Annotated in this window: 101 protein-coding genes, 6 tRNA genes, 2 riboswitches and 1 other annotated feature (2 of these 110 cut by a window edge); of the genes, 93 read left to right on the forward strand and 14 right to left on the reverse strand. The window is 55.5% G+C overall.

The features are described from left to right. The 13 genes from mrdA to DW089_RS02615 all read left to right on the forward strand — a co-directional run. Positions 1–1,656 carry the 3' portion of a penicillin-binding protein 2 gene (mrdA, locus tag DW089_RS02555; RefSeq protein ID WP_105326302.1) on the forward strand. It extends 132 nt beyond the left edge of the window, so only the last 1,656 of its 1,788 coding nucleotides appear in the window; the start codon falls outside the window, past its left edge; the stop codon is at positions 1,654–1,656. A 9-nt stretch (positions 1,657–1,665) separates the two neighbouring features. Beyond that, positions 1,666–2,781, forward strand: a complete 1,116-nt coding sequence (rodA, locus tag DW089_RS02560; RefSeq protein WP_105326301.1) for a rod shape-determining protein RodA — start codon at positions 1,666–1,668, stop codon at positions 2,779–2,781. A gap of 9 nt (positions 2,782–2,790) precedes the next feature. Continuing rightward, positions 2,791–4,653 carry a TIGR03960 family B12-binding radical SAM protein gene (locus DW089_RS02565; protein WP_105326300.1) on the forward strand — a complete coding sequence of 621 codons (1,863 nt, stop codon included), beginning with the start codon at positions 2,791–2,793 and terminating at the stop codon, positions 4,651–4,653. Then, entirely contained in the window at positions 4,650–5,348 is a 699-nt protein-coding gene (locus tag DW089_RS02570; RefSeq protein ID WP_105326299.1) for a TIGR03936 family radical SAM-associated protein, read from the forward strand. The genes DW089_RS02565 and DW089_RS02570 overlap by 4 nt, the downstream gene beginning before the upstream one ends. Beyond that, complete coding sequence (locus DW089_RS02575) at positions 5,345–6,748, forward strand: Rne/Rng family ribonuclease (protein WP_105326298.1); 1,404 nt, start codon at positions 5,345–5,347, stop codon at positions 6,746–6,748. The genes DW089_RS02570 and DW089_RS02575 overlap by 4 nt, the downstream gene beginning before the upstream one ends. Positions 6,749–6,765: 17 nt before the next feature. Then, positions 6,766–8,214, forward strand: coding sequence for a CCA tRNA nucleotidyltransferase (locus DW089_RS02580; protein WP_105326297.1), 1,449 nt, complete (start codon positions 6,766–6,768; stop codon positions 8,212–8,214). Positions 8,215–8,600: 386 nt separating this feature from the next. Beyond that, entirely contained in the window at positions 8,601–9,563 is a 963-nt protein-coding gene (gene gctA, locus DW089_RS02585; RefSeq protein WP_105326524.1) for a glutaconate CoA-transferase subunit A, read from the forward strand. A 2-nt stretch (positions 9,564–9,565) separates the two neighbouring features. Next, on the forward strand, positions 9,566–10,369 hold the full coding sequence (gctB, locus tag DW089_RS02590; RefSeq protein WP_105326296.1) for a glutaconate CoA-transferase subunit B: 804 nt from the start codon (positions 9,566–9,568) through the stop codon (positions 10,367–10,369). Between the two features lie 26 nt (positions 10,370–10,395). Beyond that, a complete protein-coding gene (gene gcdA / locus DW089_RS02595; RefSeq protein WP_105326295.1) occupies positions 10,396–12,159 on the forward strand; it encodes a sodium ion-translocating glutaconyl-CoA decarboxylase subunit alpha in 1,764 nt (587 codons plus the stop codon). Positions 12,160–12,182: 23 nt separating this feature from the next. After that, positions 12,183–12,965: a (R)-2-hydroxyglutaryl-CoA dehydratase activase HgdC gene (gene hgdC / locus DW089_RS02600; protein WP_105326294.1), complete on the forward strand. Its 783-nt coding sequence runs from the start codon at positions 12,183–12,185 to the stop codon at positions 12,963–12,965. Between the two features lie 42 nt (positions 12,966–13,007). Next, complete coding sequence (gene hgdA / locus DW089_RS02605; protein WP_105326293.1) at positions 13,008–14,444, forward strand: (R)-2-hydroxyglutaryl-CoA dehydratase subunit alpha; 1,437 nt, start codon at positions 13,008–13,010, stop codon at positions 14,442–14,444. A 2-nt stretch (positions 14,445–14,446) separates the two neighbouring features. Continuing rightward, complete coding sequence (hgdB, locus tag DW089_RS02610) at positions 14,447–15,586, forward strand: (R)-2-hydroxyglutaryl-CoA dehydratase subunit beta (protein WP_118286728.1); 1,140 nt, start codon at positions 14,447–14,449, stop codon at positions 15,584–15,586. Positions 15,587–15,713: 127 nt separating this feature from the next. Further along, positions 15,714–17,048 (forward strand): acetyl-CoA hydrolase/transferase family protein, encoded by a 1,335-nt coding sequence (locus tag DW089_RS02615; protein WP_118286729.1) that lies wholly within the window; start codon positions 15,714–15,716, stop codon positions 17,046–17,048. A gap of 46 nt (positions 17,049–17,094) precedes the next feature. On the opposite strand, the gene DW089_RS02620 is transcribed toward DW089_RS02615, so the two are convergent. Beyond that, positions 17,095–18,021: a LysR family transcriptional regulator gene (locus DW089_RS02620; protein ID WP_105326290.1), complete on the reverse strand. Its 927-nt coding sequence runs from the start codon at positions 18,019–18,021 to the stop codon at positions 17,095–17,097. Between the two features lie 245 nt (positions 18,022–18,266). On the opposite strand from DW089_RS02620, the gene DW089_RS02625 reads away from it, so the two are divergent. From DW089_RS02625 to DW089_RS02655, 7 genes are all read left to right on the forward strand, one after another. Further along, positions 18,267–19,649 carry a YfcC family protein gene (locus DW089_RS02625; protein ID WP_233547538.1) on the forward strand — a complete coding sequence of 461 codons (1,383 nt, stop codon included), beginning with the start codon at positions 18,267–18,269 and terminating at the stop codon, positions 19,647–19,649. Between the two features lie 27 nt (positions 19,650–19,676). Next, a complete protein-coding gene (locus tag DW089_RS02630) occupies positions 19,677–20,876 on the forward strand; it encodes a M20 family metallopeptidase (protein WP_118286731.1) in 1,200 nt (399 codons plus the stop codon). 291 nt (positions 20,877–21,167) lie between these two features. Next, positions 21,168–23,300 (forward strand): anaerobic ribonucleoside-triphosphate reductase, encoded by a 2,133-nt coding sequence (gene nrdD, locus DW089_RS02635; protein WP_105326287.1) that lies wholly within the window; start codon positions 21,168–21,170, stop codon positions 23,298–23,300. Between the two features lie 14 nt (positions 23,301–23,314). Continuing rightward, positions 23,315–23,848, forward strand: coding sequence for an anaerobic ribonucleoside-triphosphate reductase activating protein (gene nrdG, locus DW089_RS02640; protein WP_118286732.1), 534 nt, complete (start codon positions 23,315–23,317; stop codon positions 23,846–23,848). A gap of 171 nt (positions 23,849–24,019) precedes the next feature. Then, positions 24,020–25,228: a M20 family metallopeptidase gene (locus DW089_RS02645; RefSeq protein WP_118286733.1), complete on the forward strand. Its 1,209-nt coding sequence runs from the start codon at positions 24,020–24,022 to the stop codon at positions 25,226–25,228. Positions 25,229–25,244: 16 nt separating this feature from the next. Further along, entirely contained in the window at positions 25,245–25,835 is a 591-nt protein-coding gene (locus DW089_RS02650; RefSeq protein WP_105326284.1) for a GDSL-type esterase/lipase family protein, read from the forward strand. Further along, positions 25,832–26,215, forward strand: coding sequence for an acyl-CoA thioesterase (locus DW089_RS02655; protein WP_105326283.1), 384 nt, complete (start codon positions 25,832–25,834; stop codon positions 26,213–26,215). Before DW089_RS02650 ends, DW089_RS02655 begins: the two co-directional genes overlap by 4 nt. Positions 26,216–26,271: 56 nt before the next feature. Here DW089_RS02655 and DW089_RS02660 read toward each other — a convergent pair whose 3' ends face one another. Together DW089_RS02660 and DW089_RS02665 are read right to left on the reverse strand one after the other, a co-directional pair. Then, entirely contained in the window at positions 26,272–27,765 is a 1,494-nt protein-coding gene (locus DW089_RS02660) for a sodium-dependent transporter (RefSeq protein ID WP_105326282.1), read from the reverse strand. 123 nt (positions 27,766–27,888) lie between these two features. Continuing rightward, positions 27,889–28,305 carry a hypothetical protein gene (locus DW089_RS02665; protein ID WP_118286734.1) on the reverse strand — a complete coding sequence of 139 codons (417 nt, stop codon included), beginning with the start codon at positions 28,303–28,305 and terminating at the stop codon, positions 27,889–27,891. Positions 28,306–28,464: 159 nt separating this feature from the next. On the opposite strand from DW089_RS02665, the gene DW089_RS02670 reads away from it, so the two are divergent. The 3 genes from DW089_RS02670 (at position 28,465) to DW089_RS02680 (ending at position 31,099) form a co-directional block, all read left to right on the forward strand. Continuing rightward, positions 28,465–29,235: an HAD family hydrolase gene (locus tag DW089_RS02670; protein WP_105326280.1), complete on the forward strand. Its 771-nt coding sequence runs from the start codon at positions 28,465–28,467 to the stop codon at positions 29,233–29,235. Positions 29,236–29,316: 81 nt separating this feature from the next. After that, positions 29,317–30,222, forward strand: a complete 906-nt coding sequence (locus DW089_RS02675; protein ID WP_118286735.1) for a hypothetical protein — start codon at positions 29,317–29,319, stop codon at positions 30,220–30,222. Between the two features lie 136 nt (positions 30,223–30,358). Then, on the forward strand, positions 30,359–31,099 hold the full coding sequence (locus tag DW089_RS02680) for a L,D-transpeptidase (protein WP_105326523.1): 741 nt from the start codon (positions 30,359–30,361) through the stop codon (positions 31,097–31,099). A gap of 49 nt (positions 31,100–31,148) precedes the next feature. Here the strand turns inward: DW089_RS02680 and DW089_RS02685 are convergent, their stop codons facing one another. Further along, the gene (locus tag DW089_RS02685; RefSeq protein ID WP_118286736.1) at positions 31,149–31,403 is read right to left on the reverse strand and encodes a hypothetical protein; all 255 of its coding nucleotides are present in this window, start codon (positions 31,401–31,403) and stop codon (positions 31,149–31,151) included. Positions 31,404–31,850: 447 nt separating this feature from the next. On the opposite strand from DW089_RS02685, the gene DW089_RS02690 reads away from it, so the two are divergent. The 9 genes from DW089_RS02690 (at position 31,851) to DW089_RS02730 (ending at position 42,152) form a co-directional block, all read left to right on the forward strand. Then, positions 31,851–32,276, forward strand: coding sequence for a Fur family transcriptional regulator (locus tag DW089_RS02690; RefSeq protein ID WP_105326277.1), 426 nt, complete (start codon positions 31,851–31,853; stop codon positions 32,274–32,276). Positions 32,277–32,408: 132 nt separating this feature from the next. Further along, positions 32,409–33,206 (forward strand): MBL fold metallo-hydrolase, encoded by a 798-nt coding sequence (locus DW089_RS02695; RefSeq protein ID WP_233547539.1) that lies wholly within the window; start codon positions 32,409–32,411, stop codon positions 33,204–33,206. A 12-nt stretch (positions 33,207–33,218) separates the two neighbouring features. Then, positions 33,219–34,349, forward strand: a complete 1,131-nt coding sequence (locus DW089_RS02700) for a S1C family serine protease (RefSeq protein ID WP_105326275.1) — start codon at positions 33,219–33,221, stop codon at positions 34,347–34,349. After that, complete coding sequence (gene rlmH, locus DW089_RS02705) at positions 34,349–34,831, forward strand: 23S rRNA (pseudouridine(1915)-N(3))-methyltransferase RlmH (RefSeq protein WP_105326274.1); 483 nt, start codon at positions 34,349–34,351, stop codon at positions 34,829–34,831. The genes DW089_RS02700 and rlmH overlap by 1 nt, the downstream gene beginning before the upstream one ends. Positions 34,832–34,908: 77 nt before the next feature. After that, on the forward strand, positions 34,909–36,030 hold the full coding sequence (locus DW089_RS02710) for a DUF362 domain-containing protein (RefSeq protein WP_105326273.1): 1,122 nt from the start codon (positions 34,909–34,911) through the stop codon (positions 36,028–36,030). 116 nt (positions 36,031–36,146) lie between these two features. Next, the gene (gene citC / locus DW089_RS02715) at positions 36,147–37,193 is read left to right on the forward strand and encodes a [citrate (pro-3S)-lyase] ligase (RefSeq protein WP_105326272.1); all 1,047 of its coding nucleotides are present in this window, start codon (positions 36,147–36,149) and stop codon (positions 37,191–37,193) included. A gap of 91 nt (positions 37,194–37,284) precedes the next feature. After that, a riboswitch (SAM riboswitch) is annotated at positions 37,285–37,392 on the forward strand. Between the two features lie 51 nt (positions 37,393–37,443). Then, positions 37,444–38,622: a methionine adenosyltransferase gene (gene metK / locus DW089_RS02720; RefSeq protein ID WP_105326271.1), complete on the forward strand. Its 1,179-nt coding sequence runs from the start codon at positions 37,444–37,446 to the stop codon at positions 38,620–38,622. A 1-nt stretch (position 38,623) separates the two neighbouring features. Beyond that, entirely contained in the window at positions 38,624–41,020 is a 2,397-nt protein-coding gene (gene priA, locus DW089_RS02725; protein WP_118286737.1) for a primosomal protein N', read from the forward strand. 175 nt (positions 41,021–41,195) lie between these two features. Further along, positions 41,196–42,152 (forward strand): alpha/beta hydrolase, encoded by a 957-nt coding sequence (locus tag DW089_RS02730; RefSeq protein ID WP_105326522.1) that lies wholly within the window; start codon positions 41,196–41,198, stop codon positions 42,150–42,152. A 54-nt stretch (positions 42,153–42,206) separates the two neighbouring features. Here DW089_RS02730 and DW089_RS02735 read toward each other — a convergent pair whose 3' ends face one another. Further along, on the reverse strand, positions 42,207–43,811 hold the full coding sequence (locus DW089_RS02735; protein ID WP_105326269.1) for a hypothetical protein: 1,605 nt from the start codon (positions 43,809–43,811) through the stop codon (positions 42,207–42,209). A 395-nt stretch (positions 43,812–44,206) separates the two neighbouring features. Between DW089_RS02735 and def the strand changes: the two genes are divergently transcribed. From def to DW089_RS02860, 26 genes are all read left to right on the forward strand, one after another. Beyond that, entirely contained in the window at positions 44,207–44,686 is a 480-nt protein-coding gene (gene def, locus DW089_RS02740) for a peptide deformylase (RefSeq protein ID WP_105326268.1), read from the forward strand. Beyond that, positions 44,683–45,621: a methionyl-tRNA formyltransferase gene (gene fmt, locus DW089_RS02745; protein WP_105326267.1), complete on the forward strand. Its 939-nt coding sequence runs from the start codon at positions 44,683–44,685 to the stop codon at positions 45,619–45,621. The genes def and fmt overlap by 4 nt, the downstream gene beginning before the upstream one ends. Positions 45,622–45,623: 2 nt before the next feature. After that, a complete protein-coding gene (locus DW089_RS02750; RefSeq protein ID WP_105326266.1) occupies positions 45,624–46,412 on the forward strand; it encodes a DUF116 domain-containing protein in 789 nt (262 codons plus the stop codon). After that, positions 46,396–47,739: a 16S rRNA (cytosine(967)-C(5))-methyltransferase RsmB gene (rsmB, locus tag DW089_RS02755; protein ID WP_105326265.1), complete on the forward strand. Its 1,344-nt coding sequence runs from the start codon at positions 46,396–46,398 to the stop codon at positions 47,737–47,739. The genes DW089_RS02750 and rsmB overlap by 17 nt, the downstream gene beginning before the upstream one ends. Before the next feature lies 1 nt (position 47,740). Next, entirely contained in the window at positions 47,741–48,802 is a 1,062-nt protein-coding gene (rlmN, locus tag DW089_RS02760) for a 23S rRNA (adenine(2503)-C(2))-methyltransferase RlmN (protein WP_105326264.1), read from the forward strand. Then, a complete protein-coding gene (locus tag DW089_RS02765; RefSeq protein ID WP_105326263.1) occupies positions 48,799–49,518 on the forward strand; it encodes a Stp1/IreP family PP2C-type Ser/Thr phosphatase in 720 nt (239 codons plus the stop codon). Before rlmN ends, DW089_RS02765 begins: the two co-directional genes overlap by 4 nt. Further along, positions 49,515–51,467, forward strand: a complete 1,953-nt coding sequence (pknB, locus tag DW089_RS02770) for a Stk1 family PASTA domain-containing Ser/Thr kinase (RefSeq protein ID WP_105326262.1) — start codon at positions 49,515–49,517, stop codon at positions 51,465–51,467. Before DW089_RS02765 ends, pknB begins: the two co-directional genes overlap by 4 nt. Next, positions 51,464–52,351, forward strand: coding sequence for a ribosome small subunit-dependent GTPase A (rsgA, locus tag DW089_RS02775; RefSeq protein ID WP_105326261.1), 888 nt, complete (start codon positions 51,464–51,466; stop codon positions 52,349–52,351). Before pknB ends, rsgA begins: the two co-directional genes overlap by 4 nt. Next, positions 52,348–52,989 (forward strand): ribulose-phosphate 3-epimerase, encoded by a 642-nt coding sequence (rpe, locus tag DW089_RS02780; protein ID WP_118286738.1) that lies wholly within the window; start codon positions 52,348–52,350, stop codon positions 52,987–52,989. Before rsgA ends, rpe begins: the two co-directional genes overlap by 4 nt. A gap of 6 nt (positions 52,990–52,995) precedes the next feature. Beyond that, entirely contained in the window at positions 52,996–54,321 is a 1,326-nt protein-coding gene (locus DW089_RS02785; protein ID WP_199614489.1) for a hypothetical protein, read from the forward strand. Positions 54,322–54,374: 53 nt separating this feature from the next. Then, a riboswitch (FMN riboswitch) is annotated at positions 54,375–54,488 on the forward strand. A 67-nt stretch (positions 54,489–54,555) separates the two neighbouring features. Then, positions 54,556–55,653 (forward strand): bifunctional diaminohydroxyphosphoribosylaminopyrimidine deaminase/5-amino-6-(5-phosphoribosylamino)uracil reductase RibD, encoded by a 1,098-nt coding sequence (ribD, locus tag DW089_RS02790; RefSeq protein WP_105326258.1) that lies wholly within the window; start codon positions 54,556–54,558, stop codon positions 55,651–55,653. Between the two features lie 4 nt (positions 55,654–55,657). Further along, on the forward strand, positions 55,658–56,296 hold the full coding sequence (locus DW089_RS02795; RefSeq protein ID WP_105326257.1) for a riboflavin synthase: 639 nt from the start codon (positions 55,658–55,660) through the stop codon (positions 56,294–56,296). A 14-nt stretch (positions 56,297–56,310) separates the two neighbouring features. Continuing rightward, complete coding sequence (locus DW089_RS02800; RefSeq protein ID WP_105326256.1) at positions 56,311–57,540, forward strand: bifunctional 3,4-dihydroxy-2-butanone-4-phosphate synthase/GTP cyclohydrolase II; 1,230 nt, start codon at positions 56,311–56,313, stop codon at positions 57,538–57,540. After that, positions 57,537–57,998, forward strand: a complete 462-nt coding sequence (gene ribE / locus DW089_RS02805; RefSeq protein ID WP_118286739.1) for a 6,7-dimethyl-8-ribityllumazine synthase — start codon at positions 57,537–57,539, stop codon at positions 57,996–57,998. The genes DW089_RS02800 and ribE overlap by 4 nt, the downstream gene beginning before the upstream one ends. A gap of 1 nt (position 57,999) precedes the next feature. Then, positions 58,000–58,863 carry an Hsp33 family molecular chaperone HslO gene (hslO, locus tag DW089_RS02810; protein WP_105326254.1) on the forward strand — a complete coding sequence of 288 codons (864 nt, stop codon included), beginning with the start codon at positions 58,000–58,002 and terminating at the stop codon, positions 58,861–58,863. Between the two features lie 60 nt (positions 58,864–58,923). After that, positions 58,924–60,006 (forward strand): recombinase RecA, encoded by a 1,083-nt coding sequence (recA, locus tag DW089_RS02815; RefSeq protein WP_105326253.1) that lies wholly within the window; start codon positions 58,924–58,926, stop codon positions 60,004–60,006. Further along, complete coding sequence (locus DW089_RS02820; protein WP_105326252.1) at positions 59,996–60,511, forward strand: regulatory protein RecX; 516 nt, start codon at positions 59,996–59,998, stop codon at positions 60,509–60,511. The genes recA and DW089_RS02820 overlap by 11 nt, the downstream gene beginning before the upstream one ends. A gap of 150 nt (positions 60,512–60,661) precedes the next feature. Continuing rightward, positions 60,662–62,245, forward strand: coding sequence for a ribonuclease Y (gene rny, locus DW089_RS02825; RefSeq protein ID WP_118286740.1), 1,584 nt, complete (start codon positions 60,662–60,664; stop codon positions 62,243–62,245). A gap of 110 nt (positions 62,246–62,355) precedes the next feature. Then, positions 62,356–62,949 carry a hydrolase gene (locus DW089_RS02830; RefSeq protein WP_118286741.1) on the forward strand — a complete coding sequence of 198 codons (594 nt, stop codon included), beginning with the start codon at positions 62,356–62,358 and terminating at the stop codon, positions 62,947–62,949. Positions 62,950–63,085: 136 nt separating this feature from the next. Continuing rightward, positions 63,086–63,874: a uridine phosphorylase gene (gene udp, locus DW089_RS02835; protein ID WP_105326249.1), complete on the forward strand. Its 789-nt coding sequence runs from the start codon at positions 63,086–63,088 to the stop codon at positions 63,872–63,874. 5 nt (positions 63,875–63,879) lie between these two features. Further along, positions 63,880–65,103, forward strand: a complete 1,224-nt coding sequence (locus DW089_RS02840; RefSeq protein WP_118286742.1) for a phosphopentomutase — start codon at positions 63,880–63,882, stop codon at positions 65,101–65,103. Next, the gene (locus DW089_RS02845; protein ID WP_105326247.1) at positions 65,100–65,744 is read left to right on the forward strand and encodes a hypothetical protein; all 645 of its coding nucleotides are present in this window, start codon (positions 65,100–65,102) and stop codon (positions 65,742–65,744) included. Before DW089_RS02840 ends, DW089_RS02845 begins: the two co-directional genes overlap by 4 nt. A gap of 30 nt (positions 65,745–65,774) precedes the next feature. Beyond that, positions 65,775–66,557 carry a ZIP family metal transporter gene (locus DW089_RS02850; RefSeq protein WP_118286743.1) on the forward strand — a complete coding sequence of 261 codons (783 nt, stop codon included), beginning with the start codon at positions 65,775–65,777 and terminating at the stop codon, positions 66,555–66,557. A 119-nt stretch (positions 66,558–66,676) separates the two neighbouring features. Next, positions 66,677–68,314 carry a hydroxylamine reductase gene (gene hcp, locus DW089_RS02855; RefSeq protein WP_105326245.1) on the forward strand — a complete coding sequence of 546 codons (1,638 nt, stop codon included), beginning with the start codon at positions 66,677–66,679 and terminating at the stop codon, positions 68,312–68,314. 1 nt (position 68,315) lies between these two features. Then, entirely contained in the window at positions 68,316–68,477 is a 162-nt protein-coding gene (locus tag DW089_RS11310; protein ID WP_158572310.1) for a hypothetical protein, read from the forward strand. 19 nt (positions 68,478–68,496) lie between these two features. After that, positions 68,497–68,859, forward strand: a complete 363-nt coding sequence (locus tag DW089_RS02860; protein WP_105326244.1) for a DUF488 domain-containing protein — start codon at positions 68,497–68,499, stop codon at positions 68,857–68,859. A 112-nt stretch (positions 68,860–68,971) separates the two neighbouring features. On the opposite strand, the gene DW089_RS02865 is transcribed toward DW089_RS02860, so the two are convergent. Both DW089_RS02865 and DW089_RS02870 read right to left on the reverse strand, forming a co-directional pair. After that, positions 68,972–69,808 carry a S9 family peptidase gene (locus tag DW089_RS02865; protein ID WP_105326243.1) on the reverse strand — a complete coding sequence of 279 codons (837 nt, stop codon included), beginning with the start codon at positions 69,806–69,808 and terminating at the stop codon, positions 68,972–68,974. Continuing rightward, positions 69,798–71,069, reverse strand: a complete 1,272-nt coding sequence (locus DW089_RS02870) for a dicarboxylate/amino acid:cation symporter (RefSeq protein WP_105326242.1) — start codon at positions 71,067–71,069, stop codon at positions 69,798–69,800. The genes DW089_RS02865 and DW089_RS02870 overlap by 11 nt, the downstream gene beginning before the upstream one ends. A gap of 748 nt (positions 71,070–71,817) precedes the next feature. Between DW089_RS02870 and DW089_RS02875 the strand changes: the two genes are divergently transcribed. The 27 genes from DW089_RS02875 to DW089_RS03015 all read left to right on the forward strand — a co-directional run bounded on the left by DW089_RS02875 (position 71,818) and on the right by DW089_RS03015 (position 94,796). Next, positions 71,818–72,402 (forward strand): biotin transporter BioY, encoded by a 585-nt coding sequence (locus DW089_RS02875; protein WP_105326241.1) that lies wholly within the window; start codon positions 71,818–71,820, stop codon positions 72,400–72,402. A 1-nt stretch (position 72,403) separates the two neighbouring features. Then, positions 72,404–73,600: a thiolase family protein gene (locus DW089_RS02880; RefSeq protein WP_105326240.1), complete on the forward strand. Its 1,197-nt coding sequence runs from the start codon at positions 72,404–72,406 to the stop codon at positions 73,598–73,600. A gap of 10 nt (positions 73,601–73,610) precedes the next feature. Next, positions 73,611–74,948 carry an AMP-binding protein gene (locus DW089_RS02885; RefSeq protein ID WP_105326239.1) on the forward strand — a complete coding sequence of 446 codons (1,338 nt, stop codon included), beginning with the start codon at positions 73,611–73,613 and terminating at the stop codon, positions 74,946–74,948. Between the two features lie 132 nt (positions 74,949–75,080). Continuing rightward, positions 75,081–76,481, forward strand: coding sequence for a hypothetical protein (locus DW089_RS02890; RefSeq protein WP_105326238.1), 1,401 nt, complete (start codon positions 75,081–75,083; stop codon positions 76,479–76,481). A 48-nt stretch (positions 76,482–76,529) separates the two neighbouring features. After that, positions 76,530–77,129 (forward strand): YSC84-related protein, encoded by a 600-nt coding sequence (locus DW089_RS02895; RefSeq protein ID WP_105326237.1) that lies wholly within the window; start codon positions 76,530–76,532, stop codon positions 77,127–77,129. An 11-nt stretch (positions 77,130–77,140) separates the two neighbouring features. Continuing rightward, entirely contained in the window at positions 77,141–77,824 is a 684-nt protein-coding gene (gene tsaA, locus DW089_RS02900) for a tRNA (N6-threonylcarbamoyladenosine(37)-N6)-methyltransferase TrmO (RefSeq protein ID WP_118286744.1), read from the forward strand. 128 nt (positions 77,825–77,952) lie between these two features. Then, the gene (locus tag DW089_RS02905) at positions 77,953–78,576 is read left to right on the forward strand and encodes a hypothetical protein (protein ID WP_118286745.1); all 624 of its coding nucleotides are present in this window, start codon (positions 77,953–77,955) and stop codon (positions 78,574–78,576) included. A 102-nt stretch (positions 78,577–78,678) separates the two neighbouring features. Continuing rightward, the gene (locus DW089_RS02910; protein ID WP_158572311.1) at positions 78,679–80,004 is read left to right on the forward strand and encodes a lipase family protein; all 1,326 of its coding nucleotides are present in this window, start codon (positions 78,679–78,681) and stop codon (positions 80,002–80,004) included. Positions 80,005–80,022: 18 nt separating this feature from the next. After that, the gene (locus DW089_RS02915) at positions 80,023–80,910 is read left to right on the forward strand and encodes an amidohydrolase family protein (RefSeq protein ID WP_118286746.1); all 888 of its coding nucleotides are present in this window, start codon (positions 80,023–80,025) and stop codon (positions 80,908–80,910) included. Position 80,911: 1 nt separating this feature from the next. Beyond that, entirely contained in the window at positions 80,912–81,376 is a 465-nt protein-coding gene (locus DW089_RS02920) for a YhcH/YjgK/YiaL family protein (protein ID WP_105326232.1), read from the forward strand. 220 nt (positions 81,377–81,596) lie between these two features. Next, positions 81,597–83,579 (forward strand): TonB-dependent siderophore receptor, encoded by a 1,983-nt coding sequence (locus DW089_RS02925; RefSeq protein WP_199614491.1) that lies wholly within the window; start codon positions 81,597–81,599, stop codon positions 83,577–83,579. Between the two features lie 246 nt (positions 83,580–83,825). Beyond that, entirely contained in the window at positions 83,826–84,809 is a 984-nt protein-coding gene (locus DW089_RS02935) for an ABC transporter substrate-binding protein (RefSeq protein WP_105326230.1), read from the forward strand. Next, on the forward strand, positions 84,806–85,786 hold the full coding sequence (locus DW089_RS02940; protein WP_105326229.1) for an iron ABC transporter permease: 981 nt from the start codon (positions 84,806–84,808) through the stop codon (positions 85,784–85,786). Before DW089_RS02935 ends, DW089_RS02940 begins: the two co-directional genes overlap by 4 nt. Positions 85,787–85,791: 5 nt before the next feature. After that, entirely contained in the window at positions 85,792–86,571 is a 780-nt protein-coding gene (locus tag DW089_RS02945) for an ABC transporter ATP-binding protein (RefSeq protein ID WP_105326521.1), read from the forward strand. Next, the gene (locus DW089_RS02950) at positions 86,571–88,343 is read left to right on the forward strand and encodes an ABC transporter ATP-binding protein (protein WP_105326228.1); all 1,773 of its coding nucleotides are present in this window, start codon (positions 86,571–86,573) and stop codon (positions 88,341–88,343) included. Before DW089_RS02945 ends, DW089_RS02950 begins: the two co-directional genes overlap by 1 nt. Continuing rightward, positions 88,340–88,999: a MotA/TolQ/ExbB proton channel family protein gene (locus DW089_RS02955; RefSeq protein WP_118286748.1), complete on the forward strand. Its 660-nt coding sequence runs from the start codon at positions 88,340–88,342 to the stop codon at positions 88,997–88,999. The genes DW089_RS02950 and DW089_RS02955 overlap by 4 nt, the downstream gene beginning before the upstream one ends. Then, positions 88,996–89,418: a biopolymer transporter ExbD gene (locus DW089_RS02960; RefSeq protein WP_105326226.1), complete on the forward strand. Its 423-nt coding sequence runs from the start codon at positions 88,996–88,998 to the stop codon at positions 89,416–89,418. Before DW089_RS02955 ends, DW089_RS02960 begins: the two co-directional genes overlap by 4 nt. Then, positions 89,405–90,142 carry an energy transducer TonB gene (locus DW089_RS02965; RefSeq protein WP_105326225.1) on the forward strand — a complete coding sequence of 246 codons (738 nt, stop codon included), beginning with the start codon at positions 89,405–89,407 and terminating at the stop codon, positions 90,140–90,142. Before DW089_RS02960 ends, DW089_RS02965 begins: the two co-directional genes overlap by 14 nt. A 123-nt stretch (positions 90,143–90,265) precedes the next feature. Then, a complete protein-coding gene (locus tag DW089_RS02970) occupies positions 90,266–92,239 on the forward strand; it encodes a TonB-dependent siderophore receptor (RefSeq protein ID WP_233547542.1) in 1,974 nt (657 codons plus the stop codon). An 11-nt stretch (positions 92,240–92,250) separates the two neighbouring features. After that, positions 92,251–92,775 carry a flavodoxin family protein gene (locus DW089_RS02980; RefSeq protein ID WP_105326223.1) on the forward strand — a complete coding sequence of 175 codons (525 nt, stop codon included), beginning with the start codon at positions 92,251–92,253 and terminating at the stop codon, positions 92,773–92,775. Between the two features lie 9 nt (positions 92,776–92,784). Then, positions 92,785–94,182: a heme anaerobic degradation radical SAM methyltransferase ChuW/HutW gene (gene hutW / locus DW089_RS02985; RefSeq protein ID WP_105326222.1), complete on the forward strand. Its 1,398-nt coding sequence runs from the start codon at positions 92,785–92,787 to the stop codon at positions 94,180–94,182. A 101-nt stretch (positions 94,183–94,283) separates the two neighbouring features. Next, positions 94,284–94,358 (forward strand) — tRNA-Asn (locus DW089_RS02990). A gap of 2 nt (positions 94,359–94,360) precedes the next feature. Beyond that, a tRNA-Glu gene (locus tag DW089_RS02995) sits at positions 94,361–94,435 on the forward strand. Positions 94,436–94,442: 7 nt separating this feature from the next. Then, positions 94,443–94,518: transfer RNA gene (locus tag DW089_RS03000), tRNA-Val, on the forward strand. A gap of 34 nt (positions 94,519–94,552) precedes the next feature. Next, a tRNA-Pro gene (locus DW089_RS03005) sits at positions 94,553–94,629 on the forward strand. A gap of 8 nt (positions 94,630–94,637) precedes the next feature. Then, positions 94,638–94,711: transfer RNA gene (locus DW089_RS03010), tRNA-Gly, on the forward strand. A gap of 8 nt (positions 94,712–94,719) precedes the next feature. After that, a tRNA-Arg gene (locus DW089_RS03015) sits at positions 94,720–94,796 on the forward strand. Between the two features lie 107 nt (positions 94,797–94,903). Here the strand turns inward: DW089_RS03015 and DW089_RS03020 are convergent. Next, on the reverse strand, positions 94,904–95,461 hold the full coding sequence (locus tag DW089_RS03020; protein WP_105326221.1) for a hypothetical protein: 558 nt from the start codon (positions 95,459–95,461) through the stop codon (positions 94,904–94,906). 400 nt (positions 95,462–95,861) lie between these two features. Between DW089_RS03020 and DW089_RS03030 the strand changes: the two genes are divergently transcribed. The 5 genes from DW089_RS03030 to DW089_RS03050 all read left to right on the forward strand — a co-directional run bounded on the left by DW089_RS03030 (position 95,862) and on the right by DW089_RS03050 (position 104,059). After that, complete coding sequence (locus tag DW089_RS03030) at positions 95,862–96,776, forward strand: AAA family ATPase (protein WP_118286750.1); 915 nt, start codon at positions 95,862–95,864, stop codon at positions 96,774–96,776. Between the two features lie 6 nt (positions 96,777–96,782). Continuing rightward, positions 96,783–98,507, forward strand: coding sequence for a hypothetical protein (locus DW089_RS03035; RefSeq protein WP_118286751.1), 1,725 nt, complete (start codon positions 96,783–96,785; stop codon positions 98,505–98,507). A 59-nt stretch (positions 98,508–98,566) separates the two neighbouring features. Next, positions 98,567–98,767 (forward strand) — a binding site (T-box leader). A gap of 34 nt (positions 98,768–98,801) precedes the next feature. Beyond that, on the forward strand, positions 98,802–101,453 hold the full coding sequence (locus DW089_RS03040; protein WP_105326217.1) for a valine--tRNA ligase: 2,652 nt from the start codon (positions 98,802–98,804) through the stop codon (positions 101,451–101,453). A gap of 31 nt (positions 101,454–101,484) precedes the next feature. Beyond that, complete coding sequence (locus DW089_RS03045) at positions 101,485–102,765, forward strand: folylpolyglutamate synthase/dihydrofolate synthase family protein (RefSeq protein ID WP_105326216.1); 1,281 nt, start codon at positions 101,485–101,487, stop codon at positions 102,763–102,765. Between the two features lie 4 nt (positions 102,766–102,769). Beyond that, on the forward strand, positions 102,770–104,059 hold the full coding sequence (locus DW089_RS03050; protein ID WP_105326215.1) for an O-antigen ligase: 1,290 nt from the start codon (positions 102,770–102,772) through the stop codon (positions 104,057–104,059). 763 nt (positions 104,060–104,822) lie between these two features. On the opposite strand, the gene DW089_RS03055 is transcribed toward DW089_RS03050, so the two are convergent. The 5 genes from DW089_RS03055 to citD form a co-directional block, all read right to left on the reverse strand. Next, positions 104,823–106,157, reverse strand: a complete 1,335-nt coding sequence (locus DW089_RS03055; protein WP_118286752.1) for a CitMHS family transporter — start codon at positions 106,155–106,157, stop codon at positions 104,823–104,825. Positions 106,158–106,858: 701 nt separating this feature from the next. Further along, positions 106,859–108,193 carry a CitMHS family transporter gene (locus DW089_RS03060; protein ID WP_118286753.1) on the reverse strand — a complete coding sequence of 445 codons (1,335 nt, stop codon included), beginning with the start codon at positions 108,191–108,193 and terminating at the stop codon, positions 106,859–106,861. Positions 108,194–108,265: 72 nt separating this feature from the next. After that, positions 108,266–109,822: a citrate lyase subunit alpha gene (gene citF / locus DW089_RS03065; RefSeq protein ID WP_105326212.1), complete on the reverse strand. Its 1,557-nt coding sequence runs from the start codon at positions 109,820–109,822 to the stop codon at positions 108,266–108,268. Between the two features lies 1 nt (position 109,823). Further along, a complete protein-coding gene (locus DW089_RS03070) occupies positions 109,824–110,738 on the reverse strand; it encodes an aldolase/citrate lyase family protein (protein WP_105326211.1) in 915 nt (304 codons plus the stop codon). A 1-nt stretch (position 110,739) separates the two neighbouring features. Continuing rightward, positions 110,740–111,039 carry a citrate lyase acyl carrier protein gene (citD, locus tag DW089_RS03075; RefSeq protein WP_105326210.1) on the reverse strand — a complete coding sequence of 100 codons (300 nt, stop codon included), beginning with the start codon at positions 111,037–111,039 and terminating at the stop codon, positions 110,740–110,742. A gap of 248 nt (positions 111,040–111,287) precedes the next feature. Between citD and DW089_RS03080 the strand changes: the two genes are divergently transcribed. After that, positions 111,288–112,199: a LysR family transcriptional regulator gene (locus tag DW089_RS03080; protein ID WP_118286754.1), complete on the forward strand. Its 912-nt coding sequence runs from the start codon at positions 111,288–111,290 to the stop codon at positions 112,197–112,199. 8 nt (positions 112,200–112,207) lie between these two features. Beyond that, the gene (citG, locus tag DW089_RS03085; RefSeq protein WP_118286755.1) at positions 112,208–113,587 is read left to right on the forward strand and encodes a triphosphoribosyl-dephospho-CoA synthase CitG; all 1,380 of its coding nucleotides are present in this window, start codon (positions 112,208–112,210) and stop codon (positions 113,585–113,587) included. Between the two features lie 373 nt (positions 113,588–113,960). Here the strand turns inward: citG and DW089_RS03090 are convergent, their stop codons facing one another. After that, positions 113,961–114,815 carry an Mrp/NBP35 family ATP-binding protein gene (locus DW089_RS03090; RefSeq protein ID WP_105326207.1) on the reverse strand — a complete coding sequence of 285 codons (855 nt, stop codon included), beginning with the start codon at positions 114,813–114,815 and terminating at the stop codon, positions 113,961–113,963. A gap of 159 nt (positions 114,816–114,974) precedes the next feature. Between DW089_RS03090 and DW089_RS03095 the strand changes: the two genes are divergently transcribed. Continuing rightward, positions 114,975–115,343 carry the 5' portion of a hypothetical protein gene (locus tag DW089_RS03095; protein WP_118286756.1) on the forward strand. It continues 240 nt past the right edge of the window, so 369 of the gene's 609 nt are visible here — the first part of the coding sequence; the start codon lies at positions 114,975–114,977; its stop codon lies off the right edge, out of view.

A 115,343-nucleotide genomic window follows, 5' to 3' on the forward strand; every position in this document is an offset into this window, starting at 1 on the left:
GGGAACCGGACCCGCTACACCCGGATTGTGGCCCCCCGGGGCATTATCTACGACTGCAACGGGGAAGAACTGGCCAACAACAAGCCGGGCTTTATGATTTCCTTAGTGCGCCGTTCCGACGGCTACAACAAGGAAACTCTGGAGCGGTTGTCCGTTATTTTGAACCTGCCCATGGAGAAAATCCAGGATACCATCAAGCTCCATTCCGTAGGGGCGGAACCCATCCGGCTGGTACGGAATGCTTCTCCGGAAGTGGTGGCCAAGATTGAAGAAAATCTGCGCTACCTGCCCGGGGTAATGGTGGAAGTGCAGCCGGTGCGGTACTATCCCAACAAGGAGCTGGCCGTCCACGTACTGGGGTATGTGGGGGAAGTCAGCGATTACGAAATTGAACAAGGGGTGTACAGCGACCTGAAAGCCGGGGACATTATCGGCAAGGCAGGCCTGGAAAGCTACTATGACGCCAACCTGAGAGGGGAAGACGGCAGCTACCGGGAAGAAGTGGACGTGGTGGGCCGTGTGGTCCAGGTCATGGATAAGGTGGAGCCCAAGCCCGGGGAGGGCCTGGTGCTCACCATCGATGCCAAGCTCCAGAAAATCACGGAAGAAGCGGTGGACCGCCAGCTGAAGGCCATTGGGGCCCGGGGCTGCGCCGTGGTGGTGCTGGACCCCAACAACGGGGAAGTGAAGGCCCTGGTCTCCCGGCCGGGCTTTGACCCCAACTGGTTTGTGAACGGCATCAGCGAAAAGAACTGGAACTACCTGAATACGGACCCTTTCCATCCCATGACCGACAAGGCCATTGCCGGGGAATATCCTCCCGGTTCTACGTTTAAGATTGTCACCGGTTCGGCGGCATTGGAAGAAAAGAAGGTAACTCCGGACGAACTGATCTACGACTCCGGCCGGCACTGGCTGATTGATATGCGCAACGCCGGCGGGGAAGCTCTGGGGTATATCAACTTCAAACGGGCCCTGGCGGCTTCCGATAACGTGTACTTCTACGAAATGGGCAACCGACTGGGCATCAATCTGATTGACAAATACGCCAAGGACTTTGGCTTTGGACAGCGGACGGGCATTGACCTTCACGGGGAAGCCGAGGGGCTTATTGCTACGCCGGAATACAAGAAGAAAGTGTTTGACGAAGACTGGTATTTGGGGGATACCTTCAATACCGCCATTGGCCAGGGCTTTACCCTGGCAACCCCCATTCAGGTGGCGGAAATGATGAGTGCGGTGGCTACCGACGGCCGTCGCTTTAAGCCCCATCTGGTCAGCAAGATCATCAACGATGACGGCAGTGTGGACCAGACCTTTGAACCGGTGGAGGAGGGGAAACTGCCGGTTTCGGAGGCTACCCTGAAACTGGTGCAGGAAGGCCTGGAAGCCGTTACGGAAGAAGGCGGTACCGCTTCTTCCCTGAAGAACCTGCCGGTGGCCGTAGCGGGCAAGACCGGTACGGCAGAAAACCCCCATGGCTTGGACCATGGCTGGTTTGCCGCCTATGCCCCAGCCAAGAAACCTCAGCTGGTAGTGGTGTGCATTGTGGAACAGGGCAGTTACGGTGCCGTGTCCGCAGTGCCTATTGTCAAAAGTATTTTGGAATATGCCTTTACGGATCCCCGGGTACGCCGGGAGGGCAACAAGAAATAAGGAGCAGCTATGCGGATACAGATCAAAAAATATTTTCGCAATATCGATATGCCGCTGCTGGTCAGTGTCCTGCTGCTGATTACCATTGGCATTATCCTGATTGGCAGCGCCACCCACGCCAATGTGCCCGGCCCCAAGCGCTACAGCTTTGTGCTGCGGCAGCTGAGCTTTGCGGGCATCAACCTGGTGCTGGGGGCTTTCCTCCTGCGGTTTGATTACCGGGTGCTGAAACAGTTGGCCCGGCCCCTCTACATTTTCAACATCGTCATGCTGCTGTGCGTCATGCTCTTTGGCAAAAGTGCCCTGGGCGCCCAGCGCTGGCTGCAGCTGGGACCCATCAGCATCCAGCCCAGTGAGTTTGCCAAGGCCATTATGATTATCGCCCTGTCCTCCTACGTGGACGACCGGCTGCCGCTTTTAACGGATTTTCGTAGCTGGCTGCCGGTATTTGGCTACGTGCTGGTGCCCTTCCTATTTGTTATGAAGCAGCCCGACCTGGGAACCTCTTTGGTTTTCCTGGCCATTTTGTTGGGCACCATGATTGTCTGCGGCTTTAAGCTCCGCTATTTTTTGGCCATGGGCGGTCTGGGTCTTGCTTCAGCGCCCCTGGTCTGGCGGGTGCTTCACGAGTACCAGCGGAACCGGATCCGGGTATTTTTGAACCCTGGCCTGGAGCCCTACGGCAGCGGCTACCACGTAATCCAGTCCATGATTGCCATTGGCTCCGGCCTGTTTTTTGGCAAGGGACTGTTCCAGGGAACCCAGAGCCAGTTAAACTTCCTGCCGGAAAACCACACGGACTTTATTTTTGCGGTGGCCGGGGAAGAATTTGGCTTTATCGGGGTAACGATTATCCTGCTGCTTTACGGGGTGGTGGTGTACCGGGGCATCAAGATTGCCCTGCATGCCTCCGATGACTTTGGCACCCTATTGTCCGTGGGCATCGTATCCATGTTTTTGTTCCATATTCTGGTGAATGTGGGCATGACCAGCGGCATTATGCCCGTTACCGGCGTGCCCCTGCCCTTTATGAGCTACGGCGTCAGCTCCCTGACCACCAATATGCTGATGGTCACCCTGCTGCTGAACATCAACGCCCATCATCAGACATTACGTTTTCATTAAGGAGAGACCATGAAAAAAGATTTTCCTATCGATATACTCAGCGCTGTAGAAAAACCGGCCCGTTATACGGGAATGGAATTCGGCAGCATTGTCAAATCCGAAGCCGAAACGGAGGTTTCCTTCTGCCTGGCTTTCCCGGACACCTACGAAATCGGCATGAGCTACCTGGGTTTTAAAATCCTGTACGCCTGCCTGAATGCTGTGGAAGGGATTGCCGCCGAGCGGGCTTTTGCCCCTTGGGTGGATATGGAGGAAAAAATGCGGGAGCGGAAGCTGCCCTTGGCCTCTTTGGAAAATTCCCGGGCCCTGAAGGATTTTGACCTGGTGGGCTTTACCCTGCTGTACGAAATGTCCTATTCCAACATTGTGAATATGCTGGATATGGGCGGGGTGCCCATTTGGGCCAAGGACCGGACCCTGGACGATCCCTTTGTCTGTGCCGGGGGCTGCTGTGTGTTTAACAGCGAACCCTTGGCAGATTTCCTGGATTTCTGCATGCTGGGGGATGGGGAAAAGATTATTGTGGAAGTCTCCCTGCTGTACCGGGATTGGAAGCGGGAAGGCAAGCCTGGAGGCCGGAAGGAATTTCTGCGCCGGGTTTCCCAGATTCAGGGGGTTTACGTACCCAGCTTTTATGATGTCACCTATAACGAGGATGGTACCCTGAAGGCCTATACCCCCAATGAACCTACGGCACCGGAAGTGGTGTACAAACGGGTGGAGCAGGATGTGGACGGCCTGGCCTTTCCTACCAATCCCATTGTGCCCTACAGTGATACGGTCCACGACCGGATTATGCTGGAATTGTTCCGGGGTTGCACCCGGGGCTGCCGGTTCTGCAATGCCGGCATGATCTACCGGCCCATCCGGGAACGGCGGCCGGAAACGGTGCTGAAGCTGGCGGAGAAACTGGTGCCGGCAACGGGCTACAACGAAATTTCCCTGTTCTCCCTGAGCACCGCGGATTATTCTTACCTGGAACCGTTAACCCAAAAGCTGATTTCCGAGTTCAAAAAGGACCGGGTCAGCGTGTCCCTGCCCTCCCTGCGTATTGACAGCTTCTCCGTAAAATTGGCCCAGGAGGTCCAGGCGGTGCGGAAAAGCGGGCTGACCTTTGCTCCGGAAGCGGGCAGCCAGCGGATGCGGGACGTCATCAACAAGGGTGTAACGGAAGAAGACCTGATGAACGCCGTGGGGGCAGCCTTTGCCAACGGCTGGTCCCAGGTGAAGCTGTACTTTATGATTGGCCTGCCCACGGAAACCGACGAGGACGTCTTGGCCATTGCCAAGCTGGCCCAAATGGTCCAGTGGAAGTACAAGCAGGTTACCGGCAAGGGCGGCGCCAAGGTTACGGTCAGCGTGGCCAACTTTGTGCCCAAGCCCTATACGCCCTTCCAGTGGGCCGGCCAGAATACCAAGGCTGAATTTGACCGGAAGCACATGCTGCTCAAGAATGCCTTCGCCAAATTGAAGAACATCAATTACCAATACCACGATTCCCGTACCAGCCTGATGGAAGGGGTCCTGGCCCGGGGTGACCGGCGGCTGGGAAAAGCCATCTATCTGGCCTGGCAGCGGGGCGCCAAGTTTGACAGCTGGGGTGAGTTCTTTGACTATGACCGGTGGAAACAGGCCATTGAAGACGTGGGCCTTACCATGGACTTCTACAACAGCCGGCCCCGGGGCGAAAAGGAAGTGTTCTCCTGGGAGCATACCAGCTGCGGAGTGACCCGGCAGTTCCTGTGGAGCGAACTGGAAAAGGCCAAACGGGCGGACCTGACCCATGACTGCCGGCGGGATACTTGCACGGGCTGCGGGGTCTGCCAGAAACTGAACGTAAAAATCATCGATTGGAAGGAGACGGAAGCATGAAATTACGGCTGCAGATAACCAAAGAGCCGGGCATCCGCTTCATTTCCCATCTGGAATACCAGCGGAGCCTGGAAAAAGCCATCCGGCGGGCGGACCTACCGGTGGCCTATTCGGAAGGCTTCAATCCCCATATGAAGTTTTCCCTGGCATCGGCCCTTAGCGTGGGCGTTACCAGCACCTGCGAGTTTGCCGAGGTACGGCTGGTGGAAGAGCGGCCCCTGGAGGAGCTGGTAACTGCCCTCAAGGCAGCCCTGCCCATGGGCATCCGGATTGTCAAGGCGGACCTGGCGGACGACAAGGCCCCCATGCTCATGGCCTCCGCCCAAGGGGCCAGCTACCAGGTGGAGGTACCCTGCCCGGAAGACCCGGCAGCGGGTATTGCGGCCTTTAACCAGGCCTCAGAGGTGCCCTACACCAAAACCCACAACAAGGCCAAGGGAAAACCCAAAACCATCAACGTCAAGGACTTTATTCCCCAGGTGGACGCAGCCTGGCAGGATGGGGTCCTGAAACTGGCTTTTGACTGCCGTATCACACCTACGGGCAGCATGAAAGCGTCCCAGCTCCTGGAAATTCTGGAAAAGGATTTTGGGGTGGGACTGTCCTTCAATGAAGCCGATATCCGCCGTACGGACCTGTTCGGACGGGATGCGGCGGGGCATAAAACCTCGCTAATCGGCACGGCGCAGCCATGACCAAGATCATTTATGTCAGTGTCCGGCCCGAAGAAACCCGCATGGGCCTGGTGGAGGAAGGACGTCTCCGGGACTATGCGGTGGAGCGTAGGAACACGGACAACTTGGTGGGAAATGTGTATCGGGGCCAGGTGTGCAATGTGGTTCCTGGGATACAGGCCGCCTTTGTAGATTTGGATGTAGGCAAAAACGGTTTTTTGACCTTAAAAAAAGAGGAAAAACTCTCTCAGGGTCAAATGATATTGGTACAGGTAGTGAAGGATGCCCGGGGCAGCAAGGGTCCGGCCATTACCCGGAATATTACCCTGCCGGGCCGGTATGTGGTGCTGGAGCCCTTTGGCTCCCGGATTTCCCTGTCCCGGAAAATCGAGTCCAAGACCAAGCGCAGCCAGCTGCGGGAATGGGCTTCCCAGGTGCTGCCGCCCAAGATGGGCCTGGTGCTCCGGACCGCCGCAGCCAGTGCGGACAAGAAGGAAATCCAGGCAGACGTGGAAAACCAGCTCCACAGCTGGAAAATCCTCCTGCGCCGGAGCAAATTGGGGCGGGGACCCCATCTATTGTACCGGGAACTGGACCTGTCCATCCGGATGATTCGGGACTACGTGACGGAAGATGTGCAGAAGATTGTGGTGGACGATGTAACCATCTACCATACCCTGACCAATATGCTAAAGGAAATGGGGCTGCCCCAAATTGAGGTGAAGCTCTACAGTGGTACCGATGACCTGTTTTCCAGTTACCAGCTGGATGAGGAAATCGAAAGTATGTCGGACCGGGTGGTGTGGCTGCCGGGAGGCGGCTACCTGGTATTTGACTATACGGAAGCCATGACCGTAGTGGACGTCAACAGCGGCCGCTACTCGGGAGGTGGGGACCGGGATGAAACCGGTATGGCCACCAACCGGGAAGCGGCTGTGGAAATTGCCCGGCAGCTGCGGCTTCGGGATATCGGCGGCATTATTGTGGCCGACTTTATTGATATGGACACCCAGGAGGAGCAGGAGGAAATCCTGCAAATCCTGCGGAAGGAATTTGCTTCCGACAAAATGAAACCCAAGGTGATTGATATTACCTCTCTGAACCTGGTGGAAATGACCCGGATGAAGGCCCGGAAAAACCTGGCCAGCGTCCTGTACAGCACCTGTCCCACGTGCCGGGGCAGCGGCCGGGTTCTTTCCCCGGAAACGGTGTACGTGGAAATCCGCCGCCGGCTCCGGAGCATTTTTGCAGAGGGCAATATGAGTCATTCGCTGCTGATTACCGTTCATCCCATGGTCTACAGCTGGATCATGGAACAGGGCGTCAAGGATATGGAACGGGAATTCAGCTGCAAAATCAAAACCGCCAGTGACGCGGCGCTGGATATAGGAGTCTTTACCATCCTGGCAGCGGATCACTGAGCCAGGAGGTGGCAGGCATGAATCTGGAAATACCGGCATATGTGCAAAAAGTAATGGAGCTCCTGCGTTCCCACGGCTTTGAAGCCTACGTGGTGGGCGGAGCAGTCCGGGATTTGCTGCTGGGGCGCACTCCGGACGACTACGACGTGGTGACCAACGCCCGGCCGGACGAAATCCAGCTTTTGGCAGAAAAGGCCCAGATTCCTGTGGTCAGAGACCTGGGCCAGAACTTCGGGGTGGTAATCCTGGTTTCCGACCGTATGGCGGTGGAAGTGGCCTCCTACCGGAACGAAACCTACGGCAGTGCCGATGCCCACCGGCCGGCAGAGGTCTGGTACTGTGAAACCCTGGAAGAGGACCTGGGACGCAGGGATTTTACCATCAACGCCCTGGCCCTGGATCAACAGGGGAATATTATCGATTATTACGACGGGCTCAGCGACCTGCGGGGCCGGGTGCTGCGCACGGTGGGCAATGCCAACAAGCGGTTTCAGGAGGATGCCCTGCGGATGTTCCGGGTCTGCCGTTTTGTGGCCCAGCTGGGCTTTACCCCGGATGAAAAGATTCTGCCGGCCATTCAGGCCAACCTGGCCCGGACGGAAGGCTTGTCCCTGGAGCGGGTGCGGACGGAGCTGAACAAGACCCTGTGCGGCACCTACGCCGGACGGGGCATGGACCTAATGGTGCGCAGCGGGCTGGCGGCTGAAAGCTGCCGGGTCCGGCACGGGGGAACCTGGAGTCAGGTGCCCATTTTGCCGGAGCTGCTGGATTTGGTAGGGGTGGAGCAAAATCCCCTTTACCATCGGTACGATGTGTGGAACCATACGGCGGCTGCCCTGGATCAGGGAGACCGGACTCTGCCGGTGGGCTGGGCTATTTTGCTCCACGATATTGCCAAGGGCCGGGAAGGGGTCCGGGGCATCAACAAGGAGGGCCAGCCCTGCGACTATGGCCACGAGGTGGTGGGAGCCAAAATGGCCCATGCCATTTTGGCACGGCTGCAGCTGCCGGGAAAACTGGCGGACCGGGTGGCCTGGCTGGTAAAGAACCATATGCACTTTGGCTTTGCCATGGCCCAAACCGACGCCCAGACCTGGCGCTGGCTGCGCAAGGAGGCCCGCAGCGGCCATTTTCGGCTGAACAAGGAAATGGCCGAAGCCTTTAAGCAGCTGACCGCCCTGTGCACCGCCGATGTGGCAGCGGCCAATGCCGGTCAGACGGATATTATCCATGCCCAGATGTACGGCAAGCGCTTGGTTTCCATGGCCTATTTGATGCCCGTGCACACGTCAGACCTGAATTTCACCGGTTGGGATGCCTTAAAGGCAGGGGCCCAGCCCAAACAGCTCCGGGAACTGATGCCCGTTCTGCTCCAGCGGGTCCAGGACCTGAAACTGGAAAACGAACCGGAAGCCTTGGAACAGGCTGCAAAGAATTGGGTTATACGTCAAAAAAACAAAAAATAGGTAAAATCATACACTGAGAGATATGTTTTTTCGTATCCCTCAGTTTTTTTTATGAGACAAATACTTTTGGGTATAGACAATACAGAAAAATTGTGAGAATATATAGGTGTACGTGTTGCCAATTTTATGGGGAATGAATGTCAAAAATAAGTAAAATTGATAAAAATTATTAGAATTAACATAGAATTGGCAAAAAAAGCGCAAATTAATCACTTGAGATTTAAAAAAAAAATTATTTGTGCTATAATCAACGTGTACTATGAAAAAGCAGGTCTACCGGAATTCGAATTGAAAAAATACTCAATTACAAAGGGGGATGGATTATTTCATTAGAGGAGGGTTCCGGACGTTTCAAAACTAGTATGGATCTTAAGGAGGTTTTTGCTTTGAGTAAAGTAATGACGTTAAAAGACGCAGTTGCCAAGTATGTGCATAGTGGTGATCATATCGCCCTGGGCGGTTTCACAACTGACCGGAAACCGTATGCTGCCGTTTATGAAATCTTAAGACAAGGTATCACCGATTTGACTGGTCTGGGCGGCGCTGCCGGCGGCGACTGGGATATGCTGATCGGCTGCGGCCGGGTAAAGGCATATATCAACTGCTATACTGCCAACTCCGGTGTTACCAACGTTTCCAGACGGTTCAGAAAATGGTTTGAAGCTGGCAAACTGATCATGGAAGACTATTCCCAGGATGTAATCTACATGATGTGGCATGCTGCTGCACTGGGTCTGCCCTTCCTGCCTGTAACCCTGATGCAAGGCTCCGGCCTGACCGATGAATGGGGCATCAGCAAGGAAGTCCGCAAGACTTTGGACAAGGTTCCTGATGACAAATTCGTTTATATTGATAACCCCTTCAAAAAAGGCGAAAAAGTTGTTGCTGTTCCTGTTCCGCAAATTGATGTAGCTATTATCCATGCACAACAGGCTTCTCCGGACGGCACTGTACGCATTTGGGGCGGCAAATTCCAGGATGTGGATATTGCCATGGCTGCCAAATACACGATCGTTACTGCTGAAGAAATCATCAGCAATGAAGAAATCAGAAGAGATCCTACTCAGAATGACATTCCCGGCATGTGCGTAGATGCTGTTGTTCTGGCTCCTTATGGTGCACATCCTTCTCAATGCTATGGTATGTATGACTATGATAATCCGTTCCTGAAGGTTTATGACAAAGTCAGCAAGACCCAGGAAGACTTCGATGCTTTCTGCAAAGAATGGGTGTTTGACCTGAAAGATCATGACGAATACCTGAACAAACTGGGTGCTACCCGTTTGATCAACCTGAAAGTAGTTCCTGGCCTGGGCTACCATATCGACATGACGAAGGAGGACAAATAACAATGGCTGATTACACGAATTATACCAATAAAGAAATGCAGGCTGTGACCATTGCCAAGCAAATCAAAAATGGTCAGGTTGTAACCGTAGGTACCGGTCTTCCTCTGATCGGCGCCAGCGTTGCCAAGAGAGTATACGCTCCTGACTGCCACATCATCGTGGAAAGCGGCCTGATGGACTGCTCTCCTGTGGAAGTTCCCCGCAGCGTAGGCGATCTGAGATTCATGGCCCATTGCGGCACCATTTGGCCCAACGTTCGTTTCGTTGGCTTCGAAATCAACGAATACCTGCATAAAGCCAACCGTCTGATTGCTTTCATCGGCGGCGCTCAAATCGACCCGTACGGCAACGTAAACTCCACCTCCATTGGTGATTACCATCATCCGAAAACCCGTTTCACCGGTTCCGGCGGTGCCAATGGTATTGCTACCTACTCCAACACCATCATTATGATGCAGCATGAAAAACGCAGATTCATGCAGAAAATTGACTATGTAACCAGCCCTGGCTGGATCGACGGCCCTGGCGGACGTGAAAGACTGGGTCTGCCCGGCGATGTAGGTCCGCAAATGGTTGTTACCGACCGCGGCGTACTGAAGTTTGATGAAAAGACCAAACGGATGTACCTGGCTGGCTACTATCCGACTTCTTCCCCTGAAGACGTATTGGAAAACACCGGTTTCGATCTGGATGTATCCAGAGCCGTTCTGCTGGAAGCTCCGGAACCCTCTGTTATCAAATTGATCAGAGAAGAAATCGACCCGGGCCAAGCCTTCATTCAAGTTCCCGTAGAAGACAAGAAATAAGAGAGAATTAGGGAGGAATCATTTAAATGGGTTTCTATTCAATGCCTAGATATTTTCAACAACTGCCCCAAGTCGGCAAGGTGCTGAAAAAAGTAGACGAAGACAATACTGCCAAACTGAAAGCCATCGAAGAAGAAATTCACCAATTGGTGAAAGCTGCTGAAGATGCAGGCCGTTCCACCGAATCCCTGAATGCATCCGGTCAATTGACCGCCCTGCAGAGAGTGGAAAAACTGGTAGAACCGGGCACCTGGAGACCGCTGAACTCCTTGTTCAACCCGGAAGGCAACAAAAACGGTTCCGTAAGCATCGTTAAGGGCCTGGGCAAAATCAACGGCAAATGGGCTGTTGTGGTCGCTTCCGATAACAAGAAGCTGGCCGGCGCTTGGGTACCTGGCCAGGCTGAATGCCTGCTGCGTGCTTCCGACACCGCAAAAACCCTGCACATTCCCCTGGTGTATGTGCTGAACTGCTCCGGCGTTAAATTCGACGAGCAGGAAAAAGTTTATCCGAACCGCCGCGGCGGCGGCACCCCGTTCTTCAGAAACGCTGAACTGAACCAACTGGGTGTTCCCGTAATCGTCGGCATCTATGGTACCAACCCTGCTGGCGGCGGTTACCACAGCATCAGCCCCACTGTCCTGATTGCCCATGAAAAGGCCAACATGGCAGTAGGCGGCGCCGGCATTTTGGGCGGCATGAACCCCAAAGGCTACATTGACATGGAAGGCGCTAACCAGATTGCTGACATGGTAGACCGCAGCGGCAAGCAAGAACCCCCTGGAGCTGTTGATATCCACTTTACGGAAACCGGCTTCATGCGCGAAGTTTATGCTTCCGAAGAAGGCGTTCTGGAAGGTATCAAAAAGTATATCGGTATGCTGCCCAGCTACAACCCGGAATTCTTCCGCGTTGACGATCCCAAAGCTCCGGCTCTGCCCAGCGAAGACCTGTACAGCATGGTTCCTCTGAATGACAAGAGAGCCTACGATATCTACAATGTTCTGGGTCGTCTGTTCGATAACAGCGAACTGAAGGAATACAAGAAGGGCTATGGCCCCGAAATGATTACTGGTATGGCCAAAGTCAACGGCCTGCTGGTTGGCGTTGTTGCCAACGTACAAGGTCTGCTGATGAATTACCCTGAATACAAGGCTGCCGGCTCCGTTGGTATGGGCGGCAAGCTGTACCGTCAGGGCCTGGTAAAAATGAACGAGTTTGTGACGCTGTGCGCCAGAGACCGTTTGCCCATCGTTTGGGTTCAGGATACCACCGGTATTGATGTAGGCAACGACGCTGAAAAAGCTGAATTGCTGGGCTTGGGCCAATCCCTGATTTATTCCATCCAGACCTCCCATGTTCCTCAATTTGAAATTACCCTGAGAAAAGGTTCTGCTGCAGCCCATTACGTATTGGGTGGACCTCAGGGCAACGACACCAACGCATTCTCCATTGGTACTGCTGCAACGGAAATCTACGTAATGAACGGTGAAACCGCTGCTACCGCTATGTACTCCCGGAGACTGGCGAAGGACAGAAAAGCTGGTAAGGATTTGCAGCCGACCATCGACAAGATGAACGATCTGATCCAGGCTTTCCATACGAAATCTCGTCCGAAAGTGTGCGCTGAATTGGGTCTGGTTGACGAAATCGTTGACATGACGGCTCTGCGCGGCTATGTAGAAGCATTTACGGAAGCTGCATATCAGAACCCTGAATCGATTTGCCCGTTCCATCAAATGCTTCTTCCTAGAGCCATTAGAGAATTTGACACTTTCGTAAAGAAATAATCCTTACGGAGGAAGAAAGCTAAATGAGTATTTATACCTTAGGTATTGATGTTGGATCTACCGCTTCCAAGTGCGTAATTCTGAAAGACGGTAAAGAAATTGTGGCAAAATCCCTGGTAGACGTGGGGACCGGTACTTCCGGTCCTGCACGCTCCATCTCCGAAGTACTGGAGAATGCCCACATGAAAAAAGAAGATATGGCTTATACCCTGGCTACCGGCTACGGCCGCAACTCCTTGGAAGGCATTGCCGACAAGCAGATGAGCGAACTGAGCTGCCATGCTATGGGCGCCTACTTCATTTGGCCTAACGTGCACACCGTTATTGATATCGGTGGGCAGGACGTAAAGGTCATCCATGTGGAAAATGGTGCCATGACCAATTTCCAAATGAATGATAAATGTGCTGCAGGTACTGGCCGTTTCCTGGATGTAATGGCCAATGTCCTGGAAGTAAAAGTGTCTGACCTGGCTCCCTTGGGCGCACAGTCCAAAAAACGGGTGGCCATCAGCTCTACCTGTACCGTATTTGCGGAAAGCGAGGTTATCAGCCAGCTGTCCAAGGGTACGGACAAGATCGACATCATTGCTGGTATCCATCGTTCTGTTGCAAGCCGGGTAATCGGTCTGGCAAACCGGGTGGGGATTGTTCCCGACGTGGTGATGACCGGCGGCGTAGCCCAGAACTATGGTGTGGTGGATGCTTTGCGGGAAGGTTTGGGAGTAGAAATCCAAACTTCTCCTCTTGCACAGTACAACGGTGCCCTGGGTGCCGCCCTGTATGCCTACAAGAAAGCAACCAAATAAAGTTTTACAACAGTTCACTCATGTGAAGAAGGAAGGATAATTATGCCAAAGACAGTAAGCCCTGGCGTTCAGGCATTGAGAGATGTAGTTGAAAAAGTTTACCGGGAAGCCCGTGAAGCAAAAGCTGCAGGCGAACCTGTAGGTTGGTCTTCTTCCAAGTTCCCCTGCGAATTGGCTGAATCTTTCGGCCTGCACGTTGTATATCCGGAAAACCAGGCCGCTGGTATCGCTGCCAACCGTGACGGCGAAGTAATGTGCCAAGCTGCTGAAGATCTGGGTTACGACAACGATATCTGCGGTTACTCCCGTATCAGCCTGGCCTATGCCGCTGGTAAGAGAGCTGCTAACAAGATGGACAAAGATGGTAACTATATCATCAACCCCAACAGCGGCAAACCGCTGAAAGATGAAAACGGCAAAAAGGTCATCGATCCTGAAACCGGCAAACCGGTTATCGATCCTAAGACCCGTAAACCTTATACCGTTATCGATGATATCTATGAAATCGCAGCTCTGCCGGACGGCGAAGAAAAGACCCGCCGTACCAACGCCCTGCATAAATATCGTCAGATGATCATGCCCATGCCGGACTTTGTTCTGTGCTGCAACAACATTTGCAACTGCATGACCAAATGGTATGAAGATATTGCCCGCAGACACAACATTCCCCTGATTATGGTTGACGTTCCTTACAACGAAACTGACCAAGTCAGCGAAAGCAACGTAAAATACATTCGTTCCCAATTTGACAAAGCCATCCGTCAAATGGAAGAAATCTCCGGCAAGAAATTTGACGAAGATAAGTTCGAAAAATGCTGCCAATACGCTAACCGTACCGCTAAGGCTTGGTTAAAGGTTTGTGACTATCTGCAATACAAACCGGCTCCGTTCAACGGCTTTGACCTGTTCAACCATATGGCTGACGTTGTTACCGCCCGTGGCAGAGTAGAAGCTGCTGAAGCTTTCGAACTGCTGGCCAGCGAATTGGAACAACACGTAAAAGAAGGAACCACTACCGCTCCTTTCAAAGAAAAATATCGTATCATGTTCGAAGGTATCCCCTGCTGGCCGAAGCTGCCTGACCTGTTCAAGCCGCTGAAAGCCAACGGTCTGAACATCACCGGTGTTGTATACGCTCCTGCATTTGGTTTCGTTTACAACAACTACGATGAACTGGTACGCGCCTACTGCAAGGCTCCTAACTCCGTATGTCTGGAACAGGGCGTTGCTTGGCGTGAAGGCCTGTGCCGTGAAAACAAGGTTGACGGCGTTCTGGTTCACTACAACCGTTCCTGCAAACCTTGGTCCGGCTACATGCCTGAAATGCAGCGCCGCTTCACCAAGGATCTGGGTATCCCCACTGCCGGTTTCGACGGTGACCAGGCCGATCCCAGAAACTTCAACGCTGCACAGTATGAGACTCGTGTCCAAGGTTTGGTCGAGGCCATGGAAGCTAACGCTGAGAAGAAGGGGAAATAAAAATGGCAATCAATACACTTATTGAAGAGTTTAAACAGATCGCTTTGAATCCGAAGGCACAAGCTGCCAAATATAAGGCAGAAGGCAAAAAGCTGATCGGCTGCCTGCCTTACTATTGCCCGGAAGAACTGGTTTATGCTGCTGACATGGTTCCCATGGGTGTTTGGGGCGCCAATGGCAAAACCGAAGTTCGTTCCAAGGAATACTGCGCTACGTTCTATTGCACGCTGGCCCAGCTGTCCCTGGAAATGCTGCTGGACGGCACCCTGGATTGCCTGGACGGTATCATTACCCCCGTTCTGTGCGATACCCTGCGTCCTATGAGCCAGAACTTCAAGGTAGCCATGGAAGGCAAAATGCCGGTTATTTTCCTGGCCCATCCTCAGGTTCGTCAAGATGCTGCTGGTAAGCAGTACACCTATGACCAATACAACAATGTAAAGACCCATCTGGAAGCAATCTGCGGCCATGAAATCGCCAACGATGCCATCCTGAATGCAATCAAAGTTTACAACGCCAGCCGCAAGGCTCGTCGTGAATTCTGCAAACTGGCCAACGAACATTGCGATGTAATCACCGCCAGCGCTCGTTCCTATGTGCTGCAAGCTGCCTACTTCATGCTGAAGGATGAATACACTGCCAAACTGGAACAACTGAACAAAGAATTGGCTGCCACTCCTGTGGGCAAATTCGATGGTCACAAGATTCTGGTTTCCGGTATCACCTACAACATGCCTGGCATCCTGAAAGCTTTGGACGACAACAAACTGGCCATCGCTGCTGATGATGTGGCTTACGAAAGCCGCAGCTTCGCAAAAGATGCTCCGGAAGATCTGGACAACGGCCTGCAGGCTCTGGCTGTACAATTCGGCAGACAGGACAACGATGTTATCCTGTACGATCCGGACTACGCCAAAGATGCCCGTTCCGAACATGTCTGCAAACTGGCTGAAGAAAGCGGCGCCGAAGGCGTTGTAGTCTTCATGATGCAGTTCTGCGATCCTGAAGAAATGGAATATCCGGACCTGAAGAAGGCTCTGAACAAACACCATATTCCTCAGATCAAAGTTGGTGTGGATCAACAGACCCGCGACTTTGGCCAAGCACAAACTGCTCTGGAAGCCTTTGCTGAAAGCTTATAATTATTTCTCCAGCCTGCTTGCAGGCTGAGGTACAAAAAATGAAGGATGATTCGTGGTGAATCATCCTTCATTTTTTTGTTATAATAGCTTAAAAGCGGGCTGCGCAGCAGTCCTAAGGGAGGTTATCATGGATTTAAACAGCCAATACCTGGCAAAACGGAAAACGCCGGCAGAGGTGCTTGCCTCTATCCAGGACGGCGATTATATTTTCAGCGCCCAAAGCAGTTCAGCACCGGTGACCCTGATTGAGGAGATGCCCCTGTTGCGGCAGTGGGGCCGGAAAAATCTGGTGTTCAATTCCTGTGGGCCCAATTATGACCATGCCTGGTTCCATGACCCGGCTATGCGGGATACGGTGGAACATGTGAGCTGGTTCTTCAGTCCGCCTGTACGCAAGGCTTGCCAGGAAGGGCTGTGCGGTTTTCTGCCCGGGGATACCACCAGCCTGGTGCGCAAGACTATGGACCGGGCCCGGTGGGAAGGTCGCCGGCCGGTGCTGCTGGCAACGGCGGCCCCCCTGGATGCCCAAGGAAACTTCACCCTTTCGGTGAGTACCCTGTTTGAACGGGACCTTATTAATGCGGGAGCCCTGGTCCTTTTGGAAGTCAGCTCCAAGCATCCCAGAATCTGCGGGGATACCCTGATTCCACTGTCTCGGGTAACCGCCTTTACGGAAACGGACCGGCCGGTACCGGCAGGGAACCCCGGAAAAGCAAAGCCTGTGGACCAGAAGATTGCCGCCCGGGTGGCAGAACTGATTCCGGACGGCTCCACCTTGCAGCTGGGGGTGGGCCATCTGCCCAATGCGGTAGCTGTGGAGCTGCGCAATAGGAAGCACCTGGGCATCCACTCCGGGGTGTTTGGCTATGCCATGCTGGAGCTGATCCGTTCCGGCGCCGTGGACAATTCCCAAAAGGGTTTTATGGACGGCTTTTCCATCTGCTCCAGCGTCAGCGGGGGACAGGACCTGTTCGACTTTGTGGACGACAACCACAGCGTCCTGTTCCGGGCAGGGACCTTTACCAACAACCCCCGGATTATTGCCAAAAACCGAAATATGGTATCCCTGAATTCCACCCTGGAAATTGATCTCACTGGCCAAAGCGCAGGGGAATCCATGGGCTTTCGCCAGTTCTCGGCCAGCGGGGCCCAGCCGGAAACCATCCAAGGAGCCCAATTTTCTCCCGGCGGTAAATCCATTCTGGCCCTGCCCTCCGCCTACGAAGCCAAGACTGCCGACGGCAAACGGGTGCTGCAATCCAAGATTGTCACCAGCTTCCGGCCGGGGACAGTGGTGACCAGTTCCCGGACCCTGGTGGACTACGTGGTAACCGAGTACGGTACTGCCTGCCTCAGGGGCCTTTCCATTCCCCGGCGGGTGGAAGCCCTGATTGCCATTGCCCACCCGGAGTTTCGGGAGCAGCTGCGGCAGGATGCCAAAAAGTACGGGCTATTGTATTAGCAAGCTAAACCAAAAGGCGTTTCTCCTAACTGGGGAGAAACGCCTTTTACAGTATTTGGGCCACGGTTTCCTGGGTGAGCCGGAGAAAGGCCCGGAGGGTAGGGTTGTGTTCCTGGCCTTTGGCATAGGACAGGGTCAGCCAGGGAGCCGTCTGCAGGTCCCCTGTAAGAAAATAGCGGATGGGCTTGGGAATGTGCAGGGCATGGACGTAGGAACTCATGCAGAAAGCAGCCCCCATTCCTTCCGCTGCCAGGCGCACGGCCGTTTCGATGCTGCCCACTTCTTTGAACCTTGCCTGGTTTAATCCAGCGGTTTTCAGCAGCTTATCTTCCTGGAGCCGCACCTGCTGGTAGGGTCGCTGCAAAAGCAGTAGTTCCTTTGGCAGAGCTTCCAAATCCAGAAAAGAATAGGGAGAGCCGGCTACGGGAATGGCCTGGGCACAGGCCGGGTGGTCCGGAGAAAGGGCCAGCAGCAGGGGTTCCCGCTTCAACAGCCGCTGGGCAAATTCCGGGTCCGGTTGATCCTGGATAGAGAGAATCACATCAAATTGGTTATTCTTCAGCCCTTGCAGCAGTTCCTGGTGGTGCTCATGGGTCAGCTTGATTTCGGCGTCCGGATGGGTGCGGTGGAAGGCGGCAATCAGGGTGGGCATCAGAAGGGAAGAATAGATCAGGTAGGTGCCAATGCGCAGACTGTTTTGGCGCCTTTGCTGCAAGGGCAGCAGCGCACTGGCCAGCTCCTGGTCCAGGTCCAAGATTTTCCGGGCGTAGGCGAGGACCAGCTCCCCTTCTGGGGTGGGGGTTACCGACCGGCCGTCCCGCAGGAACAGGGGAACCCCCAAGGACTCCTCCAGCTTTTTGATGGCAATGCTGAGGGTGGGCTGGGTAATATAGAGTTTGCGGGCAGCGGTATGGTAGCTGCCGGTTTCTGCCAGCACGCAGAGATATTGGAGCTGGCGCAGGGGAAAGGTCATGCTGCTGCCTCCTTAGGGACAAATTTACCGATTTTCATCCATTATAGCATGGAAGCTGCTGCGGTAAGCCAGTATTTTGTACAAATGATAGAAAAAATCTATCAGTAGATTAAATAGAACAATTGGACGTACAAGCTGAATTTTCTTACAATGAACCTATCAAGGGCAGCAGCCCGCAACGGCTGCTGCGGAAAGGGAGTAGGAAAATGACAGCAAATGCGGCGGCAGGAAAACCTGTCAAAAAAATGGAAGTACCCCATACTTTTGTGATCATCTTCGTGATGATATTGCTGGCGGTGCTTCTTACGTGGATCATTCCCGCAGGGATGTATGATTTCGTGAAAAATGCCAGCGGCCGGAAAATGGTGGATCCGGCAACCTTCCACTATGTGCAGAGCAGCGGGGTGAATCCTCTGAAAATCCCTCTGTACATCATTAAGGCCTGCGAACAAAGAGCGGAACTGATGATGATCATCTTCTTCTCCGGGGCCGCCTTCCATGTGGTGACGAAAACCGGCTCGCTCCAGGCCCTTCTGGCCATTGGCGCCCGGAAGTTTTCGGACCGGCTGTACATCTTTATCCCGGCCCTGACCCTGCTATTTGGGTTAATCTGCACCACCCAGGCCGTGAATACCTTTATTCCCTTTGCACCAGTGATGGTGATGCTGAGCATGGCCATGGGCCTGGATTCCATTTCTGGGGCTTCCATCATGCTGCTGGGCGGGGCGGTAGGGTTCTCTACGGGGACCCTGAACGTTTCCACCACCCTGGTAGCCCAGAATATTGCGGAGCTGCCGCCTTATTCCGGCTTGGGCTACCGGTCTTTCTGTTTTGTGGTGTATTACATTGTGACCAACATCTATTTGATTCGTTATGCCAATAAGGTGAAGGCCAAACCGGAGCTGAGCCCCATGTACGACCTGGACCAGGAAACCCTCCAGCGGGAAGGCACGCTGGATTTGGAAGAAGCCAGCCACTTGACTCGGAAAAAACTGATTCCCTTAATTCTTTTGATTGTGATTTTTGCCGTCATCATTTATGGAACCATTGTTTGGAAATGGAGTATGGACCAGATGTCCGCCATGTTCCTGGTTTATGCGGTAGCGGCGGATCTATTGTACGGAGCCAGTGCCAACGAAGTGTGCAAGGACATTATTGAGGGCAGCAAAAAGATGCTGGGAGCTGCCTACATCATTGGCATGGCTTCCACCATCAGCGCCATTATGAACGACGGGAAAATCACCTACACCATTGTTCATGCCCTGTCCCAGATTTTGGAAGGGCTGCCGGCGGTGGTGATTGCTCCCGGCATGGTGGTGGCCAATACCATCATCAACGTTTTCCTGACCAGCGGCAGCGGCCAGGCTGTGGCAGTTATGCCCATCCTGACGCCCCTTTCCGATGTACTGGGGGTTACCCGGCAGACCATGGTGCTGGCCTTCAACTTTGGGGATGGGTTCTGCAACTACATTCTGCCCACCTCTACAGCACTTATGGGTTCCCTGTCCGTGACCAACATCCCCTACGACCGGTGGATGCGGTTTATGTGGAAACTGTTTCTCATCTGGCTAGTGGTGGGCTGCATCCTGGCGGCCATTGCCCAATTTATCCAGCTGGGACCGATGTAAAACTTTGCCAAGAAAGAAGGAGACAACATGCTGGAACAGAAAATTGCCCAGGCCAATGCCTGGATTGATGAATTGGCGCCCCAATTGTGGCAGCTCTCCGATGCCATTTATGATCACCCGGAGGTGGGGCCCAACGAGGTGTATGCCAGCGGGCTGCTGACGGATTATCTGGAGCAGCAGGGCTTTACCGTAACCCGGGGACTGGCCACCCTGCCCACAGCCTTTAAGGCTGTTTGGAAAAACGGAGAAGGGGGCCCCAATTTTGGCCTTCTATGCGAATATGATGCCCTGGCCGGTATGGGACATGGCTGCGGCCATCAAATGCAGGGACCGGCCATTTTGGGCGCTGCTGCGGCCATTAAAAAGGCAGCCGGGGATAGACCCTTTACCCTGACGGTATACGGCACCCCCGGGGAAGAAAATATCAGCGGCAAATACATTATGATTGAAAACGGGGTGACCTTTGAGGAACTGGATGTGGCTCTCATGATGCACGGGGGTCCCGCCACCCAGACGGATATCAAATGCTTGGCCAATGGGGAATACACCCTGACCTACCATGGAAAGGCGGCCCATGCGGCCCTGAAGCCCGAAGACGGCCGGAGTTCCCTGGACGCCATGCTGCTGGCTTTCCACGGCATTGAGTGCCTGCGGGAGCACGTGCCCGACGATGTGCGGATTCACTACAATATTTTGGACGCCGGCGGCACCGCTGCCAATGTGGTCCCCAGCTTTACCCAGGCCCAGGTCATGGTCCGGGGCAATACAGTGGGGGAAGTAAAGGGGCTGATGCAGCGGCTGGAGAAAATCTACCAGGGGGCCGCCCTGATGACGGAAACCCAGGTGGAATACCAGCTGGGCAAACTGCTGGACAACAAGATTCCCAACCTGACCCTAAACGATATCCTCATGCGCCATGCCCGGGAACTGAAGGCTCCCAACTGCCAGCCGCCCCGGGAGCGGACCGGGTCCACGGACTTTGCCAATGTAATGCACCGGGTCCCCGGCTCCTGCATCCGGGTAGCCTTTGTTCCCCCAGGAACGGTATCCCATTCGGAAGCTTTTATCCAGGCCGGCAAGTCGGAGGCGGCTCACAAGGCCATTGTTTTTGGGGCCAAAATTTTGGCAGATACCATTTTGGAATTGGTTCAGCAGCCGGAAGAGTTACAAAAAATTCAGGAAGAATTTCGGACCAGATTGTACGCAGAAAACAATAATGAAGTGTAAACAATAAATATTATCAATTAGGCGGAGGGCTCATTCCTCCGCCTTTTTTGGCCTCTGAAAAAATAGATAAAAAGACAGATTGAAACGGAAAAAGGCAAAAGCGTAACCTTTGTCCGCTTTGCGAGAACACACAGCCTGTTGTGTTTTGGGTGTATTTACGTTGATGTTTACACAATATGTAGTTGCGAAATGGTCCGAGATATTGTATGATATTAGGGCAGTCAACAATAACTGTATATAAAAGAATGACAATATATTGCGTAGAAAAAATTCAGGAGAGAGGGATCGGGTATGGCTAAAAAAGTAATCAAGCGCGACGGTTCTACGGTAACTTTTGACCGCAGCAAAATCGTAACAGCCATTCAAAAGGCCAACAAGGCCGTAGAGGAAAAAGAGCAGCTTCCGCTGGAAGATATTGAAGAGATCGCTTCTTTCGTGGAGCACAAGCAAAAAACCAGACTGCTGGTGGAAGATATCCAGGATATGGTGGAAAAACAGATCATGACCCGGGGCCGTTATGCCCTGGCCAAGGCCTACATCATTTACCGGTACAACCGGGCACTGGTCCGCAAGGCCAATACCACTGACGACTCCATCCTGTCTTTGATCAGCAACAAGAATAAGGACGTTATGGAAGAAAACTCCAACAAGAACGCGGTAATGGTTTCCACCCAGCGTGACTTGATTGCCGGGGAAGTTTCCCGGGACCTGACCCGCCGGGTGGTGCTGCCGGAAAAAATTTCCCGGGCCCACGATGACGGTGTCATCCACTTCCATGATGCCGATTATTTCATCCAGCCCATGTTCAACTGCTGCCTGGTAAACCTGGGCGACATGCTGGACAACGGCACGGTTATGCACGGCAAGCTGATTGAAAGCCCCAAGAGCTTCCAGGTAGCCTGCACCGTAATGACCCAGATTATTGCTTCCGTGGCTTCCGCCCAATACGGCGGCCAGTCCGTGGATGTATCCCATTTGGGCAAGTACCTGCGCCGGAGCCGGGAAAAATTCAAGAAACGCCTGCTGGAAACCACCCATGGCCAAATGTCCAAAGAGGATATGGAAGCTGTGCTGGACAGCCGGATGAAGGATGAACTGGCCAGCGGCGTCCAGACCATCCAATACCAGATCAACACCTTGATGACCACCAACGGCCAATCCCCCTTTGTAACGCTGTTCATGCACCTGGATCCCCAGGACGAATACATTGAGGAAAATGCCCAAATCATCGAAGAAATCCTGAAGCAGCGGCTCCAGGGCATCAAGAACGAAGTGGGTGTGTATGTGACCCCGGCGTTCCCCAAACTGGTGTATGTGCTGGACGAAAACAACTGCCTGAAGGGCGGCAAGTACGACTATCTAACCGAGCTGGCCGTACGCTGCTCCATCAAACGGATGTACCCGGACTACATTTCTGCCAAGAAGATGAAGGAAATCTACCAGGGGAATGTATTCTCTCCCATGGGCTGCCGTTCCTTCCTGTCTCCCTGGAAGGATGAAAAGGGCAACTATAAATTCGAAGGCCGCTTCAACCAGGGCGTAGTTTCCCTGAACCTGCCCCAAATTGGCATTATTGCCAAAGGCGATGAAGATAAATTCTGGAAGCTGCTGGACGAACGGCTGCAGCTGTGCTACGAAGCCCTGATGGTGCGCCACAACGCCCTGAAAGGCATTCGCAGCGATGTCAGCCCCATCCATTGGCAGAACGGTGCCATTGCCCGGCTGAAGAAGGGCGAAACCATCGACAAGCTGCTGGAAGGCGGCTACTCCACCCTGAGCCTGGGCTACATTGGCCTGTACGAATGCACCAAGGCCATGAAGGGCGTCAGCCAAACCACCCCGGAAGGGGAAGAATTTGCTATGCGGGTGATGAAGCGCCTGCGCAAGGCCTGCGACGAATGGAAGGAACAGACCGGCCTGGGCTTTGCCCTGTACGGCACCCCGGCAGAATCCCTGTGCTACCGTTTTGCTCGGATCGACAAGGAACGCTTTGGTACCATCCCTGATATTACCGATAAGGGCTACTACACCAACTCCTACCATGTGGATGTGCGGGAACCCATCGACGCTTTCTCCAAATTTAAATTTGAAAGCCAGTTCCAGCCCATTTCTTCCGGCGGCTGCATTTCCTACGTAGAAGTGCCCAACATGAAGAAGAACCCCACGGCCATTGAAGATGTGGTCCGGTTCATTTACGATAATATCCAGTATGCGGAATTCAACACCAAATCCGACTACTGCCAGGTTTGCGGCTTTGATGGCGAGATTATGATCAATGACAACCTGGAATGGGAATGCCCGCAATGCCATAACAAAGACCAGTCCAAGATGAACGTAACCCGCCGGACCTGCGGCTACCTGGGTGAAAACTTCTGGAATGTAGGCAAGACCAAAGAAATCAAATCCAGAGTATTACACCTGTAAGGAGGCTTTTGTTCGTGAATTACGCTGTCATAAAAAAATGTGACGTGGCCAACGGCCCCGGCGTCCGGGTATCCCTGTACGTCAGCGGCTGCACCCATCACTGCAAGAACTGCTTTAACCAGGAGGCTTGGGACTTCCAATACGGCAAACCCTTTGGGTCCGAAGCCGTGAAAGAAATTATGGAAGACCTGGAACCTGGCTACATCAGGGGCTTTTCCCTGCTGGGTGGGGAACCCTTTGAACCCGCCAACCAGGCAGTTTTGGTAGGCCTCCTGCGTCACATCCGGGAACGGTTTCCGGAAAAGACCATCTGGTGCTACAGCGGTTATCTGTACGAAACGGAGCTGCTGGCCGGCAAGGTGGGGGACCCGGAAATTACCCGGGAAATGCTGGGATACCTGGATATCCTGGTAGATGGCGAATTTGTGGACGCCGAGAAGGATTTGAACCTGCGCTTTAAGGGCAGCCGGAACCAACGGATCATCAACGTTCCGGAGTCCCTGAAAACTGGAAAGATTGTCCTCTGGGAAGGTGCCGATTACGCCTGAATCCTGTAGTACTGAGCCTCCGTCCCTTGGGACGGGGGCTTTTTCTTTGCCGGGAAGGGACCCGGGGGAAAGCATTTCCCAAACCCTGTTTCCGTGTTAGAATAGCCTTACCAGGAAATTTCCTCTGGAGTGGGGAAGCTGCCTGGAACATCAAGGTTGGAGGGGAAATCTATGGATGTACAGAAAATGACTGAAGAAGAATTGCAGGCCCAATGTGTGGCCTGGCGCCGCTGGTTCCATGAACACCCGGAAGTCAGCACCAAGGAAGCACAAACGTCCCAAAAGGTTTTTGATATATTGACGGAGCTGGGCCTTAACCCGGTCCGGGGCAAGGGCCACTACGGGGTGGCTGCCACCCTGCAAGGGGCGCAGCCCGGCCCTATGGTTGCCCTGCGGGCGGATATGGATGCCTTGTCCGTAACGGAAGCTACGGGCCTGCCCTACGCTTCCCAAAACCCTGGTGTCATGCACGCCTGCGGCCATGATATGCATATTACCACCTTACTGGAGACCATCCTGCGCCTGCTGCGCCGGAAAGACGAACTGGCAGGCAGCGTCCGGGTGCTGTTCCAGCCCTCGGAAGAAATGTCCCCTACCGGCGGTGCCCGGTACATGATGCAGGACGGTTTTTTGGACGGGGTCCAGGGGGTTTTTGGCCTCCATATGTGGCCCACTTTCCTTTGTGGCCAGGTAGGGGTTAAGGCCGGAGCCTTAATGGCCGGCTCCGACCGGATCAAGGTGATTATCAAAGGGAAAACGTCCCATGCCGGACATCCCCAGGAAGGGGTGGATGCCATTATGGCGGCTGCCGACTTCCTGCAGCAGGTGAGCCATATTGTCAGCCGGCGGATCAGCCCCCTGGCTACGGCCACCATCAATTTCGGCACCATCCAGGGTGGTTCCCGGTACAATGTGGTACCCGGGGAAGTGACCCTGGAAGGCACCATTCGGACCCTGGATGAAGACAACCGGAAAAAGATTCCGGAATTCATCAAGGGCATTCTGGAAGGGCTGAAGCTCAGTGCCGGCATCGACTACGATTTCCAATATTTCTATGGCTACCCGGTACTGGACAATTGGCCGGTACCGGCCCAGCTGGCAGCAGAAACGGTGCGCCAGGTGCTGGGGGACGAGGCCCTGGTGCCCGGTATTTCCCCGGACCTTACCGCCGAAGACTTTGGCTTCTACCTGCAGAAGGTGCCCGGCGCCTTCCTGTGGCTGGGCTGCGGCATCAAAGACCAGCCCGTCCACGGTCTGCACAACGCCAAATTCTGCCCGGATGAACAGGCCCTGGTGGTCGGTTCCCGGCTGATGAGCCAGCTGGCCATCAACGCACTGCAGCAGCTGAAGGCGGGCAAGGATTTCAGCGCCCGCACCTAAAATAAGGAGAATGACTATGAAAATGGCTTTTATCGGTGACAGCTTGGTAAGCTGCCCCAACGTAACGTTAACAGAAACCTGGCCGGACATTGCCGGCAAAAAGCTGGGCCTGGAAGTGGTGAACAACGCTGCCGGCGGCAAACTGACCCTGGTGATGCGGGGGATGTTCCCCTATGATGTGCTGAACGAAAATGCCGACGGGGTCTTTATCCTGTGCGGCATGCGGGATATCATGCTGGATGAACCCATGAGCTCCATCGAAGAAAATATCCAGGTGACCCTGGATAAGGCCCAGGAAGCCGGGCTGAAGGTGATTGTGCTGGGCAAGCCGCCGCTGACTACCCTGAAAAGTGCCGAAGCCGGCTGGCAGGTGCCCAGTGAAGTGGACAAGCACAATGAGGCCCTGAAAACCTACCGGGCCTGGCTGGACGAAGAAGCTGCCCGCCGGAACCTTCCGGTGCTGGACTTTCAGGAAGTGCTGACCAAGGCCGCTGCAGAAAGCGGCAAGGAACTGCTGCTGGACGGGCTCCATCCCAACGCAGAAGGCTACAAGGCTGTGGCCGCTGCTTTTGTGAAACTCATGGAGGAAAGCAGGGCCCTGGCATGACTGCCACCTGCACCATGACCCGTTCGGTGATGCTGAATATGGCCAACTCCGCGGGAAATCTGTTTGGGGGCACCCTGATGGGCTGGATGGACGAAGTGACGGGGATTACGGCCCATCGCTTTACCTGGACCCGGGTGACCACGGCAGCAGTGAAAAGCATCAATTTCTACGTGCCCATCCACTACGGCACGGTGCTGCAGCTGGAAGGCCGGGTCATCCGGGTGGGCCGCAGCTCCCTGGACGTGGAGGTGGTGGCCTATCTGGAGCCGGAAACGGAAGACGCGGCGCCCATTAAGGCGGCGGACGGGGTCTTTACCTATGTCTCCATCAACGAGGCAGGCCGGCCCATTCCCATCCGGAAAAAACTGGAAGACGCCTAAACGCAAAAAAAGAAATGCCTATGGACGAAAGCATCCATAGGCATTTCTTTTTTAGGTTATTCGTTGGCAGCTTTTTTGGAAGCCGCAGGTTTGCCGGCGCTGCAATAGAAGATGAAGCCCAGGAACAGGAAGGCCACGCAGAACCATTTGACCAGCACTTCCGTACCCTGGCTGGCGAACATATCGTAATAGCCCTTCAGGTAGATGGAGATGATGATCAGCGGCAGTACGTATTGCAGGTAGCTGTGCAGGGAGGTGGGAATGTTCCGGCCTTCCCCGTCGTTGGCCTCCGCCAGGAAGTGCTTCCAGCCCCAGCCGTTTTCCCGGGTGCAGAACAGCACAAAGGCCAGGCTGCCCAGGGGCAGCAGGTTGTTGGAAACGATAAAGTCTTCCAGATCCAGCACGGCGGTGCCCGGGCCCAGAGGCTGGAAGCCGGCCCACAGGTTGTAGCCCAGGGCGCAGGGAACACTGAGGAGAATCACGCAGACGGCGTTAATCAGCACGCTCTTTTTCCGGTCCCAGCCGTACAGGTTCATGCCAAAGGCGATGATGTTTTCAAATACGGCAATGACCGTGGACAGGGCGGCAAAGGACAGGAAGATGAAGAACATCATGCCCCAGAAGCGGCCGCCGGGCATTTGTACAAACAGGTTGGGAATGGTCAGGAAAATCAGGGACGGACCGGCGTCCGGCTCAATGCCGTAGGCAAAGCAGGCCGGGATGATGATGAAGCCGGCCATCAGGGCCACAAAGGTGTCCAGGGCTGTAATGGTGGTGGCTTCCCCAAACAGGCTGCGGCCGTGGGGCAGGTAGGCCCCAAAAATCAGCATGGCGCCGATACCAATGGACAGGGTGAAGAACGCCTGGCTCATGGCGGCAAAAATCATGTTGCCCCAGCCCAGCTGGCTTACCGAGTCCCAATTGGGAATCAGGTAGAAGGCGATGCCCTTTTCTGCCCCGTCCAGGAACAGGGAGTGGGCGGCCAGGACAATCATCAGCAGCAGCAGGGCGGACATCATCCACTTGCTGATCCGTTCCACCCCGTTTTGGATGCCCAAATAGCAGACCGCAAAGCCCAGCAGACAGGTAATCACCATCCAGCCTACCAGGATGCTGGGGCTGGACAGCATGGTGCCAAAGGAAGCCTTGATAAACTCCGGTGAAGCGCCTACAAAGGTGCCCTTGATGTGGAGCCAGCAGTAGTACAGCATCCAGCCGGTAACGGTGGTGTAGTACATCATCAGCAGGTAGCAGCCGGCAATGCTGATGCCTTTCAGCCGGTGCCAGCGGGTGCCCGGCGGTTCCAGCACCTCAAAGCTTTTGGCAGCGCTGCGGCGGCTGCCCCGGCCAATGGCGAATTCGCAGACCATGACGGGGATGCCCATAATCAGAAGAAAGATTAAATAGATCAGGATAAAGGCGGCGCCCCCGAATTGGCCGCAAAGGTAAGGAAACTTCCAGACGTTCCCAATGCCAATGGCGCAGCCGGCAGAAACCAGGATAAAGCCAAGGCGGGAACCGAAAGAATCTAAAGGATTTTGTTCGGACAAAGTAGTACAACCCCTTTCTGCAATATGAAACACTTGTGTACCATTCTATACTAGGATGAAACAAGTTTCAAGCAAAAAGGGGTTGTTTTTTCTTGTTTTTATCAAGATAAATATGAATTGTCCTTAACGGACGCCTTTTCCTGGCTGAATCATGGTAGGAGTCTGGGCCTTTACCTTGGGCTCCAGGGGCACGCCGCCAGTTTGGCCTTGAGGCGGATTCTGCGGGCGGACATTTGGCTGGGGCTGGGTTCCTGCGTTACCGGGTTGGGAAGGAACTGGCAGGGACGGGGTCCGGGGCTGCTGGGCTGCCCGTTTGGCTTCTTCCAGGCGCTGCTGCTGTTCTGCCTGCTGCAGGCGCAGGGAACGTTCCAGTTCGGCTTTTTCGGCTTCTCTCTTTTGGTAGATGGAATGGGCAAAAAAGAGGCATAAGCACAGCACAGCCAAGAGGACAAAGGCCAGCAGGCCGTGGACGGAACGGCCCTTGGCATCAGGGTCCTTTGCGGTAAGGCGGGTATGCCAGCTGCGCAGAAATTTCAGCATATGAATCACTCCTTCTCTATTGTTAGGCCGGCGCAGAGCGTCAGCCCGAACCTGTGGGGTCAATGGCTCTATTTTACACTTGTTCTCCAAAAAGCACAAATCCCCGTGGTATAATAAGGAAAAATCAGCCGGCTCGCCGGCTAAGGAAAAGGATGACTTATGCATAAAAAATATTTTTTCTTTGATATTGACCAGACCCTGGGCCTGGGGATTTCCCAGCAGGTACCTCCGGATACCCAGTATTGCCTGGATGCCCTCCAGGCCGCCGGGCACTTTGTAGCCCTGGCCACAGGCCGAATCCAGTGTGATGCGGCAGCCTTTGCCCAGAAACACGGAATTTCTTCTATGGTGGCGGACGGGGGCAGCAGCCTTACGGTGGACGGAAAAATCCTGTCCATGGAAGGGCTCCCCTTGGAACCTGCCCGGGCCCTGCTCCGGGACCTGACCAGACGGCAGCAGCCCTGGGCGGTGGTGGTGGATAACACCCTGGACCGGTATACGCCCTACCAGGATTACCCCCGGGAAGACCCTAGAAACTACATGACCACCCACGTAGGTCCGGTGGACATTGAAGCCCTGGACCCGATTTTCAAGATTACCTATGCCCGGGAAGCGGAAGGTACAGAACCTGCCTTTCAGCAGGGCCTGCCCCACCTGCCCTATATTGACCATACGTATCTGGTGGAGCCGGTGGACAAGGGTAGGGGCATTGAAAAGCTCATGCACCTGCTTCACGCCGATCCTTCTGACGCCGTGGTGTTTGGGGACGGGCTCAATGACCTGACCATGTTCCGGAAACCCTTTTTCGCCATTGCCATGGGCAACGCCCGGCCGGTCCTGAAAGAACGGGCGGATTATGTGACCCAGGACAATGATAAGGGCGGAATCCTCAATGCCTGCCGGAAATTTGGCTGGCTGCCGGAAAAATAGCAGTGCCGGAGTCTGTGTGCCATTTGTACGGCAAGCTGCAGAGCTCCGCTAAAGGACTATATTAGGAAAGAAGATGATGGGATGCAGTGGAAGAAACGTGCTGCCCTGTGGCTGGTGGTCAGCCAATTGTTTATGGGAGGTGCCTGGGCGGCGGCCCCGGCTTTGCAGGTCAAGGTGGAACGGGAGCCGGGCTTTGTGTGGCGGCTGGATGCCCCCAATACCCTGAAACTGCCCCGGAACTACCGGGTGGACCAGCCCCTGCGGGCCAGCGGCAGCGGCCAGCCCTCGGCCCTGAACCTGGCGGCCGTGGTAAACGACCTGAAAGCCTGGGGAGTGGAGCCCGGACAGGTGGTGGATGTGGACCTGCGCCAGGAATCCCACGGCTATTTTAATGGGGCTGCGGTCAGCTGGTACGGGAAGAACAACTGGGGCAACGTGGGTCTTGCCCCCGCAGCGGTTACGGCAGCGGAGAACCGACAGCTTTCCCAGCTAAGCGGCAGGGAAGAAACCTATTATTCCCTGAGCAAGAAAAAGCTCCCCAAGGATCCGGTTTCCGTACAGGTGCTGCTGGCACCTACTGAGGAGCAGCTGGCCGCCGTCTTTGGGGTGGGCTATAAGCGGTTCCCCTGCACGGACCATCTCTGGCCCGAGGCCCAGCAGGTGGATGTCTTCCTGCAGTGGGCGGATACCCTGCCTCCCGAGGCCTGGCTCCATTTCCACTGTCAGGCCGGGGTGGGCCGGACTACGGCCTTTCTGGCCATCTGGGACATTTGGCGGAATGCACCCCAGGACAGCCTGGAAACCATTACGGACCGGCAGGCCAAGCTGGGGGGCTTGGATCTGCTCAACCTAAAGGCCACTGGCTGGATGGAAAGCGCTAATGCCCGGAAAATCTACCGGGTACGCCAGTTCTACCAATATACCGTGGAGAAAAAGGCGGGGAAAACCAATCTAAGCTGGAGCGAATACCTGAAGCAAAATCCCTGAAGGGGAGGACTGCTCGCCCTACCGCAGTCCAAAAAGTGAAAAAAACGCAAAATCTACCCTGGGCCCTGGACCATCGCTTGCTAGAAAAATAGCAGAATGGTATGATAAAAGACATTAGGAAAGAAGGATGGACCATATGACTACGAATTCTCGCCCAGGGGGGCATTCCCATAAAGGCTTGGCGGCAGGGGTACTGGCAGTCCTTTGCCTGGTGCTGGTACTGGCCGGCTGCTTTGCTTTTGGCTACAAGGGAGGACTGGGACCCAGTCCTTCCATAAAGGCACCGGCCCAAACGGCTGCTTCAGCCCAAACGGCTGCCCAGGAAAAGACGCCTGCCCAGCCCGCAGCCAGCAGCTCCGGAACCGGGGAAATCGGCACCCAGCAGGGAGGCCCGGGCCTTGGAGAAGGTTCCCAAGGAACCAATCTGCTGACGGCTCCCTTGCAAAAAGGAACTAAATATCGGGTGCTGATTGATAAAAGTGACCATAAATTCTATCTTATGGACGGCCAAATGGTGGTCCGGGCCTGGGGCTGCGCCGTAGGCAAGGGCGGCCTGGGCCAGAAACAGGTCAGCGGGGACAACATGACCCCAACGGGCACTTTTCTGGTGGACGAAATTGATGATGCTTCCAGCTGGACCCATGACTTTGGAGATGGCAACGGTTCCATTGCCGGAGCTTACGGGCCCTGGTTTATCAGCCTGGATACCAGAAACCTCAGCGGGGGCAATTGGGACGGCATCGGCATCCACGGCACCCATGATCCAGCTTCCATCGGCACCAATGCCTCGGAGGGCTGCGTCCGGCTGCAGAACGACCAGCTGGAAGAGCTGCGCCAGGTAGCCTATGTGGGTATGCCGGTAACCATTCAAGATTGAATACAGGAAATAAAAAATTCGGATGTGCTGAGCACACCCGAATTTTTTGTTATTGGCCGACCCAGCAGGTATCGCCCTGGCAGTTCCCATTTGGGGGAGCACTCTGGGGCAGCCTTTCCCTGGCGCTGCCATAGCCCTTGCCGCGCCCCTGGCCGCAGCCATAGCCGTAACCAGGACCGCCGCCCTGGCAATACCACCCGTAGCCGGGACCGTATTCCGGCACGGGGCTGGAGGCCAGCACGGCACCGCCCAGGCTCCAAAGGCCCAGAAGTACCAGTGTGAAGAGCAGCATAGATTTTTTCATGGCATTTCCTCCTTGCAAACAGGCCAAAAGGTCTCTATGTATTATAGCACGACTACTGCGCGGGAAGGAGAAAACCAAAAGTGTAAAAATTCCTAAAAAAAATTGTTAGTTTTTATGGAAAAATCCAAATAATAATGGTAAAATATTTATGTATTTTTGCAGCCCTTGGCTCTCTGCCGCAGCAGGATGCTTTCCTGAGAAATGGATGCATTTGCACTGCCTGTCAGAAGGCTTTATTTTTTTCAGGGTGAAACTAAGTGTTAACTAAAAAATAACATTAAACAATCCAAAAAGCTACAAATTTAACAATCTAAACTTTATCATTTTCTTTAAATAACAAGTTAGGAAAGTAAATTGACAAAGAACAAAAAATAATATATATTAATTACAGTTATTAAATAAGATATCAGCCGCATTCACTTGTGGGTAGGAAGGGAGGTGGCGAGAATGTTAAGCTCCAATGAGTTGGCAAAAGTGCTCCGGGACAATGGCTGCAAGGTAACGCCTCAGCGTTTGGCCGTTTATGAGATGCTGGCTCATACAAAAGAACACCCCACCGCAGAAATGATTTATGACAAGGTGAAAGACAAATACACTACGATGAGTTTTGCAACCGTGTATAAGTCTGTGGAGATTTTCAGCAAACTGGGTATAGTCCAGGTACTGAATACGGGGGAAGAAAGTTACCGGTATGATGCCAATGTAATGGAACATCCGCATATCAGATGCACCAAATGCGGAAAAGTCTTTGATGTGCCCCATATCGAGGCCAAACAGATTGAAGACATGGTTTCCAAGCAAACCGGTTTTGACGTAAACGGACACCAATTTTATTTCTATGGCGTTTGCCCTAAATGCCAGCGGAAAGCATAATCCTAGCTGTAAAAACACCGAGCTGTAAGAGTTCGGTGTTTTTTTACATTTTGCCCTTTGGATTTGTTATAATATACAGTAACGTTATGAGGGCTGTTTCCTAGAAAAAACGGTAATTTTGTATTGGTAAAGGTGTTAGAAACGATGCAGACAGACTTTGAAGTTGATATTTTGGCCAGCGGCAGCCGGGGCAATTCCACCCTGATCCGGGTGGGGGACACGGCGGTGCTTATTGATGCAGGGATTTCCTGCCGGCGGATTGTCCAGGGCCTGAAGAAATGCGGCCTGGAGCCGGAAGACCTGAGCGGGATTTTCCTGACCCATGAGCACAAGGACCACGTGGCCGGACTGGATGTGTTTGGCCGGCATTACGGAACCGTACCCATTTTCGCCAATGAAAAGACCTGGTCCCAGCTGCCGGTGCGCCGGCTGCTTACCCGGGAACAGGTGCGGGCGGTACCCCGGTCCTGCACCCTGGGCCGGCTCCGGATCGAACCCTTTAAGATTTCCCATGATGCGGCGGATCCGGTGGGGTACCAGCTGTTCTACGGGGACGAAAAGTGTACCTACCTGACGGACTGCGGCACCATTACCCCAACGGTGAGAAATGCTGTGGAAGGCGCAGAAGTCCTCATCCTGGAAGCCAACCATGATGAAACCATGCTGCGCAACGGACCCTATCCGCCCCAGCTCCAACGGCGCATTGCCGGCCAATACGGCCATTTGTCCAATGTGACCGCGGGCCAATTTCTTACGGAACTGCCGGTGCTGCCCAAGGAAGTATTCCTGGCCCATCTCAGTGAAAAAAACAATACCCCCCATATCGCCTATGAAACGGTGGAAAACCAGCTGAAGCAAATGCCCCAGCCCCACCAGATTCAACTGTTCGTGGCTTCCCAGCAGGAGCTGGTAAGCAATGTCCGGTCCTAAAGGAGTGATCGTATGAAACGCAAACTTTCCCAAAAAACCTTGAGCACCTTACTGGCTCTTTCTCTCAGCATGAGCTTCTTTACTGCCGGCTGCGGGCTGGCCAGCAAGGCCACCAATGATAAGACGGCTGCCAAGCCGGCTACCACCCAGGAAGAGAAAATGAAGGAAGCCGATTCCAAGCTCAGTGCCAATCGGAATACTCCCATCGTCCAGGCTGCCAAGAAAGTGGGTCCTACGGTTGTGGGTATTACCAACAAGGCCCTGGTGCGGGATTATTTCAACCGGACCCAGCTGGTGGAAAAGGGCAGCGGTTCCGGGGTCATCTACAGCAAGGATGGCCTGATTGTGACCAATAACCACGTAGTGGCAGGGGCCCAGGAAATTGTGGTCAGCCTGTCCAACGGCAAAACCTACACCGGCAAGGTGCTGGGCACCGATCCCACCACGGACCTGGCAGTGGTGAAAATCCAGGCCGACGAGGATCTGCCGGTAGCGGAATTTGGTGATTCCGATACCCTGATGGTGGGCGAACCGGCCATTGCCATCGGTAACCCCCTGGGCATGGAATTCCGGGGTACGGTAACCGCCGGCGTCATCAGCGCCCTGAACCGGACCATTGATTTGGGTGAGCAGCGCTTCCGCCTGATCCAGACCGACGCAGCCATTAACCCCGGCAATTCCGGCGGGGCCCTGGCCAACGCAGACGGTCAGGTCATCGGCATCAACAGCGCCAAGATTGTGGTCAGCGGCGTAGAAGGCATTGGCTTTGCCATTCCTATCAACGAAGCCAAACCCATTATCAAGCAGTTGGCCGAACAGGGCCGGGTGGTGCGCCCGTATTTGGGGGTCAGCCTCATTGACAAGACCTTGGCAGAACGGTTTGGGTTCAATATCGACCTGAGAGGAGGGCTGTTTGTAGCCAAATTGTTTCAAAATGGTCCAGCCTATCAGGGAGGCATTCGCCCGAATGATATCATTACCAAATTCAATGGGACTAAGGTTGATTCGGTGGCTGCTCTTCGGGACGCTTTGAACAAGTGCCAGGTAGGGCAGACGGTTCCTGTCACCATCTTGCGGGGCGATACGGAAGTGGATAAGAACGTAACCTTAACAGAAATGCCCCAGCAGGACAGCAATAACTGATGCTGAAGATTACCATTGCCTGTGTGGGCAAATTAAAAGAAGACTATCTGCGCAGCGCAGAGGCGGAATTTGTGAAACGGCTGGGGGCCTATTGCCAGCTGGAAATCAAATGCATTCCGGAAGAAAAAATGCCAGAAAACGCCTCTCCGGCTGCCGAGCAGCAGGTACTGCAAAAAGAGACGGAGCGCGTCCTGAAGCTGATTGACGACCACAGCTATGTGGTGCTGTTGGATCTGAAGGGAAAGGAAATTTCCTCTCCCCAGCTGGCGGAGAAGCTGGACCGCTGGATGGTGGAGGGGGTCAGCCATCTGACCTTTGTCATTGGAGGCCCCTTTGGCTATACGGATGACCTGCGCCGGCGGGCGGATTTCCGCTGGAGCTTTTCACCCCTGACCTTCACCCACCAGATGATCCGGGTTCTTCTGCTGGAGCAGATCTACCGGGCCTTCAAGATTCTGCGCAACGAAAAGTACCACCATTAAGCGGTTTTACTCTATTTTATCAGGTACAGGGCACCTGTCCCGTTTGAGGACAAAGCACCGAGGGGAGTTATTCATTCATGGAAAAAGCAAAAGTGTATTTTACGGATTTTCGCTGCCCAGTGGGTACCAGCATGCTGACCAAACTCCAGCGGCTGTGCAAAGTGGCCAAAATGAACAGCATTGACTTCGAAGGCAAATATACGGCTGTGAAGATGCATTTTGGCGAATTGGGCAACCTGGCCACCATCCGGCCCCAGTATGTCAAGGCGGTTACGGACCTAATCAAGGAATGGGGCGGCAAACCCTTCCTGACAGACTGCAACACCCTGTATCCGGGCAGCCGGAAAAACGCCCTGGACCATCTGGAATGTGCCGCCTTAAACGGCTACAATCCTACCACCACGGGCTGCCAGGTCATCATCGGGGACGGCCTGCGGGGCACCGATGAAGTGGAAGTTCCCGTACCCAATGGGGAATACATCAAAAAGGCCAAAATTGGCCGGGCCATTATGGATGCGGACATTGTGGTCAGCCTGGCCCACTTCAAGGGTCATGAATCTACCGGCTTTGGCGGCGCCATCAAGAATATCGGCATGGGCTGCGGCAGCCGGGCCGGGAAAATGGAACAGCATTCCTCCGGTACTCCCAAGGTGGACCCGGAGCTGTGCCGGGGCTGCCGGCACTGTGCCAGCGAATGCGGTTCTGACGCCATTGAGTACATTGACAACAAAGCGTTTATTCACGAAGACCTGTGCGTAGGCTGCGGCCGCTGCATTGGGGCTTGCAGCTTTGACGCCATCCAAACGGTACAGTGGGATGCCAACGAGCTGCTGGATCGGAAAATGGCTGAGTACACCCTGGCTGTGCTCCACGGCCGGCCCAGCTTCTTCATCAACTTTGTTATGGACATTTCCCCCAACTGCGACTGCCACGGGGAAAATGACGCACCCATTCTGCCCAACATCGGCATTTTTGCTTCCACCGATCCCATTGCCGTGGATCAGGCCTGCGCCGATGCCTGCCAGAAGATGCCGCCCCTGCCCAACAGCCAGCTGTCCGACCACCTGGCCGAAAAGGGCTGGGAGGAGCACCACGACCATTTCCTGGACAGCAACCCCCTGGTGGACTGGGAAACCACGCTGGAACATGGCGTGAAGATAGGCCTGGGCACCCGGGAATACGAACTGGTCCGGATGTAACTGTTTCCTTTTACGGTACATAAGAAAAGTTGAGTGTCAGATTGGAGAGGGTGCCCTTTAGGGGGCCCTCTCCTTTGTGTTATAATGGAACCATTCTAGAACGTACGGAGGAGCTTATGTCTGATTATGTAATTTCTCCGGTGTACCCTTCTGACACCCGCACCAATGCCCAAGTGAATGCACTGCTGGAGCAGGAAGGAATCCGCCGGGATGCCAATTTGGATTATACCTGTGTCATGTTTGACCAGGATTACCACGCCGTAGCCACCGGCAGCTGCTTTGGAAATACCCTGCGCTGCATGGCGGTGGATCACCACCATCAGGGGGAAGGCCTGATGAACGAAATCGTTTCCCATCTGGTCCAGCGCCAGTTTGAACAGGGCCATACCCACCTGTTCCTGTACACCAAATGTTCGTCCGCCAAGTTCTTCGGGGACCTGGGCTTTTACGAAATTGCCCGGGTGGAAGACCAGGTGGTATTTATGGAAAATAAGCACGATGGCTTTGCCCACTACCTGGACCAGCTGGCCCAAAGCAAGGTGGAAGCACCCCGGGTGGCAGCCGTGGTGATGAACGCCAACCCCTTTACCCTGGGACACCAGTACCTGGTGGAAAAGGCCGCCCAGGAAAATGACCTGGTGCACTTGTTCATGGTCAGCGAGGACGCCAGCTTCTTTCCCTATACGGTGCGCAAGCGCCTGATTATGGAAGGCACGGCCCATTTGAAGAATATCCGCTACCACGACAGCGGTCCCTACATCATCAGCCAGAACACCTTCCCCAGCTACTTCCAAAAGGATGAGGAAGCGGTAATCCTGAGCCACGCCAACCTGGACCTGGCCATTTTCACGAAAATTGCTGCCCGCATGGGCATTACCGCCCGCTACGTAGGGGAGGAACCCACCAGCCTGGTGACCGGGCTCTACAACCAGGTCATGGCCAAACGGCTGCCGGAAGCGGGGATTGGCTGCGTCATTGTGCCCCGGAAAACCCAAAACGGCATTGTGGTCAGTGCTTCTACCGTGCGCCGGGATATCCAGCAGGGCAACTGGGACGAAGTGAAGGCCCTGGTGCCGGAGACTACCTGGAACTACCTGCGCAGTGAGGAAGGCCAGCCGGTGGTGGACAAAATCCGGGCCGGCAAGAATGTGGTCCATTACTAAAAGGCAGCCCCGGCCTTTCTCCGGGAAGGCTGGGTTGACTATTGCTTTTTTTGATACAGTTGTATATAATGTTTTATTGCAAACTACATATTGCTCATCAAGAGTGGCGGAGGGAATGGCCCAATGAACCCACAGCAACCATGGCGTAAGCCAACGGTGCTAAATCCTACAATGCGGTTTTTCGATTGTGAGATGAGAGCCTATATACTCTCTCTCAATGGGGAGTATTTTTTTTACTCAAGGAGGAACTATGAAAAAGTTTTTTACATCTGAATCTGTAACGGAAGGCCATCCTGATAAGATTGCCGACCAGATTTCCGACGCAGTCCTGGATGCCATCATCGCCCAGGACCCCAATGCCCGGGTTGCTTGTGAAACCCTGGTAGCCACTGGCCAAATCCATGTGGTAGGGGAAATTTCCACCAGCTGCTATGTGGATATTGCCAAAATTGCCCGGCAGACCGTAATGGACATCGGCTATGACCGTGCCAAATACGGCTTTGACGGAGCTACCTGCGGGGTGCTGCTGTCCATCGACGAACAGTCCCCGGATATTGCCATGGGCGTGGATGAATCCGACGAAGCCAAGGGCGGCAACCAGGACGACGATGAAAAAATCGGCGCCGGCGATCAGGGCATGATGTTCGGCTATGCCACGGACGAAACTCCGGAATATATGCCCCTGCCCATTTCCCTGGCCCATAAGCTGGCTTACCGGCTGGCCCAGGTCCGGAAACAGGGAATCCTGGATTATCTGCGGCCGGATGGCAAGACCCAGGTTACCGTGGAATATGATGACGACAAGCCGGTCCGGGTGGATACCATCGTAGTTTCTGCCCAGCACAGCGAAAAGGTTTCCATGGAACAGCTGCGCAAGGACATTTTGGAATACGTTATCAAACCGGTGGTTCCGGCAGAATTGCTGGACGAAAAGACCATTTACCACATCAACCCCACCGGCCGTTTTGTGATCGGCGGTCCCCAGGGGGACTCCGGCCTGACGGGACGGAAAATCATCGTGGATACCTACGGCGGCATGGCTCGTCATGGGGGCGGCGCCTTCTCCGGCAAGGATCCCACAAAGGTGGACCGGAGTGCTGCCTACGCAGCCCGCTACGTGGCCAAGAACGTGGTGGCTGCCGGTTTGGCCAAGAAATGTGAAATCCAGCTGGCCTATGCCATCGGCGTAGCCCGCCCGGTTTCCATCGCGGTCAACACCTTTGGCACCAATGCCATTCCGGAAGAAGAAATCGTGGAACTGATCAGAAAGAACTTCTCCCTGACCCCGGCCGGCATCATCAAGAGCCTGGATTTGAGAAGACCCATCTACCGCCAGACCGCAGCCTATGGCCACTTTGGCCGGACGGATGTGGACCTGCCTTGGGAACATCTGGACAAGGTAGATGTTTTGAAAAAGGCTCTGCATTAAAATGAAGTATGCAAAGGTTGCCATTAATTTGCCGGTAAAGAATATGTTCCGGCAGTTCACCTACCGGGTGCCGGAAAGCATGGACTTTCTGGACGAAGGCTGGCGGGTAGTGGTGCCTTTTGGCTCACAAATGCTGGAAGGCTTTATTGTGGAGGAGGACCGGGAGCCGGACCTTTCCCTGGACCTGAAGGCCATTGCCGATGTGTTGGGCACGGCGCCCTGGTTTGATCAGGAGATGCTGGCCACGGCCCATTGGCTGTCCCAGTACTATCTCTGTACCTTGGCGGAAGCCCTGCGCCTGTTTATTCCAGGCAAGAGCAGTGTGGCCGTCACCGGCCGTTACCAGCCGGAACCGGATTTTGCCGGAGAATTGACCAAACCGGAGCAGGAGTTCTACGATTATCTGCTGCTTCGGGGCGGCCGGTCCCGGAAGGAAATCTGCCGCCTGGACGGAGGGGAAAATGCCCTGAAGGGACTGATCACCAAAGGGGCAGTGAGCCTGTCCTTCGCAACCAAATACAAGCTGCGGGAAAAGACCGAACGTACCCTGCAAAGCACTGCCGCAGGGCGCCAGGCCCTAAAGGACGGCCTGATCCGGGGTAAAAGCCGGCAGGCCGCCCTTTCCCTATTACCGGAAAAGACCGTGCTGACCAGCCACGAACTGCAAGCCAAGGGCATCTCCAACGATGTAATCCACGCTCTGGTGCTTTTGGGCTATCTGGAGGAAGGGCAGCGCCGGGTGCTGCGGGACAGCTACGAGCATCTGGAGGCACCCCGGGAAAATTTGCAGCTGACTCCGGAGCAGCAGGCTGCGGTGGAAGCGGTGGACCGGGCCAGAACGGAAAAGGAGCCCCAGACCTTTCTTCTGGAAGGCATCACCGGCAGCGGCAAGACGGAAGTCTACCTGCGGCTGACCGACCGGGCCGTCCGGGCCGGGCAGCAGGTGATGGTACTGGTGCCGGAAATTGCCCTGACCGGGCAGATCGTGCGGCGTTTTAAGGCCTGGTTCTCGGACCATGTGGCCGTGGCCCACAGCAAGCTGTCCGCCAATGAGCGGGCGGACGTGTGGGAGAGAATGCGCTCCGGCCAGGCACGGGTGCTGATTGGGGTCCGCTCAGCGGTGTTCTGCCCCTTTGAAAATTTGGGCCTGATTATCATCGACGAGGAACACGAAGGTACCTACAAACAGGAAACCCGGCCCAGCTATCATGCTCGGCTGGTGGCCCAGTACCGGGCACATTACCGGAAGGTGCCGGTGCTTTTGGGCTCGGCCACCCCGGACCTGGAATCCTATTATTACGCCCGGAAGGGGAAATATACCCGGCTGCGGTTGACCCAGCGGGCCAAAAGCGGCAGCCGCCTGCCCCAGGTATCCATTGTGGACATGCGGGCGGAGCTGCAGCAGGGGAACCGGTCCGTACTTTCGGGAGAACTCCGGGAAAAACTGGAGCAGACCGTCCAGCATGGGGAGCAGGCCATTGTGCTGCTAAACCGCCGGGGCTTCTCCACCTTTGTGCTGTGCCGGGATTGCGGGGAGGCCATTACCTGTCCCCACTGCGCCGTTTCCCTGGTGTACCACGCCAAGGACCAGCTGCTGAAATGCCATTACTGCGGCTATACCATGCCCGTGCCCCACACCTGCCCCAACTGCGGCAGCAAGCGGATCAAGTTCTTTGGCACCGGCACGGAAAAGGCCGAAATGGAAATCCAGGAGCTGTGTCCGGGGGTGCATCCCATTCGCATGGACCAGGATTCCACCTCAGCCAAATTTGCCCACGAGCGGATTCTCAGGGCCTTTGGCAAGCAGGAGTACAACGTGCTTTTGGGCACCCAGATGGTGGCCAAGGGCCACGACATTCCCAATGTGACCCTGGTGGGCATCCTTAGCGCTGATGCAGCCCTGAACCTGCCGGACTTTCGCAGCGGGGAGCGTTGTTTTGCCCTGCTGACCCAGGCTGCGGGCCGGGCCGGCCGGGGGGACAAACCTGGCCAGGTGGTGTTTCAGGCCTACGATGCGGAAAATCCCATTCTCCAGCTGGCAGCCAAGCAGGACTATGAAGGCTTTGCCAAGCATGAACTGGACCAGCGGCAGGAGCTGAATTATCCGCCCTTTACCAAGATGCTGAAGATTACCGTCCAGCACAAGGAAATGGAAACGGCCTTTTCCACTGCCCAGCGGGTGGTGAACAATCTGGAGGCCTGGCAGTTGGAAACCCAGGCGGAAGTAGAAATCCTGGGCCCCTTCCCTGCCATTGTGCCTATGGTAAAAGGAATTTATCGAATCAACATCCTGCTAAAAAGTCATAAAATGGAGCCCGTAAAGGAATGGCTGCGCCAATCGGAATTTTGGGCCCAGCCCAGCCTGTCTTTTGACGTGGATCCCATCAGCGTGATATAGTAAAAGTATTACTTCATTCTATTTTATGGAAGGAGCAACTCCCATGAAAAAAATTCGTACGGCTTTAGCCCTGGGCGCCTGCCTGACGGCGCTGTCTGCCGCTGCCTATGCGGCACCGGCTTCCCCGGTGACTGCGGCCCCCGGTAAAACCGCTGTCCAAAGTCAGGAGGGAACCATGACAACTGTCAAAGAATATATTGCCCAGGGGAAAATCACCCCGGCTGCCGACAAAAGCGGCAGCGGCCGGATTGATTTGCAGCTGAGCAAACCGGAAATGACCTATACTTCCGGGGTAGTTTACGCCCAGGTGCCCAGCCGGGGCTACGAGAACGTACCCCTTACTATGGACATCATTCGTCCCAAGAACCCCAAAACGCCTCTGCCGGCAGTTATTTTTGTCACCGGGGGCGGTTTTATCAACGCCAACAAGGATAATATGCTCAGCCGCCGGGTGGAACTGGCCGAAAACGGCTACGTGGTGGCCAGCATCAACTACCGGGTGGCTCCTACGGCCCAAATGCCCCAACCCCTGGAAGATGTGAAGGCGGCGGTCCGCTTCCTTCGAGCCCACGCTGCCCAGTATAATGTGGACAGCAAACATATCGGTCTGTGGGGCGGCAGTGCCGGCGGCTATTTGGTGGCCATTGCCGGTACCACCAACGGCACCAAGCAATTCGACAAGGGGGAATACCTGAACCAGTCCAGTGATGTCCAGGCCGTTTTTGACGAATATGGCCTGTCCGACCTGACCAAGATTGGGGCAGACTATTCGGAAGCCGTACAGAAGCTCCACGCTTCGGACGGGGCTACGGAAAACCTGTGGCTTAACGGTTCTTCCGTTTTTACCGGCCATGCAGGGAATGTGTCTTCCGACCTGAAAAAGGCAGAAGCCGCCAACCCCATTACCTACATTTCCTCCAAGACCCCGCCGTTCCTGTTGATGCACGGGGATAAGGATGTGGTGGTATCGCCCAGCCAGACGGAAATCCTCCATAAGGCCCTGGTAGAGAAGGGCATCGATTCCACCCGGTACGTGGTTACCGGCGCCGCCCACGGGGGCGTGTACTGGTACCAGCCGGAAGTAATGGAAGTGGTGCTGGAATTCTTTAACCGGACGCTGAAAGGATTGTAATTGCACAAAAAAAGGGAACTGCCTGGGCAGTTCCCTTTTTCTATACGGAGTTTTCTAGGTAGTACAGCCGCTTTCCAGGGCTTTCCGGATTCCATCCAGGTTCAGTTCCTTTCCCTGGAGCAGGCTATCAATCCGCAGCCGGGTCAGTGGCGTGTTGCTGAGATTCTGGACCTTGGACAGGGCCTGGCGCATTTTCTCCGACAGGGGTTTTTGGCCGTCCGACCAGGATTCCAATACGTCCAGGGCATCGGACCGGTTGGCACTGCTGCCGCTGGTCAGGCTCCGTTCCAGCAGGTCTTCCCCCTGTCCTGGGAAGTATTCCAGGGGATGGAGCATATCTGCCAGCTGGCCCTTTCCTTTTAGGTAGTCGTCCAGATGGAGCCGGGCAAAGGCCAGCACGTCTTTCACATCCTGGTCATTGGCCTGCCACAGCAGGGGCCGGTACAGGGTGGTCAGGCTGGGCTGCTCTTTGAGCAGCCGCCAAAGTTCCGGCTGGATATCAATGTCCAGGATGGCGGCCATTTCGATGACCGGCAGGTTGGCTTCGCCTTCCGGGGTGAGAAGGGCTGCCAAAATCTTGGGCCGCCAGTCCACGGAGCTTAACAGGGCGTTAAGGGAATCCAAAAGGATTTGGCACTGGATGGCCGACAGGGCAAAGTAGAACTTTTTCTGGAGCATGTACTGGATGGCTGCCGCCATAGCTACCAGGGAGGAGGCTACGGCAATATCCAGGTAATGGTCCGCCGCCTGGGAAAAATACTTGGGCAGCAGGGTAAACAGGTCCACCTTGTTTTCCTGGGGCAGCAGGTCTTCCTGGATGCATTCCAGCAGGTACTGGAAGTAATCTGCCAGGAGCCGGGTAATCCCCAAAAACAGGGGGTGGGACAGGCTCTTTTGGTCCAGGAACTTTTCCAGGTCCAGATGTTCCAGCACCCATAAGGGCAGACTGGGGTCGTGGACGGTGAGCTTCAGCCCCTTCATCAGCAGCCATTCCTGGGAGGCCCGGGTGGTGAAGTGGAAATGCTTGATGGCACAGACCCGGCCCCAGCCCGTGGTGTGAAGCAGCAGGACCCGCAGGTCGTCCTGGTCCAGGCTGTCACTGTCCTCCAGGGCCTGGAGGACAAATTTGGTGAACTCCTCGCAGCGGGCCAAAAGCAGCAGATCCTGTTTCAGGGCTTCTGCTTCCGGTTTGCCCCGTTTGTTCTTTAAAAAGGCTCCGGCAGCAATCACCGCGAATTTTACCGCTTCCCGGTCCGTGGCTTGGTACAGCCAGGTTTTGGTCAGCTTCCACAGGCTGGGGGAGTAGCGCAGGTGGGTGACCCGCCGGCTGAGCTTATCGAAATACAAGATGCAGGGGGCGTGGGTAACCCGCTGGTACAGGCTGAGGGCTGCTTCCGGGCTGGGTTTCTTCTTGTAGCGCTGGAGAGCCTGGTAGATGTCCAGGTACAGTGCTTCCCCGGACTCCCCGGCTTCCGCCTCGTCGTCCAGCAGGTACAGGTCTTTCATGCCCGGCAGGGGAAACATCCCGGCGGACAGGGAATCCGGCGCCGTATCCGGTAGGTTTTTCAGGGTAAAGAAGCCCTGGGGAGTCAAATGTTCTTTTATGAAATTGAATAGGCTGGGGCCCTGGAGCCAGGGCAGTCCGTTTTGCATTTCCATGGTGCCCTCCTTTTCTGTCTGACGGCGGGCGGCCAGTCAGACCTTGATGGGGCCCTGCCTCATCCTTGGGCAGGCGGCCTTAGCCCGAGCCTGCAGCTGCAGAACCTCGGGCGGGGAGAGCTGTGACGCAGCAGCCTAGCTTGCAGCTGCTTTTCACAGTACGGGTGCTGAATATTTTCCTTGTTATTTTATATATTCTATGCGCACCCTTGAAAACCCTTCTTTTTAAGGGATTTTTGGAAAAATCATCTCTAAAACTTTACGTATAGGGCAATTTTTCGGAAATTTCCCAGATTCCTGGAGAAACCGGGCTGTGGGCTGGTGATTTTTTGCCATTCAATGGTATAATATAGGTTAACGGTAAAATGGTAATAAAAGATATAGGAGCGATGCATATGGCAATCTATAATATTGTAAAAGTTGGGGCGCCCATCCTGCGGGAAAAGGCAGCTCCGGTTACCCGTTTTGATAAAAAATTGGCCAAGCTCATGAAGGACATGGCGGAAACCATGTACCGGGCCAACGGCTGCGGTCTGGCAGCTCCCCAGATTGGTCTGGGCAAGCGCATTGTGGTCATTGATGCTGGAGATGGCTATGGCATTCGGGAGTTTGTGAACCCGGTACTGTCTGACCCCGTGGGGGAAGAAGTGGACGAGGAAGGCTGCCTGAGTGTACCCACCTACGAAGGGGAAGTAGAGCGGGCGGCCCAGATTACGGTCACCTATCAGGACGCCAAGGGCACCCACTACCGCCTTACGGCCCAGGGCCTTTTGGCCCGTGCTCTCCAGCACGAATGTGACCATCTGGAAGGCATTTTGTTTATTGATAAGGCCATCAGCCTGACGGCCAAACCCAAGGAAGAGGAACGCATATGAAAATTGTTTTTATGGGAACCCCGGAATTTGCGGTGGCCAGCCTGAAAGCCCTGGTGGAAAGCGGCCAGCATGAAATTGCGGCGGTGGTCACCCAACCAGACCGTCCCAAAGGCCGGGGACACAAGGTGATGATGTCCGCCGTCAAGGAATATGCCCTGTCCCAGAACCTGCCGGTACTTCAGCCGGAACGGGTGAAGACCCCGGAATTTTTGGAAGCGCTGGAAGAACTGGCCCCGGAGCTTATTGTGGTAGCTGCTTTTGGCCAGTTTCTGCCTAAAAGCCTGCTGGAACTGCCTAGGTACGGCTGCATCAATGTTCATGCGTCCCTGCTGCCCCGGTATCGGGGTGCGGCCCCCATCCATTACGCCATCTTGAAAGGCGAAAAGGAAGCGGGTGTCACCATTATGCAGATGGACGTGGGCATGGATACGGGTGCTATGCTGGCCAAAACCGCAGTACCGGTAACGGACGAAATGACCCAGGGGCAGCTCCACGATATTCTCAAGGAACGGGGCGCCCAGTTGCTGCTGGATACCATTGACCAATTGGCAGCGGGAACGGCTAAGGCTGTGCCCCAGCCGGAACAGGACGCTACCTATGCGTCCCTGATTACCCGGGATATGGAAAAGCTGGATTGGAGCAAATCCAGCCGGGAGCTGCACAACCAGATCCGGGCCTTTGATCCCTGGCCGGGTTCCTTTACCCTGCTGCCCAGCGGCAAGCGCCTGAAGGTTTGGGCCAGCCGGATTCGCAGCGAACAGGGTCAATTGGGGGCACCGGGAACGGTGCTGGAAACCAATCCGGAAGGCATCCTGGTTGCCTGCGGAGAGGGAAGTCTGGAAATTACCCAATGCCAGCCGGAAGGCAAGAAACGGATGCTGGCTGACCAATTTGTCAACGGCAAAAGTCTGGAACCAGGAGAAATATTGGCATAACAATGATAGATATGGTACTGCGGCCGAAAAAACGGCTGTTTATCGCGCTGGTTTCCCTGGCCACGGTGCTGGCGGGCTTTGTAGTATTTGGCCTGTGGCGGCTGATGGTGCCGGGCCTGCAGCAGCTTCATCCGCTGCTGCCCCATGTGGTGGGGATTGCCGCGCTGCTTGTAACGGTAGCCCTGGTTTCCGGGGTGCTGGGGATTGTCATGGCCATTGTGGGTTTTCCCACCATGAAATTTTTCTATATGTGGGCCTGGCATATCATCAATTTTCTGTATCCCCTGGTACTGTTTTTGGGGAAAATGATGGGAATTTCCAAGCGGAGGATTGAACAATCCTTTATTGAGGTCAGCAACCATCTGGTCCGGCGGCAGCATGTGCGGGTTCCCGCCAATCGTCTGCTGATCCTGACCCCCCACTGCATCCAGCTGGATACCTGTCCCTATAAGGTGACCCGGGACATCCACAACTGTCACCAGTGCGGCCGCTGCGGGGTAGGGGACCTTTTGGCCCTGTCCAACAAATACGGGGTCCATGTGGCCATTGCCACCGGGGGGACCTTGGCCCGGCAGGCCGTGAAGAAGGCCCGGCCCAAAGCCATCTTGGCTGTAGCCTGTGAACGGGACCTGACCAGCGGCATCCAGGATGTCTTTCCCCTGCCGGTAATCGGGGTGCTGAACGAGCGGCCCAACGGGCCCTGCTTCAATACCCACACGGATATGCACAAGGTAGAAGAGGCCATCAAGTCTTTCATTATAAAAGAGGATTTACATGAACGTAACCACTAAAGATCCGCGGGAAGCGGCTTTGCTGATTTTAAAACAAACTTTGCTCAAGGGGGCTTACGCAAACCTGGCTTTAAGCCAGGGGCTGCGTGGGGCTCCTTTGTCTGCGTTAGACCGTAAACTGACCACGGAGCTGGTGTACGGCACGGTGAAAACCCTGGGGACCCTGGACTGGTACCTGGAAAAGGTGGTGAATCGTCCTCTGTGGAAGCTGGACGAAACCCTTTTGGTGATTCTCCGGCTCAGCGCCTACCAGCTGCTGTTCCTGGACCGGATTCCGGACTCGGCGGCCTGCAATGAAGGGGCCAAACTGGCCCGGAAATGGGTGAACGAGGGCAGCGTAAAGCTGGCCAACGGGGCCCTGCGCCAACTGGCCCGGACCAAGAACCAGTGGAAGCTGCCGGCTGGGGAAAAGTATGAACTGACCCGGCTGGCCCTGCGCTATTACCACCCCGAGTGGCTGATTCGCCGCTGGAAGTTCCGCTTTGGCCTGGACGAGGCCGTGAAGCTGTGCCAGTTTGACAACCAGGTGCCGCCCCTGGCCTTACGGGTGAATACCCTGAAGACCACCCGGGAAAGCCTCCAGCAGCGGCTGGCAGAGCGGGGCATTGTGACCCGGCTGTCCCAGTGGTCCCCGGACGGGCTGTTGTGCGACAGCCTGCCCTCCCTGGACAGCCTGCTCCAGGACTTTGGCCCGGAACTGTATATCCAGGACGAAAGTTCCATGCTGGACGCGGCGGTGCTGAATCCCCAGCCCGGACAGCGGGTAATCGATATGTGCAGCGCCCCTGGCGGGAAGACCACCCACCTGGCCCAGAAGATGGCCAATCAGGGAGAAATCCTGGCCCTTGACATCTACGACCACAAGCTGGAACTGGTCAGGGAAAATGCCCAGCGCCTGGGGATTACCTGCATCAAAACCCAGAAGGCCGACGGTACGGTGGTTGTGCCGGAATGGGAAAAGACGGCGGACAGGGTTCTGGTGGACGCCCCCTGCAGCGGCCTGGGGGTATTGAACCGCCGGGTGGAAGCCCGCTGGCGGAAAGAGGAGCGGACCCTTAGTCAGTTCCCGCCCCTGCAAAAAAAAATTCTGGCCAATGCCGCCCGGTACGTGAAGGTGGGGGGACGGCTCCTCTACAGTACCTGCACCCTGGAACGGGACGAAAACAGCCGGGTGCGGGAAGCCTTTCTCAAGGACCAGCCTAACTTTGCGCCGGTGCCCTTTGCCCACCCCCTGACCGGGGAATTGGTGGAGGAATTGCAGATCCTGCCCTGGCGGGACGGCATTGACGGTTTTTATTTATGTTTGTTCGAAAGGAAGGGTGAATAACATGGCAAAACGGGAAATCCTGGGACTCACCCTGCCCGAGCTTCAGGAAGAACTGGTGGCTCTGGGCCTTAAAAAATTCCGGGCGGAACAGGTGTTCCGCTGGCTGTACGAAAAATCCGCCGTGGACTTTGAGCAGATGTCCAATCTGTCCAAGGACAACCGGCAGCTGCTTGCAGAGCATTATAAAATTATGACCAGACAGGTGAAACCTATTAAGGAATACCGCTCCCAGGACGGCTTGACCCACAAGGTGCTGCTGGAACTGGAAGACGGCGCCACGGTGGAAACGGTGCTGATGCACCACGACTACGGCTACAGTGCCTGCCTGTCTTCCCAGGTGGGCTGCGCCATGAATTGCGCCTTCTGCGCCAGCGGCCTCCACGGCTTTGTGCGGAATCTGACCGCCGCCGAAATCCTGGCCCAGCTGTACTACTTCCAAAGCCAGCTGCAGGAGAGCGGGGAACGGGTCAGCCGGGTGGTGATTATGGGCAGCGGGGAACCCATGCTGAACCTGGATAATGTGCTCCGGGCCCTGGACCTGCTCCATAGCGACCGGGGCCAGTGCATCGGCTACCGGAACATGACCATTTCCACCTGCGGCATTGTGCCCGGGATTGAGGAAATGACCCGGCAGGGCCGGAACATCAACCTGGCCATCTCCCTGCACGCCGCCAGCAAGGCACTGCGGGACCAGCTGATGCCGGTGAACCACCGGTACCCCTATCCGGAGGTAATCCGGGCAGCGGAAGCCTACGAAAAAAGCAATGGCCGTCAGGTCATGTACGAATATATCCTTCTGGCAGGGCTCAATGACCGGCCGGAAGATGCCCAGGCCCTGGCAGATGCCCTGGAGCATAAGGAATGTGTCATCAATCTGATCCCTGCCAACCCGGTTCCGGAAAAAGGCTTTCGCCGTCCCGATGATCGGGCCGTGGACCGGTTCTTCCAAATCCTGAAAAAGCGCCATATCAACGTGACCGTGCGCCGGGAAATGGGCAAAGACATTAATGCGGCCTGCGGACAATTGCGGGCCAGTGCTTTAAAGGAGGCACAAAAGAAATGATAGCAGTCACAAGGACCAGCCGGGGTTTGGTGCGTCCGAAGAATGAAGACAGCATCTTGGTCCGGGAACCGGACCTGTATGCCATTGCCGATGGCATGGGCGGCGCCGATGCCGGTGAAGTAGCCAGCTACGAGGCCGTGCAGCAATTGGCACGGCTGGACCTGTCCGGGGTGCCCCGGAAGGAAATTCTTGCTGCCCTGGAGCACGGCATCCAGAACATCAACCGGAAAATCTGGGAACTTTCCCAGGATAAACCCAATTTTAACGGCATGGGAACCACCCTGACCGCTGTGTACCTGCCGGACGCCCGCAGCGCTTTTGTGGGCCACGTAGGGGACAGCCGGATCTACGTCTTCCAGGAAGGCCAACTGCGCCAGGTGACCAGTGACCACAGCTATGTGGCCGAGCTGGTGCGGCAAAAGCAGATGACCCAGGCAGAAGCGGACCAGTCCGACCAGAAGCATATGATCACCCGGGCCATTGGGGTGGAGGAAGCGGTGGAGGTGGACACCTTTGAAGTACTGCTGGAGGGTGCCCAAAAGCTCCTCATCTGCTCCGACGGGCTCACCAATATGATCAGCGAAGCGGAAATCGAACGGCTCCTGGGATACAAAAACCTGGACCGGCTGGCGGACGGCCTGCTGGACGGAGCCATTACCGCAGGCGGCGAAGATAACATTTCCTTTATTGTCATCGATTTGGAGGCTGTCAAATGAACGGAAGAATAACCTTGAACGGCCGGTATGAGATTATTGATAAAATTGGCGGCGGCGGTATGGCCGAAGTGTTCCATGGCTACGATACGGTACTGCACCGGGACGTAGGCATCAAAATCCTCCGGGACCAGTTTATCCAGGACAAGCAGTTTGTGGCTCGCTTCCGGCAGGAAGCCTGCAATGCGGCCGGCCTGTCCCATCCCAATATCGTCAATATCTATGACTGCGGCAACGAACACGAAATCTATTACATTGTCATGGAATACGTGGTGGGCCGCTCCCTGAAGGAAGTCATTGAAGAAAACGGGGCCCTGGACTACAAGACCGCAGTCCGCTACGCCATCGGCATCTGCTCGGCCCTGAAACAGGCCCATGACCATTCCATTGTCCACTGTGACGTAAAGAGCCAGAACATCCTCATCGACACCAAGGGCGTGGCCAAAATCACCGACTTTGGCATTGCCCGGGCCTTTGGCCAGCCCAGCAATGGGCCGGACAAGAACGTTATCGGGTCCGTGTACTACCTGTCTCCGGAGCAGGCTGCCGGCCAGCCGGTAACCCCCCAATCGGACCTGTATTCCCTGGGGGTGGTCTTCTTTGAAATGCTTACCGGCAAGCTGCCCTACGATGGAGCAACACCCCTGGAGGTGGCCCGGCACCATCTGGAGTCATCCACCCCTTCGGCCCGGCGCTATGACCCGGACATTCCCTACTATCTGGACAACATTGTCACCAAGGCCCTGGCCAAGAATCCCCAGCTGCGGTACGCTTCCGCCGATGATTTCCTGGCGGACCTGAAGGACGCCCAGACCCGGCTTTTGGGCAAGGAAGAACCCCTGGATCCGGCCTGGTACGATACGTCCAGCCGGAAGCCGGTCAGCGACGAGACCATGGTTATCAGCAAGACCCAGATGCTGGACGGGATTTTGAAACCCCAGCCGGCAGAACCCAAAAAGGACGATGTGCCGACCCCGGAAGAGGAGGCGGCAGCCCGGGCCAAAAAGAAAAAATTCCTGGCCTTTTTCCTGGCGGCCATTGTGGTCCTAAGCGGCGTAATCTACGCCATTTTAAGCTATACCAGCGGGGATATTCCCGTACCCGATGTGAAGGGCAAGCCCCAGGCAGAAGCAGAACTGCTGCTGACCAAGGCCAATTTGGGCTTTGAGGTCACCAAGGAATACAGTCCCACCGTGGCCGAAGGCGTGGTCATCAAGCAGAGCCCGGGTGCGGGCAGCAAGGTGAAGGCCGGCCGGAAAATCAAACTGGTGGTCAGCCAGGGGGCGGAACCCGGGGTGGTGCCCGACCTGAAGAAAAAGAGCCTGTCCGAGGCCACCCAGCTTTTGGAGAAAGCCAAGCTGAAGGTGGGCTCCCTGACGGTGAAATATGATTCCAGCGTGCCCCAGGGTACGGTGATTTCCCAAAGCGTATCCGCAGGCAGCAAGGTAACCCCAGGAACCAGCGTGGACCTGGTCATGAATATCAGCGGCAATCAGACTGCTGTGCCTTCCCTGGAAGGATTGTCCCTGGACGATGCCAGAAGCAAGCTCAGCGATATGGGCCTGACCGTGGGCAAGCTGGAAGAAACCAATAGCGACAAGGCCAAGGGCACGGTGCTCTCTGTGAGCCCCGGGGCCGGCCAAGTAGTGGAACGGGGCAGCACGGTGAACCTGGTGGTATCCGCCGGCAAGAAGGAAGAAAAGAAGGAAACCAAGGATAGTTCCTCTTCTTCCGGCAGCACTACTTCCACCCGGACCATTACCTACACGGTACCCGGCAGCGGCAGCGCCAAAACCGTGAAAATCATTGCATCCGATGCCACCAGCAGCCGGACGGTATTCTCGGGCTCCGTTGCGCCGGGAACCCAGATTACCCGTCAGGTCACCTTGGGCCCGGATGCCAGCGTACAGATTTATGTGAACGGCGCTTTGGCGGAGGATAAATCCCTGTGAGTCAGCAAACAGGAAGAATCATCAAAACCTATAACGGCTACTATTATGTGCTGGGGGACAACGGAACCTGGTACACCTGCAAGGTTCGGGGCCGGCTGAAGCAGAAACGCTTTATCATTGCCGCCGGCGACCGGGTGGAACTGGACGCAGCCGGGGACGAGGGCATGATTACGGAAATCCTGCCCCGCCGGAACCTGCTCCAGCGTCCCCTGGTGGCCAATGTGGACTGGCTGGCGGCGGTGTTTGCCTGTGCCGACCCGGACCCCAGCTTTCTTTTAATCGATAAATTGCTGGCCCTGGCAGAAGCCGCAAACATTCCCGCCGTCCTGGTGCTCAACAAGGCTGACCTGGCGCCTGAAGGGTTCTTTGCCCGGCTGGAAGCCGTGTACGCCCCCCTGGGCTACCCGGTGCTTCAGGTGGAAGCCAAAAACGGCAAGGGCCTGGACGCCCTGCTGGAAAAAATCTCGGACAGCACGGTGGTGTTTGGCGGTCCTTCCGGGGTGGGAAAATCCACTTTATTGAATCACCTGAATCCGGAACTTTCTTTAAAAACAGGCCAGGTAAGCGCCAAAATCGGCCGGGGCCGGCATACCACCCGCTTTGCGGAACTGCTGCCCTTCCAGGGGGGCTACATTGTGGATACCCCAGGGTTCGGCAATATCGACTTGGCCGAACTGGTTATGGACGATGCGGCCCAGGGGTTCCGGGAACTGAAAGCCCGGGCCGGGCAGTGCCGGTTTAGCGGCTGTACCCATACCCATGAACCGGACTGTGCCGTAAAGGCAGCGGTGGCTGCTGGAGAAATTGCCGCCAGCCGGTATGAATCCTACTGCATGATCCGCCAGGAATTGGCGGCACAAAAGAAAAGAGGTCAAAAATCATGACAATCATTGCTCCTTCCATTCTTTCCTCCGATTTTGCCCGGCTGGCCGAAGAAACTGCCAGCCTGAAAGAAGCCGGTGCCGATTGGGTGCATATTGACGTAATGGACGGCCAATTCGTGCCCAACCTGACCTTTGGGGCGCCGGTGGTGAAATGCCTCCGGAAATGGACGGATATGTTCTTCGACTGCCACTTGATGGTGGAACATCCGGAAAACTATATCGACAGCTTTGCCGCTGCCGGGGCGGACATGATTGTGGTCCACGCCGAGGCCACCCATCATCTCCACCGGGTGCTGCAGACCATCCACAGCAAGGGCATCCAGGCTGGGGTGGCCCTGAACCCGGCTTCTCCCCTGTGCCTGGTGGAAGAAGTCCTGGCCGACGCGGATATGATTCTCCTGATGAGCGTCAACCCGGGGTTTGGGGGCCAGAAGTTCATCCCGGCCAGCGTGGACAAAATCCGCCGTCTGAAGGCTATGCTGGAAGCCCGGGAACTGAAGACCCTCATCGAAGTGGACGGCGGCGTCAACGCCGAAACGGCCAAACAGGTACGGGAAGCCGGCGCCAATGTGCTGGTGGCCGGTTCCTACATCTTTGGTGCGCCGGACCGGCAGGAAGCCATTGCCGCCCTGCGGTAACTGTCGATGAAGGCATTTTGGCGGACCCATAAGGTCAAAATCAAACTGGTAGTGGTAGGTCTGCTGGCCGCCCTTTTGGTGGTCAGCTGGCTGGCCTATCTGGCCAGCATCCATGCAGCTGCCATTTTCAACCGGGAAATGGCCCGGCAGCACTACCTGGACGGCACCATTACGGTGGAGCGGATTACCGCTACCCCCTTTGGCCACGTGCATTTTGAAAACCTGGAGTGGAAGGGGGCCCACGACGGCAACCGGATAACCATTCCCAACGGGTATTTCCACGTGAATCCCCTGGACATTATCCTGCGGCGGACCAACAGCCGGACCATTGAACGGCTCCAGCTGGACGACGCAGATATTGTCCTGACCTTCAGCGAAAATATGCACGTCCGGGGCATCCGGGCTGCCCAGCTGCCGCCGCCGGAGCAGCGGAAAAAGGGAGACCGGAAAAACTTTGACATCAAGCTGAAAAATGTCAATGTGGAGGTACTCCTGAACCACTGCCACCTGACGGCCTACTACAAGCAGCGGACCCATACCTTTGAGGATGTAAATGCCAATCTGCACTACAACAGCAAGGACAAACTGACCATCGACTTTTCTACCGGTGAACTGGGGGGTACCCTGGAAGGCAAAGGAGTGGATATCCAGGGAGCGGTTGACCTGAAACCCCGGGTGTCCACCTACGACCTGAAGCTGGGCATCAAGGAACTGAATCCGTCTTCCCTGGGAACGGGGCTGAATATCCACGAACGGGTGACCGCCGCCGCCAATGTTACCGGGGACCTGCCGGATCCGGTGATTGTAGGCCAGCTGTATATGCCCAACCTGAACCTGCCCGGTCTGAAATTTACCAAGGTCAAGGGCAATTTTAAATACGCCGACGGCTATATTGATGCCCAGAACGTGACGGCAGATGTGTTTGGCGGTACCTGCGATGCCCACGGGGGCTTCAACATCGATACCAAGGCCTATACGGTCAACGTGATGGGTCACGACCTCCACAGCGAGGACGCCACCGGAGTGCCCTTCTTCCGCTGCCTGGTGCAGCTGGACCTGAAGATGCTCTGCGATGGGGACAACCGGTCCACCCTGACCTATGGCTCCTTCTATTCCGGCAAGGGGATGTACGCCATTGTCCAGTTCAATTCCATTCACGGCACCTTTTCCAACCAGTACAAGGAGTTAAAGTTCAGCGATGTGGAAATCAAGTCCGATGGCGGGGATATTGTGGCGCCCCAGTTTGAGCTGGTGGACGGCTCCCTGCATTTGGGCAATCTGTATTACGTGTCCCCGGACGGCCGCCGGACCCGGATCCGCTTCTTTGGCTAGGCGGTTGCAAAGTCCCGTGCATATGATATAATGAATGAGTAATTTTATAGTGAAATTGTCTTTGGGGCGGGGTGGAACTCCCTACCGGCGGTTACAGTCCGCGAGCGCAAGCACGAATCGGTGGAATCCCGATACCGACAGTACAGTCTGGATGAGAAAAGACAGCGAAAAGTGTATTTTTGCCGTGCTGCCCCAGGCAGTGCGGCTTTTATTTTGCAGAAAGCAGGTGGACTTTTGACAGATCAGGAATATATGAGAATCGCTCTGGACCTGGCGGAGCAGGCGCGGGGAAATACCAGCCCTAATCCGCTGGTGGGCTGCGTTATCGTCAGCCCTGAGGGCGAAATTGTAGGACGGGGCTATCACCACAAGGCGGGGCAGCCCCACGCAGAAGTAAATGCCATGGCGGACGCCGGGGAGAAAACTAAGGGTGCTACGGCCTATGTTACCCTGGAGCCCTGTTCCCATTACGGGCGCACGGGTCCCTGCTGCGAGGCGCTGATCAAGGCGGGCATCCGCAAGGTAGTGGCCGCTATTGAGGACCCCAATCCCCTGGTAGGGGGCAAGGGCTTTGCCCGGCTCCGGGAAGCCGGCGTGGAAGTGGTTACCGGGGTGCTGGCTGAGGAAGCCCGGCGCCAGAACGAGGTGTTTCTCCATTGGGTAACCCACAAGCGGCCCTTTACGGCACTGAAATACGCCATGACCCTGGACGGGAAAATTGCCACGGCTTCCGGGGATTCCAAATGGATCAGCGGGGAAGAATCCCGGAAATACGCCCATACTCTCCGGAGCCAGTACGACGCCATTCTGGTAGGGAAAAATACGGTGCTAAATGATGACCCGTCCCTGACGGTGCGGCTGGTGGAAGGCAAAAATCCCCTGCGGATAGTGCTGGACAGCAAATGCCAGCTGCCGGTGGACCGGAAGGTCTTCCAGGACGGGGAGGCCAAAACCCTTTTGGTTACCTCCTGCAAGGCAGATCCGGAACGGCTGGCAGCCTTCAAGGGGCTGGACCAGGTGACCATCTGGCAGCTGCCGGAAAACGGCGGTACCCTGGACCTGGGGGCACTGCTGGACCGACTGGGCGAAAACAACATCACCAGCCTGCTGGTGGAGGGGGGCAGCCAAATCCATGGCTCCTTCCTGGACCTGAAACTGGCCCAGCGGGTATACGCCTTTATCGCTCCCTGCCTTTTGGGCGGGAAAAAGAACCTGACGGCCATTGGAGGCCGGGGGGCCAGAACCATGGCCCAGCGGGTTACCCTCAGCGAACCACAGCATAAGGTGTTTGGTGAGGATTTAATGCTTACGGGCCTTTTGGAAAGGGGCTGAGCGTATGTTTACAGGACTGGTTGCGGAACTGGGGACGGTGGACACCCTGCGCCGGGAACAGAATTCCTACCGGCTGACCATTGCCGCCAAAAAGATTCCGCCGCTGCTCTCCATTGGGGAAAGCGTCTGCTGCAACGGGGCCTGCCTCACCGTGACCCATTTTGACCAGGGCCACTTCACCGTGGACGTCATGCCGGAATCTGCCCGGCACACCACCATTGGCAGCCTGAAGCGGGGGGACAAGGTAAACCTGGAACGGACCCTCCATGTAGGGGACGGCCTGGACGGCCACATTGTCAGCGGCCACGTAGATGGGGTGGGCACCATTGTGAAGATGGTGCCGGAAGGCATTGCCAAGGTCACCACCATCAGCTGCGGGCCGGAACTGCTCCAGGGCATGGTCAGCAAGGGCTCCATTGCCATTGACGGCATAAGTCTTACCATTACGGAAGTCACGGATACCACTTTTTCCGTATCCCTGATTCCCTTGACGGTCCAGTTCACCACCCTGGGTTTCAAAAAGCCCGGCGACAAGGTGAACCTGGAAACCGATATTTTGGGCAAGTACGTCCAGCGCATGCTGGAAAAACGCAAAACAGGGGGCCTGACCAAGGAAACCTTGTTGGAAAATGGCTTCTTTTAAGGAGGAAATTACCTATGGAACAAGAGTATAAATTTGACACCATTGAACAGGCCATTGCCGACCTGAAAGCCGGCAAGATGGTGCTGGTTACCGATGATGCCGACCGGGAAAACGAAGGGGACCTGATCATGAGCGCAGAGCACGTGACCACGGAAGCCATCAACTTCATGGCCACCTACGCCAAAGGCCTGATCTGTATGCCCTGCGACGGCAAAATTCTGGACCGGCTGCAATTAGACCCCATGGTAGCCAACAACACCGATAACCACGAAACGGCCTTCACCGTTTCCATCGACCATAAGGATACCACCACCGGCATTTCCGCTGTGGAACGGGCCTACACCATGAAAAAATGCGCTGAGGACGACGCCAAGGCCTCCGACTTCCGCCGGCCCGGCCACGTATTCCCCCTGCGCAGCAAGGAAGGCGGCGTGCTGCGCCGTACCGGTCATACGGAAGCCACTACGGACCTGTGCCGGCTGGCAGGCCTGAAGCCGGTGGGCATCTGCTGCGAAATCATGAGCGCTGACGGCACCATGGCCCGGACCCCCGAGCTGATGGAATTTGCCAAAGAGCACCAATTGACCTTCATTACCGTGGCAGACCTGGTAGCTTACCGGAAAAAGACCGAAAAAATGGTCCACCGGATTGCCAACGTGGCCCTGCCCAGCAAGTACGGCACCTTCCGGGCCATCGGCTACGAAAATGATCTGGACGACAAATGCCATGTGGCCATTATCAAAGGGGACATTACCGGCAAAAAGAACGTGCTGGTCCGGGTCCACTCCGAATGCCTCACCGGGGACGCCTTCGGCTCCCTGCGCTGTGACTGCGGGGACCAATTGGCTACGGCCCTGCGCATGATCGAGAAGGAAGGCTGCGGCGTGGTGCTGTATATGCGCCAGGAAGGCCGGGGCATTGGCCTGGCCAACAAACTGCGGGCCTATGAACTCCAGGACCAGGGCCTGGATACGGTGGACGCCAACGTGAAACTGGGCTTTGCCCCGGATATGCGGGATTATGGCATTGGTGCCCAAATCCTGGCGGACCTGGGTCTTACCACCATCCGGCTGATGACCAATAACCCGGCCAAACGGGCGGGCCTGTCCGGCTACGGCATTACCATTACGGAAACCGTGCCCATCATCATGAAAGACAATTGCTACAACCATCACTATATGGTAACCAAACAAGTCCGCATGGGACATGAATTACACGAAAAAGAAGTGGAGGCTAAAAAATGAAAGTAGTAGAAGGAAATTTACTGGCAGAGGGTTTAAAATTTGGCATCGTAGTTGCCCGTTTCAATGAGTTCATTACCAGCAAGCTGCTCAGCGGCGCGGAAGACACCCTGGTGCGTCACGGCGTAGCAGAAGACGACATTACGGTGGCCTGGGTTCCCGGGGCTTTTGAAATCCCCCTGGTAGCCAAGAAAATGGCCCAAAGCGGCAAATACGACGGCATCATCTGCCTGGGCGCAGTGATTCGCGGCGCTACCAGCCACTATGACTACGTATGCAGCGAAGTGTCCAAGGGCATTGCCCTGGTGAACATGGAAACTGGCGTTCCCACCGGCTTTGGCGTACTCACTACCGAAAATATTGAACAGGCTGTGGAACGGGCTGGTACCAAGGCCGGCAACAAGGGTTCCGATACGGCCCTGTCCATGATTGAAATGGTCAACCTGACCCGGAGCCTGTAAGATGTCCGAAGATATTTTAGTCAAGGCTACGGCGGGGGATGCCCGGATTTATGCGGTAAGCACCACCCACCTGACCCAATATATGAACGAAATCCATCACTGCTCTCCTCTGGCTGCGGCGGCCCTGGGCCGTACCGCTGCCGGGGCTCTGCTCCTGGCGGCTACCATGAAGTCCGGGGAAGCGGTAACGGTGCGCTTTAAGGGCGACGGGCCTTTGGGCCAGGTGATGGCCGATGCCCGGGATTACACGGTCCGGGGCTTTGTGATGCACCCGGAAGTGATGCTGCCGTCCAAAAACGGCAAACTGGATGTAGGCGGCGGGGTCGGCCATTACGGCATTGTCACCGTCACCCGGTGCCCGGAAAAGGGCGAACCCTTTACCGGGGTTTCCACCCTGAAAAGTGGGGAAATCGCTGCGGACCTGACCCGGTACCTGTACGTGTCCGAGCAGACCCCTTCCAGCGTTGCCCTGGGCGTCCTGATTGAAAAGGACGGCTCTGTGGCCACTGCCGGCGGTTACTTTGTCCAGCTGCTGCCGGAAGCGTCCGAAGAAACGGCCAAGACCTTGGAAGACAATATCCTGACCCTGCCCTACGTAACCGAACTGCTGAGCAGCGGCTGTACCCCGGAGGAGATGATTCGCCGGGTAGCCAAAGGCCTGCCGGTAGAAATTCTGGAATCCCACCCGGTTTCCTTCCATTGCAGCTGCAGCCGGGAAAAGGTGGCCCAGATGCTCTGCGGCCTGCCGGAAAAGGACTTCCAGGAAATTCTTCAAGACCCTCAAACCGAGGTTCATTGCCAATACTGCAACAAATCGTACCACTTTACTCCCGACGAGCTGAGAGAGCTTCCTAGAAAATCTTGACGAAACGAACAAATGTTTGTAAAATAGATAATGTACAGCAATGGACAAGGAGATGAATTCATGAGTATGGATGCAGATAAGACGAAAGCCCTGGATGCGGCTTTAAAACAGATTGAAAAGGATTTTGGCAAAGGCTCCATTATGAAATTGGGGGCAGCCAGCGCCAAGATGAATATAGAAACCATTCCTACAGGTGCACTATCCCTGGATTTGGCATTGGGAGTAGGGGGTATTCCCCGGGGCCGGGTGATTGAAATCTATGGACCGGAATCTTCCGGTAAAACTACGGTTGCCCTGCACATGATTGCCGAAGCCCAAAAGCGCGGCGGCTATGCAGCTTTCATCGACGCCGAACACGCCCTGGATCCGGAATACGCCCGGAACCTGGGGGTGGATGTGGACAACCTCTTGATTTCCCAGCCGGATACCGGCGAACAGGCCCTGGAAATCTGCGACGCCCTGGTGCGCAGCGGTGCTATTGACATTATCGTCATCGACTCCGTAGCAGCCCTGGTGCCCAAGGCAGAAATCGAAGGGGAAATGGGTGAATCCCATGTGGGCCTCCAGGCCCGGCTGATGAGCCAGGCCCTGCGGAAACTCACGGGTATCATTTCCAAGTCCCGGACGGCTACGGTGTTCATCAACCAGATCCGGGAAAAAGTAGGCGTGATGTTCGGCAACCCGGAAACCACCACCGGCGGCCGGGCCCTGAAATTCTATTCCACCATCCGGATGGATGTACGCCGGATTGAAAGCCTGAAGAACGGCAACGAAATCATCGGCAATCGGACCCGGGTGAAAGTGGTGAAAAACAAGGTTGCACCTCCCTTTAAGCAGGCCGAATTCGATATTATGTATGGCCAGGGCATTTCCCACGAGGGCTGCCTGGTGGACCTGGGGGTCCAGTACGAAATTATCAATAAGAGCGGCGCCTGGTATTCCTACGGGGATGAACGCATTGGCCAGGGCCGGGAAAATACCAAGACTTTCCTGAAAGAACACAAGGATATGGCTGCGGAAATTGAGCAGAAAATCCGGGCAGCAGCCGGTCTGGCCAGTACGGCCCAGGCAGCTCCTGCCCAGCCGGAAGAAGACGATGGCCTTCTCATGACGCCGGAGGATAATCCGGACAATGTGGAATAAGTCGGGAAAAGCCCTGGGTACCTACGCCGAAGCCTATAACTTTGCCTTGGACAAGCTGTCCCTGCGGGATTTCACCCGGTTTGAGCTGCGGGACAAGCTGTTGGAGCGGGAATGCCCGGAGGACCTTGCAGACCAGGTTTTGGCCAAGCTGACGGAACGCCATTTCCTGGACGACGCCCGCTGCGCCGCCCGGATTACGGCAGCCTGGCGGGGCAAGCGGTTTTACGGCCGCCAGTACCTGCGGCTGATGCTCAGCAAAAAGCAGGTGCCCCAGGAACTGATTCAGGAAGAACTGGCCCAGGTAACGGAAGAAGAAGAAACAGAGCGGGCCTGTGACTGGGCCAGGACCCAACTGGGAAAATTCCAGCGCAAGTACAAGGCAGACCCCCGGAAGGGGAAAGCCGCCTTGTCCAGAGGCCTGGCTTCCCGGGGCTTTGGCTTTGGAGCCATTGCTTCTGCCCTGCAATTGTGGCAGGAAGCTGGCGGGGAAGAAGACCTGTTTTAGCAGAAAAAGTATAGAAGCGGGGCTATGCGAGGCATAGTCCCCTTTTTGCTGTGCAGCTTTATTGACACTCTTATGAAAATACTATAAAATAACTTTGTCCAATCGTGTTTATTGGGTTTTAAGGCGACCTCTGGTTGCCTTATTTATTGTATGAACAAGTTTTACAAAAATTCTAGAGAAGAGGAGGTGTACATCATAGATCCCATTAGTGTATTTATCGCTCTTGTCCTTTGTTTGTTAGGTGTGGGCGGTGGCTATATGGCCCGGAAAAATGTTGCCGAAGGCAAAATCGGGGCTGCAGAAGATAGAGCCAAAGAAATCCTGGAAGAGGCTATGCGTGACGCCGAAGCCAAGAAAAAGGAAGCTTTATTGGAAGCCAAGGAGGAAATCCACCGTCTGCGTTCTGAAATGGAACGGGAGAACAAGGAAAGAAGAGCTGAACTCAGTAAAAATGAACGACGCTTGGTGCAAAAGGAAGAAAACGTCGACAAGAAAATGGATGCTTATGAGAAGAAGGAAGAAAAACTCATTGAGCAAAGCAACCGTCTGCAGGCTGCCCAAGCTAAAGTCGATGCTCTTTATGGCCAGCAGGTCACAGAACTGGAACGGATTTCCGGTTTGACCAGCGATGAAGCCAAGCAGGAATTGTTGGACAATGTACGGGAAGAAGTCAAACACGACAAAGCCCGTTTGATCAAGGATATGGAACAGGAAGCCAAGGACGTGGCAGACCAGAAGGCCCGGGAAATCATTTCCCTTGCCATTCAGCGCTGTGCGGCTGATCAGGTTACGGAAACTACGGTTACCGTTGTTCCCCTGCCCAACGACGAAATGAAGGGACGGATTATTGGCCGGGAAGGCCGGAATATCCGTACCCTGGAAACCTTAACTGGTATCGATTTGATCATTGATGATACGCCGGAAGCTGTCATTATTTCCGGCTTTGACCCTGTGCGCCGGGAAGTTGCCCGGATTGCCCTGGAGAAGCTCATCAATGATGGCCGTATCCATCCTGCCCGTATTGAGGAAATGGTGGAAAAGGCCCAAAAAGAACTGGATCAGAAAATTAAGGAAGCCGGTGAACAGGCTACCTTTGAAACAGGCGTTCATGGACTGCATCCTGAACTGATCAAACTGCTGGGCCGGCTTAAATACCGCACCAGCTATGGTCAGAACGTGCTGAAGCATTCCACCGAAGTTGCCCATTTGGCTGGCCTTATGGCTGCCGAACTGGGCGTGGATGTAAACTCCGCCAAACGGGCCGGCCTGCTGCATGATATTGGCAAGGCTGTGGACCACGAGGTGGAAGGATCCCATGTGGATCTGGGGGCAGAAGTGGCCAAACGGTATCACGAATCCGATATCGTCATCAATACCATCATGTCCCACCACGGAGACTGCGAAGCAACCTCCGTCCAGGCGGTCCTGGTTTCTGCCGCGGATGCCATTTCGGCAGCCCGTCCGGGAGCTCGCCGGGAAACCCTGGAAACCTACCTGAAACGGTTGACGCGATTGGAAGAAATTGCCGAATCCTTCGATGGCGTAGAAAAATGCTATGCTGTCCAGGCAGGCCGGGAAATCCGTATTATGGTGAAGCCGGATAAGATTGACGACGATGATTCCGTCATTCTGGCTCACGACGTGGCCAAAAAGATCGAAGAGGATATGGAATATCCTGGGCAGATCAAAGTGGTCATTGTGCGGGAAACCCGTGCCGTGGATTATGCAAAATAAAATTGGCCGTGCCTTTGGGCACGGCATTTTTTTAGGCGGATACCCCAGGTTTGTGCTATACTATAGGGGAATTTTCCACAATACTCAAATATCCGAGGGGAGAGAAAGCTATGGCAGGAACGCGTGAAGAAGCTTGGGAACTGTTAAAGGAATACAATCAGGAGCCTTTCCACCGGCAGCACGGGCTGACGGTAGAAGGCTGTATGCGCTATTTTGCCCGGGAATTGGGCTACGGGGACGAAGAAGATTTCTGGGGCCTGGTAGGTCTGCTCCACGATTTGGATTATGAAAAATATCCGGACCAGCACTGCCGGAAGGAAGCGGAAATCCTCCGGGAAAAAGGCTGGGACGAAAAGCTGATTCATGCGGTAGCCAGCCACGGCTGGCCCCGCTGCAGTGACGTGGAACCCCAGCTGGAAATGGAAAAGGTGCTGTATGCCGTGGACGAACTGTCCGGGCTCATTGGGGCCGCAGCCCTGATGCGGCCCTCCAAAAGCGTCCAGGATATGGAAGTGAAGTCCCTGAAGAAGAAATTCAAGGATAAGCATTTCGCCGCCGGCTGCAGCCGGGACGTAATCCAGCAGGGAGCCGATATGCTGGGCTGGGATCTCAACAAACTGTTTGAGCAGAGCATTTTGGCCATGCGTTCCTGTGAAGAAACGGTACAAAAAGAAGCAGAGCATTTTGGCCATGCGTTCCTGTGAAGAAACGGTACAAAAAGAAATGGAAGAATAAGGAAGAGAATGCGGAGCAAAAGCAATTTTTGCCCCGCATTTTTTCCGCCTGCGTGTTATTATATAAGTATACTGAGTTGGCCGTTGTGGCCGGAAAGGAGTTTGTATGGGACATTACGCAAAACCAGAAGAAGTATTGTACCACACCCAATTGTCCCAGAACATGCTTCTGGGAGCGGATATCGCGTTACTGCCCGGAGACCCGGGGCGTGTCCGGTCCCTGGCAGAGGCTATGGGGCCGACCATTGATCTGACCAGCCACCGGGAATACACCAGCGCCCTGGCGCAGGTGCAGGACAAGCCGGTGCTGGTCTGCTCTACAGGCATGGGAGGGCCGTCCACCGCCATTTGTCTGGAGGAACTGGCCCGTTTGGGCATTCGCCGGGTGATCCGGGTGGGCACCACCGGCTCCATCCAGGAGAACCTGAACCTGGGAGAGGTGGTCATCATCAAGGGAGCGGTGCGGCTGGAGGGTACCAGTACCCACTACGCCCCCTTGGAATTTCCCGCGGTAGCGGACCTGGAACTGACCCAGCTCTTGGTGTATGCTGCCCGGCTGCTCAATATCCCGCACCAGGTGGGCATCTGCGTATCTTCGGATACCTTTTGGCCCGGCCAGGAACGGTATGACAGCTTTACCGGGTACGTGCCCCGCCGTTTCCAGGGCAGCATGAAGGAATGGCAGCAGCTGGGGGTCACCAATTATGAAATGGAAACCGCCGCCGTGTTTGTGACGGCCCAGGCCCTGGGAATGAAGGCAGCCAGCCTGTGCGGGGTGGTGGCCAAACGGACCCAAAGCGAGAGCATAGCTTCGCCGGAGGTGTATAAACAGGCGGAAAGCCGCTTTCAGGCCATTCTCCACCGGGCTTTGAACGAGTTGTTGGTAAGGGAGTGATTCCAGTGAAACGCTGTATCATCTTAATGTTGGATTCTTTTGGCATTGGAGGCGCACCGGATGCCGCCAAATTTGGGGACGCAGGAGCGGATACCCTGGGGCATATTGCCCAGTGGTTTGCCAAAGGCCACGCAGAGGATGCCGCAAAACCCCTCTTAAAACTGCCATATTTGGCCCAGGTGGGCTTGGAACTGGCCCATGAAGCCAGTACAGGCAAAAAACTTGCGGCCAGCCTAAACGCCGCTGAGCCCCTGAAAGGGGCCTATACCTACGCCCGGGAAATCAGCAGCGGTAAGGATACGCTCAGCGGCCATTGGGAAATGGCCGGGGTCCCCGTCAAGTTTGACTGGGGGTATTTTCCCAACGTACCCCACTGCTTCCCCAAGGACATTATTGACGGCCTGATTCAGGCAGGAAACCTGCCCGGGGTGCTGGGAGAAAAGCACGCCTCCGGTACGGTCATTCTCAAGGAACTGGGGGAGGAAAACATCCGCACCGGCAAGCCCATTGTCTATACCTCTGCGGATTCGGTGCTGCAGATTGCCGCCCATGAGGAGCATTTTGGCCTGGACCGGCTGTACGCTCTTTGCCAGGCGGCCTACCAGCTGGTGCAGCCCTACCATATTGCCCGGGTTATCGCCCGGCCCTTTGTAGGGGAAACGGCGGATACCTTCGTGCGCACCGGCAATCGCCACGACTATGCAGTGCCCGCCCCGGAACCCACCCTGGTAGATGCGGTTTACGAACAGGCCGGGGGCGTGTACGCCATTGGCAAGATTGCGGATATTTTTGCCCACAGGGGCATTACCAAGGCCTATAAGGCAACGGGCCTGGATGCCCTGTTTGACGCTACCCTACAGGCTATGGACGATGCCGGGGACAGGAGTCTGGTATTCACCAATTTTGTGGATTTTGACTCTACCTACGGCCATCGCCGGAACGTGGAAGGCTACGGGGAAGGGCTGATGCTCATTGACCGGCGGCTGCCGGAACTGTGGGCCAAGCTCCAGCCCGGGGACCTGGTGCTGGTGACGGCGGACCACGGCTGTGATCCTACCTGGACCGGCTCCGACCATACCCGGGAGCACGTGCCCGCCCTGTTCTTTGGGCCGGAGGTGCTTCCCGGCGCCCTGAAACCCATGGAAACTTACTCCGATATGGGGCAGATTCTGGCCCAGCATTTGGGCCTTACCCTGAAACGGGGGACTGCACAGAAGGTGGTAAAATGAAAGCCCTGAAACAAGTACTGGTACTTTTGGCTTCGCTCTTGAGCTTGGTTATGCTTTTGCCCGGGAGCCCTGCCTGGGCCGCCCAGGCCCCGGCGGAAAGCCCGGCGGCCGTTCCAACGGTGGCGGGGGATCCCCTGAACCGAAAGGGCATGGCCTTTGTGGTCTACGACCAAACGGGGGAAGTGACCCCGGCCATGAAAGCCCTGTGGAAGCGGCAGGTGCGTCAGGCCTACCCTAGGGCCGAGTATACCTTCATTGACGATCCCCAGGCTGTCCAGGCGGCCAGTGCGGTGCTCAGCCAGTCCAATTCCGATGACGACCATTACACTGCGGCGGAATTTGCTGCCATTGGCCAAAAGGCCCAGGCGGACGTGGTGGCCGTGGTGATTGTAAAAGCCATGGAAGAATACTATGTGGAACCTATGCTTATGGGCTGGTGGGACGACGGGCCGGATACCTGGCTCCGGGTGCTGACCGCTGCCGATCTGTACCTGTACAAGCAGGAGAACCAGAAATTCCTGCATAAGAACCTGCGGAAGGTGGAAACCACGGAGGTTTCCCTGGCGGTGCCGCCGGAACGGGAAATCCAGTATGCCCTTAGCAATTTGGCCATGAAAATGGAAAACAAGCCGGAAATCTAAACGGGAAACATCTCAGAGAGGAGCCAATCCATGAATTCTGAAATTTGGAAGGGAATCCTAATTCCCTTTTTAGGCACATCCCTGGGGGCTGCCTGTGTGTACTTTATGAAGGACCAGCTGAACCGGCAGCTCCAGCGGGGGCTGACGGGCTTTGCCGCCGGGGTTATGGTGGCGGCGTCCATTTGGAGCCTTTTGATTCCTGCCCTGGAGGAATCCGCTGCCCTGGGGCGTCTGGCCTTTATTCCAGCGGCTGTAGGGTTCTGGGTGGGGACGTTGTTCCTGCTGCTGCTGGATACCCTGATTCCCCACCTGCATCTCAACGCCCAAAAGGCGGAAGGGCCCAAAAGCCATTTGGCCCGGACCACCATGATGATTTTGGCCGTGACCTTCCATAATATTCCGGAAGGTATGGCCGTGGGCATGATTTATGCCGGCTTTTTGAATGACCCGGGGACCATTACCCTGGGCAGTGCCATTGCCCTGTCCCTGGGGATTGCCATTCAGAATTTCCCCGAAGGAGCCATTATTTCCCTGCCGCTGCGGGCAGCAGGGTTGGGACACCACAAGGCTTTTGTCGGCGGGGTCCTGTCCGGGGTGGTAGAACCGATTGCGGCGGTGTTTACCATCTGGGCCTCCCAGTACATTGTCCGGCTGCTGCCGTATTTCCTCAGCTTTGCGGCAGGGGCCATGCTGTACGTGGTGGTGGAAGAACTGATTCCGGAAATGTCCGAAGGGGAGCATTCCAATATTGGGGTGCTGACCTTTGCCCTGGGTTTCACGGTGATGATGATTTTGGACGTTTCCTTGGGATAATTTTATTTTCGTTGTTTTAACAACGGACAAAGGAGGTGGGTTTCTTTATAATAAAACCATCGAGCGAACAACACCTCAAAGAATCTCATTTTTACCTGTTAGAAAAGGGGAGTAAAAGTATGGAAAATAAAATGTTCTGTTTTCAATGTCAGGAAACTGCCGGCTGCAAAGGCTGCACGGTTGTAGGCGTATGCGGCAAGAAACCGGAAGTAGCTGCTATGCAGGACCTGCTGATCTACGTGACCAAAGGCCTGTCCGCCATCACCACCAAACTGCGTGCTGAAGGCAAGGAAGTCAGCCGGGAAGTAAACCACCTGTGCACTGTTAACCTGTTCATTACCATCACCAATGCCAACTTCGATCGGGAAGCCATCATTGCTGAAATCAAAAAGACTTTGCAGGTAAAAGCTGAGCTGCTGGGTCAATTGACCGATAAGGCCGGCCTGCCGGAAGCTGCCCTGTGGAACGGGGAAGAAAGCGAATTTGATGCCAAAGCTAAGAACGTTGGCGTACTGGCCACCGAAAACGAAGACATCCGTTCCCTGCGGGAAATGATTACCTATGGTCTGAAAGGTCTGTCTGCCTACAGCAAACATGCCAACAACCTGGTACAGGATAACCCCGAAGTAGATGCTTTCCTGCAGCGCGCCCTGGCCGCTACCCTGGATGACAGCCTGACCGTGGATGATCTGGTTGCCCTGACCCTGGAAACCGGTAAATACGGCGTACAAGGCATGGCCCTGCTGGATGGTGCCAACACCGGTGCTTACGGCAATCCTGAAATCACCACCGTGGATATCGGCGTACGCAATAACCCTGGTATCCTGATTTCCGGCCATGACCTGAAGGACCTGGAAATGCTGCTGGATCAGACCCAAGGCACCGGCGTGGATGTATACACCCACTCTGAAATGCTGCCGGCCCACTACTATCCGTTCTTCAAGAAATACACCAACTTTGCCGGCAACTATGGCAACGCCTGGTGGAAACAAAAAGAAGAATTCGAAACCTTCAACGGACCCATCCTGATGACCTCCAACTGCATCGTTCCGCCCAAAGACAGCTACAAAGACCGTCTGTGGACCACCGGTGCTGCCGGCTATCCTGGCTGCAAACACATTGTAGCTGACGAAAATGGCCACAAGGACTTCAGCGCCCTGATTGCCCAAGCCAAGGAATGCAAACCTCCTGTAGAAATTGAACATGGTACCATCGTTGGCGGCTTTGCTCATGAACAGGTATTTGCCCTGGCTGACAAAGTAGTAGAAGCTGTAAAATCCGGCGCTGTGAAGAAATTCGTGGTAATGGCTGGCTGCGATGGCCGCATGAAGAGCCGTGACTACTACACCAAGTTTGCAGAAGCCCTGCCCAAGGATACCATCATCCTGACCGCTGGCTGCGCCAAATACAGATATAACAAACTGAACCTGGGTGACATCGGCGGTATTCCCCGTGTACTGGATGCCGGCCAATGCAACGACTCCTACTCCCTGGCTCTGATTGCCCTGAAACTGAAGGAAGTCTTCGGCCTGGACGATGTGAACAAGCTGCCCATCGTGTACAACATTGCCTGGTATGAACAAAAGGCTGTTATCGTTCTCCTGGCCCTGCTGTACCTGGGTGTGAAGAACATCCATCTGGGACCCACCCTGCCTGCCTTCCTGTCCCCCAACGTAGCCAACGTTCTGGTGAAGAACTTCGGCATCGCTGGCATCGGCTCTGTGGAAGACGATATGAACCTGTTCTTCGGCGCCTAAGATGGCCCTATATGACCCCAGTATCTGTCCCTGCCCCCGGACTTCCTGTCCCCGGTTTGCCCAGTGCGAACCCTGCATCGCTTTCCATCACAGCTCCAAGAAGTATCCTCTGACGGCCTGCGAGCAGTTGGCCCGGAAGGCAGAAAAACAGGCCAAGAAATAAACAGATAGAAGGCTTTCCTATGGGAAATCTCCAGATCAAACGGATTTACGAAACTTGTGAGGAAACGGACGGCTGCCGGATTTTGGTGGACCGTCTGTGGCCCCGGGGCATTGCCAAAGCCAAGGCCCAGCTGGAGGAATGGGAGAAGGAAATTGCTCCTAGTCCAGAGCTGCGCAAGTCCTTTGGCCATGAACCGGACCTGTTTCCCTCCTTTACGGAATCCTACCAGAAAGAGCTGGCAGCAAATCCTGCCGCAGCGGCATTCCTGGAAAAGGTACGGAACCTGCTCCAGCAGGGGAATGTAACCCTGCTGTACGGGGCCAAGGACCAGGAACACAACAATGCGGTGGTGCTGAAGCACTGGCTGGAAACCCAATTATAAAAATAACCGTTCTCAAAAGCTTGCTTTTGGGAACGGTTATTTTGTCTTGCTTTGCAAATGAAAAAGCCCTGGCTGCACAGCTTGCAGTCAGGGCTTTTAGGTTCATCAGGGTTTAGCCTTTTACCACCTGTTCCAGCCAGGTGCCCAGGGTTTCGGCCAGGGCCAGCCGGGCGGTATCCAGGGAGTGGTTGGAGTCCAGGAGTACCAGTTTGTGGTTAGCTTGGGTGGGCAGCTGCTCCAGGGCATTCCACAGGGGCAGCACCATCTTGTCCGGAGGTGCCACCGTATCCCGCTTGCCGCCAATGAGCAGCAGGTTCCGGTGCTGGAATTCCGGAGCCAGCTGGGCAAAGCCCCACTCCTTATAGTGGGAGAAACTGTCCTGCCACAGGACTTCCGGGCTCTCAATATGGAGTACGGCGGAAATCTCCGTAAACAGGGCCTTGATTTCTTCTTCCTGCAGCAGGTCCCGGAGGGCTGCATGGTCAAAGGGGCAGAAGGCCATAATGCCCTTGATCCAGGGCAGCTGCCGGGCGGCGTTCAGTACCGTGTTGCCGCCGTTGGAGTGGCCTGCCAGGAAAATATTGTCCGGGTCGATGCCGTATTCCTTGGGAGCCTCTTCCCGGGCCCAGTTGGCCGTATACAGGGCATCTTCCAGGCAGTGGGAGAAGGAATACAGCCCGTCACTGCCCCAGGCCCCCCGGTGGTACAGCCGCAGCACCACACAGCCCATGCGCCGGAGGCTTTGGGCCAGGTCGTCGTTGCAGTTGGTGCCAGGAATTCCGTGGCACAGGACCACCGCAGGATGGGGAGCCTCGTAGACCCCGCTGGGCAGATAGATTTCCCCCAGGACCCGAGAGCCGCCAATATTGAGCATCAGGTCCAGGGAGTCCGGCAGGGCCGCGCTGCCCTGTTCCGGTTCCCGCAGTACATAGGAGGCATCAATCTTCATAGGCCAGGACATCCTTTCCATTCAAGTTCTTTTTGTACCAGTCTTTCCCGTAGAAAATCCGGCTGATGACCATGGAAACCACGGTGTCGCCGCAGGAGTTCAGCAGCGTGCAGCCCGGGTCAAACAGTTCGATAACCATCAACAGGATGGGGAAGGCTGCTTCCGGCAGGTTGAACACGGATACAATCATGGTTTCACCGGCTGCGCCGCCGCCCGGTACGGAAGACGTGGCTACGGAGGAGGCTACGCCCACGAACAGGGCCAAAGCAAAGTCAAAGCCGGCCAACGGGGTGCCAAACAGAGTGGTGGCCAGCACTTCGGAATACACGATGGCAATGCAGGCACCGTCCATATGGCAGGTAGCACCCATGGCTACCACCACGGAAGAAATTTCCCGGGGAACCCCCAGTTTGTCGCAGGCTTCCATCTGCAGAGGGATGGTGGCGGCGGAGGAACGGGTGCCCAGGGCGGTCAGGGCAGGAGCCAGGATGACCTTGAAGAAGTTCTTGACCCCCCAGCTGCCGGCGCCAATGTAGGCGTACAGCCCCAGGAACAGGAAGAAGTACAGAATGACCACGGAGTAGAACACCAGCATGGCATTGCCGTAGGCCTTTAACAGGTCGATGCCGTAGGTCCCGGTCAGGTCTGCAAAGTAGGCGCCCAGACCAATGGGAGCGGCTTTCATGAGAATGGCCACCATCTTGTAGCATACCAGGGACATGGCGTTCATCCATTCCACTACGGGTTTGGCCGGTTCGCCAATCATGGAGACGCAGATGCCGAAGAAAATGGTCAGGATGATCAGGGGCAGTACGTGGAACCGAGAAATCAACAGCGGCAGGTCGCCCACCGTCAGGGTATTGACAATCTGGTCACTGATGGACACCGTCTTCATGGCCGTCTGGGTGGCTTTGGGGGCGTTAAAGGTGGTGGGCACCCCGGTAAAGTGGGTGACAATCAGGATCAGTGCACCGGAAATGATGGCGGTGGTAATGAAAATCAACAGGGTGTAGCCAATCATTTTCCCTACCTTGCCCGTATCCTTGGTGTTGGCAATAGAGCCGGCAATGGAGAAGAAAATCAGGGGTACAATCAAACAAAACAATAAGTTCAAGAAAATCTGGCCAATGGGCTTCAGGATAGAAGCCTTGTCCCCCAAATAGAGTCCCAGGATGGCACCAATAATACAGAAGGTGATCAGGATAATGGGGTCCCGGTAGTTGGCTAGAGCAGACCGGGTAGTGCTTTTGGCAGCGCTCATGGAAAATCCCTCCCAAAGAAAAATAAATAAAAATAAGTATAACCTGAATTATAGGCTTATAGAAACAGAAGTGCAACCAAATTTGTAGGAAATCTGTAAAATTGTAAGAGAAAAATTCCTTTTGTGGCAAATCCTAGCCTAAATTTAACAAAATACGTTAACCATTCTAAGAAAAGAATTGAACAAGAAAGAATTGAACAAGAAAGAAAAAAGCGGTACACTAATTGCACTATGAATGAAAATATGACAGGATACATCAAGGCGCTCCAGGCTTTTCAGGGAGAGCGGTATCAGGGAAGCCTGATCGGAAAAATTGCCTATAGCCGTCAGGCTAAGGCGGGACCCACTGCCCGGTTTACGGCAGAAGTGGTAAAGGACCGGAAACGGTTCCAACTGCTGCGGATTACCGGCTGGGAGCAGCACCAGCAGGTGGGCCAGCTGGAGGTACTGCTGTTTTGGCAGGCAACGAAGGTAAACAATGATAATGAATATAGTTTACCTAAAGAAGTTTCAAGAGAGGCTTTGCCTCCAGGTGTATATTGGAAAGCGTTTACGCCCCAGGAGGTGTACGCCTTTTCCCAGGCAACCGGGGACGACAACGCCATCCACCTGACGGAGCGTCCTGTGGTCCAGGGCCTGCTCTTATGGCAGGAACTATTTAGCAAGCTGGGAGAACCCAGCCGTATGGAAGTTATTTTCCAGGAACCGGTGCATGCCGGGGAGGGGATTTATTTGGAGGAGGAGCAACATGAGCAGCGAAATCAATCAAACTTTACATTCTGCCCGGGGAACCCAGGGCAGCCATCTCAGTTCCACCCGGGCCCTGACCACCAGCGCCGTCTGCGTGGCACTGCTGGCCGTATCGGCCTACATTTCTTTTCCCTTGCCTTTTACCCCGGCCATGGTGACGGCCCTGACCATTATGGTGAATCTGGTGGGGTTCCTGAAAACCCCTAAACAGGCCGCAGTAATTCTTGGCATCTACTTGCTGCTGGGCATGGTGGGGGTCCCCGTCTTTGTAGGCGGTACCAGCGGCATGGCCAAGATTTTTGGACCTACCGGAGGCTTTAACCTGGGCTTTTTGGCAGCCGTAGTGGCCATGAGCGCCATTCGGGGCGGCCGGAAATGGTCCTTTGGCAAATTGGTGGCTTTGGGGGTTTTGGTGGGTATGCCCATCATCTACGCCGGCGGCTGCATCAGTATGTACCTGGTAGCCAAGGTGGGTCTGTGGAAGACTCTGGTTATGGCCGTTTTCCCCTTCCTGATCGGAGACGTGCTGAAAGTGGTGCTGGCAGCCTTCCTGGCTTCCCGGCTCCAGCGGTACGTGTTTTAACATGGAGCGGGTATATATCCTGGGTGGCCTGCGCAGCCACCTGGGTGCAGAAAATGGCATATTTAAAACGGTTTCACCGGAAAAATTAGGGGCTGCCTTGCTGCAGGCCCTTTTTCGGCGTTATCCCCTGAGCCGGGAAGCAGAAGAAATCCTGGGAGGCAATGCGGTGGGTACCGGGGGCAACCTGACCCGGCTGACGGCACTTCTGGCCGGCGTAAAGCCGGAAGTTCCCTGCCTGACCCTGGATATGCAGTGCGCCTCCGGAGCGGCTGCCCTGTCTTTGGGCTTTGCCAAGGTGCGCAGCGGCCTGGCAGACGTAGTGCTCTGCGGGGGCTTTGAATCGGCCTCCCTGCAGCCTCTGCGCCATTACGCCCCGTCAGATCCCCGATATACCCCGGACGGCTTCCAGACGGCCCAATTTTCCCCGGACTCCAATAGTCCCCGGGTGATGCTGGAGGGCGCAGAACGGACGGCCCAGGTGTACGGGGTTACCAGGGAGGAGCTGGACCGTTGGCCGGTGCGCAGCCACCAAAAGGCGGCAGCCGCGGGGTCGGTGGTGGCTCCCTATATTGCCAGCCTTTTTGGCAGTACCCGGGACGAAAGCATCCGTCCTCGTATGTCCGCCAAACTGGCGGCCCGGATGCCCACCCTGTTTACCCAGGAAGAAACGGAAGCCCTGCTGACCCCGGAAGAACGGGCCCAGTGCGGGACCGTTGCTCCCACCCTGACCGCAGCCAACGCTTGCCTGCACCAGGATGGGGCGGCCTTTGTGCTGCTGGCCTCGGAAAGGAAAGTCCGCCAGTGGCAGCAGGAGGGCAAAGCCCCGGAAATGCTAGCGGAAGTGGCGGACGCCGCAGAAGCCGGCGTGAACCCCCGGTTCAGCCCTTTGGGAGCCCTCGCTGTGGGGGACAAGCTGCTGCAGCGCAGCGGCCTTGGGCCTGAAGCCATTGATACCTTTGAATATAATGAAGCCTTTGGGGTAATCAGCGCCCTGTTTGCCCGGAAATATCCCGGCTGCCTGGACCGATACCTGCCCCTGGGCGGGGCCTTGGCCTATGGGCATCCCTACGGGGCCAGCGGGGCTGTTTTGGTACTCCACGCCCTGGCCCGGCTGAAAGAAACGGGGGGCATTTGGGGCCTGTGCGCCATTGCCGGCGCCGGGGGCACCGGATCCGGCCTGCTGCTGCGCAGGGTCTAAGGAGGAAACTATGGATTATCTGGGTCTTTTGGAACAATGGGCGGCGGTCCAGCCGGAGCGCCCCTTTCTGATTACGGCAAAGGCCAGTTATACGTATCAGGAGATTTTGGAGCGGGCGAAAGACTATGCCAGAACCCTGGCGGCTTTCCAACCGGAACACCGGCCCCTGCTGATCCTGCGGAAAACGGCCCTGGAGCAGCTGATTTGCTTTCTGGGAGCGGAAAAGGCGGGCTGCGTACCCGTTTTGGCCCATCCAGATTTAAAGCCTGCTGCTGCCCGGGAATTTATGGTCAGGAGAAACATTCCCTACGGGGATCTTTTGGGAGAAAAGGTCCAATTTGCCCCCCAGGGGGACCCCCAGCCTGAGCCGGTGTGCATGGGCGTCCTGAGTTCCGGCTCCACCGGCCTGCCCAAGCTGATGTTCCGGCGCTACGCAAGCTGGGCCGGCTTTTTTACTGAGCAGAACAAAAAGTTCCAGGTAACTGGGAATACTGTAGGCTTTACGGAAGGCAGCATGAGCTTTACGGGAAACCTCAGCGTCTGGGCTTCCCTGCTGTATGCAGGAGCGTCCCTGGTGCTGTCGGATACCCTTTACAGCCGCACCTGGCTCCGGGAAATTGGCCAGTTCCAGGTGACCCTCTTGTACCTGGTGCCGGTGAAGCTGAAGCTGCTGCTGCGGGCGGCCCAGGGGCAATACCCCTCGGTAACGGCCATTATGGCCGGGTCCCAGCTTTTGGCGCCGGAAACAGCGGATCAGCTGAAGACCCATTTTCCCCACAGCCAGATTTACCTGTACTACGGAGCCAGCGAGCTGAACTATATTACCTGGCTCACCTACGAAGAACTCCAGCAGCACCCCCTGAGCGTAGGGCGCCCCTGTCCGGGGGTGAAGGTTTCCGTTTTGGACGGGAAAATCTACGTGGATACCCCTTACCATGTGGAAGGGGTGACCTGCCCCTTTACTTTGGAGGACCGGGGCTATTTTGATGCGGACGGCTACCTGACTTTTTTGGGCCGGGACGGCCGGGTAATCAACAAGGGCGGCCTGACCCTATCCTGCACCCATGTGGAGCAGGCGATTCTTTCGGTTGCCGGGGTAGCCGACGCAGTGGTGCTGCCCGTAGAGGAGGCAGCCCGGGGAGAGGACCTGGGAGCCTGCGTTATTCTTCAGGGAATTACCCTGGGGCAGCTGCGAAAAAAGCTGAAAGACCTGCTGCTGCCTGGCGAAATCCCCGGCTATTGGCTGGAACTGGACGCCCTGCCCCTAACGGGAGCCGGCAAGGTGGACAGCAGGAAGCTCAGCCAAAAGCTTCAGGCTTTGGTTCAAAATAGCCGTAAGAGCCTTTAAAAAATGCAAAATAACTGAAAAGACGTTACGAAAACGGTTTTGCTTTCTCAAAGGGCGGAACCGTTTTTTGCGTCCCGGACCGTTTTGGTATATACTAAAATAGTACAATTCTAAGATAAAGAAGGGATACTCATGCAAAAGACGAAAATATTGAGCTTGGCCATCCTGGCAGCCCTGCTTTCCAGCCCCTGTGCCTGGGCCGCAGAACCCACTCCCGCAGCCGCAGAAACGGCCGCTGCCCAGACCGATACAATGACTACTGGCAGCACAGAGGCCGCTGAGGACGAAACCACCGTTTACGGCAATGCTTCCGTTCCCATGCCCGACGCCCCTTTGGACCTGGTAGAATTTACGGCAGCCAAAATGGTTTCCGGGGAGAAAGTCACCCTGGCGGACAGTTACGCTGCCTTGAAAAACGATGAAAATATTGTGCTGGTGAAAAACGGCGCAGACGTTACCCTGTCCCACGGCGCCCTAAACAAAACCGGGAATACCACCAGTGTCCGGGGCAGCAAGTTTAACGGCCAAAACGCCGGGGTCCTGGCTGCAGATGCCACCCTGGCCCTGGACGGCTGCACCATCCGGACGGAAGCGGACGGCGCCAACGCCGTATTTGCGGCTGGGCCCAAAGGCGTCATCAAGATTCATGATTCCAATATCCGTACCACGGGGATAAATTCTCGGGGCCTGGATGCCGTAAAAGGCGCCAGCATTACTGCAGACAACATCAATATTGGCACCACGGGCCTCCGGTCCGCTGCTCTTGCCACCGAGCCGGCAGGGGCCGTGCTGAACGTCAGCAAGAGCACCGTAAATACCAGCGGCCAGGCCTCGCCCCTGGTGTACTCCAAAGGGGACATTACCCTGGCTGAGGCCAAGGGCGCTGCCGCAGCCAGCCAGATTGCGGTAGTGGAAGGCGGCAATATTGCCCGGCTGGAATACGTGGACGTGTCCGGTTCCGGCACCCACGGCATTCTGCTGTACCAGAACGGGGTCCGGGCTGATGGGGCCAATCCCACCCGGCTGTCCGTGAAAAATTCTGCCCTGCGCAGCCTGAAAACTGGCCCCCTGTTCTACGTGACCAATACCCAGGCCCGGATCTATTCCGAACTGAACACCCTCCAATACCTGGGCGGGGAACTGATCAAGGTTTCCGCCGGCCAGTGGGGGACGGAAGGGTCCAACGGAGCAGACCTGACCTTTATGGCCAACCAGCAGGCTCTGTTTGGCAACATCTCTGTGGATAATGCCAGCACCCTGGTATTGGATCTGCAAAACGGCAGCCACTATTCCGGCGCCATCAACCGGAGCCAGACGGCCAAACGGGTGGACGTCCAATTGGACGCTTCTTCTTCCTGGCAGGTGGCCGGTACCAGCTACATTACTTCTCTCAAGGATGCGGACACCACCCTGGCCAACATTAAGGGCAACGGCTTCACCGTTTATTACGACGCAGCCGATGCAGCCAATGCAGCCCTGGGCGGCAAGACCTACGAACTGCAAAACGGCGGCTATCTGAAGCCGGTGAAATAAGCCTGAGATTCAGGCCTCCGGACCGGGTCCGGAAGAAAAGAGGACATCATGAAAAAACTCAGCAGGATTTTCCTTTGTGTCATCATGGCGCTTTTGGTCTGCCTGCCGGCAGCCTCCGCTTTGGCGGCGCCCAGTGCCAGTGACCTGGCCAGTGAACGGGCGGAGCTGAGAACCAAAACGTATAAGGCTCTGCTCCAGCTCTACGAAAAGCAGCCCAAATCCCGGGAAGCCATCCAGCATTCCTATGGATACGCCGTGTTTGTGGATACCAGCTACAATCTGGGCCTGTTGGGCGGTGGTCACGGCCGGGGCCGGGCCATCAACCAGCACAGCAAACGGGAAGTCTTTATGAAAATGAGCCAGATGAAGGTGGGCTTGGGGGTGGGTGTACTCCAGTCCAACATCATCTTTGTCTTTGATACCCCGGAAGCCTTTGATTCCTTTGTGAAGAAGGGCTGGACCTTCGGCGGACAGGCTGCGGCCGCAGCTCGGGACGGTGTGCACGGGGATTCCCTGGAAGGCGCTTTCCAGGTAGCCCCCGGCATGTGGATGTACCGGGTCAGCACCAAAGGCCTGGCAGCCGAACTGGGCATCAACGGCACCCGGTTCACCGTGGATAAAAAGCTCACCGAGCCCAATAATCTTTAAGGAGGCGCCCTATGAGCGAAACAGGGGAATTGACCCTGCACCCGGTGGCCTGGTACCAGGGGGACCTGAAGGAAAAATTTGGCCTGCCCCGGCAAAGCGGGCTGGTACCCCAGCTTGCCGGCAAGATTATTATGGCTGAGGGGTTCCGCAGGCCGGAGGCCCTCCGGGGGCTGGAAGGCTTTTCCCACCTATGGCTGCTTTGGGGCTTTTCCAAGAACCATACCTGGTCCCCTACGGTGCGGCCGCCCCGGCTGGGCGGCAATACCCGGCTGGGGGTCTTTGCCACCCGGTCGCCTTTTCGGCCCAACCCGTTAGGGCTTTCTCTTGTGGAAATTAGGGAAATCCGGCTGGAGGGTCCCCAGGGTCCGGAAATCTGGGTGGCGGGGGCAGATTTGCTGGATGGCACCCCCATCTACGATCTCAAGCCCTACGTGCCCTACGCTGACGCCCGGCCGGAAGCTCGCAGCGGCTTTGCTCCGGCAGCGGATGCCCAGCTTACCGTGGAAGATCCCCAGGGCCTTCTGGAAGCCCTGCCCCAGACCCAGCAGGAAGCCCTCCGGGGCGTCCTGGCCCAGGATCCCCGGCCCCATTACCAAAAGGACCCGGAGCGGGTCTACGGTCTGCGGTTTGACCGGTGGAATGTGAAGTTCCGAGTGGACGGAAATACCCTCTGGGTTGAAAAATTGGAAGAATAAGCAGAAGGACCTTCGGAAAGTGCCGGGGGTCCTTTTCATTTTACAGTATCGATAAATTCTCTTGCACCAATCCTGATTTTTGTAGTATGATTACATAATGAAACCAAATTTGGAAGGAGCGTATGCAAATGCTGAAAAAAGCTGTCCTGGCGGCTGCTATGACCCTGTGTCTGGGGATGGCCCTGCCCGCTTTTGCTGAAGTAGAAAGTGCACAAGCCTCGGTAGGTCTTTTGGATATGACCTGGCCCCAGGTAAAAACCGACAACAAGGCTGCGGACAAAATGGTGAACCAGAACATCAAAGCTTTCATGGACGACTTCCGCAATGGCTTTGTGGACCGGAAATTTACCGCTGGCAAAACCTGGTATGAAACCAAATTCGAAGATCCCCAGCTGCTTTCCCTGCTGCTGAGCGATGTGCGCACGGAAGGCTCTGTCTCCACCCAAAGAACCGTAGGCGCTGTCTACGATATGTCCACCGGCGACCGGCTGCCCCTGGCCTCCTTTGTCCGGATTACCCTGGCTGATATCAACGACCGGCTGAAAACCGGCTTCTACCGGGATGGGGATGTGCATGTGTACCCGGACCATCCGGCAACCCGGATTCCCACGGACTTTTTCCTGAACCCGGACGGCAGCATCTGCCTGCTGTACCAGACCAATGAAATGGGAAGTCTGCTGGAGGGCAATGTGTACCTGCGGCTGAGCCCTCAGGACATTTCTGCCCTGAATGCCAAGAATCCTAGAAAATAATCAGAAAAGGACAATATGCTGCTGAAACAATCAAAAAGCCGCTGGAGGCACAGGCTCAGCTGGGGGACGGCGTTCCTCTGTCTGGCCGTGCCTCATTTGTCTATGGGGGCGGCAAACCTAGAGACCCAGCAAACCCTGGACAAGCTCCAGGAAGCCTCCCTTACGGTGCTGGCCGCCTCCATCTGCGCCGGTACCTACGACAACGGCTCTGAAAAAAGTACGGGAAACCGCTACCTGGCTGACTACGGCTGGGATACCCAATATTACGCCTTTCAGGACGGCAAGGCCCAGGTGCATTTCACCCTGGCCCGGCATCGGGGCCTGGTGCAGGGCAAGCCCCTGGCCGTACTGGCCTTCCGGGGCAGCCAAACCCAGGGAGACTGGCAGCTGAACCTGAAAACGGATCAGGTGCTCTTTCCTGGGGGAAAACCGAAAGAACCGGAAGCTAAAAACGCTCCTGCCGTCCATCAGGGTTTCCTCCAATACGCCAGGGCCGCCCTGGACTGTCCAGTGGACCTGGACGGGGACGGCACCCCGGACAATATTCCGGCGTATTTAAAGACCCACCCGGACCAGCAGCTGCTGCTGACCGGCCACAGCCTGGGCGGCGCCGGTGCTGTGCTGTACGGGGCAGAACTGGTGCAGCAGGGGGCTTCCCCCAGCCAGCTGCCCATTATTACCTTTGGGGCTCCGGCAGTGGGAAACCCGGCCTTTGCCAAAACCTATGGAAGCAGGCTGGACCTTTTGCGGATCTATACCAGCCTAGACCCGGTGCCCGGCCTGGTGCAGACCTTCTGCGGAGGCTACCAGCAGTTTGGCCGGGAAAAGGAGTACCGGCTGTCCGGGAACTACACCGATTACCAGCACCCCATTTCCTATTACCTGGACCTGGCCGTGCGGGATTACCATCAGGTGCGGAAAGAAGCCCTGGATGAAGGGCTTATCCAGCCTTTGCCCAAACGTTCCCTAAAGGGGAATGGACCCATTGTGGCACTTGCCGTTTTCTGTAGGGACAATGGGGCGGATACCCGTTTTTCTCCCGATCTTAGCCAGTTCCTGCTGGACGAATACCGGAGCCTGCTGCCCCGGTACGTGGTCATTGCCAGCGAGCATACCCGGGAGGCCGGGGAAGAAATACCGGCTCAGGACCTTCGGGGCAAAGCTCTGGCCGCAGGAGCCCAGTACCTAATTGTGGTTCACGGAGAACGCCAGCGCCTGGGCCAGACGGACAAATGGGCCATCAGCCTGGGCCAGGAAGTCGTTGACCTGAAGAACGGGGGCGTGCTGTCCCTGACTACCGGCAGTACCCGGGTCCGCTTTGAGCAGGGCATTCTGCAAAGCACCCTGCGGCTGCTGGAGAACCAGAAAATTGCTTTACGTCAGCTTCTGCCGGTGAATTCCCAGCAGACTGTTAACGAAATAGAGTAGGAGAAGAGGGGAATTATCATGAAAATCATCGATGGGCATATGCACTTTTACCGTACCCCGGGCTTTGACCAGTTGGCCAAAGAGGCCGGTCATGAAAATACGGCGGAGCATTATCTGAAGGCCTGCAAGGAAAATAACGTGGTCATGTCCGTGGTTATGGGCAATGCACCCCTGGGACCTTCCCTGTACGGGGGCACGGTGCCCCGGGTGCCGGACCTGGCGGGGCCCTTTGACCTGGAGCATTACAACCAGCCCAAGGAAATCGTCTACTGTGCCGGGGTGGACAGCAACGCCCTGACCGAAAAAAACTGCCGGGCTACCGCCAAGGAATTTGAGCGGGTGCTTCAGACGCCCCAGTGCGTGGGCATCAAGATTTACCTGGGTTACAGCCTGGTCTATGCCTACGACAAGCGCCATTTCCCCCTGTACGAACTGGCGGAAAAGTACAATGTGCCGGTGGTCTTCCATACGGGAGATACGGCTGGGGGCCATGGCCTGCTGAAGTACGCCCATCCCCTGACCATCGATGAAGTGGCCATGCAGTTCCCCCGGGTAAAATTCGTCATTGCCCACTGCGGCAACCCCTGGATCCTGGATGCCATGGAAGTGGTGGCCAAGGACCCCAATGTGTACGTGGACCTGTCGGGCCTTTTGGAAGGCCGCTTTGACGGCGCCGTATTCTACGAAAAGCACCGGGATTACTTCAGGTACATGAGAATGTGGCTGGACTATGTGAACCGCTATGATAAGGTGATTTATGGCACCGACTGGCCCCTGATCAACATCCGCAGTTACATTGACGTGATGAAGCTAGTGATTCCAGAAGCCCATTACCAGGAATTCTTCTATGACAATGCCCGCCGGGTATTCAGCAAAATCAATCCATTGCTTCCCAAGGAGGAATAATATGATTACAGGCAATCCCCAAGATATGGCAAGAATGGCCAAAGCGCTTCAGGGCCGGGTGGCCCAGGCCCTGGAAATCCTGTCCCAGCTGGACGTAAAAGCCCTGCCGGTGGGCAAGACCCCCCTGGACGGGGACAACATCTACGCCAGCGTCAACGAGTACGCTACGGAACCCTGGGCGGACCGCCGTCCGGAAAAGCATGAGCAGTACATCGATATCCAGATTGTAGCTGCCGGCCGGGAAATTATCGGCTACGGGGACGTGGAAAATGCCGGCCCCATGACCGAAGACAAGCGGGAAACCAACGATGTGTCCTTCTACGCCTCTGTGACCCAGGAAAAGAAGCTGGAGCTGGAAGAAGGCCAGTTCGCCATCTTTTATCCCTGGGAAGTCCATCGCCCCAACTGCCAGTTTGCCGGCAGTCCGGAGCAGGTTAAAAAAGTGGTGGTGAAGGTGAGAGCCTAAGCCCCTGAAAATGCTGAGGAACCGAGTCAATGCAGCTGCATTGGCCCGGTTTTTTGCTGACCTGGGCAGCCGCAGGGGGAAGAACGGCAGAATTTTCCCCAGCTGTTTTCCTTTTGGGGCAACCTGTGGCATAATAGGGAAGAACCTGGCCGCAGCAGGCGCGCACACAAAAAAAGCCTGGAGCGGCCATACGCATCAAGAAGAAGTGAAGGAGCAGCAGATGGAGAAGCAAGGCATCACACGGAAAATCCTTTTGGCCCTGTGCCTGGGGGCGGCTGGCACTTTGCCAGCCGGCACGGTGCAGGCAGCGGCAGCGGCGGAGCTGCCGGTTTACGATTTGGGAGAACTGGTGGTTACGGCCACCAAAACAAAACTGGATAAAAAAAGTGCACCTATGTCCGTACAGACCATTACGGAAAAGGATATCCAGCAGATGGGCGCCTATAACGTCACCGATGTGTTAAAAACGGTGGCCGGCCTCAATGTAAGGGAAATCAGCACGGAACGTGGGGGCGTGCCCCTGGGGGCGCAGGCCTCCCTCCGGGGCATGGGTACCTCCGCCACCCTGATTCTGGTGGACGGCCGCCGGCTGGCCGGGGAAGATTCTGGCAGCACCCGGAACGTCTACGAACTGAACCGGCTGAACCTGCACCAGGTGGAACGGATTGAAATCATCCGGGGAGCCGGGTCCGGGCTGTACGGCAGTGATGCCATGGGCGGGGTCATCAACGTCATCACCAAAAAGGAGCAGGCAGAAGGCGGCTACGCCGGTACCCAGCTGGGCTCCCGGGAAAACTCCGTGTACGGGGGCTATTCCACCGGGGACGTGGGCAAGCTGAATCTGAACTTTAACTACAACCTGACGGAAGTTCGGAAGCAGGACCAAAAGGTGGGAACCAACCTGTACGGTCCCAAACGGGATTTTGGCTTCCAGGGCAATTACCAGTTCAATGACCACAGCGGCTTGGACTTTGGGGCTTCCTTCCTGAAGGAGCAGTACCAGTCCCTGACCTACGGCAATACGGCGGCGGGAAATATGCGCGAGTGGTACGACAACAACCGGACTGACGCTCATGTGAAATACTACGGCTTTGACCGGAAAAACGACTACGAGTTCCAGACCTATTACAACCGGCTGGGAAAAGAATCCCGGCAGCGCAGCACCAGCGCCTGGCAGGACTTTGACCATGCCAAGTACGAAACCACCGTAATGGAGGGCAAGAATACCTATCGTGCCAACAAGCAGCATACCCTGACCTACGGGGCCGAATACCGCTGGCAGAAGGCCGGGGGCACCCGGCTGGGCAGCGGCGCCGGCGGAAACCAGGAGGAAACGTATTTGGGCATTTCCAAGGCCTATTCCTCCGCCAGCCTGGATTCCTACGCAGCCTACGTCCAGGACGAATGGCGGCTGTCGAACAAGCTGTTTTTCGTGCCCAGTCTGCGCTACGACCATTACGACAGCTTTGGTGGGGAGTGGTCCCCTCGGGCCGGTCTGACCTACAGCCTGAGCAAAGCTGTCCGGCTGAAAACCAACTATGGCTTGGGCTACCGGGCTCCCAGCATTTTTGAGCTGTATTCCCATATGAACCGGAACGAAGGGCAGACCCAGGTCCAGGTTTATGGGAACAGCCAGTTGGAAGCGGAAAAGTCCCGGACTTTTGACTTTGGCCTGGAAGCGGAAAAAGGCCGGAGCACCGGCCGGCTGACCTATTTCCACAACAAGGTGGACAACCTGATTGATGCCCAGCTGCTGCGCCGGCAGGGCCGTACCCTCTATTTCCAGTATGCCAATATCAAGCAGGCAGTGATGGACGGGGTGGAAGGGGAGTACGCCTACCGCTTCGACAAGCACTGGGACGCCAAGCTGAACTTTACCTACTTGGACGCCCGGGACGGCAGCACCGATGCCCGGCTTACCGGACGGGCCCGGCTGAATGGCCTGGTGCAGCTAAACTGGACCGATGCCAAGCCCAATCCCTGGACCGCTTCCCTGTATACCCTGTGGTTCAAGGATTTCCTGGACGCCAGCGGGAAAAACTATACCTACAGCACTACCAACCTGGTGGTCACCAAGGACCTGAACAAGACCACCCATTTGTACGCCGGGGTGGACAATCTGTTCAACAAAACCTTCTCCTATGAGGACGATTTCTCTATTTACGGCCGCACCTGGCGGACCGGGGTGGAATTCCGTTTCTAAGGGGCAGGGAGCTCTCTTTTAGGACCTGTTTTAGAAAAATAAAATTGGAAGTTTCTTGCAAACAGGCTTTCATAAATTGCAACCCATTGCCAAAAAGTACGAGTGAATGCGTGATACATACATTGACTCGTACTTTTTTCAGTGGTATACTATCCCTGCTAGTTAGTAAATACTAACTATTTAACATAATGAACAGCCTAAAGCTAGGAATACTTATATTAAATAATTAGAAAGGACTAACTTATCGTGAAAAAATGGATGGTGCTGGGCCTGGCTTGCTGCCTTCTGCTGGCGGCAGGCTGCGGGGAACAAAAGCAGGAAACAGCGGTAAAAACAGAAAATCAGGTGGTACTGCCTTATCCGGAGAATATGCAGAAGCTGGGGTTTACGGAAAGCGTGGTACTGCCCAAACAGCCGGAGCGGGTCATCTCTCTGGCCAATACCCCTGTCCTGGCCCTGGAAACTCTGGGAGTTCCCCAGGTGGGGATTCCGGATACCAAGATTCTCCAGTGGCCGGACAGCCTGAAACAGCGGGCGAAACTACTCCAGACGGGTATGCGTTCCAATATTGATCTGGAAACGGTGCTGACCCTAAAGCCGGACCTGGTGCTGGTGGGCGCCCATGCCAAGGATACCTACGGAAAACTCCTGGAGCGGGAAAAGATTCCTGTCTACTATGTGGCAGCGGGGCCTGCTGTTCCCTATGAGGACGTGAAAGCGCTGACCCTGATTCTGGCCGATGCCTTAGGGAAAAATAAGCCGGCTGCTCAGAAAATCAAGGACGATTTTGCTGCTATGGAACAACGGCTGAACCAGCAGCGCAAGGAAAACCAAGGGAAAAAGGTACTGGTACTCCAGGCTGCTCCGCCTCGGTTTTTCCTTCAGAACAAGAACGGCACCGTAGGCTCCATGCTGGAGCTGCTGGGCTACACCAACGTGGCTCCGGCAGCAGGCGGCGCCATGGTGCCCATGAACCAGGAAACTGCCCTTTCCTATGAGCCGGACCTGCTTGTCTGCGTCAGCGCCATGAATGGGGAAGACCAGCAGCGGGAGGCCATGGAAAAAGAATTCCAGGAACATGCCGCCTATTGGAACCATTTTGCAGCGGTGCGCCAGGGCAAGGTGGTATATCTTCCTAAGTGGTTTGCTATCTCGGGCGGTTTGGATGAACTCCAGCAGTTGGATGCCCTGATGCAAAAACTGGCGGAAACGGAAGGAGCCCGCCCATGAAGGGTGGGGAAAAAGAAACTACAGGGCTTTGCCTGCTGCTGCTCCTGGTTTTGGCCGGCCTTTCCCTTTTGGCTCTGGGTCTTGGCAGTGCCTGGTTTTCGCCCCGGGAGATTGTGGAAGGTCTGTGGCAGGGGGACGGCACCATTCGCTTGGTGGTGCTCAACCTGCGGCTGCCCCGGATTCTGATTGCTGTTCTAACCGGCTGCGCCCTGTCCCTTTCTGGGGCCCTGCTCCAGGCGGTGATGCGCAATCCCCTGGCTGATCCCGGCATTATTGGGGTTTCCGCAGGGGCGGTAACGGCAGCTACTACCGTACTGCTGCTGGCTCCTAAGCTGCTGCTTTTGGTGCCCCTGTTCGCCTTTGGCGGTGCCCTGCTGGCCTGCGTCATCATCTACCTGCTGGCCTGGAAACGGGGCGTGGATCCGGTGCGGATCATTCTCTCCGGGGTGGCGGTAAACGCTGTGCTAGGGTCCTACACTTCCTTTCTCCAGCTGCTCAATGCGGACAACCTGTCCGGGGTGCTGGGCTTTTTGAACGGGAGCCTTTCCGGCCGGGGCTGGGACCAGGTCTTCCTGGTGGCTGTCTACGCTGGCGTAGGAATCCTGCTGACCCTGTGCTGCATTAAGGGCGCCAATATTCTCCAATTGGGAGACGAGATGGCTTCCAGCCTGGGAGTCAACGTAAACGCCTGGCGGATTGGGATTTCGGCAGTGGCTGCGTTTTTGGCAGCGGCTACAGTGGCCGTAGCCGGGATGATTGGCTTTGTGGGTCTGGTAGTGCCCCATATTGCCCGGCTGCTGGTGGGAGCGGATTACCGCGCCCTGGTACCAGTTTCTGCCCTTTTGGGCAGCTGTACCCTGCTGGCCGCGGATACCCTGGGCCGGGTACTGATTCCCAGTATGGAAATCCCGGTGGGCCTGGTAATGGCCATGACCGGCGGTCCCTTTTTCTTATATATGCTGCGGAAGAAAGGATGATGAAGATGCGGCTTTATGGTGCGAAGCTGGGCATCGGCTACGAAAACAGGCTGGTGCTTCAGGATTTTGATATCTCGGTCCAAAAGGGAGAAATTACCACCCTGATTGGACCCAACGGCAGCGGCAAGTCCACGGTGTTAAAAACCTTGACCCGGCTTTTGGCTTGCCGCAGCGGTACGGTGTTCTGCAACGGGGTGGACCTGCGGCGGATTCCGTCCAAGGAGTTTGCCCGGCAGGTGGGGGTCTTGCCCCAGCAGCATCTGGTGCCTCCGGGGTTTAAGGTCAAGGACCTGGTCAGCTATGGCCGGGTGCCCTACCAGAACTGGCATCAGGGCAACTCCTCGGAAGATGAGGCGGCGGTGGAACGGGCCATGCAGGCCACTGGGGTTTGGGGCCTCAGGGATAAAACCGTCTACGCCTGCTCTGGGGGAGAGGCCCAGCGGGTGTGGATTGCCACGGTGCTGGCCCAGGAACCGGAAATCCTCTTTCTGGATGAACCCACTACCTTTTTGGACGTTGCCTACCAATACGAGGTGCTGCAGCTGGTGAAAAAGCTCAACCGGGAGCAGGGCATGGGCGTGGTCATGGTTCTCCATGATCTGGGCCAGGCCCTGGAAATCAGTGACCGGGTCATCGTTATCAAAAATGGGAAAAAATATGCGGAAGGAACCCCGGAACAGGTGATTACCTCGAAAATGCTTTGGGAGGTCTACCACGTGGAATGTGAAGTGGTGCGGCTGCCCGGCCGGCGCAAACCCATACTGGCCTACCGGGAGATTTCGTGATGCCAAGGGGCAGTGCAGCCTGGCAGCGCTCGGACTTTCGCGCTTTCCTCCACTATTTTGCCCGGTACCGGAAACTGGCCTTTTTTCTGATGCTGGGCGCTGCCGCAGGGGCTGCCCTGGAACTGGTGTTTCCCCTGGGGGTCCGGCAGATCCTCCATACGGAGCTGCCTAAGGCGGCCTGGCCGCCGGTGCTGCGCTGGTGTATAGGGTTGGGACTGGTTTATCTGCTGAACTTTCTGGTACTGTTTGGGGTTTCCTATGGGGGAGGGCTCCTCAGCGCCCAGCTGGAAAATGACCTGCGGCAGGAGCTGTTCCGGCATCTGCAAACCCTGCCCTTTGCTTTCTTTGATAATGCCAAAACCGGCCAGCTGCTGGCTACCCTCACCGGGGATGTGGCGGAAACCGGAGAACTGGCAGCCCGGCTGCCCGGGGACCTGCTGGTCAGCGTGGTGAGCCTTTTGGGCACCGCCTGTATCCTGCTGTATCTGGACCCTTTGCTGGGCGGCCTTGTGACCCTGCTTATGGGCCTTAAAGCTCTCCATACCATTTGGATTAATCTGAAGCTCAAGGCTACTTTCGGTCAGGTCCGGCAGGAATACGGCCACTTGTCCGCCATTGGGGAAGAAAACCTCAGCGGGGTCCGCATGGTCCGCGCCTCCACCGCAGAGAGCTGGAGCGTCCGGGCCTTTGCCCGGGCTTCCAGGGCCTATCTGGCAGCCCGCCGCCGGTCTTTTGGCATCCGGTCCTATTTTGGGGCCAGCGTGAACTTTTTCACCAATTCCATCTATTTGGCCATTCTGCTGGCAGGCAGCTGGCAAATCCAGCGAGGCGCCCTGCTGCTCAGTGACCTGGTGGCGTTCTTCCTCTATGTGGGCGTCTTTATCAAACCTGTGATGAAGCTGGTGCTTTTTGTGGAAACGTACCAGCAAAGTATGGCCGGGTTCCGGCGCTTTCGGGCCCTGATGGGCGAGGCGGCTGAGGACCAGGAGCCGCTGCCGGAACTGCCGCCGGTGCAGGGCAAAATAGAATTTCAAGATGTATCCTTTGGGTACCACCCGGGAAACCCCGTGCTCCAGCACATTTCCCTGGTGATTCAGCCCGGGGAAAAGGTGGCATTTGTCGGTCCCACCGGTACCGGCAAAAGTACCCTGATCAGTCTGCTGCTGCGCTTTTATGAGCCCCAGTCGGGCAGCATCCTGGTAGACGGCCGGGATATTTCCCAATATTCCCGCCGCAGTCTGCGCCGGCAAATTGCCCTGGTGCAGCAGGACGTATTTCTTTTTTCCGACTCGGTGTGGCACAACCTGGTGTACGGTACTTTTGAATGCAGTGAAGAAGAAGTCTGCCGGGCTGCAGAGGCGGCCAGAGCCCTGGACTTCATCCGGCAGCTGCCGGAACAATTTGCTACAGAAATTGGCGAACGGGGCATCAAGCTTTCCGGGGGTCAGCGCCAGCGGCTGGCCCTGGCCCGAGCCTTTTTGAAGAATGGCGCCATCGTGGTGCTGGACGAGGCCACCTCGGCCTTGGACAACATTACGGAAGCCCAGATTCAGGGAGAATTGCAGCGGCTGAGCCGGGGCAAGACCACCCTGATGATTGCCCACCGACTGAGCACCGTGGCCCAGGCTGACACCATTGTGGTGCTGGACCGGGGCCGAATTGTGGAAAAGGGCAGCCCAGCGGAGCTGCTGGCCCGCAAAGGCGCCTATTACCGGCTTTGGCAAAAGGAAACCGGAAAACTGGAAGAAAAGGAAAGAAGGAGACAAAAATGAACATCTTTGCGGTAGGTTTGGATTATTTTATCAAAGGCGGCTGGGTCATGTACCCCTTGCTGCTGTGTTCCTTGGCTGCCGTGGCCATTGGCGTGGAACGCTTCCTGTTCTTTCGGAAGGCGGACAGCGGCCGGGCGTTTACCAAGGGCTTTTGCCGCTATATTGAAAATAATGACTGGAACCATGCCAAGGCTTTGGCCGACCATACCCAGGGAGAAATTGCCAAGTTGGCCACCATTGTCATGGACCGGCACGACAATTACGAGTACCTGGAAAACTTTATCAGCTACCGGGCAGAACGGGCCCTGGACAAGTTCGAAAAGAATCTGCCCTACCTGAGCATCATCGTGACCCTGTCCCCGGTGCTGGGGCTCTTAGGTACGGTAACCGGCATGATGGGCGCCTTCAACAACCTGACCCAGCGCATGGCCAACCCCATGTCCGTTACGGCAGGGCTGGCCGAAGCGCTGATTACCACCGTGTTTGGCCTGTGCATCTCCATTGTGGCCGTTTGCTTCCACGGGTATTTTGAGCGGCGGATGAAGCTGCTGACCCTGAACCTGGAAGAAATGGGCAATACCCTCCTGGAAGCCGTCCGGAAAAAGACGGAAAGGGAAACCCCGGAACTGATGCAAGGGGGCAGAAGACGGGCATGATCAAGCTGAAAAATCGCAAGAAACAGGAAATCGGGATTATGATCAGTCCCATGATTGATATGAGCTTTCTGCTGCTGGTTTTCTTCGTGGTCAGCACCATGAGCATGAGCGAAGTGAAAACCGTTCCCGTCCAGCTGCCGGCAGCCTCCCAGGTGCAGCTCCAGCAAAGCAGCCAGTTTGCCGTGACGGTAAAGGCGGATGGCAGCCTCTATTTGGGTACCACCCCCATTACCCAGGACACTCTTTTGGCCCAGGCCAAAGCCCAGGCCGCCCAAAACCCCAACTTTTCCCTGGTGATTTATGGGGACGGCAAGGTCCCCTACGAGGCCATCATCCACCTGCTGGATTCCTGCAAGCAGGCGGGCATTACCCGGGTGGGACTGGTGGCAGAACAGGCGGCGCCCCATGCAGCTCAATAATTGCCAAAAGGGTATTACCGTTTCCCTGGGAGCCCATCTGCTGGTCTTTGTGCTGCTGGGCCTGGCAGGCTGGCAGAGCTGGGAGAGCCGGCAGCAGGATAACCGCATTTATACCGTACAGATTGTTTCCGGCGGAGTGCCGGGAGCAAAAAGCGGCGGTGGCACGGCGGCAGCCTTACCGGCCCAGCCCAGTCAGGCTGTGAGCAGAACCCAGGTACGCCCCAGCAGTGAGATTCCTCTGCCGGGAGCCACACCCGTCCCTGCGGCAAATGCTTCTGCCCCCCTGGAGGCTCCGGAACCTGCGGGCGCAGCTGTAGGTTCCAGTGCCGCCACAGGTACAGGAACAGGAGCAGGGATAGGTTCTGGTACCGAAGCCGGCAGTGGGGACGGCAGCGGCACAGGAGAAGGTACGGGAGGCGGCGGCCCCAGCTTTGATGTGGACGCCATCCAACCCGACGTTTCTCCGGAGCTTTTGAGCTCCGTTCCGGCTGCCTATCCGGAGCAGCTGCGGAGCCACGGCATCCAGGGCAGCGTCCGGGTGCAGCTGGTGGTGGGCAAGGACGGTTCGGTGGAAACGGCCTCCGTGATTGCCAGCTCCGGCTACGGGCTCATGGACCAGGCAGCCCTTGATGCTGCCTATGGGTATACCTTCAGCCCGGCCTACAAGGAAGGCATTCCGGTGCGGTGCTACGCCACCCGGACTTTCCGGTTTTATTTGCATTAATTGCTTTATTTGGATTATGGGATTTCGCCTGGCAGGTCTGGGGAGTGGGCCTGCCGCCAAAGGCAGTCTATATAGTACAATGCGGGAGCCTGACTTATAATGCACTGATAAAGGAGAATGATGATGGATAAACAACGGATGACCCGGCAAATTGTCTTGGCCCTGTGCCTGGGGGTGGCAGCAGGAGGCGCGCAGCTGGGGATTGCCCAGGCCGCTGCTGCAGAAACGGAGGACTTGGAAGCCTATGATTTGGGCGAAACAGTGGTAACCGCTACCAAGACAAAACTGGCTGAGAAAAAAGTGCCTATGTCTACGCAGGTCATTACGCAAAAAGAAATCAAGGAAACAGGTGCCTATAATGTCCGGGACGTGCTGAAAACCCTGGCCGGCCTCAATGTAATGGAAGCCGGCATGACCGGCAACATGGTGTCCATCCGGGGGATGGGAACTTCTTCCACCCTGATTCTGGTGGATGGCCGGCGGATGTCCGGGGAGGACTCCGGCAGCACCATGAACGTGTACGAACTGAACCGGGTCAACCTCCAGGACGTGGAGCGTATCGAAGTGATCCGGGGCTCCGGCTCCGGCCTGTACGGCAGTGATGCTATGGGCGGGGTTATCAATATCATCACCAAGAAGAACCAGAAGGAAGGCGGTTACGCCGGCACCCAGCTGGGCTCCCGGGAAAGTTCCGTCTACGGAGGCTATTCCACCGGGGATGTGGGCAAGCTGAACCTGAATTTCAACTACAACCTGACGGAAATCCGTAAGCAGGACGAAAACGGTGATACCAATATGTACGGGCCCAAACGGTACTTCAATTTCCAGGGCAATTACCGGTTCAACGACCACAGCGGCCTGGACTTTGGGGCTTCCTTCCTGAAAGAACAATACCGCTCCCTGACCCTGGGCACCACCTCCGCCAGCGATATGACGGAATGGTACGACAACAACCGGGCGGATTACCATGTGAAGTATTACGGCTTCGACAAGAAGAACGATTACGAAATCCAAACCTACTACAACCGGCTGGGGAAGGAATCCCGGAAACGGACCAGCAGCTCCTGGCAGGACTTTGACCACGCCAAGTATGAAACCTTTGTGGTAGAAGGGAAAAATACCTACCGGCCCAACACCCAGCATACCCTGACCTACGGGGCGGAGTACCGGAAACAAAAGGCTGGGGGCACCCGCCTGGGGGCAGGGGCCAGCAATCCCTATACGGAAACGTACCTGGGCATGAGCAAGACCTATTCTTCTGCCAGCGTGGAATCCTACGCCGCCTATTTGCAGGATGAATGGCAGCTGTCGGATAAGCTGTTCTTTGTGCCCAGTATCCGCTTTGACCATCACGAAAGCTTTGGCGGGGAATGGTCGCCCCGGGCCGGCCTGACCTACAATCTGAGCCAAAATGCCCGCATCAAGACCAACTACGGCTTTGGCTACCGGGCTCCCAGCATTTTCGAACTGTACTCCCATATGGACCGGAATATGGGCCGGATGCAGGTACAGGTTTGGGGCAACAGCGAACTGGAAGCCGAGAAATCCCGGACCTTCGATATTGGCCTGGAAGCCGAGAAGGGCAAGAGCACGGGCAAACTCACTTATTTCCACAACAAGATCAGCAATATGATCGACAGCGAGTTCCTGGGCCGCTTTGGCCGGGCAGTCCGGTACCGTTACGTGAACATCAACAAGGCGGTGATGGACGGCGTAGAAGGGGAATACGGCTATCGTTTCGACAAGCATTGGGACGCCAAGCTGAACTTTACCTACCTGGACGCCAAAGACGGCAACACCAACGCCCGGCTTACCGGCCACGCCCGGATGAACGGACTGGTGGAGTTAAACTGGACCGACGCCAAACCCAATCCCTGGACTGCTTCCCTGTACAATATGTGGTATAAGGACTACCTGGATGGGGAAGGCAAGAACTATACCTACAGTACCACTAACTTTGTGGTGACCAAGGACCTGAACAAGAACACCCATATTTATGCCGGGGTGGACAACCTGTTCAACAAGACCTTCTCCTACGAGGATGCGTTCTCCATTTACGGGCGCACCTGGAGAGCAGGCGTGGAATTCAAATTCTAAGGAGGCTATTGATGAAAAGCATCGTTTTATATTCTTCTCGGACCGGAAATACCAAAATGGTGGCAGAGGCCATTGCCTCTGCCCTGCCCAAGGGCACACCCTGCCTGGATATCCAGAAATTGCAGGAGCCCTTGGACGCCTACGACTGCGTGTTCATGGGCTACTGGGTGGATAAGGGAACGGCGGACGCTGCCTCCCAAAAGGTCCTGGCCCAGCTGCACAACCCCCATGTGGCCCTGTTTGCCACCCTGGGCGCCAATCCCAAAGGGGAGCACGCAATGAAATGCCTGGAAAACGGCGCCGCCCTGCTGCCTCCAGGCCAAAAACCGGAAGCCTGCTTCATCTGCCAGGGAAAAGTGGATCCCAAGCTCATTGAAGCCATGTACCAGCGCTTTCCGCCGGAAAGCCTCCACGGCAGAAATCCTGCCAGCGAGGCCCGGCATAAGGCTGCCTCCACCCATCCGGACGCCACGGATCTGAGAGATGCAGCGGCTTTTGCCCGGGAGGTGCTGCTGTCCATCCAGGCGGGGAACTAAGGAGGAATTATGGACCTGAAAAGTTATTTTAATCAGTTGACAACCAAGGAGCGGGAACTGCAATTTGGCCGTAAGGCCGCAGACCCTCTGCGGCACGCCTTTGACGTGAAACGGGTGGTGCATGCCGGCATGAACGGGGAAATGGTGCCGCCGCCCCTGGCCCAAAAGACCTGGCAGGACCTGATGCACCAGAAAGTCCAGGGACATCCCACCCAAATGGCCTATTTCCATATTCCTTTCTGCAAAACCAAATGCCTGTACTGCGGCTTTTTTCAGAACGGAACGGACCAGGCGGCAGAAGATGCCTATATCAAACGTCTGATTCGGGAAATCGAAATGGATGCTGCCCTGCCCAGACTCAGCGGGGCGCCCATTCAGGCCGTGTTCATTGGGGGCGGTACGCCCACCTCCCTGTCTCCGGAAAATGCTGGCCGGCTGCTGTCCACCATCCAGAACTGCCTGCCCCTGGCCAACGATTATGAGCTGACCCTGGAAGGGCGGATCCACGACCTGGTGCCGGAAAAAATGGACGTGTGGTTTAAAAACGGGGTGAACCGGATGTCCCTGGGGGTCCAGTCCTTCAATACGGAGGTGCGCCGGGCCGTGGGCCGGCTGGACGACCGGGAGGAAGTGCTGCGCCGGCTGCAAACCCTGTCCTCCTATAACCAGTGCTCGGTGGTCATCGACCTGATGTACGGCCTGCCCCTGCAAACCCAGGAGGTCTGGCAGGACGACGTGAAGACCCTGGTGGACTCCGGCATTGACGGGGCGGACCTGTACCAGCTGGACGTATTTGAACAAAGCGACCTCCATGTGTACATCCAAAAGGGCAAGCTGCCTCCGGCGGCTACCACCCAGGAGCAGTCTGCCATGTTCTCCTTTGGCAAGAACTATCTGGAAGCCCAGGGCTACAAGCGGCTGAGCTACTGCCACTGGGCAAGAAACAACCGGGAACGGAGCCTGTACAATACCCAGGCCCGCTGCGGAACCCACCTGTTCCCCTTTGGCTGCGGGGCAGGGGGCCATGTGGACGGCCTTTCCACCATGCTGGAGCGCCGGCTGCCGGCCTACCAGGCCGCCATTGACCAAGGGAGAAAACCTCTGATGTTCCTGATGCGCCAGTCCCCCTATGCCCCTTTGGCAGAAGTGATTATGGGGCAGATGAACCAGAGCCGGCTGGACCTGCAAAAGCTGATCCGTATGGAACCCCGGCTGAAAGGGTTGGAATTTTTGGGCTCCCTGTGGGAGGAATATGGCCTGTGGCAGGATAACGGCTATCTGTACCAACTGACGGAAGCAGGGCAGTTCTGGCAGGTGAATATGACCCAGACCCTGCTGGAGAGTGTGGAGCATCTCCTGGGTGGTTCCAGCCAAATTCACCAGAAAAAAGTGGCCGCCCAGGGCTGATTTTCCGCCCCCTGAAAAATCTTAAAAAAGTTTTAAAAAGTTGTTGACAGAAACCCCCATCTCTTATATAATACTTTTTGCAACGCACTAGCGATGCAAATTCCCCGATAGCTCAATGGTAGAGCACTCGACTGTTAATCGAGTTGTTGTAAGTTCGAGTCTTACTCGGGGAGCCAATGGCCGGATGGTCAAGCGGTTAAGACACCGCCCTTTCACGGCGGTATCGGGGGTTCGATTCCCCCTCCGGTCACCATTTTCCCGGGCGATTAGCTCAGCTGGGAGAGCGTCTGCCTTACAAGCAGAATGTCGGCAGTTCGATCCTGTCATCGCCCACCATTTTTTTTTGTAAAAACTGCAAAGTGATTGACGACGGGGCGTAGCTCAGTTTGGTAGAGCACCTGCCTTGGGAGCAGGGGGTCGTAGGTTCAAATCCTGTCGCTCCGACCACATTATGTGCGGGTGTAGCTCAATGGTAGAGCACTAGCCTTCCAAGCTAGCTACGTGGGTTCGATTCCCATCACCCGCTCCATTTCTTTTGGCCCCGTAGCTCAGCTGGATAGAGCAACGGCCTTCTAAGCCGTGTGTCGAGTGTTCGAATCACTCCGGGGTCACCACTTTAAGATAAAAGCGAATGTTGCCGAGTCATCGGGACATTCGCTTTTTTGCGTTATAGGAAGTATACAGAAAGGGCCAGGCGGATTGCGTTCCGTCTGGCCTTTTTTTATTTGCGGATGGAAATATGTACGAACGGCTTAATGAGAACGTCTTTCGGATTCAAAGCATTTACGTTTTTCCAATTGATATTTTTGGCTTGGTCATCTCTCATTTCTGCCTGATAGAGTTTAATCATGGACTCCTGGCCAGTGGCCTTATTCATAGCTTTGTCAGTGACAATAAAGGCCGCATGGGCTACAGGCACTCCGCTATTAAAGGCTCCGTTAAAAGCTGCTAGGGATTCCATGCCTAGCAGAGCCTGCGCATGGTCAGGAGTCAGCATGGAGCCAAAAGAGGCATTAATAACTACGTTATATTTATCTCCCAGGGGATTAATGTCGATGCTCTTGATAGGGCCAATATCCTTTTGGGTATTTTGTGAGTTATTGACTGCATCGATGATGCCTTTTTGGATTTTTCCCTCTGGCGTGTCGATTTTTTGAGTTTGGACAGCTGCCGGAACTTTTGCGTCATCCTTTTTATCGGATCCACACCCTAGGACTCCAAAGGCCAGCAGGGTGGCCATGGACAATGCTGCGAACTTCTTCCCTACGTTTTTCATCATTTTTTTCCTCCTAATCTCTAACATAAAACTCCACTTACAGAAATACCCAAAGCATCAAAAAAATAATGCAAAAAAAGGCCGATAACTATTGGAAGGGGAAATACAATAAACGTGGCGATTACGAATGCGGTGTTTATGGTAGCGAATTCGTAATCGCCTACTTCGTGTTCCCTTAGCCATCGTACAACCTGCTTGAACTTCATATTTCCACTTCCCATAGCTTCTATTACCTTTATTATATGATCTTCTCCCTTTTTCTTCAACCCAAGGGGAATCAGGCGGCTCACGCCCCGCTCAGACAGCTTCTGCAAAAGGGACATTTCTTTCCCGGGATTCTGCACCATCCTACTGGGAAAATGCTATAATTATCACAGATTGCGACGGAGGGAGCGGGCAGAGTATGCTGGATTTTTTACGGAAAGAACAGGTTTCAGAAGAACTGATTGCCGGGGTGGAGGCCTATAGGAAGGCCCATCCGGTGGAAGAACAGTGGAAGAACCGGGTGCCGGTGCCCCGTTTCCCGTACTATGGCAAAAAGGTCTGGGAGGAGGCCATTGCGGCCCTGCTGTGCGGCCAGAACCTGCTACTAGCAGGGCCTAAGGCCACGGGCAAGAACGTATTGGCAGAAAACCTGGCAGCGGCCTTCCAGCGGCCTATGTGGAATATTTCCTTCCACATCAACGTGGATGCCACCTCCATGCTGGGCACGGATACCTTCCGGAACGGGGAAGTGGTGTTCCGGCCGGGGCCGGTGTACCAGTGCGCCCAGTGGGGCGGCTTTGGGGTTTTTGACGAAATCAACATGGCCCGGAACGAAGCCATGGCCGTGCTCCATTCCTTGCTGGACTACCGGCATCGGGTGGACATTCCCGGCTACGACCTGCTCCAGGCCAACGAAGCCTGCCGCTTTATTGCCACCATGAACTACGGCTACTCCGGCACCCGGGAACTGAACGAAGCCCTGACCTCCCGGTTTGCGGTAATCCAGTTGCCGCCCATTGACGGGGCCACCCTGGACCGGCTGCTCTCCACGAAATTTCCTACGCTGAAAAAACAGGCCCGGGAGGGCTTTGGCCAATTGTTCCTGGACCTGGAAAAGAAGTGCCAGGAAGCGGAAATCTCCGAGCGGGCGCTGGACCTGCGGGGCCTTTTGGACGCCCTCCAGTTGATCCAGCAGGGCCTGGAAGCCCACGATGCCCTGGAAATGGGTCTGGTGAACAAATCCTTTGACGAATACGAGCCCGGCATTATCCGGGATGTGATCAAGCTGCGCATTCCCTCCACCTACCGGAAGCAGGATATCTTTGAGGAGTGAGGGCGTATGGCCAAGCTAAAATACGATGCCAAGCGCCGGCGGGCGCTGAATATGGTCTGGGATACCTCGGCCGACTACCGCTTCCAGCCGGATTTTCTGGCCTACGGGGATGATGGGGCACCGGATCTGTACCTCAATGCCGTGGTGGGGTTCACCCGGAAATACTACGATACGGACCAGCTCCATGCGATGTTCCAGGAAATGGAAAATTCCGCCCTGGTGGATACCTTTACGGACCTGTTGTGGCTGGGGCTGGAATACGCCACCTACGCCAAGGAGGCCCCGGTACGGCCCGTGCTGCCCCAGCTGCGGCAGGAGCACGCCCGGGCCTATTTTAACGGCACCCTGGCGGACAAACACGGGGTGGCCCACGAAATGCAGGCGGCCCGTTGGCACGAGGTGCTGGGGGAAAAGAACGGTCTCATCGACCCCTGGGCCAAGGCCCTGTACCAAAGCCTGGCCTTTGACCCCAGCTGGGATACGGCCACGTTGTGTGACCATTTCCGGAAGCTGACCAAAAAGTACTTTGTGTCCCACTTTCTGGTGCGGGAAAGCCTGGAAAAGGTCATCATCGGCAAGGGACTGGGGGATTTCCTCAGCTGGATTGTGCCTCAGTTTGCCAAAAAACAGGAATCCATCTTTAATTTTTTATATTCCAAGCAGCAGGCAGAAGACCTGCTGTCGGGGAAGCACGCCCATAACGGGCTCATGGCCATTATTACCGGCCAGACCGCTGCCCAAAACTATGATTACATCATCCACTGCTTCGGGACGTCCATTTATCCGCCCCAAAAGCAGCTGGAAATCGACCAGGCCTGCTGCGTAGGCGTCCATAAGGGCTGCCACCTGCACTTTACCCGGGGCCACCTGGGGAGCAAGGGCAGCACCGGGGAAGCCTCCCTGTGGCTTCAGGGAGCCCGCCGGCAGCGGGTGCGGAACCTGGCCTACTACAAGGAACACGGGGAAAAGGCCCGGCAGAGCATTATCCGCCTGACCCAGCAGATCCGCAGCGCCATGCGGCTGGTACGGACCAAGCTGCCGGTGCCGGTCAAGGCCGGGGAACTGGTGCCCAGTCTGGTCTGGCGGGCCGCCAAGCTCCAGGACCCCCGGGTGTTTTACAACCAGGAAGTGGTGGCTACCCCGGACTTTACCGTGGATATTATGCTGGATGCTTCGGCCTCCCGGGGGGGAGCCCAGCCCGTCATCGCCTCCCAGGCCTTTGTCATTGCTGAGGCCCTGCGCCAGTGCGGCATTCCCTACCAGGTGTATTCCTTCAGCACCCTGCGCAGCTACACGGTGCTGACCCTGTTCAAGAGCTACGAGGAAAAAAAGAAGTGCACCAACGTCTTTAACTACGTGGCCACCGGCTGGAACCGGGACGGTTTGGCTCTGCGGGGCGCCCGGCAGCTGATGGGGGACTTTTCCCAGACGAAAAAAATCCTTATTATGCTCACCGATGCCCAGCCCAACGATGACCGGCCCTTCCGGAAGGAAGGGAGCCTGTACCAGCCCGAGTACCGGGAAGGCCGGGCCGTGGCGGATACGGCGGACGAGGCGGCGGCCCTGCGCCGGGAAGGCATTCGGATTATTGGCCTCATCAACGACGAGGTCAAGGGCGGTATGGAAGACGCCCGGAAAATCTTCGGCAAGGACTGCATCCGGATTCATGAGCTGGACAAAATGGCCGAAAGCATGGGAAAAATCCTCTGCCGGCAGATCGAGTCCCTGTAGGGCGTTCTCCATTGACTTTTCTGGTGAGGCTTGCTAGAATTAACTGTAATATCATATGACCAATGGCTATGAACGGAAGGAGTACAGCCAAGCTGCGTTGCAGAGAGGGTGCGGTCGGTGCAAGCATCCACGTCAGCCGCTGGAAGTCGTCCGGGAGCCGGCAGGGTGCAGCAGCCCTGCCCGTCAAGGCGCGTTAAGCCTCCAAGGTGCTCAAGCAATTGAGAATGTAGGTGGTACCGCGAAGTCAACTCGTCCTATAACAGGGACGGGTTATTTTTTTTAAGGAGGAAAAAAATGGCAGAAGAAAACAACATCCCCAAGGTATATGATCCTGCCGCGGTGGAAAAGAAATGGTATGCATATTGGATGAAACAGGGCTACTTCCATCAGGAAGTGGACAAGAGCCGCCCTCCGTTCAGCGTGGTCATTCCCCCGCCGAACATTACCGGCAAGCTGCACATGGGCCATGCCCTGGACAATACCCTCCAGGATATCCTGGTGCGCTGGCACCGGATGATGGGGGACAATACCTGCTGGCTGCCCGGCTATGACCATGCCGGCCTGGCTACCCAAATCAAGGTAGAAGAAGAACTGAAGAAAAAAGAAGGTCTGACCCGCTATGACCTGGGCCGGGAAGAATTCGTCAAACGGGTTTGGCAGTGGAAGGAAGAATACGGGGACAGAATCGTTACCCAGCTGAAATCCCTGGGCATTTCCTGCGACTGGGACCGCCAGCGCTTTACCATGGACGAAGGCCTGAGCCGTGCCGTGCGGGAAGCCTTTGTGAGCCTGTACGAAAAGGGCCTGATCTACAAGGGCACCCGGATGATCAACTGGTGCGTCAACTGCCGTACGGCTTTAAGTGACGTAGAAGTGGAACATAAGGATGATGCAGGCCATCTGTGGTATGTAAAATACCCGGTGGACGGCGAAGAAGGGGTCTACCTGACCATCGCCACCACCCGTCCGGAAACCATGCCCGGCGATACCGCCGTTGCCGTGAACCCCAAGGATGAACGGTACGGCAAGTTTGTGGGCAAAAAGGTGAAACTGCCCACCACGGACCGGCTGATTCCCGTTATTGCCGACGATTATGTAGACCTGGAGTTTGGTACCGGTGCCGTAAAGATTACCCCGGCCCATGACCCCAACGACTATGAAATGGGTCAGCGCCAGCACCTGGACATGATTACCGTTATCGGCCAGGACGGCAAGATGACCAAGGAAGCCGGCAAATACGCCGGTCAGGACCGCTACGAATGCCGCAAGAACATTGTGGCTGACCTGGAAGCTGCGGGGCTTTTGGTGAAAGTGGAGGAATGCCCCCACTCCGTAGGCCACTGCCAGCGCTGCGGCCATATTGTGGAACCCCTGGTTTCCACCCAATGGTTCGTAAAGATGCAGCCCCTGGTGAAAGCCGCCGTGGACTGCGTAGAAGACGGCCGGACCCAGTTTGTACCCAGCCGCTTTACCAAGACCTACACCAACTGGATGGACAACCTCCACGATTGGTGCATTTCCCGGCAGATCTGGTGGGGCCACCGGATTCCTGTGTGGTACTGCGATGACTGCGGGGAAGTAACCGCCTCCCGGACGGATCTGGACCGCTGCCCCAAATGCGGCGGCCATGTACACCAGGATGAAGATGCCCTGGATACCTGGTTCAGCTCCGCCCTGTGGCCGTTCTCTACCTTTGGCTGGCCGGACAAGACGGAAGAACTGGAACAGTTCTATCCCACCAGCGTACTGGTCACCGGCTACGACATTATTTTCTTCTGGGTGGCCCGGATGCTGGTCATGGGCATGGAATTCATGAAGGAAATTCCCTTTAAGCACGTGTTCATCCACGGCCTGGTCCGGGACGAACAGGGCCGTAAAATGTCCAAATCCCTGGGCAACGGCATCGATCCCCTGGAAGTGGTGGACAAATACGGCGCCGACACCCTGCGCTTTATGCTGATTACCGGGAACACCCCGGGCAACGATATGCGGTTCTACTGGAACCGGATTGAATCCACCCGTAACTTTGCCAACAAGATCTGGAATGCTTCCCGGTTCGCCCTGATGAACCTGGACGGCTACGATCCCAAGGCACCCCGGAACCCCTACACCCTGGCAGACAAATGGATTCTGTCCCGGCTGCAGCACACCATCGGCGAAGTATCCTCCTATCTGGATAAATTTGAACTGGGTGAAGCTGGCCGCCTGATCTACGATTTCATCTGGGGTGAAGTCTGCGACTGGTATATCGAACTGATCAAACCCCGCCTGTACAATAAGGACGATGCAGCGGAACGGGCTACTGCCCAAGCCGTCCTGTGCCAGGTGCTGGGCGATGCCATGAAGCTGCTGCACCCGTTCATGCCGTTTATTACGGAAGAAATCTGGCAGCATCTGCCCCACGAAGGGGAAAGCATCATGATTGCTCCCTGGCCCCATATGGCCGGCGACCTGCTGGATGATGCCGCTGAAAAGCAAATGACCGCCCTGATGGATGTGATCAAGGCCATCCGGAACATGAGAGCGGAAGTGGGCGCTGCCCCCGGCCATAAGGCTCCGGCCCTGGTACTGGCAGATCCTGAACTGGTGGACGTATTCAAGAACAACAGCGACTACGTATGCCGGCTGGGTACCGTGGACGTGCTGACGGTAGGCGGCGCCGAAGACGCAGCTCCGGAAAACGCCCTGACCGCCGTAGTAACCGGTGCCAAGGTCTACCTGCCCCTGAAGGGCCTGATTGACGTAGAAAAAGAACTGGCCCGGCTCCAGAAAGAACTGGACGGAGCAGAAAAAGAAGCCAAACGGACGGCTGGCAAGCTCAGCAACGCCGGCTTCCTGGCCAAGGCTCCTGCCGAAGTGGTAGAAAAAGAAAAAGCCAAACAGGCAGAAACCGAAGCCAAGATCCAAGGGCTGAAGGAACGGATGGAAACCCTGCGCAAGCTGTAAGTGCATTTGACTAGAGAGAGGTGCTGCACCAATGGATTATGCGTCTGCATTAGCGTATGTGGAAAGCCGGGGCAAGTTCGGCATTCATTTGGGCTTGGAACGAATCCAGGGCATTTTGGCGGCCCTGGACCATCCGGAACGCAAGCTCCGGACCATTCATATTACCGGAACTAACGGCAAGGGCAGTGTGGCCACGTTCCTGAGCCGGATACTCATGGCGGCCGGGAAAAAGACCGGGACCTATACTTCCCCCCATTTTGTCCGGTACAACGAGCGAATGACCATCAACGGTGAGGAAATTTCCAATGCTGACTTTGCCCAGGTAACGGAACAGGTAAAGCAGGCAGTGGACGCCTGGCTGGCCGGGGGCGGGGAAGAACCCACCCAGTTTGAAGTGATTACGGCCATGGGTTTTCTGTACTTTGCCCAGCAGCAGGTGGATTACGCCGTGATTGAAGTAGGCATGGGAGGTCTGTGGGACTCCACCAACGTGATTATCCCGGAAGTTTCTGTGATTACCAACGTGACTCTGGAACATACGGACCGGCTGGGGAAGACCATTGAGGCCATTGCCATCCAAAAAGCCGGTATTATCAAGCCGGGGGTGCCGGTGGTTACGGAAGCAGAAGGTGATGCCCTGCGGGTCATCCGGGCGGAAGCGGAAGCCCAGCACGCCCCCTGCTATGAATACGAAAAGAATTTTTCCGCCCAGATGCTTAACAGCACCATGGCGGCCCAGGAATTCGTTTTCCGCAACCCCCAGACGGAACTGGAAGCTACCATCCATCTGGCGGGAGCCCACCAGATTTTGAACGCAGCAGCTGCTATGCAGGCTGCCTGGGTGCTGGCCCAAAAGGACCCGGCCCTTACGGAAAAGGCCGTGCTGGAAGGCCTGGCCGCTGCCCGCTGGCCCGGCCGGCTGGAGCTGATCCACCAAAAGCCGGACATTATTCTGGACGGCGCCCACAACCCCTCTGGGGTGACGGTGCTGCGGAAGGCCCTGGACGATTATTATCCTGACGCCCACCGGATTTTCGTCTTCGGCATGATGGCGGACAAGGACGTGAGCCTGGTTTCCCAGATCCTGTTCCGGGATACGGATACCATCTATACCGTCTTGGCCCATACCGGGGACAGAGCGGAAACTCCGGAAAAGCTGGCCAAACGGCTTCACAAAAATGCCATTCCCATGCCGGACCTGGCTGCTGCCTACCACAGGGCGGTCAGCGAAGCGGGTCCGGAGGCTGTGGTTTGTGTCTGCGGCTCTTTGTACCTGGTAGGGACCTTCAAAGAGCTGGGATTGGATAGGTGATGGAATGCGTAAACGACCACGAGGCTGGGGACTGCCCCAATCCTGGAATCTGAACCAAGTTACCTATGCTGCACTGGCCGTCTTGATTTTTGTCCTGCCCCTGAACCAGTGGGCGGCAGGAATTGCCTTTCTGGTTTGTTTTTTGCTGAACCTGGTGAATGTGGTGCGCACCCGGCAGTTCTGGCCGGCCATCACGGTGCCCTCCTACCTGAGCCGACCCCTGTGGGCCCTGTTTATCCTCAGCGGCGTCAGCACCCTGTGGTCTCTGAACCCGGGTGCCAGCCTGTTCAACTGGGTGTGGGTCATGGGCCAGGAAGCGGGGATTTTCTACCTGCTGCTGCGCTATGCCAGCACCAGCCGGCGGTCCCTGTTTCTCATGAAGGTATTCATGATTTCCGCTGCGGTGGTAACTGTTTTCGGGCTGTGGCAATACTTCTTTGGCAACAGCCTCCAGGAAGCGGACTGGATTGACCACCAGGCCTTCCACCAGCTCCAGCGCCGGGCCATTTCCACCCTGGTAAACCCCAATATCTTTGGAACCTACCTGGTAATGACCGTGGCCTACTGTGAAGGGCTCTTTGCTCCCTTAAAGGGCGGCAAAACCCGCTGGTCCCTGGTGCTGATTTTCCTGCTGTCCACGGCCTGCTTGATCTTCACCTTCTCCCGGGGCAACTGGGTGGCGTATTTCTGGGTGCTGTTTGTGTTTGCCGGCGCCTTTTACCACAAAGCCCTGCTGCCTTTTATCGGAGGCGGTCTGGCGGTGCTGTACCTGGGCTGGAACCAACTGGCGGCCCGGATTATGTCCATCTTTTCCGTAACGGATACCTCGGCAGAGCTGCGGTTCATGTACCTCCAGAGCTCCCTGGACATGATCCAGGACCATCCCCTGGGGGTGGGCTGGTACGGGTACCAGTTCGCCTTTCCCAATTACAACTTCTTTATCAGTGAAGATGTAATCATGTACCACGGGCATAATATGCTGCTGAACATTACGGCGGAGCTGGGCATCCCGGGGATTCTCCTGTTTCTGTACGTCATCTTCCGGCTGGTGCTCCTGGCCAAGGAAATCCGGCATCGGAAGGCTTCCCCCTGGATCCGGGGCGTGGCCTGCGGGTATTTGGCCAGCCTGGTGGGGATTTTTGTCAGCGGCCTGACGGATTATACCCTGTTCAACATTCAGCTGGGTATGCTGTTTTGGGCGGGAAATGCCCTGCTGCTGGTGATGAACGACATCAGTGCCAAGGAAAATGCCCATGCGGAAAAACGGCTTTTGAAACAGAATAACCAAGCATAGGGTGAAAGAAAATAAAGAAAACCGGGTAAGTTGTACCAAAGTGTACAGCTTACCCGGTTTTTTACTGCCTGAAGCAGCGCCAAATTGGCTCTGAGAGAGCCGCTGGGAGAGAATAATACCTGGTGGTAGGGGAGAAACCAAGAACGCTTAAAAACGCATTTTGGAAGACGTTCAGCAGAAGAAGAAAACGGCCTAAGCCGTTTCCCCTGGTACCGCAGGAAAGCGGCTAAAAGGGCAGAGAAGAGGGCTTAGAACCTGCCTGGCGGCAAGAAGCGGAAAACGAGTGGGTCTGAACGGCCGGAGCCTCTTTGCATTGAACTTCCTCAGTCAGTCTTCCGGACTGCCAGCCCCTCAGTGGTTCGCCGTACTCCGTTCCCCTTCACCCTTTGGGGTTCGGAATCACGGACGGCTATCACATGGCTCACATAAACCAAGAGCATTTTGAACTACGGATATGCTCTTGGTTTATGTGAGCGCAACGCTTTGCGGCCGCATCCAAACAGCCCGACAAATTCTGCAAATGGCTGTTTGGTCCATAAGGCCCATGCGATAGCGGCCTGCAAAGCAAACCCGTAGGGTGAAGCTGCGCAGCGAGCCGCGAACCGCTGAAGGGGCCTCTTTGCATTGAACTTCCTCAGTCAGTCCTCCGGACTGCCAGCCCCTCCACGTTTGGAGGGGCCTAATAAGGAAAAAGAGGATGTGCCGGAGCACATCCTCTTTGGGAACCTATTTTATTTCTATAAGCTATTTCTGAAACTGATTCTTACAGGTGGAACAGGCCCAGCATAACGCCGGCTGCCAGGGAGAACCAGGACAGAACCCACAGACGCGGGGTGCAGAACTTCAGCAGTTCTTTGATGGAGATACCAGCCAGGCCGCAGGCCAGGAAGGTGGTAGCAGCGTGAGGAGTAACCATAACGCCGTAGTTCTTACCAATCAGCATAGCCATAGCCATGTTGTGAGGATCAACACCAAACTGTTGACCAACACCGATAGCCAGAGGCAGCAGGCCGAAGAAGTAGGAGTCGGTACCCAGCATCATGCCGATAGGCACTGCGAAGAAGCCGAATACGTCTTGCAGGTGGGGACCCATGAAACCAGGAACAATAGCAATCAGCATTTGTGCCATAGCTTTCATCATGCCGGTTTTATCCAGAACGCCCAGGAAAATACCGGAAGCCAACAGGATCATAGGCATGGTCAGAGCGGTAGCAGCGTGCATTTTGATAGCTCTTGCTTGTTCAGAAGCAGTGTGGAAGTTGGCAATCAAAGCGATGGCCAGACCAAACATGAAAGCGCCGTACAGAGGAATTTCGGTGAAGCACAGCAGACCGATAACCACCAGGGTCAGGATGCCGTTGAACCAGATCATCTTCGGACGCTTCATGAAAGCAGCATCGTCAGCAGACAGGTTGTCGTCCTTGGAGCCTTCGTCTTCGTCTTCAGACAGCATAGCAGCTTTGCCAGTGGGGTTCAGGCCAGCGCCGCGGCGCTTTTCGCAAACACCCATGTAGGCAGCGAAGATCATCAGGATAACCAGACCAACGCCCTGCAGGGGGATCAGTTCCTGCCACAGTGCGTTAACGTCTGCGTTCAGCACAACGCCGGTACGGGCAACAGGGCCGCCCCAAGGCAGCAGGTTCATGATGGACATGGCAGCACCGATGATGCAAACCAACACTACTGGTCTCATATGCAATTTTTTATAAATAGGAAGCATAGCAGGAATCGTGATCAGCAGGGTGGAAGCCAGAGCGCCGTCCAAGTGGGAGATAACAGCGATGCAGGCGGTAGCAATGGTAACCATAACGATGTTGCTGCCGGCTTTTTTAACCAGCCAGTTTACCATCGGGTCGAACAGGCCCATATCGCCCATCATGGAGAAGTAAACGATGGAGAAAATGAACAGTACAGCGGTGGACCAGGTTTTGCCTACGCCAGCAGACATAAATTTGAAGATCTGAGCAGGGGTAAAACCGGTGATCAGGGCTGCAACAACAGGAACAATAACGAACAGAGGTACGGGGTTAGATTTCCCGCGAATCAAGGCTGCCACAATGATGACAACCATCAAAAAACCAACAACGCCCAAGAACATAGTAGTGTCCTCCTTTAAAAGTGTAATGCGGCTTCCCGGACGGGCCGTCACGGTCAGCGGAGAAGTAAGATGGGTTCCCTTGACTTCGTTAAAATCTTAGCATAGCAATATTCGGAAAACTAATATAAATAATAAAATAAATACCATAAGGAATAACTTATGGAAACCCGGAAACGGGCACAGGATGTGGCTTAGCAGGTTTTTGTAAATTGTTTCAAATGTACAAAAATAGAAATTTTTTCAAAATTCCGGGCAGAGGAATTGGGGAAAAACAGAAAAACTGCTAAAAATGAACAAAAAACACCTCTTTTTTGCAGTCGACGGAAAAACAATCTGTTACAGATTTGCGAAAATCTGATGGCTTTATAAAATGGATTGTCAGGAGAACGGAAGAAATAAGGGGAGCAGTGAGGCGACTGGGACCAACGTTGGCATTTGGAGGCAAAAGGTGATGCCGTATAAACGAGGATTTTCTGGGGACAGTGTCCTGGAAGCAAGCTTTGGGGTTAAGCTGCAGAAACTAATGGGTACACAAAACTTGCTTCCAGTCCAAAATGCCTCCCAGCACCGCCAAATTTGCCCTGCAAGGGCCTTTCTTTTGGCGGTCTAGGTGTTTTTTGCTTGCCCTTTATTGCCGCTCCAAAACCCCATAAAAAAACTGCCCTCCGGATAACCGGAGAGCAGTTTCAGTAAGTCCTTGCTTAGAATTTGAACAGACCCAGCATCAGGCCGCCCAGCAGGGAGAACCAGGACAGAACCCACAGACGCGGGGTGCAGAACTTCAGCAGTTCTTTGATGGAGATACCAGCCAGGCCGCAGGCCAGGAAGGTGGTAGCAGCGTGAGGAGTAACCATAACGCCGTAGTTCTTACCAATCAGCATAGCCATAGCCATGTTGTGAGGATCAACACCAAACTGTTGACCAACACCGATAGCCAGAGGCAGCAGGCCGAAGAAGTAGGAGTCGGTACCCAGCATCATGCCGATAGGCACTGCGAAGAAGCCGAATACGTCTTGCAGATGGGGTCCCAGAGCCGCAGGAACAATAGCAATCAGCATTTGTGCCATAGCTTTCATCATGCCGGTCTTGGACAGAACACCCAGGAATACACCGGAAGCCAGCAGGATCATAGGCATGGTCAGAGCGGTAGCAGCATGCATTTTGATAGCTCTTGCTTGTTCAGAAGCAGTACGGAAGTTGGCAATCAAAGCGATGGCCAGACCGAACATGAAAGCACCGTACAGAGGAATGTCGGTGAAGCACAGCAGACCGATAACTACGATGGTCAGCAGGCCGTTGAACCAGATCATCTTCGGGCGTTTCATGAAAGCAGCATCGTCAGCAGACAGGTTGTCGTCCTTGGAGCCTTCGTCTTCGTCTTCAGACAGCATAGCAGCCTTGCCAGTGGGGTTCAGGCCAGCGCCGCGGCGCTTTTCCATAACACCCATGTAGGCAGCGAAGATCATCAGGATAACCAGGCCAACGCCCTGCAGGGGAATCAGTTCCTGCCACAGTGCGTTAACATCGACGTTCAGTACAACGCCGGTACGGGCAACAGGGCCGCCCCAAGGCAGCAGGTTCATGATGGACATGGCAGCACCAATGATGCAGACCAGCACTACCGGTCTCATGTGCAGCTTCTTATAAATAGGAAGCATGGCAGGGATGGTGATCAGCAGGGTGGAAGCCAGAGCGCCGTCCAAGTGGGAGATAACAGCGATGCAGGCAGTGGCAATGGTAACCATTACGATGTTGTCACCGGCTTTTTTAACCAGCCAGTTTACCATCGGGTCGAACAGGCCCATATCGCCCATCATGGAGAAGTAAACAATGGAGAAAATGAACAGTACAGCAGTGGACCAAGTCTTGCCTACACCAGCAGTGATGAATTTAAAGATTTGATCCGGGGTGAAACCGGTAATCAGGGCTGCGATGACAGGAACAATAACGAACAGAGGCACAGGGTTCGATTTGCCGCGAATCAGGGCTGCCACGATGATGATTACCATCAGGAAACCAACAATACCAAGAAACATAGTAATCCTCCTTTTCTAGGAAAATGACCTAACCGGGATAACCAGTCCCGGTTAGGTCAAGGGTCAAAGCTATTAGAACTCAAAATCCTTAACCTGACGAACCACATCCATAATGGTGCCGTCCCGGCCTTCGATGATACCTACAACCCGGTCACCAAATTGTACCGGATCAGGTTCACCAACCATCTTGTACGCCATGTCGCGCAGTTCTTCGATGGTGTAGAAGGGCAGATCTACGTCCTTCATGCAGTCAATCAGATCCTGGCGGCGAGGGTTGATGGCAATACCATAGTCCGTAACAACTACGTCAACGGTTTCGCCCGGAGTGGTTACCGTGGTTACGTTGGTGCAGATGGCAGGAATACGGCCTTGCAGCAGGGGAGCAATTACGATGGTGCATTTTGCGCCGGCTGCGGTATCCGGGTGACCGCCCTGAGCACCGGTGATCACACCGTCAGAACCTACTACAACGTTGCAGTTGAAGTGGGTATCTACTTCCAGGGAAGCCAGGATAACGAAGTCCAGCTTGTTTACATAAGCACCTTTATTGAAAGGATCGGCATATTCGGAAGCCGTGATTTCAATGTGGTTGGGGTTGGTTTTGATATTTTCGATGGCATCCATATCGAAATCCTGGGTGTCAACGATTTTTTCCACCAGGCCTTCATCCAGCAGGTCGCACATGGGTTTGGAAATACCGCCCAGGCCTACGCTGATGTGGATGTTGTCTTTTCTCAGGTGGTCAGCCAGCAGTTTGGTGGAAGCAATGGAAGCGCCGCCAACGCCGGTCTGATAGGTGAAGCCGTCCTTGTAGTAAGGAGTGTGCACCAGGAATTCGGTGGTGTACTTGGCCATCAGAAGTTTTCTCATGTCGGTGGTAGGTTTGGCAGCACCGGTAGCAATCTTGTTGGGATCGCCGATGGCATCAACTACCAGGACATAGTCAACTTTGGTCATGGAAATGGAAGCGGGGATGTTGGGGAATGCTACCAGGGTATCCGTTACGGCTACCACTTTGTCAGCATAGTCAGCATCTACAGCAGCATAGCTCAGTACGCCGCAGTCGCTCTTGCCGCCGATGGCACGGCAGTTGCCGTATTCGTCGCAGGTAGGAGCGCCGATGAAGGCGATATCGATATGAGTTTCGCCGGATTCAATGGCTCTTACGCGGCCGCCGTGGCTGCGCATGATGGCCAGACCCTTCAGTTTGCCGTTGCTGATTGCTTGGCCGATTTTGCCGCGCACGCCGGAAGACTGAATGTTGGTGATGGTGCCATCTTCAATGTAGGGAACGATAGGATCATTGGCTTTGCCCAGGGAGCTGGCGCAAATGGTAATGTCCTTAATGCCCATATCATGAACGGCTTTCATAACCATGTTCACAACCATATCCCCTTCACGGAAATGATGGTGGAAGCCCAGGGTCATGCCGTCTTTAATGCCGCATTTCTTCAGAACTTCTTCAATGGAATTGACAACTTTGCTATAGCTGGGATCCATTACAGGAGCTACCGTATGGGTAGCGGTTTTGTACTCTACGCCTTGTTTGGCATAGGCACCCTGGAAGACTTCCTTACCGGTCAGATCCAGGATCTCCTGAGGAATATCTCTACCGACTTTATTAATCATCTTATAATTCCCCCTTATATACACCGGCAGCCTTGGCCAAAGCTAAGGTTCTCTTGGCGCCGTCATAGAAGGCGATATCCAGCATTTTGCCGTTGATGGTGAATACACCGATACCCATAGCCTTCTTGGTATCGATTTCACGAACTACTTGTTCCGCATAGCGGATTTCTTTTTCGCTGGGAGTAAAGATTTCGTGGGTCGGTACAATCTGACGAGGGTTGATGATGGATTTGCCATCAAAGCCCATGGTTTTGATCATTTGAACGTCTTTTTTGAAGCCTTCCATGTCGTCCAAATCGGTGTAAACCGTATCAAAGCACATACGGCCGGTAGCACGGGCAGCAATAACCATTTGCTGACGAGCGCCCATCAGTTCAACGCCGGTCTTGGAAATGGAGGTCTGCAGATCCTTGGTGTAGTCGCCGCCGCTAAGTGCAACGCCGAACAGACGATCGGAGGACTGGCAGATTTCCAGTACGTTCAGGATACCTTTGGTGGATTCGATAGCAGCCATAATCAGGGTGCTGCCGATAGGTCTGTGGAATTCTTTTTCCGCAGCCAGAATGGCTTCTTCCACGGTGTGGATGTCTTTAGCGGATTCGGTCTTGGCCAGACGAATGGCATCGCAGCCGCCGGCTACAGAAACCCGGACATCTTCTTTCCAGTGGGGAGTTTCCAGACCGTTGATCCGGACAACTCTTTCACAGCCATGATAATCGATTTCTTTCAAGGCATGGAACAGGGAATAACGGGCTGCGTCCTTTTGGTTTTCAGCAACGGCGTCTTCCAGGTCCAGCATGATGGAATCGGGTTTGTAAACATACGGGTCTTTAATCAGGCTCGGTTTTTGCGCATTCAAGAACATCATGGTTCTTCTCAGGCGCTTGAAGTTGGGATTCGTGTTAACTACTTCCATCTTATAAAACCTCCCAGGGATTCGGTGTATCAGGGTCCTCGTTAATAGAACGGTACACCGCTCCTTCAACGCGGGCTTTTAAAGTGCAGTCCAGAGCGCCCTTATCTACGACGGAAACTTTGGCGTTCTTCACGTCCAGTTTCGTCAGGGTTTCCAGAACAACAGCCTTAATCTGTCTACCATATTGGTGGATGACGCTGCTTTCAATATTGAGTTCGATACCATTGGAACCGGGTTCGACCGTTACTTGGGCATCAGAAGACTCAACAGTGCCAGCCATGGCTGCCTTCTTCAATTCCATTCAAATCACTCCTTCTAGAAATGTAGACAATGTACATATTGTTGCACTTTGATAGTAACATATGAAAAATTGGAAAACTAATATAAATAATGATATAATCTGCATAAGCGATTTCTTATCAGGGCCCGGAAAGGGCCTTATAATGCGGCTTCCCGGATTTCGAGAAATTGTCATAAATAACGAGCAAATAAAAAAAGTCCCCGACGGGATGAAAAAAGACAGAAAAAATAGGGAGCCAAGGAGGAACTATGAACTTAAAACACGCACAGTACATCATGGAGATTATCAAGGAGGGGAGCATCACCAATGCCTCCAAAACCATGCATGTATCCCAACCGGCACTGAGCCAGACCATCAAGGCCGTGGAAAAGTACCTGGGTGCACCCATATTCCTGCGCAACACCAACCCCATTGTGCTGACGGAAGCTGGGAAAAAATATATTGCAGCCGTAAAGAAAGTGATTACCATCAGCTCCAACCTGCTGCATGAGGTGGCAGATATCCAGTATGAAGGCTACGGGACCCTGCGCATCGGCATTCCCGTTCAGCGGGCCATGATGATGCTGCCTCAGGTGGTGCCCATTTTCCGGCAGCGCTATCCCCATATCAAGCTGGAAATTCAGGAGGCCGGCAGCAGCATTACGGAAAATGCCGTCCTCAACGGCGGCGTGGACCTGGCCATTACCACTACCACCCCCACCAACGACGAGCTCAGCTACGAACTGGTGGAAACGGAAGACGTGGTGCTGGTAGCCAACAAGCAGACCACCCTGGCCCAGCGCATCAAGCCGGGGACGCCCATCCACATCACCGAAGCCAAAAACGAGGAATTCGTTTCTATTACGGAAGGCCACAATGTGCGCCGGGTCCAGGACAACGTGTTCAGCACCTACGAAATCAAACCCAGCATCGTACTGGAAACCTCCAGCATCGAGGTGGGCAAGAGGCTGGTCAGCGCCATGGAAGTAATTTTCCTGTGCCCCGACGTTTATTTGGACGAATACTTCTTGTCAAAAGGCAACTGTGTATTATATCCTTTATTAGGCGTGGCCAACAAACGGTACTGCTATATCTGTATCCGCAAGGACGCCTATCTCAGCCCTTATGCCCGGGCTTTTGCAGAACTGATCCGGAATAACGGCAGAAAAAGGAAGGAATAAGTCACTATATGAAAGAATTTGTCATTTTGCACGGGGGACCGGCGGTAGAAGTGCCGGATATGCTGGCAGCCCGGGACGGCCGGGCCAGAGCCCAGCAAGTACTTCTTGCCAGATACCAGAAACCCCTGTTGTTTTTTACCCTGAACATTCCCGGTCCGGTAAAGACCTCCCCCCTGATTCATTTGGGCTTTCGGGAAGGCATCCGGCGGCTGGAGGCGGCTTTTCAGGAGGCGGGGATTCCCGTTCTCTATGAGAAGGTCATTGAGGCCAAAACCGGCTACGAAAAGTACTACGTGCTGGACGGAGAACCGGCGGCCATAAAGACCCTTGCCTGTCAGATTGAAAACCAGGACCGGCTGGGCCGCTTGTTTGATATGGACGTATTGGACCGGGACGGCCGGAAGCTGGAACGCCAGGAACTGGGCCTGCCCGGCCGGCTGTGCCTGGTATGCTCCCAGCCCGCCCAGGCCTGTGCCCGGAGCCGGAAGCACAGCGTTTCCACCCTCCAGCGGAACATCCACAGAATCCTGGAAAATTTCCTTTTGGATACGGTGGAGCAGAACCTGCGGGCAGGGCTCCAGGGGGAAGTGGACGCCACTCCCAAACCGGGGCTGGTGGATAAGGACAACCCCGGCGCCCACAAGGATATGGATTGGCACACCTTTGCCGCCAGCACCGATGCCATTGTACCTTTTTTGCAGGAAATGGCGGAAAAGGGCTGGCTGTGGGAAGGCAGCGGCGCAGACCTGTTCCTGTCCCTGCGGCCCATGGGTGCAGCGGCCGAAAAGGCTATGTTCCGGGCTACGGGCAACGTGAACACCCACAAGGGGATTATCTTCTCTCTGGGGCTTGTGACCTCCTTTACCCTGTGGCAGCTGGCCCAGACCGGCAAGGTTTCCAGTGAGGCGGTGCTCAAGGCCATTGGGGAAAATGTCACCCCCGTTTTGGAGCAGGATTTTGCCAAAATCGACCCCTACCATCCCCATACCCACGGGGAAGTGCTGTACGTGAAATATGGCCTTAAGGGCATCCGGGGCGAGGCCATGGAAGGCTTCCCGTCCCTGGCCAAGGTGGCCATGCCGGCCCTGAGACAGTTTGTCCAGGAAGGGCGGCCCCAAAACGAGGCCTACATCCAGACCCTGCTGCTGCTCCTGAGTCAGGTGGAGGATACCAATATCCTCAGCCGGTCGGACAGCGCTACCCTGAAGGAAGCCCAGCAGCAGGCTAAGCATATTTTGGACCGGGGCGGTGCCTTTACCCCGGAAGGGCTTCAGGCCGTGTGGGACCTGAACGAAGACTTTATCAAAAAGAACATCAGCCCCGGCGGCTGCGCAGACCTATTGATCCTGGCCATTTTCCTGGTCCGGATGGAAGCCGTTTTTGGCTGAGCGCAGATAAGGGTATAAAAAAGGGGGCTGTGAAATAATTACTTACCTCCAAAAGAAAAAACGACTTGCGAGCTCAAAAGAGTCCGCAAGCCGTTTTTTGTTCGTTATGGTCGTATTCAAGCCTCAAAACGTCCTCAGTCAGTCCTGCGGACTGACAGCCCCTCCACGCTTGGATGGGCCGGTCTTAGGCCCATACTGGTCATGTGTTAAATGGGTTTTGAGATGAAATCACGGTATGTAAATATTAGCACTACTATTCTCTGTCACTTGACCAGTAGAGGTATGGAACGCTTCCTGCAAGCGTGTAGGAAGTGTCGCCGCAGGCGACGATAGAAGTTTCATTATTTCACAGCCTCTTTTATTTTGGCGCAGCTTACTTGTCGGCAGCCAGAATGTTGTCGACGATTTCGTCCAGTGCTGTCCGGCTTTCCGGGCTGATATTGTCCAGGGGAGAGCCGTTGTCTTCGGCAGCCACCACCATAGGGTCGATGGGAATCTGACCCAGGAAAGGCAGGCCTTTTTCGGCAGCCAGGTCCTTGCCGCCGCCAGATTTGAAAATATCCACTTTCTGGTGGCAGTGGGGGCAGATAAAGCCGCTCATATTTTCAATAATGCCCCGTACCGGGATGTGGGCCAGTTCACAGAAGCTCAGGGATTTGCGCACGTCGGCCAGCGCCACCTTTTGGGGGGTGGTCACGATGACGGCCTGGGCGTCGGTGATGGTTTGGATTACGGTTAAAGGTTCATCGCCGGTGCCGGGAGGGCAGTCGATGATCAGGTAATCCAAAGGATCCCAGCGGGTATCGGACATGAATTGGCGGATGGCGCCAATTTTCATGGGTCCTCTCCAGATCAGGGCATCGTCGGAATTGGCCAAAAAGCCCTGGGCGGACAGGAATTCCAGATTATCGTTGTAATGGAAGGGCAGGAGCTGGTCTCCCAGTACCTGTACCCGGGCCTTGTCAAAGCCCAGCATGGTGGCAATACTGGGGCCGTGGAGATCCACGTCCATAAGTCCTACCTTATATCCCCGTTCTGCCAGAATCAGGGCCAGATCCACGGACACGGTGCTTTTGCCCACACCGCCTTTGCCGCTCATGACAACCAGTTTATGTTTTACCTGCGCAAGAAAATCTGCAATGGCAATATCCTGTTCGTTGACCTTCGGTTTAGAAGCACAACCGGAGCAGGCGGAACCGGATTTGCTGCAGCCGCTGCATTCACTCATGGGAAAACCTCCTTATAGGGTTGAAATTTAAAAATTAGTGGTTTATAGCTCATTATAAGGAAAAAAAGGACTGAATGCAAATAAGTTACACTTTCTTCCTTACTTGCCCAGAGAAAAGTGTGTATAATACAAGCATAGCAAATGAAAGGGTGATCTTAGATGCAATATGGATGGAAACGGGCGGCTGCCATTGCCCTGGTGCTGGCAGTCTGCGCTGGTCCTGCCTATGCGGCAGAACACAATAAATTGGCGGACGGGGAACTGTTTGTTTCCGAAGAAATGAATGCCACGGGAAAAGTACTGTACCAAACCACGGCGGACGTTTCCAAATGGGACCATGACAGCGAAAAAGCCATTCCCGGCTTTGTGGCCACGGCTTTTGATACGGACGTAATCAGCCAGATCAATTCCGACGAACTGCCGGGGGTGAAAAAAATCTCCAGCGCTGAAGAACAGATCAAGGCTGCCCAGCAAAAATACAGCGGCAAGGGCTACGAACATTCCCTGGTGCTGTACGCTTCCATGGCC

The sequence above is a fragment of the Acidaminococcus sp. AM05-11 genome (assembly GCF_003472805.1).
In the GTDB taxonomy this organism is placed as follows: Bacteria; Bacillota; Negativicutes; order Acidaminococcales; family Acidaminococcaceae; genus Acidaminococcus; species Acidaminococcus hominis.

What these genes read in the sequence shown, in the direction of transcription:
- rny (WP_118286740.1), top strand. Translation starts at nt 60,662, where the DNA reads ATGAACAAGTTTTACAAAAATTCTAGAGAAGAGGAGGTGTACATCATA.
- DW089_RS03035 (WP_118286751.1), top strand. Translation starts at nt 96,783, where the DNA reads ATGGCCAAGCTAAAATACGATGCCAAGCGCCGGCGGGCGCTGAATATG.
- citG (WP_118286755.1), top strand. Translation starts at nt 112,208, where the DNA reads ATGAAAGAATTTGTCATTTTGCACGGGGGACCGGCGGTAGAAGTGCCG.
- DW089_RS02870 (WP_105326242.1), bottom strand. Translation starts at nt 71,069, where the DNA reads ATGAGCGCTGCCAAAAGCACTACCCGGTCTGCTCTAGCCAACTACCGG.
- DW089_RS03055 (WP_118286752.1), bottom strand. Translation starts at nt 106,157, where the DNA reads ATGTTCTTGGGCGTTGTTGGTTTTTTGATGGTTGTCATCATTGTGGCA.
- DW089_RS02700 (WP_105326275.1), top strand. Translation starts at nt 33,219, where the DNA reads ATGAAACGCAAACTTTCCCAAAAAACCTTGAGCACCTTACTGGCTCTT.
- DW089_RS02625 (WP_233547538.1), top strand. Translation starts at nt 18,267, where the DNA reads ATGGAAGTACCCCATACTTTTGTGATCATCTTCGTGATGATATTGCTG.
- DW089_RS02850 (WP_118286743.1), top strand. Translation starts at nt 65,775, where the DNA reads ATGAATTCTGAAATTTGGAAGGGAATCCTAATTCCCTTTTTAGGCACA.
- DW089_RS02830 (WP_118286741.1), top strand. Translation starts at nt 62,356, where the DNA reads ATGGCAGGAACGCGTGAAGAAGCTTGGGAACTGTTAAAGGAATACAAT.
- udp (WP_105326249.1), top strand. Translation starts at nt 63,086, where the DNA reads ATGGGACATTACGCAAAACCAGAAGAAGTATTGTACCACACCCAATTG.
- hcp (WP_105326245.1), top strand. Translation starts at nt 66,677, where the DNA reads ATGGAAAATAAAATGTTCTGTTTTCAATGTCAGGAAACTGCCGGCTGC.
- hgdC (WP_105326294.1), top strand. Translation starts at nt 12,183, where the DNA reads ATGAGTATTTATACCTTAGGTATTGATGTTGGATCTACCGCTTCCAAG.
- DW089_RS02970 (WP_233547542.1), top strand. Translation starts at nt 90,266, where the DNA reads ATGGATAAACAACGGATGACCCGGCAAATTGTCTTGGCCCTGTGCCTG.
- DW089_RS02905 (WP_118286745.1), top strand. Translation starts at nt 77,953, where the DNA reads ATGCTGAAAAAAGCTGTCCTGGCGGCTGCTATGACCCTGTGTCTGGGG.
- DW089_RS02670 (WP_105326280.1), top strand. Translation starts at nt 28,465, where the DNA reads ATGCATAAAAAATATTTTTTCTTTGATATTGACCAGACCCTGGGCCTG.
- def (WP_105326268.1), top strand. Translation starts at nt 44,207, where the DNA reads ATGGCAATCTATAATATTGTAAAAGTTGGGGCGCCCATCCTGCGGGAA.
- DW089_RS02735 (WP_105326269.1), bottom strand. Translation starts at nt 43,811, where the DNA reads ATGGAAATGCAAAACGGACTGCCCTGGCTCCAGGGCCCCAGCCTATTC.
- DW089_RS03020 (WP_105326221.1), bottom strand. Translation starts at nt 95,461, where the DNA reads ATGATGAAAAACGTAGGGAAGAAGTTCGCAGCATTGTCCATGGCCACC.
- DW089_RS02575 (WP_105326298.1), top strand. Translation starts at nt 5,345, where the DNA reads ATGACCAAGATCATTTATGTCAGTGTCCGGCCCGAAGAAACCCGCATG.
- metK (WP_105326271.1), top strand. Translation starts at nt 37,444, where the DNA reads ATGAAAAAGTTTTTTACATCTGAATCTGTAACGGAAGGCCATCCTGAT.
- DW089_RS02580 (WP_105326297.1), top strand. Translation starts at nt 6,766, where the DNA reads ATGAATCTGGAAATACCGGCATATGTGCAAAAAGTAATGGAGCTCCTG.
- DW089_RS02955 (WP_118286748.1), top strand. Translation starts at nt 88,340, where the DNA reads ATGAACATCTTTGCGGTAGGTTTGGATTATTTTATCAAAGGCGGCTGG.
- DW089_RS02910 (WP_158572311.1), top strand. Translation starts at nt 78,679, where the DNA reads ATGGGGGCGGCAAACCTAGAGACCCAGCAAACCCTGGACAAGCTCCAG.
- recA (WP_105326253.1), top strand. Translation starts at nt 58,924, where the DNA reads ATGAGTATGGATGCAGATAAGACGAAAGCCCTGGATGCGGCTTTAAAA.
- DW089_RS03090 (WP_105326207.1), bottom strand. Translation starts at nt 114,815, where the DNA reads ATGAGTGAATGCAGCGGCTGCAGCAAATCCGGTTCCGCCTGCTCCGGT.
- gctB (WP_105326296.1), top strand. Translation starts at nt 9,566, where the DNA reads ATGGCTGATTACACGAATTATACCAATAAAGAAATGCAGGCTGTGACC.
- pknB (WP_105326262.1), top strand. Translation starts at nt 49,515, where the DNA reads ATGAACGGAAGAATAACCTTGAACGGCCGGTATGAGATTATTGATAAA.
- DW089_RS02785 (WP_199614489.1), top strand. Translation starts at nt 52,996, where the DNA reads ATGAAGGCATTTTGGCGGACCCATAAGGTCAAAATCAAACTGGTAGTG.
- rpe (WP_118286738.1), top strand. Translation starts at nt 52,348, where the DNA reads ATGACAATCATTGCTCCTTCCATTCTTTCCTCCGATTTTGCCCGGCTG.
- DW089_RS03030 (WP_118286750.1), top strand. Translation starts at nt 95,862, where the DNA reads ATGCTGGATTTTTTACGGAAAGAACAGGTTTCAGAAGAACTGATTGCC.
- DW089_RS02920 (WP_105326232.1), top strand. Translation starts at nt 80,912, where the DNA reads ATGATTACAGGCAATCCCCAAGATATGGCAAGAATGGCCAAAGCGCTT.
- DW089_RS03070 (WP_105326211.1), bottom strand. Translation starts at nt 110,738, where the DNA reads ATGGAAGTAGTTAACACGAATCCCAACTTCAAGCGCCTGAGAAGAACC.
- DW089_RS02865 (WP_105326243.1), bottom strand. Translation starts at nt 69,808, where the DNA reads ATGAAGATTGATGCCTCCTATGTACTGCGGGAACCGGAACAGGGCAGC.
- DW089_RS02685 (WP_118286736.1), bottom strand. Translation starts at nt 31,403, where the DNA reads ATGAAAAAATCTATGCTGCTCTTCACACTGGTACTTCTGGGCCTTTGG.
- DW089_RS03050 (WP_105326215.1), top strand. Translation starts at nt 102,770, where the DNA reads ATGCGTAAACGACCACGAGGCTGGGGACTGCCCCAATCCTGGAATCTG.
- DW089_RS02615 (WP_118286729.1), top strand. Translation starts at nt 15,714, where the DNA reads ATGGATTTAAACAGCCAATACCTGGCAAAACGGAAAACGCCGGCAGAG.
- hslO (WP_105326254.1), top strand. Translation starts at nt 58,000, where the DNA reads ATGTCCGAAGATATTTTAGTCAAGGCTACGGCGGGGGATGCCCGGATT.
- DW089_RS02960 (WP_105326226.1), top strand. Translation starts at nt 88,996, where the DNA reads ATGATCAAGCTGAAAAATCGCAAGAAACAGGAAATCGGGATTATGATC.
- hgdA (WP_105326293.1), top strand. Translation starts at nt 13,008, where the DNA reads ATGCCAAAGACAGTAAGCCCTGGCGTTCAGGCATTGAGAGATGTAGTT.
- DW089_RS03040 (WP_105326217.1), top strand. Translation starts at nt 98,802, where the DNA reads ATGGCAGAAGAAAACAACATCCCCAAGGTATATGATCCTGCCGCGGTG.
- fmt (WP_105326267.1), top strand. Translation starts at nt 44,683, where the DNA reads ATGAAAATTGTTTTTATGGGAACCCCGGAATTTGCGGTGGCCAGCCTG.
- DW089_RS02795 (WP_105326257.1), top strand. Translation starts at nt 55,658, where the DNA reads ATGTTTACAGGACTGGTTGCGGAACTGGGGACGGTGGACACCCTGCGC.
- DW089_RS02965 (WP_105326225.1), top strand. Translation starts at nt 89,405, where the DNA reads ATGCAGCTCAATAATTGCCAAAAGGGTATTACCGTTTCCCTGGGAGCC.
- rlmH (WP_105326274.1), top strand. Translation starts at nt 34,349, where the DNA reads ATGCTGAAGATTACCATTGCCTGTGTGGGCAAATTAAAAGAAGACTAT.
- DW089_RS11310 (WP_158572310.1), top strand. Translation starts at nt 68,316, where the DNA reads ATGGCCCTATATGACCCCAGTATCTGTCCCTGCCCCCGGACTTCCTGT.
- DW089_RS02875 (WP_105326241.1), top strand. Translation starts at nt 71,818, where the DNA reads ATGAGCAGCGAAATCAATCAAACTTTACATTCTGCCCGGGGAACCCAG.
- DW089_RS02890 (WP_105326238.1), top strand. Translation starts at nt 75,081, where the DNA reads ATGCAAAAGACGAAAATATTGAGCTTGGCCATCCTGGCAGCCCTGCTT.
- rlmN (WP_105326264.1), top strand. Translation starts at nt 47,741, where the DNA reads ATGGCAAAACGGGAAATCCTGGGACTCACCCTGCCCGAGCTTCAGGAA.
- DW089_RS02860 (WP_105326244.1), top strand. Translation starts at nt 68,497, where the DNA reads ATGGGAAATCTCCAGATCAAACGGATTTACGAAACTTGTGAGGAAACG.
- DW089_RS02915 (WP_118286746.1), top strand. Translation starts at nt 80,023, where the DNA reads ATGAAAATCATCGATGGGCATATGCACTTTTACCGTACCCCGGGCTTT.
- priA (WP_118286737.1), top strand. Translation starts at nt 38,624, where the DNA reads ATGAAGTATGCAAAGGTTGCCATTAATTTGCCGGTAAAGAATATGTTC.
- hgdB (WP_118286728.1), top strand. Translation starts at nt 14,447, where the DNA reads ATGGCAATCAATACACTTATTGAAGAGTTTAAACAGATCGCTTTGAAT.
- DW089_RS03060 (WP_118286753.1), bottom strand. Translation starts at nt 108,193, where the DNA reads ATGTTTCTTGGTATTGTTGGTTTCCTGATGGTAATCATCATCGTGGCA.
- DW089_RS02925 (WP_199614491.1), top strand. Translation starts at nt 81,597, where the DNA reads ATGGAGAAGCAAGGCATCACACGGAAAATCCTTTTGGCCCTGTGCCTG.
- DW089_RS03080 (WP_118286754.1), top strand. Translation starts at nt 111,288, where the DNA reads ATGAACTTAAAACACGCACAGTACATCATGGAGATTATCAAGGAGGGG.
- rodA (WP_105326301.1), top strand. Translation starts at nt 1,666, where the DNA reads ATGCGGATACAGATCAAAAAATATTTTCGCAATATCGATATGCCGCTG.
- DW089_RS02980 (WP_105326223.1), top strand. Translation starts at nt 92,251, where the DNA reads ATGAAAAGCATCGTTTTATATTCTTCTCGGACCGGAAATACCAAAATG.
- DW089_RS02710 (WP_105326273.1), top strand. Translation starts at nt 34,909, where the DNA reads ATGGAAAAAGCAAAAGTGTATTTTACGGATTTTCGCTGCCCAGTGGGT.
- citF (WP_105326212.1), bottom strand. Translation starts at nt 109,822, where the DNA reads ATGATTAATAAAGTCGGTAGAGATATTCCTCAGGAGATCCTGGATCTG.
- DW089_RS02950 (WP_105326228.1), top strand. Translation starts at nt 86,571, where the DNA reads ATGCCAAGGGGCAGTGCAGCCTGGCAGCGCTCGGACTTTCGCGCTTTC.
- DW089_RS02845 (WP_105326247.1), top strand. Translation starts at nt 65,100, where the DNA reads ATGAAAGCCCTGAAACAAGTACTGGTACTTTTGGCTTCGCTCTTGAGC.
- citC (WP_105326272.1), top strand. Translation starts at nt 36,147, where the DNA reads ATGTCTGATTATGTAATTTCTCCGGTGTACCCTTCTGACACCCGCACC.
- DW089_RS02570 (WP_105326299.1), top strand. Translation starts at nt 4,650, where the DNA reads ATGAAATTACGGCTGCAGATAACCAAAGAGCCGGGCATCCGCTTCATT.
- citD (WP_105326210.1), bottom strand. Translation starts at nt 111,039, where the DNA reads ATGGAATTGAAGAAGGCAGCCATGGCTGGCACTGTTGAGTCTTCTGAT.
- DW089_RS02690 (WP_105326277.1), top strand. Translation starts at nt 31,851, where the DNA reads ATGTTAAGCTCCAATGAGTTGGCAAAAGTGCTCCGGGACAATGGCTGC.
- DW089_RS02655 (WP_105326283.1), top strand. Translation starts at nt 25,832, where the DNA reads ATGACTGCCACCTGCACCATGACCCGTTCGGTGATGCTGAATATGGCC.
- DW089_RS02800 (WP_105326256.1), top strand. Translation starts at nt 56,311, where the DNA reads ATGGAACAAGAGTATAAATTTGACACCATTGAACAGGCCATTGCCGAC.
- DW089_RS03045 (WP_105326216.1), top strand. Translation starts at nt 101,485, where the DNA reads ATGGATTATGCGTCTGCATTAGCGTATGTGGAAAGCCGGGGCAAGTTC.
- DW089_RS02630 (WP_118286731.1), top strand. Translation starts at nt 19,677, where the DNA reads ATGCTGGAACAGAAAATTGCCCAGGCCAATGCCTGGATTGATGAATTG.
- DW089_RS02620 (WP_105326290.1), bottom strand. Translation starts at nt 18,021, where the DNA reads ATGACCTTTCCCCTGCGCCAGCTCCAATATCTCTGCGTGCTGGCAGAA.
- DW089_RS02680 (WP_105326523.1), top strand. Translation starts at nt 30,359, where the DNA reads ATGACTACGAATTCTCGCCCAGGGGGGCATTCCCATAAAGGCTTGGCG.
- tsaA (WP_118286744.1), top strand. Translation starts at nt 77,141, where the DNA reads ATGAGCGAAACAGGGGAATTGACCCTGCACCCGGTGGCCTGGTACCAG.
- DW089_RS02945 (WP_105326521.1), top strand. Translation starts at nt 85,792, where the DNA reads ATGCGGCTTTATGGTGCGAAGCTGGGCATCGGCTACGAAAACAGGCTG.
- ribE (WP_118286739.1), top strand. Translation starts at nt 57,537, where the DNA reads ATGAAAGTAGTAGAAGGAAATTTACTGGCAGAGGGTTTAAAATTTGGC.
- DW089_RS02730 (WP_105326522.1), top strand. Translation starts at nt 41,196, where the DNA reads ATGACAACTGTCAAAGAATATATTGCCCAGGGGAAAATCACCCCGGCT.
- DW089_RS02820 (WP_105326252.1), top strand. Translation starts at nt 59,996, where the DNA reads ATGTGGAATAAGTCGGGAAAAGCCCTGGGTACCTACGCCGAAGCCTAT.
- DW089_RS02895 (WP_105326237.1), top strand. Translation starts at nt 76,530, where the DNA reads ATGAAAAAACTCAGCAGGATTTTCCTTTGTGTCATCATGGCGCTTTTG.
- DW089_RS02885 (WP_105326239.1), top strand. Translation starts at nt 73,611, where the DNA reads ATGGATTATCTGGGTCTTTTGGAACAATGGGCGGCGGTCCAGCCGGAG.
- DW089_RS02750 (WP_105326266.1), top strand. Translation starts at nt 45,624, where the DNA reads ATGATAGATATGGTACTGCGGCCGAAAAAACGGCTGTTTATCGCGCTG.
- rsmB (WP_105326265.1), top strand. Translation starts at nt 46,396, where the DNA reads ATGAACGTAACCACTAAAGATCCGCGGGAAGCGGCTTTGCTGATTTTA.
- DW089_RS02675 (WP_118286735.1), top strand. Translation starts at nt 29,317, where the DNA reads ATGCAGTGGAAGAAACGTGCTGCCCTGTGGCTGGTGGTCAGCCAATTG.
- DW089_RS02665 (WP_118286734.1), bottom strand. Translation starts at nt 28,305, where the DNA reads ATGCTGAAATTTCTGCGCAGCTGGCATACCCGCCTTACCGCAAAGGAC.
- DW089_RS02565 (WP_105326300.1), top strand. Translation starts at nt 2,791, where the DNA reads ATGAAAAAAGATTTTCCTATCGATATACTCAGCGCTGTAGAAAAACCG.
- DW089_RS02880 (WP_105326240.1), top strand. Translation starts at nt 72,404, where the DNA reads ATGGAGCGGGTATATATCCTGGGTGGCCTGCGCAGCCACCTGGGTGCA.
- gcdA (WP_105326295.1), top strand. Translation starts at nt 10,396, where the DNA reads ATGGGTTTCTATTCAATGCCTAGATATTTTCAACAACTGCCCCAAGTC.
- DW089_RS02765 (WP_105326263.1), top strand. Translation starts at nt 48,799, where the DNA reads ATGATAGCAGTCACAAGGACCAGCCGGGGTTTGGTGCGTCCGAAGAAT.
- hutW (WP_105326222.1), top strand. Translation starts at nt 92,785, where the DNA reads ATGGACCTGAAAAGTTATTTTAATCAGTTGACAACCAAGGAGCGGGAA.
- DW089_RS02940 (WP_105326229.1), top strand. Translation starts at nt 84,806, where the DNA reads ATGAAGGGTGGGGAAAAAGAAACTACAGGGCTTTGCCTGCTGCTGCTC.
- DW089_RS02645 (WP_118286733.1), top strand. Translation starts at nt 24,020, where the DNA reads ATGGATGTACAGAAAATGACTGAAGAAGAATTGCAGGCCCAATGTGTG.
- nrdD (WP_105326287.1), top strand. Translation starts at nt 21,168, where the DNA reads ATGGCTAAAAAAGTAATCAAGCGCGACGGTTCTACGGTAACTTTTGAC.
- DW089_RS02650 (WP_105326284.1), top strand. Translation starts at nt 25,245, where the DNA reads ATGAAAATGGCTTTTATCGGTGACAGCTTGGTAAGCTGCCCCAACGTA.